The sequence below is a fragment of the Paraburkholderia aromaticivorans genome (assembly GCF_012689525.1).
GTDB lineage: Bacteria > Pseudomonadota > Gammaproteobacteria > Burkholderiales > Burkholderiaceae > Paraburkholderia > Paraburkholderia aromaticivorans_A.
The window spans coordinates 3728689-3841774 of sequence record NZ_CP051516.1 but is presented as its reverse complement, the minus strand read 5'-3'; the positions used below and the strand labels follow the sequence as shown (position 1 = coordinate 3841774).

The following is a 113086-nucleotide window of genomic DNA, read 5'->3' as shown; positions in this document are numbered from 1 at the left end:
GTCTGCTGATCGAAGAAGGCGCTGACATCAAGAAGGAACTGTATGTCGGCCTCGTGATCGATCGCGTGTCGCAGAAGATCGTCGTGATGGCATCGAGCGAAGGCGGCATGGACGTCGAAGAAGTCGCGGAAAAGACGCCTGAGCTGATCCACAAGATCGCTGTCGATCCGGCAACCGGTCTGAAAGACGCCGAAGCCGACGAACTGGCCACGAAGATCGGCGTGCCCGCCGCTTCGCTGCCGCAAGCGCGCGCGATCCTCCAAGGTCTGTACAAGGCATTCTGGGAAACCGACGCATCGCTGGCCGAAATCAACCCGCTGATCCTGACCGGCGACGGCAAGGTCATCGCGCTGGACGCCAAGTTCAACTTCGATTCGAACGCACTGTTCCGTCACCCGGAAATCGTCGCGTATCGTGATATCGACGAGGAAGATCCGGCTGAAGTCGAAGCCTCGAAGTTCGACCTCGCGTACATCTCGCTCGACGGCAACATCGGCTGCCTCGTGAACGGCGCAGGCCTTGCCATGGCAACGATGGACACCATCAAGCTGTTCGGCGGCGAACCGGCGAACTTCCTGGACGTGGGCGGTGGCGCCACGACCGAGAAGGTCACGGAAGCGTTCAAGATCATGCTGAAGAACCCGAACCTGACCGCGATTCTGGTCAACATTTTCGGCGGCATCATGCGCTGCGACGTGATCGCGGAAGGCGTGATCGCGGCGTCGAAGGCCGTCTCGCTGAAGGTGCCGCTCGTGGTCCGCATGAAGGGCACGAACGAAGACCTCGGCAAGAAGATGCTCGCTGAATCCGGTCTGCCGATCATCGCGGCGGACAGCATGGAAGAAGCGGCTCAGAAGGTCGTCGCGGCTGCTTCGGGCAAGGCGTAAGCCTCCCCTTAGCCGCTTTTTCCAGGATTAACCAGAATTACGAATGGCGGCGTGCAAGCGACGCGGGCGAGGAGCATTCCGCCTCGCGGCGCCACCGCATGACGCCAAACGAACAGAGGTCAATACATGTCGATTCTGATTAACAAAGACACCAAGGTCATCACGCAGGGCATCACCGGCAAGACCGGTCAGTTCCACACGCGTGCTTGCCGTGAATATGCAAACGGCCGCGAAGCGTACGTTGCGGGCGTGAACCCGAAGCGTGCTGGCGAAGATTTCGAAGGCATTCCTATCTACGCTAGCGTCGCTGAAGCCAAGGCTGAAACGGGCGCGACCGTGTCGGTGATTTACGTTCCGCCGGCAGGCGCTGCTGCTGCGATCTGGGAAGCGGTCGAAGCCGATCTGGATCTGGCGATCTGTATCACGGAAGGCATTCCCGTCCGCGACATGATCGAGCTGAAGGCTCGTATGCGTGCCGAAAACCGCAAGACGCTCCTGCTCGGACCGAACTGCCCGGGTACGATCACGCCGGACGAACTGAAGATCGGCATCATGCCGGGTCACATCCACCGCAAGGGCCGCATCGGCGTCGTGTCGCGTTCGGGCACGCTGACGTACGAAGCAGTCGGCCAATTGACGGCGATCGGCCTTGGCCAGTCGTCGGCAGTCGGTATCGGCGGCGATCCGATCAACGGTCTGAAGCACATCGACGTGATGCAGATGTTCAACGACGATCCGGAAACGGACGCCGTCATCATGATCGGCGAGATCGGTGGTCCGGACGAAGCGAACGCTGCTGAGTGGATCAAGGACAACATGAAGAAGCCGGTGGTCGGCTTCATCGCTGGCGTCACGGCGCCTCCGGGCAAGCGCATGGGCCACGCCGGCGCGCTGATCTCGGGCGGTGCGGATACGGCTGAAGCGAAGCTGGAAATCATGGACGCATGTGGCATCAAGGTCACGAAGAACCCGTCGGAAATGGCGCGTCTTCTGAAGGCGATGCTGTAAATCAAAATTCGCGCGCAGTCACGGCGCGTTTTTTGATACGCTTACGAAGCCCTTTCGTCAGCGTGCGGTCTAAAAGCGGGGGAGTGTAGACTCCCCCGCTTTTTTATTGGCCGCGCACCGGATTTCTTCTTATTCTTTCAATCATGCTCGAGTTCTTCGCCACGCTCCACTGGGGCGCTGTCATTCAGATCATCGTCATCGACATTCTGCTGGGTGGCGATAATGCCGTTGTGATCGCGCTGGCCTGCCGCAATTTGCCGCCGTCCCAACGCGCGAAAGGCGTGCTGTGGGGTACGGCGGGCGCCATCGTGTTGCGCGTGGCGTTGATCGCGTTCGCGGTCGCGCTGCTCGATGTGCCGTTGCTGAAGTTCGCGGGCGGCCTGTTGCTGCTGTGGATCGGCGTGCGTCTGATGGCGCCGGCGCACGACCCGCATGAGAACGTCAAGCCGGCCGACAAGCTGATGTCGGCGATCAAGACCATCATCGTCGCGGACGCGGTGATGAGCCTCGACAACGTGATCGCGATCGCGGGCGCGGCTGAGGCCGCCGATCCCGAACACCGTCTGGCGCTGGTGATCTTCGGTCTGGTGGTGAGCATTCCTTTGATTGTGTGGGGCAGCCAGCTGGTTCTCAAGCTGCTCGACCGTTTCCCGATTGTCATCACGCTCGGCGCCGCGTTGCTGGGATGGATCGCGGGCGGACTGATCATCAACGATCCGGCCGGCGACCGTTGGCCGATCCTCGACTCGCCTTGGGCCGAATACGGCATGAGCATCGCGGGGGCGTTGTTCGTCGTGGTCCTCGGATATCTGCTCAAGCGCCGCAATGCTCATCGCGCGGCGGCTTGAGACGCGCTCCCGCGTCGACGTGAGTCGAACCACGCTGCAACGTTAGCCGTTTGGCTGACTGTTTGACACGAACGTCGCTGGCTACGATGGAAACGCCTGTTCCCGACCCGTGGAGCAGGCGTTTTTTGTTTCAGGAGCCTGCCGATGATCGTCACTTTGCCTTATTCCCCTTACTCCCAATCCTCGCTGGCCACGCGCTCAAGATTTTGCCGAGCGGGCTGGTCCGCGCGGCTCGCGCATGCCTGCCGACGCCTCGGCTTCGGTTTCACGCTGATCGAACTGATGATCGTGCTGGCGATCGTCGGCGTGATCGCCGCCTATGCGATTCCCGCGTATCAGGATTATCTGGCTCGCAGCCGTGTCGGCGAAGGGCTGTCGCTGGCGGCGTCCGCGCGGCTGGCGGTGGCTGATAACGCCGCGAGTGGTAACGCGTTCAGTGGCGGTTATGCGTCGCCGCCGGCCACCCGCAACGTCGAGTCCGTACGGGTCGACGACGACACCGGCCAGATCACCGTCGCCTTCTCCACGCGCGTCGCGCCCGCGGGTTCGAACACGCTCACGCTCGTGCCGTCCGTTCCCGACAATGTGGATGCGCCGACTGCGCGCATCCCGTTGAGCAAGGGCGGAGTGCAGGCGGGCGCGCTGGCGTGGGAATGTTTCGCGGGCGGCAAAGCGGTGTCCTCGCTGCCGGCGCCGGGCGCAGGGCCGGCACCCGCCGATGCGCCGACGTTGCCGTCGAATCTCGCCCCACCGGAGTGCCGTTCATGAACGAGTGCGACATGAGCGCGCGATAACCGCACGAGTGAGGCGGCGTCGCAGCCGTCCGCACGTAAAAGGCTGATTTTCGGGATATTTCAGCCGGGCCGGCGCACAGCAGGAGAATTTTTTTGTATAGTGCGCCGGTTGCTGACGCCCACCGGTTCCTCGATGCCCACCCCTTTCGCGCGCTATCTGTCTTTCATTTTGTTGGCTCTCGCGTTGGTGCTGCCTTATGCAGTTGTCAACCATACGTATCCGATTCCGACCTTTTACGCTGAATTCACCGCACTCGCCCTGTATCTGCTGACCGGCGCGGGTGTTGTGCTGCTGGTGGCGAGCGCCAAGCCGCGTGTGACGTTCGCGTCGCCGGTGGTCGCGCTGGTGCCGTTGCTGTTCGGGCTGCTGCTGGTGGCGCAATCGGTGGTGTTGCCGGTCTCGCAGCCGTCGATGAACTGGCTCGGCGGCGGCTATCTGCTGGCGGCCTTCATGGCGACGCACGCCGGCTATGGCTTCACGCGTGCCAAACTCAACGAGACCGCGTTGCGCTGGGCGGCAGGGGCGTTGATCGTCGGCGGACTGTTTGCGGTGTTTTGCCAGATCATCCAGTTGTTTCACCTCGAAGTGCGCGTGTCGCCGCTCGTGGTCGCCTATAACGTGACCGTCGAGCGCCGTCCGTTCGGCAACATGGCTCAGGCCAACCACCTCGCCACCTACATCGCGTTTGCGATGGCGGGTGCGCTGTTCCTCGTGCAAACGCGGCGGATCGCCGTGAGCATCTGGTTCCTCGTATCGACGATTTTCGCGGTGGGCCTCGCGCTGACCGTGTCGCGCGGTCCGTGGCTGCAGATGGGCGTGATCGTGGTGGCGGGTTTCTGGATGGCGTTCGCGCAGACTCGCGACCAGTCGCAGGTACGCCGCGGCAACCGCGAGTGGATCATTCCAATTGTTCTCGCCGTGCTGTTTTTCGTGATCAACGCGCTGATCCGCTGGGCCAACGTTCACTATCATCTTGAGCTCGGACAGTCCGCGGCGGAGCGCTTCAAGGACGCCGGCCAGATCGCGCCGCGCCTCGCGCTGTGGAAGTACGGCTGGACGATGTTCAAGACGCATCCGTTGCTGGGCGTCGGTTGGGGCGAATTTCCGAGCTACCAGTACGAGTTTGCAAAGTCGCTCGGCGGCGTCGAGATCGCCAACAATTCGCACGACATCTTCATCGACCTGCTCGCGAAGACCGGCTTGATCGGCCTCGCGATCGTGCTGTTCGGTCTGATTACGTGGCTCGTGCGCGTGGTGCGCGCACCGCAAAGCTCGGCGCGCGTATTCGGCATTGCGCTGATCGGTGTGCTCGTCATGCACGCGCTGGTCGAATATCCGCAGCAGTACATGTTCTTCCTGCTGCCGGCGATGTTCGTGTTCGGCCTGCTGGAAACGCGGCCGCTGCGCATCGTGCCCGCACGCCTGTCGTTCGGCGCGTTTGCCGTGGTGGTGTTCGGCGGGCTGGCCGCGCTGTATCCGGTGTATCGCGACTACGCGCGCGCCGAGGTGCTGTACTACGGCCAGCGTCCCGCCGAGCAGTATCGCGCGGATCCGTCGTTCCTGTTTCAGGCGTGGGGCGAATATGGTCTGGCGACGCTTTTGCCGATGAATTCGACGGACCTGCAACACAAGCTCGCCATGCACAAACAGGCGATGGCGCTGCTGCCGGGCGAAACCGTGTTGCGTCGCTATGCGGTGTTGCAGGCGTTGAGTGGCGATCAGGCTGCGGCGTTCGACACCGTCGAGCGTCTGAAGATCTTCGCGATGGAACTGAAGGACTGGCCGTCGCAACTGAGCTATGTGTACCAGCTTTGCGACGAGCAGAAAACGCTGACCGGTTTCAAGGCGGAACTGGTCAAGCGCTACGGCATGCCGTCGAGCGACGTCAATGAGGACGACGATAGCGACGAGGATTGAGCCGCCGCGTTCGCTTCAAGGGTTCAAGGCTTTAAAGGTGGGACGGGTGGATGACGCAGGCAGTCGTCAACTCGCCACCCAATCCCCCGACTTCCCGCCGTGTTTCTCCAGCACACGCACATCGGTGATCGTCATCCCGCGATCCACCGCCTTGCACATGTCGTACACCGTCAGCAGCCCGACCTGCACGGCGGTCAGCGCCTCCATTTCCACGCCCGTTCGACCCAGCGTTTCAACCTGAACCGTGCAATGCACGCCGGGCAGCGTGTCATCGAGCTCGAAATCCACCTTGACGCGCGTGAGCGCGAGCGGATGACAGAGCGGAATCAGGTCGGCGGTGCGCTTCGAGCCTTGAATCGCGGCAATCCGCGCGATACCGATCACGTCGCCCTTCTTGGCATTGCCGTCACGAATCAGCGCGAACGTCTCCGGCAGCATGCGAATCGAGCCGCGCGCAACCGCGATGCGCTTGGTCTCCTGCTTGCCGCCGACGTCCACCATATGCGCCTGGCCGGCGGCGTCGAAATGAGTGAGTTCAGGCATGGTTGGGCTCCTTCAGAGGGCGCCTATCATAGCAGCGCGGCATAGCCGGATTACAATTGCTCCATGCCCGCTATCTTAGTCCGAGCGGCGGGCGTCGCTTTTCGACTTCGTCAACTCGACCTCGCGATGCGTCCGAAACGGTTCCTCGCTGCGTTGTTGTCTGTCGCGCTGGCCGCGCCGCCGGGCGCGTTCGCGCAATCGCCCGGCGGGTCGAGCATCGCGCTCAACACGTTGCCCGCGGAGCCGCCGCTGATCAGCGGCCCGGCCGATGCCTACGCCGATCCGCTCGTGCCACCCGATATCGCGCAAGGCGTGTTCGGCGTGTACGGCGGCGCGCAGAGCCGCTTCTCCGGCAATACCGGTGTGAACACCAATTGGCGCGCACCGATCGTCACGCAGCAACTCCCTGATCTCGGCAATGGCGGTTCCGGCTCGCTCACGCCGCAGGCCGAGCGCAAGCTCGGCGAGCGCGTGATGCGCGAACTGCGCCGCGACCCCGACTATCTCGACGACTGGCTAGTGCGTGACTATCTGAACTCCGTCGCCGCGAAACTTGCTGCGGCGGCGAGCGCGCTCTATATCGGCGGATATCGTCCGGACTTCGATCTGTTCGCGGTGCGCGACCCGCAGATCAACGCCTTCTCGCTGCCGGGTGGTTTTATCGGCGTGAACACCGGCCTGATCGTGGCCACGCAGACCGAGTCCGAGTTGGCATCGGTGCTGGGTCACGAAATGGGACACGTCTTGCAGCGGCACATCTCGCGCATGATCACGACCGGCGAACGCAGCAGCTATGCGGCGCTCGCGGGCTTGTTGTTCGGTGTTCTAGCCGGCGTGCTCGCGCATAGCGGCGACCTCGGCAGCGCGATCGCGATCGGCGGCCAAGCCTATGCGGTCGACAACCAGCTGCGTTTCTCGCGTTCCGCCGAGCACGAGGCGGACCGCGTCGGCTTTCTGCTGCTTGCCGGCGCGGGCTACGATCCCTACGCGATGACGACCTTCTTCGGCCGACTCGATCGTGCCGCGATGAGCGACACGGGCATTCCGGCGTATGCGCGCACTCATCCGCTGACCGGCGAACGGATTGCTGACATGGAGGACCGTGCGCGCCGCGCACCTTACCGGCAACCGCATCAATCGGCCGAATATGGTTTTGTGCGGGCGCGCGCGCGTCTGCTGCAGGACCGCTCGCGCAGCGAGTACGGCGACGAGATTTCGCGCTTGCGCTCCGAGATCGAGGACCGTACGGCGGTCAACGTCGCGGCGAACTGGTACGGCATCGCGTACGGGCAGATGCTGCTCGAACGTTACGACGACGCGGCGGCGTCGCTGGCGTCGTCCCGCGCGGCGTTCGCAGCGGGCGAGCAGGCCGAGGGCGGAACGTCGCGCAGTTCGCCGAGCCTCGACGTGTTGGCCGCCGACATCGCGCGGCGCGCCGGCCGCGACGACGAGGCCGCCCGTCTGGCCGAACTGGCGCAGAAGCGCTGGCCGCAGTCGAATGCCGCAATCGACATGCATATCCGCACCTTGCTGACCTTGCATCGTTTTGCCAATGCTCAGGCGCTTGCGCAAAAAGAGACCCGTGCCCAGCCCGATCAGCCTGCCTGGTGGCTGTATCTCGCCCAGGCTAGCGCGGGCGCGGGCGACGCGTTGACGCAGCATCGGGCGATGGCTGAAAAGTTCGCCCTCGAGGGAGCGTGGCTTTCGGCGATCCGGCAATTGAAGGACGCGCGCGATCTGAAGGCGATTGGCTACTACGACCTCGCGACCGTCGACGCGAGGCTGCATGAGATGGAGAGCCGCTATAAGGAGGAGCGGCTGGACGAGAAGGGTTAAGCGGTGTTTGGTTGTCCTCGCTTAGCTGGGTTCAACGCACCGCCCTCGTCGAAGCACAGCACCGCACGTAGGCTAGTGCTTAAGCGCCCGCAGCCGCCGGACTGGGCACAAACCCAAACCGCGCAGCAACATCGCCTCGCCGCACGGCCTGCAGCGGCAACACAAGCTGGTGGTTCCAGCGAAACTCACCGCTCATCGAATCGTCCGCCAGCGTTGCATGATCCGAGAACACTTCCAGATCGTGGTCGTGCAAGACGGCGATTCTTGGCGGCGTTGCGCCGTCGGCAAAGAGAATCCCGCCTTCTTCATCCACGAACACGGCTGCGGGCTCGAACGCACCGCCCGCCTGATCCTGCAAGGCGAGCACCGCGCCGCCGGCCTGTGTATCGGCCGATAACCTGACCACCCATGGCGTGTAGCCCAACTCGACATACACGCGCTGTGGGCCGTTCTGGAAAAACCACTGGCCGCGGTCGTCAACGTCGTAATTCCGGTTGATGAACGCGAGCAACGCTTCGTGGCGGATCGGTGTGCCCGGCGAACCACCGGCCTGCGCGGCCTCATCGCGCATGCGCCAGTTGCCGCGCCTATCCAGCATCAGCCACCCTGTGCAACTCGGTACATTCGGCCATTTGGCCAAGGCCTGCTTGACGATGTCATCCATGATCGACGTGTTGCTCCAGATAGCCGAACACGCGCCGCGACAGCCAGTCGATGCGGCCCGGAAACGGCCCAGTCATAAAACCGGCGTGGCCGCCGTGCTTGGGTTGGTCGAGTTCCACTGCCGCCGAGACTTCATGCCGCGACGGCAATGCCGCAGCCGGCAGGAACGGGTCGTTGCGCGCGTTCAGCACCAGCGTCGGCACCTGAATATGCGGCAGCAGGGGGCGCGTGGTCGCCGTGCTCCAGTAGTCGTCGGTATCGCGAAAGCCGTGCAGCGGCGCGGTCACCACGTTGTCGAACTCGTACATGGTGCGGCTCGCCAGCATCGCGCCACGGTCGAACAGGCCCGGAAACTGAACCAGCTTTTGCTCAGCCTTCTGCTTGAGCGTCTTCAGGAAACTGCGCGTGTAGACGAGGCCGAAGCCCTGCGACAACGCGCGGCCGCCGGCATGCACGTCGATGGGCGCCGAGATCGCCGCGGCGGCCGAGATCACCGACGCCGCGTCCTCGCGCCGTTCACCCAGCCAACGCAGCAGCACATTGCCGCCGAGAGACACGCCGGCCGCCACGAGCGGCCCGCGATGCGCGGCGCGCAGGCGCCGCAGCACCCAATCGACTTCGTTGCTGTCGGCGAGATGGTAGAAGCGCGGCATGCGGTTCAGCGCTCCGCTGCAACTGCGAAAGTGCGGCACGACGCCGTGCCAGCCGTAGTCGCGCGCGGCCGCCATCAACGAGGCGGCGTAGTGCGAGCCCGAGCTGCCTTCGAGGCCGTGAAACAGCACGAAGAGCGGGGCGGTGTCGACGGGACTGTGTGGTGCGGCGTCGGCGTGGCCGTCATGCTGCACCCAGTCGAGATCGATGAAATCGCCGTCTGGCGTGTCCCAGCGCTCGCGTCGAAACGAGACGGCGGGGCGGCGTGCGAACAGCGACGGGACAATGGTCTGCACATGCCGGTTCGGCAGCCAGAGCGGCGCGCGGTAGAGCAACTCGACGGCGGCCTCGACAGTCGCCCCGACAGCGGCCGCGGCGCGTGCCGTACCGGACGAAGCGGATTGATCGTGCGTCGTGCCCAAAAGGGACTTCCTGCGGGGCGTGCTCATGCCTGCTTCAAAACAGAAAAGTAAAACGTGCGGCGCGCGTCAGTGCAGCGACCCCTGGCCGTGCCGCATCTTCGTGGCGAACTGGCTGGCGGCCTCGTTGGGCATCGGACTCGCGTGAATGTGCGCAATGCGCCATTCGCCGCGTTCGTGGACCATCACGTAAGTCGTGAAGACCATGGCGGGCGTGGCCTTCGGGTCAGCCGGCCGATGCGCTTCGGCAATCGCGTAGACCACGGTGCCGAGGCTGTCGTAGACGCGGATATCGAGCGGTTCAATGGAAACCCGCGCGGTTTCGAGCTGGATCTGCAAGCCCGCGCGAATGCTGTCGAGGCCGTGCAGGTGGGAGCCGTCGGCGCAAATGCAGCTGACGAACTCTTCATCGATCCACAAACCCATCAAGCTGTCGATATTGACCTCGGCGACGGCCTGGTAATAGGCGTTGAGGGTATCGGCGGCGGCTTCGAAGATATGGGCAAAACGTGGCATGGCTCGTCAGTCTCTTGTGCGCGGCGCGCGGTTGCGGGACAGCGGTCAGCGGGACAGTCCGGGGCACCGGACAATCGCACCCGAGCGCCAGAATGCCCGCGCCGCAAGGCGCGAACATGACGCGACGCGCTCAGGGGCGTGCGGCGTTGCGTACAAGTGTCAGCGAGTTCAGCGTTGCGCGAGCAACATGCCGCGCAAATCGCCGAATACCTGCTCGGCGCTCAACTGCTTCAGGCAGTTCAGATGACCAAGCGGACACTCGCGCTCAAAACAGGGGCTGCATTCGAGATGAAGCCATTGTACCTTCGCAAGCTCGGACAAGGGCGGCGTGTGGCGCGGATCGGTCGAACCGTACACGGCCACCAGCGGCCGGCGCAGCGCGGCGGCCACGTGCATCAGTCCGGAATCGTTGGTGACGACCGCGTTGGCCCGCGAGATCAGCGCACAGGCCTCGCCCAGCGCGGTCTGGCCGCACAGGTTGCGCACGTTCGGCGCTCGCTCGGCGATGGCCTGCGCAAGCGGCGCGTCTTTCGGCGAACCGAGTGCGACGATCTGCGTGTACGGGAACGACTGGCCGACTATTTGCGCGAGCGACGCAAAGTGCTCGGGCGGCCAGCGCTTGGCCGGGCCGTATTCGGCGCCCGGGCAGAACACCAGCAGCGGCACGCGCGTGTCGAGATTGAAGCGCGCCGAGACGCGCGACGCTTCGTTCAGGTCCGCGTCGAGGCGCGGCATCGGCAGGTCGTCGGGCAGCTTGGCGCCGGGCGCGTAGGCGAGCGCGGCGTATTGGCCGACCATCGGCGGACGCTCGTCCTTGCGCGGATTCGCGTGACGCACGTTCAACAGGCCGTAGCGGCTTTCGCCGGTATAGCCGATGCGAAGCGGAATGCCCGCCATCCACGGAATCAGCGCCGACTTGAGCGAATTCGGCAGCACGTAGGCGGCGTCGTAGCCGACATCGCGCAGGTCGCTCGCCAACTGCCAGCGGCGCAGCATTTGCAGCTTGCCGTGAGCGAGATCCGTGGCGTAGACGTCGCGGATTTCCGGCATGCGTTCGAGTACGGGCGCGACCCACGAGGGCGCGACCGCGTCGATGACGATGCGCGGATGCAATTTCACGAGGCGCGCAAACAGCGGCTGCGCCATCAATGCGTCACCGATCCAGTTCGGTGCGATAACCAACGCGCGACGCATCAGAGTGAGTGTCCGGTGTCGAAACGAAACCTCGCGCAGGTTTTGCGCGTGGCATTCGGATAAGTAAAAGGGGAAAAGCCGCAAGCCGCGTGGCGCATTTCCGGCATGGCCGGAAGCGCCGCGGTGGCGGCCCTGCTGTGACGTGCCTGCTTTCGGACCGGTTTGCGCGTTCGCGTTGGCATGATCACTGTCTGCTGCACGACCGGCGCCGGCTCGTGCAACGACGAGCCTCGCCGCGGAACAACATGCAGCCGATCACGAAGCGAGCCCCGCAACGCAACCCGCAACGAAGCGGGCAGCCGACCCGGCAAGCGGCGCCACAAGCAATCAGTGCTCAGTGCGCGGTGTTCAATGACCCTTGACCACTTCGCCGTCGCGCAACTTGTAACGCGTGCTGCAGTACGGGCACTTGGCTTCGCCGTGCGTGACGTCGATAAAGACACGCGGATGCGCGCTCCAGCGCGGCATGGCCGGATTCGGGCAATACGCCGGCAGGTCTTTCGCCGACAGTTCGACCAGCGGCATTTCCTTGATTTCGCTCATGAGACGTTCTCGTTGTATGCAGGGTGCGTGCGGCGCGCCGGTTGATCCCGGCGCAGCACGCGTTAGATCTTGGTGAGCCAGTTCGCGTACTTGTCGCTCTTGCCGTTCACGATATCGAAGAAGCCCGCTTGCAGCTTCTCGGTGATCGGGCCGCGTGCGCCCGAGCCGATCGTGCGGTTGTCGAGTTCGCGGATCGGCGTGACTTCGGCGGCGGTGCCGGTAAAGAACGCTTCGTCGCAGGTATAGACCTCGTCGCGCGTGATGCGCTTTTCGATCACCTGGATGCCCGCGTCGCGCGCCAGCGTGATGACCGTGTCGCGCGTGATGCCGTCGAGGCACGAAGCGAGGTCCGGCGTGTACAGCTTGCCGTTGTTCACGAGGAAGAAGTTCTCGCCCGAGCCTTCCGACACATAGCCGTCCACGTCGAGCAGCAGCGCTTCGTCGTAGCCGTCGGCGATGGCTTCCTGGTTGGCGAGGATCGAGTTCACATACCAGCCCGACGCCTTGGCGCGGACCATCGACACGTTCACGTGATGGCGCGTGAACGACGAGGTCTTCACGCGGATGCCCTTGGCGATGCCGTCTTCACCGAGGTAAGCGCCCCACGGCCAGGCGGCGATCGCCACATGGATGGTGTTGCCTTTGGCCGACACGCCGAGCTTTTCCGAACCGACCCAGATGATCGGGCGCAGATAGCAGGACTCGAGCTTGTTTTCGCGGACCACTTCGACTTGCGCGGCGGCGAGCGTTTCGTGGTCGAACGGCACGTCCATCTGGAAGATCTTGGCCGAGTTCAGCAGACGCTTGGTGTGTTCCTGCAGACGGAAAATCGCGGTGCCGCCGTCCGCCGTCTTGTAGGCGCGTACGCCCTCGAAGACGCCCATGCCGTAATGCAGCGTGTGGGTGAGCACGTGGATCTTGGCATCGCGCCAGTCGATGAGCTTGCCATCCATCCAGATCTTGCCGTCGCGGTCGGCCATTGACATACGATTCTCCAGCGGGTGCGTTATGAGTGCCCTCAAACCCTGCGCTTTCGCGTCAGGCTCCCCGGCGGGGCAGGAAAACCTGGGGACGGCCCGGCGTTTTCCAGCGAGGTGTCGCCCAAGGGGGCTTCCTTCGGGGCGTGCAAGGACCGTCATTTTAGCGTCTTTTGCACACGGAACGGGCATTTGGCCGCATTGCGGACGCTATAATCCAGCGCACGCATAATTCATATCCGAATGCGCCAGCGGGTGCTTGACGACCTGGCGCCGACTTCCCATCGTTGCAGCGCCCTTGGGCGCCCGCGTTTCGCCCCCATGCTCGCTCGCCTGTCAGATACCAATCGCCGTGCCTTCCGCGAAGGCGCGCGCGACTATTCGCCCACGCTGATGGCGATTTTCTCCTGGGGGCTCGTCACCGGCATTGCCATGAGCAAATCGGTGCTCACGCTGCCGCAGGCGCTCACCATGTCGCTGCTGTGCTACGCCGGCTCGTCGCAACTGGCGGTGCTGCCTCTGCTCGCTGCCAAGCTCCCGATCTGGACCGTGCTGCTCACCGCGGCGATGGTCAACACGCGTTTCGTGATCTTCAGTGTCGGTCTCGCGCCGCATTTTTCCTATCTGCCGATGTGGCGCCGCATTGTGCTCGGCTACTTCAACGGCGACGTGATCTATCTGCTGTTCCAGAAGAAGAGCTTCCCGACCGGCTATGTGCCGGGCAAAGAGGCGTATTACTGGGGCATGGCGGTGTGCAGTTGGCTGTCCTGGCAGGTGTCGTCGATTGCCGGCATTCTGCTGGCGAGCCTGATTCCCGATAACTGGGGCCTCGCGCTGGCAGGCACGCTGGCCTTGCTGCCCATCATGGTGTCGGCGATCGCGACGCGCTCCACGCTGGTCGCGGTCGCGATTGCCGGCGTGGTGTCGCTGCTCGCTTTCGATCTGCCGTACCGGCTCGCGCTGCCGCTCGCGGTGATCGCGGCAATCATTGCCGGCAGCGCCGCCGACCTGATGGTCGAGCGCGCCGACTTGCGCCGCATCCGTAACAGCGCCGGAGATTCCCGATGACATCCACACAGATCTGGCTAGCCATTTTCGGCATGACCTTCGTCACCGCCGTGACACGCGCGATGTTTCTAATCGGCGGCGAGCGCACCGTTTTGCCGGCACGGGTGCAGCGCATGCTGCGTTATGCGCCGGCCGCAGCGCTGGCCGCCGTGGTCCTGCCGGACGTGCTGGCGACGCCCGACGGCCTGTCGTTCGCGCCGTCGAACCATGAGTTCTACGCGACGCTGGCGGGTCTCGCGTGGTTTTTGTGGCGGCGCACCATGCTCGGCACGATTGTCGTCGGAATGGTCGTGTTCACGCTGTTGCGCCTCTTCATATGATTGAAGAAGCTGGAAATGTTGCGTTGCGGCATGCGCGCGGCATTCACCAAATACGGGACATTCGCCCGGTCGCGGGTCAGAAGGCTGTGTGGATCAGTTAAAATGCTTGTTTCCGGGATAAGCGCGCCGTTGCAGGGCGCGTGGGCCGCGGCTCTGCCGCCGGCACCCGATTCAGTGGAGCCGCTGCCGTGCCTGAGCGCTGGAGTTCACCGCGCTTGAGTACCGCGCGCCGTCCGCCACCGCCTTCTCATCAACTCGCACACACACGCCCATGAACAAGGTATTGCGTCTCTCCGATCTGATCGCCGAAGGCAAACTATCCGGCAAACGCGTGTTCATCCGCGCCGATCTGAACGTGCCGCAGGACGATCAAGGCAGCATCACCGAAGACACCCGTATCCGTGCCTCCGTGCCGGCCATCAAGGCCGCGCTCGACGCAGGCGCCGCCGTGATGGTCACGTCGCACCTGGGCCGTCCGACCGAGGGCGATTTCAAGCCGGAAGATTCGCTGGCGCCGGTCGCGAAGCGTCTGGCCGAACTGCTCGGCCGTGACGTGCCGCTGGTGGCGAATTGGGTCGAAAACGGCGTGAACGTTGCGCCGGGCTCGGTCGTGCTGCTGGAAAACTGCCGCGTCAACAAGGGCGAAAAGAAGGATTCCGACGAGCTCGCGCAAAAAATGGCGAAGCTCTGCGACATCTACGTGAACGACGCGTTCGGCACCGCGCACCGCGCTGAAGCCACCACGCACGGCATCGCCAAATACGCGCCCATCGCGTGCGCCGGTCCGCTGCTGGCCGCCGAACTCGAAGCGCTCGGCAAGGCGCTGGGTGCGCCGAAGCGTCCGCTGGTGGCGATCGTCGCCGGCTCGAAGGTATCGACCAAGCTGACCATTCTGAAATCGCTGGCCGACAAGGTCGATCAGTTGATCGTGGGCGGCGGCATTGCCAACACGTTCATGCTGGCCGCCGGCCTGAAGATCGGTAAGTCGCTTGCCGAAGCCGATCTGGTGAACGATGCCAAAGCCATCATCGACGCCGCGAAAGCGCGCGGTGCCTCGGTGCCGATCCCGACCGACGTGGTCACGGCCAAGGAGTTTTCGCCGACCGCCAAGGCCGAAATCAAGGCTGTCGCCGACGTTCAAGACGACGACATGATCCTCGACATCGGACCGGAAACGGCCAAGGTGCTCGCCGCGCAACTGGAAAAGGCCGGCACGATCGTGTGGAACGGCCCGGTCGGCGTGTTCGAATTCGACCAGTTCGGCAACGGCACCAAGACGTTGGCGGACGCCATCGCCAAGTCGTCGGCGTTCTCGATTGCCGGCGGCGGCGATACGCTCGCGGCGATCGCCAAGTACGGCATCCACGACAAGGTCAGCTATATCTCGACGGGTGGCGGCGCCTTCCTCGAGTTCCTCGAAGGCAAGAAGCTGCCGGCCGTCGAAGTTCTGGAATCGCGGGCTTAACGTGGCGACGCGCTCCCCAACGGCAAAGTCTGCAAAAGCGCGCGGCGGCAAGCCGCGTAACACCGCAGCAGCATCGGCAGGGGAGCGCGCGGCGCGCTCCGCCGCCACTCCGGCAGCGGCCGACCCCGCGGTTGAATTCGCGACCGGCCCAGTTAGCGCCGAACATCAGCAAGAAGAATCCGGGTCGCCCCTCGCGCTCGCGGAGTTGACCACCGTCGGCGAGGCCGCGGAATTGTCCAGCGCAGACGCTGTGCAAACCGCCTCGTCCGCGGAACTCCCCGACGACGAAATCGCCCCTCCACCGGCGCCCCCCGTGCTGGTATCGAATACCGCTTCATCCTATAAAGCGACGCTGGTTTCAACCGGCGCGCAGCCCCCGGCAGCATCCTTCGGTGCGCAGCCTCCGCATCCGACTCGCAGCGCTCTTTCCAGCGAACTCACCCAGACGAGGAGACTCATGCATCGCGCCACCAAGATTGTCGCCACCATCGGCCCGGCTTCCAATACGCCGGAAATCCTGCTGCAAATGATTCAGGCAGGGCTGGACGTGGTGCGGCTCAATTTCTCGCACGGCACCGCCGACGACCACCGCCAGCGCGCCGAATTCGTGCGCGAGGCGGCCCGCCAGGCCGGCCGCGAAGTCGCCATCATGGCGGACCTGCAAGGCCCGAAAATCCGGGTCGGCAAATTTGAAAACGGCAAGATCATGCTGGTCGCCGGCGAGCCGTTTGTTCTCGACGCCGACTGCGAACTCGGCAACGAGCAGCGCGCCGGTCTGGACTACAAAGACCTGCCGCGCGACCTGAAACCGGGCGACGTGCTGTTGCTCAACGACGGCCTGATCGTGCTGAACGTCTCGCGCGTGATCGGCAACGAGATCCACACGGTCGTCACGATCGGCGGCGAACTGTCGAACAACAAGGGCATCAACCGGCAGGGCGGCGGCCTGTCCGCGCCCGCGCTGACCGCCAAGGACATGGAAGACATTCGCACCGCCATGTCGCTTGGCGTGGATTATGTCGCGGTGTCGTTCCCGAAGAACGCCACCGACATGGAAATGGCCCGCCAACTGGCGAACATCGCCGGCGCGCCGTTCGGCATCAAGCCGAAGATGATCGCCAAAATCGAGCGTGCGGAAGCCATTCCGGCGCTGCAGGGCATCCTCGATGCATCGGACGGCATCATGGTCGCGCGCGGCGACCTGGCCGTGGAAGTGGGGAATGCCGCAGTCCCCGCGCTGCAAAAGCGGATGATCCGTATGGCGCGCGAATCGAACAAATTCGTGATCACCGCCACGCAGATGATGGAGTCGATGATCCACGCGCCAGTACCGACCCGCGCCGAAGTGTCGGACGTCGCCAACGCCGTGCTGGATGGCACGGACGCGGTGATGCTGTCGGCGGAATCGGCGGCGGGCAAGTATCCGGTGCAGACCATCGAGACCATGGCGGCGATCTGTGTCGAAGCCGAGAAGTCGGAGCAGTCGGAACTGGACAAGGATTTCCTCGACCGCACGTTCACGCGGATCGACCAGTCGATCGCGATGGGCGCGCTGTTCACGGCGTTCCATCTCGGCGCGAAGGCGATCGTGGCGCTGACCGAATCCGGCTCGACCGCGCTTTGGATGTCGCGTCACTGGACCCACGTGCCGATTTTCGCGCTCACACCGCGAGTCGCCAGCGAGCGGGCCATGGCGCTGTACCGCAACGTGACTTCGCTGCATCTGGACACCAACACCGACCGCGACACCGCGTTGCAGCAGGCGTTGGAGACCGTGGTCAGCAAGGGCTACGCTTCGCGCGGCGACATGGTGGTGCTGACCGTCGGCGAGCCGATGGGTCAGGCCGGCGGCACGAATACGCTGAAGATCGTGCGGGTCGGCGAACCGTATTGAGCGCGCTGCGCTCTGCGTGGGACCGGAGTAAGTGCTGAAGGACTAACTTCGGTCGACAGACTGCTCGATCGGCACAGGCCTGATTGGGCGAAGCAGGCTGCATGCTCCGCGAGAGGCGGCGCACAGGCTCAGATCGCGCGTTGAGGCGGCAAGGACCGCTCCGCGCTTTAGAGAATGTGTGAACGGGTATGCAGCTTGCCTCGCGATAAAATCGCCCAAAAGATGCCGACGGCACAAGAATTCGTTTCAATCTATGGAGTTATGCATGCCTCTCGTATCAATGCGTCAACTGCTGGACCACGCTGCTGAAAACGGCTACGGTCTTCCGGCATTCAACGTGAACAATCTGGAGCAGGTTCAGGCGATCATGGCGGCGGCCGACAAGGTCAACGCACCGGTCATCATGCAGGCGTCGGCCGGCGCGCGTAAGTACGCGGGCGAAGCGTTCCTGCGCCACCTGATCGAAGCCGCGGTCGAGTCGTATCCGCATATTCCGGTCGTGATGCATCAGGACCACGGTCAGTCGCCGGCGGTCTGCATGGCGGCGATCCGCAGCGGCTTTACCAGCGTGATGATGGACGGTTCGCTCGAGGCCGACGGCAAGACGGTCGCGTCGTACGAGTACAACGTGGACGTGTCGCGCAAGGTCGTGGAAGCGGCGCACTCGATCGGCATCACGGTGGAGGCGGAACTGGGCGTGCTCGGTTCGCTGGAAACCATGAAGGGCGACAAGGAAGACGGCCACGGCGCGGAAGGCACGATGACGCGCGAGCAGCTGTTGACCGATCCGGAGCAGGCTGCCGACTTCGTCAAGCTGACCCAGTGCGACGCGCTGGCCATCGCGATCGGTACGTCGCACGGCGCGTACAAGTTCAGCAAGAAGCCCACGGGCGATATTCTGTCGATTCAGCGCATCAAGGAAATCCACCAGCGCATTCCGAACACCCATCTGGTGATGCACGGTTCGTCGTCGGTGCCGCAGGAACTGCTGGCTGAAATCCGCGAATTCGGCGGCGACATGAAGGAAACTTACGGCGTGCCGGTTTCAGAGATTCAGGAAGGTATCAGGAACGGCGTGCGCAAGGTCAATATCGATACCGACCTGCGTCTGGCCATTACTGGCGCGATCCGCCGCTACATGGCGACCAACCCGGGCAAGTTCGATCCGCGCGATTATCTGAAGCCGGCGCGTGAAGCGGCGATGAAGATCTGCGTCGAGCGCTACATGCAATTCGGCTGCGAAGGCCAGGCTGGCAAGATCAAGCCGGTTTCCCTTGATAAAATCGCGGAGAAGTACAAAGCAGGCGAGCTTTCGCAAGTCGTCCGCTAAGCTATCAACAGGCTCTGCACCTGGCCGTTTGGCCAGGTTGTCGTTAGACCGCCGTTCCCGCATCATCCGGGGAACGGCGTTTCCCTTTTGTTCCGGTCACACTTTTTGCCTCATTTTTAGCGAACCACGACGATGTCTACCCTCTACGAATCCACGCTCCGCTCGCTGCCGCTGCTCGGCCGAGGTAAAGTCCGCGACAACTATGCGGTGGGCAACGACCAGTTGCTGATCGTCACGACCGACCGTCTGTCGGCGTTCGACGTCATCATGGGCGAGCCGATTCCGAATAAGGGACGCGTGCTCAATGAAATGGCGAACTTCTGGTTCGAGAAACTGAAGCATGTGGTGCCGAACCACCTCACGGGCGTCGCGCCCGAATCCGTGGTGGCGGCGGACGAGGTCGAGCAGGTCAAGGGCCGCGCGGTCGTCGTGAAGCGCCTCGAACCGATCCTCGTCGAAGCCGTGGTGCGCGGCTATCTGGCCGGCAGCGGCTGGAAAGACTACCAGGCAACCGGTTCTGTGTGCGGCGTCGACCTGCCGCCGGGTCTGCAGAACGCGCAAAAGCTGCCCGAGCCGATCTTCACGCCGGCAGCCAAGGCCGAAATGGGCCATCACGACGAAAACATCACGTACAACGAGATGGAGCGTCGCATCGGCACCGAACTGTCGGCCACGATCCGCGACATCTCGATCAAGCTGTACAAGGAAGCGGCGGATTATGCGGCCACGCGCGGCATCATCATCGCGGATACGAAGTTCGAATTCGGTCTGGACAATCACGGCAAGCTGTATCTGATGGATGAGGCGCTGACCGCGGACTCGTCGCGCTTCTGGCCGGCCGACCAGTATCAGGTCGGCACCAACCCGCCGTCGTTCGACAAGCAGTTCGTGCGCGACTGGCTCGAAACCCAGCCGTGGAAGAAAGAGCCGCCGGCGCCGAAGCTGCCGGACGACGTGGTCACGAAGACGGGCGAAAAGTACCAGGAAGCGCTCGAACGCTTGACCGGGCATAAGCTCGCCTGATTGCGCGCAGCCGTTGGATTCGCGCCGCATGAGAAAGCGCGAGGCGGCCTCGTGATTTCGCATCCGTCGGGCGGTTGCTGCCAGGCGACAGGTTCGGGGGCGCTTTAAGCAGAGCGCCGGACCGCGGCAAGTTTTCCGCCCCGCAGGAAGTCTCCTTGGGAGATTCCCTCAAGAGGCCTGGCGCGAAGCGACAGGCCAGAGGCCCTCTCAAGAAACAAGGAAGCCGTAAGATGAGTGAAGCACAAACCGCCCATACGCATGGCGCGCCGGTTATCGGCGTGCTGATGGGTTCCAGTTCCGACTGGGAAGTCATGAAGAACGCCGTGGCCATTCTGCAGGAATTCGGCGTGCCCTACGAAGCGAAGGTCGTGTCCGCGCACCGCATGCCCGACGAAATGTTCGCCTATGCTGAAAGCGCGCGTGAGCGCGGCATTCGCGCGATCATCGCCGGTGCGGGCGGCGCGGCGCATCTGCCGGGCATGCTGGCCGCCAAGACCACGGTGCCGGTGCTCGGCGTGCCGGTGGCGAGCAAGTACCTGAAGGGCGTCGATTCGTTGCATTCGATCGTGCAGATGCCCAAGGGCGTGCCCGTCGCCACGTTTGCGATCGGCGAGGCCGGCGCGGCGAACGCGGCGCTGTTCGCCGTGTCGCTCCTGAGCGGCACGAGCGACGAGTATGCGGAGAAACTGGCGGCATTCCGCGTGCGCCAGAACGAAGCGGCCCACGCCATGGTGTTGCCGGCGCTGTAAGCGCACAGACTGATTGCTTGAAGACGTCCCCCTGTCCGACCCCCGGCCGGGTGCCTGCCATCGCATTGCACGCACGCATTGCACACAGCACCCGGCCGCGACCGACCACTAAGATGAACCCAGACAACACACCGGTTTCACCGATTCTGCCCGGCGCATGGCTTGGCATGGTCGGTGGCGGCCAGCTCGGCCGCATGTTCTGTTTTGCCGCTCAGGCCATGGGCTACCGCGTCGCCGTGCTCGATCCGGACGAAAACAGTCCGGCGGGCGCCGTCGCCGATCGCCATTTGCGCGCGGCTTACGACGACGAAGCGTCGCTGACCGAACTCGCGCGGCTGTGCGCGGCGGTGTCGACCGAATTCGAGAACGTGCCGGCTGCGAGCCTCGACTTCCTCGCGCGGACTACGTTTGTGAGTCCGGCTGGGCGCTGCGTCGCCGTGGCCCAGGACCGTATTGCCGAGAAGCGCTTCATCGCGTCGTCGGGCGTGACGGTCGCGCCGCACGTGGTGATCGAATCGTCGGATGCGCTGGCCGAGCTCGACGACGCGAAGCTCGAAGCCGTGCTGCCCGGCATTCTTAAGACGGCCCGCATGGGCTACGACGGCAAAGGCCAGATTCGCGTGCGCAACGCCGAGGAAGTGCGCGAGGCGCATGCTTCGCTCGCCGGCGTGCCGTGCGTGCTGGAAAAGCGTTTGCCGTTGAAATTCGAAGTGTCCGCGCTGATCGCGCGGGCGGCGAGCGGCGCGTCGGTGGTCTATCCGCTTGCGCAGAACACGCATCGCGACGGCGTGCTGTCGCACACCATCGTCCCGGCGCCGGATGCGAGCCCCACGCTCGTCCAGCAGGCGCAACAGGCGGCGCTGCAAATCGCCGACAAGCTCGGTTATGTGGGCGTGCTGTGCGTCGAGTTCTTCATTCTCGAAGACGGTTCGCTGGTGGCCAATGAAATGGCGCCGCGCCCGCACAATTCCGGCCACTACACCGTCGATGCCTGCGCGACCAGCCAGTTCGAACAACAGGTGCGCGCCATGACCGGCATGCCCCTGGGCGACACGCGTCAGCATTCGCCGGCCGTCATGCTGAACATTCTCGGCGACGTGTGGTTCCCGGACGGCCCGAAGCGCGCGGCCGTCACGCCGCCGTGGCACGAAGTCGCCGCCATGCCGGCAGCGCGTCTGCATCTGTACGGCAAGGAAGAGGCACGTTGCGGCCGCAAGATGGGCCACGTGAACTTCACGGCGGCCACGCTCGAAGAAGCACGCACGGCCGGACGCGATTGCGCGCGGCTTCTGCACATCATCACGAGCTGACACGAGCACCATGCCGGATCAACAGAAGCCCGCCGAAGGTGCATTGCCTGTGAGCGCCGCGCAGATTGAACACGCGGCGGCGCTGCTCGACGCGGGCGGCCTGGTCGCGTTTCCCACGGAGACGGTGTACGGTCTCGGCGGCGACGCCGAGAGTCCCGACGCGGTCGCTCGCATTTACGCGGCGAAGGGCAGGCCGGCGAGTCATCCGGTGATCGTGCATCTCGCGCCGCAAGGCGATCCGAACTACTGGGTCGAGCATTTGCCCGCGGAGGCGCAGCGGTTGATCGACGCGTTCTGGCCGGGGCCTCTCACGCTGATCCTGAAGCGCGCCGCGCGCATTCCGGCGGCGGTGAGCGGCGGTCAGGATTCGGTGGGATTGCGCTGCCCGTCGCATCCGGTCGCGCAAGCGTTGCTTCAGGCATTTAGCGCTTTGCGTGGCGGGCATGGCGGTGTCGCGGCGCCGTCGGCGAACCGGTTCGGACATGTGAGCCCGACCACGGCGCAACATGTACGCGACGAGTTCGGCGACGCGATTCATGTGCTGGACGGCGGCGCGTCGGATGTCGGTATCGAATCGACCATTCTGGATTTGTCGCGCGGCTTTCCGGCGTTGTTGAGGCCGGGGCGTGTGACACCGCAAGACATCGCCGACGTGCTCGGCGAGGCGCCGCGTTTGCCGGACGGCTCGGACGCGACCGCACCGCGGGCTTCCGGCACGTTAAAGGCGCACTATGCGCCGCGCACGCCGTTGGCGCTGTTGCCCTTCGCCGCGCTGGAGCCTTTGCTTGCCGCGCGGCAAGCGGATGAGCGCGTGGCGCTGGTGGCGCGTGCGTCGCGAGCCGGACATTGGGCCGACGCCGAGGGCGTGCATTTCATCGCCGCGCCTGAAGATCCGCATGTCTACGCGCGTGAACTGTATGGCTTGCTGCGGGCGCTGGATCGCGCGAATGTAACGCGGATATTGATCGAGAAGCTGCCGGATACGATCGAGTGGATCGCTGTTAATGATCGGTTAGGGCGGGCGGCCGCTGCGTTCGAAGCGCAGGGATAATTTTGCAGCGCCCGGCTGAATCAGCCGCCGGGCTTCTCATCCATTACGGCAAAGCAAAACGGCGGATCGCATCGATCCGCCGTTTTGCTTGCGCCGTGTTGCCGGATTACTTGCCCAACCCCGTTGCCGCGATCTGCTGCTGCACGTATTGCGCGAACAAAGCGTGCAAGTGCGTGCTCGGATGAACCGAGTCCGCGAACATGTAGGTCTGGTCAGCGCCAGCCACCGTATAAGTCTGCGGCGAGCAGAACAGCGACGAGCCGAAACTGGCGCCGTACTGAGCCGGCGTCAGCCCGTTCGTTGCGCTCGGATTGGCGGTGGCGTACGCGGTTGCGTTGTTCTGCATCGACGTCAGGTTACACGCTGTGCCGGTGTTGGACACCGTGAATCCCAGCGCCTGGTAGTTCGGCAATTGCTGATCCAACCAGCTGAACGCATCGACCACGATAACCTTGCCCGTGCCCACCAGGCCGAGCGCCGTCAGGTTCTGGGTCAACAGATAGTTAAACGCCGCGGCAAGCCCGGACAGCAATGCAGCCGAGCCCGGCGTGCTCGCATTGGCTGCAACGCCGAGCGGCGCACTGCCGATGTCCGGCACGGTCGACACCACCACGTGAGTCGCGCCCGAGTTGACCATGGTCTGCACTTGCGCGGCGAGCTGCGTAGCGGCCTGGGCGATCTGCGGATTGGGCAACTTCTGCAGGTAGCCGACGATGAACGCCACTTGGCCCGCTTGCGAGTTCGGCAGTGTGCCGGCTTGCACGAGCAGCGGGTATTGCGTCTGTAGCGCGGCGCCGAGTGCCGTCAGATTGGCGGTGGTCCCCGCGAACTGCAAGATGTCGTTCGCGCCGCCGGCGACCAGCACGAGTTGATTCGCATTGAAGCTCGTATGCGCGCCCAGGTAGTTGGCCACCTGCGTCACAACCGGCACGGTCGTCGCGGCCATGCTGTTGGGCGCCCAGCCTTGGCCTTGGGCGTTGACGACGTCCGAGCCGCCCTGCGCATAGCCGAAGCCGCCCGCTGCGACCAGCGGCTGACCGAAGCCGCCGAGGTATGCCGGCGTCAACGTGCCACCGTAATATTCCGCGACCTTCTGGGTCCACACTTCACCCGGGTTCGTCGTGAAGCGGCCGCCGCCGAAGCTCCCCTGAATCACCGGCGAGTACGTGCCGACGTCCGACAAGCTGTCGCCGAACGACACGACCTGCAATTTGACTCCGCCTGCAGGCGTGCTGCTCGCGTTGTTGTTATTGTCGCTGCCCCCGCCGCAAGCCGCGAGCAGAGCGAATGCCGTGCTGGCCATGGCGATCTGCGTGACACGCAGCCAATGTTGTTTCCGCGATGCTGTTTGCTTCATGTTGACGACATCTCCTCGTATGTGTGGCCCTTATGCCATGTGTTGCAGGCAGCGCCCACCGCTTAGGCGGCGTGACGACAGCTTACAGAATCTTCTACGGCCTGCGTGGTGTTTGAAACGCGGCCGTATGGTCTTGCTTCACGCGCGTTGCCTCGCCTGAATTTGCATCTGAATCCACGCGCGATACCGATGAACCGGCGGCGCGCCGCGCGTGATAATCCGCAGCCCATGCGGGCGGCGCAAACAGCGCCCGCAGTTTGTTGCGCCAGCCGCGCACGCTCGCGAAGTCGACGGCCATCGACGCCCATTCGTGAAACGTCGCCTTCAGCGGGTTGTACGTGTGAAGCGGTTCGACGATGCCATACACCGGCGCATCGCGCGAATCTTCCTCGACGTAGCTGCCGAACAGGCGATCCCAGATCACCAGCACGCCGGCATAGTTGCGATCGATATAGCGGTCGTTGCGCGCGTGATGCACGCGATGAATCGACGGCGTGTTGAACACGTATTCGAGCCAGCCGAGTTTGCCGATGGCCTGCGTATGCACGAAAAACTGAAAGCCGAGATTGATCAGCACGATCGCGACGATCTGCTTCGGCGGAAAACCGAGCACGGCAAGCGGCGTCCAGAACAGCCACATGCCCGCGATCGGATACATCAGGCTCTGGCGGAACGCGGTCGAAAAATTCATGCGCTCCGACGAGTGATGCACGACATGCGCGGCCCACAGCCAGCGCACGCGATGACTGCAACGATGGAACACGTAGTAGAGCAGATCCTGCGCGATGAACAGCACGACGAACGAGACCCAGCTCGCCTGCCACGTGTAGAGGCGATAGTGATCGTAGAAGAACGCGTAGACCGGAATGATGGCGAGCCACGCGAGCTTGTCGGCGGCTTGCTGCATCAGCGCAAGCGCGGCGTTGCAGAGCGTGTCGCGCCAGCTATAGAGTTGCGCGCCCGGCTGCGTGCGCCGCAGGTGCCACGCCTCCCAGCCGATGCATCCGAGAAAGACCGGCGCCATGGCGAGCAGCAGCAATTCGGCATCGAATTGCATCGTGTCTTCCTCCGTGGTCCCTGGCCGCCGCGCTGCGCGCAGCGGGTGTTGTCGTTTTTGTTCGAGCGGGATCCGTAACCGGTGCACGGCCCCGGCGCCACGTCTAGCGTGTTACGCGCGCCTCAAACACTGCCCGACAGCGTACACGCTTGAGCACGTTGCCGCGCGCGGCTTCGCTAGAAGGAACACTCAGTGAGCGCCACGCTTGTGCGGGTTTTTCCTGGGCTTGATGCTGCGCGGTTCGACGACCGGATCGGACACCTTGGTGAAGCCCTGCGACGGACCTTGATACACCCATTCGAGTAGCGCATCGTGCGCGGCGCGCGCGGCTTCCGAATGCGGATCGTTGATCAGGCTGACGACCACGTAACTGTTACCGTCCGCCGAGGCGACATAGCCCGCGATTGCCCGAACGTCGCGCAACGTGCCGGTCTTGATGTGCGCATTGCCGCCCGCGCCCTGGTTGGTCAAGCGGTTGCGCATGGTGCCGTCGACGCCCGCGATCGGCAGCGACTCCACGAACACCTGCGCGACCGGACTCGCGTTGGCCCGCTGCAGCAGATCGGCGAGCGAGAGCGCGGTGACGTGCTCGTCGCGCGACAGGCCCGAGCCGTTGTCGAGCGTCAGATATTCCATGTCGATACTGTCGCGGCGCAGAAACGCCTCGATGGCGCGCGCCGATTTGGCGGGCGTCGCGGGCCCCTTTTCCTCGGTTGCGCCGATCGTCAGGAACAGGTTGCGCGCCATCGTGTTGTTGCTGAATTTGTTGATGTCGCGAACGATGTCGGACAGCATCGGCCCCTGATGCGTCGCGATCAGTTTGGCGCCGACCGGCACCGCGCCTTCGCGCGTCGCGCCACTGAACGTGCCGCCGGTTTGCTGCCACAGCGCGAGAAAACCGCCCGCGAAAAACGCCGAGTGATCGAGTACCGCAACGTTGATCGTGCGCGGGCCGCAGCGCATCGAATAGTCGCCGCTGAACGAGGCTACGACGGTGCCGTTCGGCTGCGGCGTGACAGTGGGCGACACCGAGGCCGCGTCGCCGCGGCACGGGCCGTTCACCGCGTGCATCTGGTTGTCGATCTGCAGTTGCGCGAGCGCGGGCAGCACGTCGATCGCAACGCTGCCGTCGGGCGACGGCGTCAGCGTGAACGACAGCGATTTGAACGCGTACAGGAGCGGATCGGGACCGACGTTGTATGGCGCGGTGGCGTCGTCGTCGAACGGCGGCAGGTCGCGCGTGGACGGATCGAAGTAGCGCTTGTCGAGCACCAGCGCGCCGTCGATGCCGTTGATGCCCGCCTTGTGGATCTTCTGCACGAGGTCGATCAGTTCTTCCGGCACGAGCTTCGGATCGCCCGTGCCCTGAATGTAGAGATTGCCGTGCAGCACGCCATTGGCGTCGATGCTGCCGTCCGCGTAGGCGCTGGTGCGCCAGCGGTAGTCGGGGCCGAGTATCGACAGGCCCGAGTAGGTAGTGACGAGTTTCATCGTCGAGGCGGGCATCATCGGCTTGCCGGCGTTCAGTGCGAGGATCGGCGTGCGGTCGCCGACTTTCTCCACGACCACGCTGATCGACGACAAGGGCACGTGCGCGCGCTGCAAGTCGAGCATCACCGGTTGCGGCAAGACCGTGGTGACGTTGACGCTCGGACGCGTGGCCTTGACGCGAGCCTGCGCGGCGAGCGGCAGCGATGCGCCGCAGCTGAGCGCGGCGCAGGCGAGCAGCCAGGCCGTTGCGCGCGGCGCGAACCGGCGCGGCAGGCGAGCGGTGGAAACGATAGCGGTGGTCAAAGCGGTGGCAGCGTTCGAAGCAATGGAAGTGGTTGAAGCAACAGAAGCAGCAGAAGCAGCAGAAGCAGCAGAAGCAGCAGAAGCCGCAGAATCAAATCGCGGACGCAGCGCCGCGTGGCGGACATGATGAAAACGGCGTGCGACAGAAAACAGAAAAGCGTGCGTCATGGACGGGCGAAAAAGCAAAATGTCAGGGCGTGGGGCACGCGGCAATCCAGGCGGCGCCGATGGATCGCGTTGGCGCGCGGATGGAAACGCCGCCGCGCGAAGCAAAGCGCCCATTGTAGAGACATGCCGCCAGGCTGCGGTGGAAATTGCGCCATGCGGCGCGCATGCCGGGAGGCGGGCGCTAGAATGCGGCATCATCGAACGATTCGGAACGGATAACCATGCGCATCTTGCTAGTCGAAGACGACCGGATGATTGCCGAAGGCGTGCGCAAGGCGCTGCGCGGCGAAGGCTTCGCGGTCGACTGGGTGGAAGATGGCGAAGCGGCGCTCAGCGCGGCGGGCAGCCAGCCTTACGATCTCGTGCTGCTCGACCTGGGCCTGCCCAAACGCGACGGTCTCGACGTGTTGCGCACGCTGCGCTCACGCGGCCACGCGCTGCCGGTGCTGATCGTCACCGCGCGCGACGCCGTGGCGGATCGCGTCAAAGGCCTCGACGCCGGCGCCGACGATTACCTCGTCAAACCTTTTGATCTCGACGAACTCGGCGCCCGCATGCGCGCGCTGATCCGGCGTCAGTCCGGGCGCAGCGATTCGACCATCCGCCATGGCAACCTGACGCTCGATCCCGCGTCGCATCAGGTCACGCTCGACAGCGCGCCGGTCGCGTTGTCGGCGCGTGAATTCGCGCTGCTCGAGGCGCTGCTCGCGCGTCCCGGCGCCGTGCTCTCGAAGAGCCAGCTCGAGGAAAAAATGTACGGCTGGGGCGAGGAGATCGGCAGCAACACCGTCGAGGTCTACATTCACGCGCTGCGCAAGAAACTCGGCGCGGACCTGATCCGCAACGTGCGCGGCCTGGGCTACATGATCGCGAAGGACGCCTGAGCCGATGCGTTCGATTCGCCGTCAATTGCTGGTCTGGCTGCTGGCGCTGGTGCTGCTCGGCGTCGGCATCGCGGGTTGGCTGATCTACCGGCAAGCGCTTGCCGAAGCCAACGAACTCTTCGATTACCAGTTGGAGCAGATCGCCGCGGCGCTGCCGTCGGAACCGTTCTCGCAAGTGCTCGCTTCGCGCGACACCGGCGACGAAGGCATCGTGCTGCAGATCTGGAACCGCAACGGCGTGCTGATGTACTACTCGCGTCCGCGTGCGCCGCTCGCACCGCGCGCCGAACTCGGCTTTTCGACCGAGCACACGGAGCGCGGCGATTGGCGCGTGTATGGCGCGATCGTCGGCGACAACGTGGTGCAGCTGGCGCAGCCGGTTTCCGTGCGCAACCGCCTCGCCGCGAACGTCGCGCTGCGTACGCTGTGGCCGCTGATCGTGCTGCTGCCGTTGCTCGGGCTCGCGGTGTGGGTGATCGTCGGACGCGGACTCAGGCCGTTGCGGCGCGTGACCAGCGCGCTCGACGCGCGCCATCCCGAAGCGCTCGATCCGTTGCCGGATCAGCGTCTGCCGCTCGAAGTGCAGCCGCTCGTGCGCGCGCTGAACGGTCTGCTCGAACGGCTCGCCACCGCGCTCGATATTCAGAAAGCATTTGTCGCCGACGCCGCGCACGAATTGCGCACGCCGCTCGCCGCCGTGCAGATTCAGGCGCAACTGGTGGCGCGCGCGAAGGACGACAGCGGCCGCAGCGAGGCGCTCGCCGATCTGCAAGCCGGCGTGACGCGTGCCACGCGTCTTGCCGAGCAACTGTTGGCGCTCGCGCGTTCCGAACCGGACGGCCTCGCCGCGACCGACGCGATCGATCTGCGCGCGCTGCTGCAGGAGTGCGTGGTGACTTACGCGCCGCTTGCACTGAACCGCGGCGTCGATCTCGGCATCGAGGCGACGGAACCCGCCACCGTGATCGGCAACGCCGACGCGCTGCGTGTGATGTTCAACAATCTCGTGGATAACGCAACCAAATACACGCCACGCGGCGGGCGTGTAGACGTCGGCCTGCATGTCGTGGAGGGGCACCCGGTCGTGCGGATCGCGGACAGCGGACCGGGTATCGAACCGGCCGAACGCGATCGCGTGTTCGATCGTTTCTATCGCGCGGGCGCCGGCGCGAATCGCGTCCGTACCGATGTGGCGGGCAGCGGTCTGGGTCTGGCGATCGTGCGTCGCATCGCCGTGCAGCATCATGCTGCCGTATCGCTCGACGAGTCGCCGGCGGGCGGCTTGCAAGTCAGCGTGCGTTTCTGAAAGCAAGGCTTTCTGTTCGTAAAGAGGCTTAAACGAGGCTTAAACAGCCTCGAAAACCGGATAGAAGCGATCTGGCGCTGCTTAAGACTCTTTTAAGCGATGCCACGTACGCTTCGAGACATCCAAAGTCTCTTTCTCCCAGTCAGGAGTACACGATGAACGCGAAAACCTTGTCCCGCAGCGCTGTTGCAATAGCTGTCGCCGTAGCGCTTTCCGCCGGCTATGTGGCGGGGCATCGCGACGTGCCCGCGCCGCAGGTGATCTCGCCGGCGCAAGCCGCGATGATGCCCGCTGAAGCCGCCGCCAAAACCGGCATTCCCGACTTCTCGGGCCTCGTCGAAACCTACGGCCCGGCCGTGGTGAACATTAGCGCGAAGCACGTCGTCAAGCAGACGGCGCTGCGCGGCAACCCCGGCAATGGCAACGGCGGCGGCAACGGCAATCAGTTGCCGATCGATCCGAGCGATCCGTTCTACCAGTTCTACAAGCACTTCTTCGGCGGCATGCCGGGCATGCAAGGCGGCGACGGCGGCGATGCGGCCGATCAGCCGAGCGCGAGCTTGGGCTCGGGCTTCATCGTCAGCAATGACGGCTACATCCTGACCAATGCGCACGTGGTAGACGGCGCCAACGTCGTCACCGTGAAGCTGACCGACAAGCGCGAATTCCGCGCGAAGGTAGTGGGCGCCGACAAGCAGTCCGACGTCGCCGTATTGAAGATCGACGCGAGCAATCTGCCGACCGTGAAGATCGGCGATCCGCGCCAGAGCAAGGTCGGCCAGTGGGTCGTCGCGATTGGCTCGCCTTACGGTTTCGACAACACGGTGACCTCGGGCATCATCAGCGCGAAGTCGCGCTCGCTCCCTAATGAAAACTACACGCCGTTCATTCAGACCGACGTGCCGGTGAACCCGGGCAATTCGGGTGGCCCGCTCTTCAATCTGCAAGGCGAAGTGATCGGTATCAACTCGATGATCTATTCGCAGACGGGCGGCTTCCAGGGCCTTTCGTTCGCCATCCCGATCAATGAGGCGATCAAGGTCAAGGACGACATCGTCAAGACCGGCCACGTGAGCCGCGGCCGTCTCGGCGTAGCGGTGCAGGGCATGAACCAGACGCTCGCTAACTCGTTCGGCATGCAGAAGCCGCAAGGCGCGCTGGTCAGCTCGGTCGATCCGGGCGGCCCGGCGGCCAAGGGCGGTTTGCAGCCGGGCGACGTGATCCTGTCGGTGAATGGCGAACCGGTCAGCGACTCGTCCGATCTGCCGGCGCAGGTCGCGGGGCTCGCGCCGGGCAGCTCGGCGACCGTGCAGGTCTGGCGCGACAAGACCACCAAGGACCTGAAGGTGACCATCGGCTCGTTGTCGGATGCGAAGGTCGCCTCGGACAAGGCCGATCAGCCGACCCAGTTGCAAGGCCGGCTCGGCGTGGCGGTGCGGCCGCTGACGCCGGAAGAGAAGAGCGGCGCGTCGGTCTCGCACGGTCTGCTGGTGCAGCAATCGGGCGGCGCGGCGGAAAGCGCCGGCATCCAGCCGGGCGACGTGATTCTCGCGGTCAACGGCCGGCCCATTTCGAGCGTCGATCAGCTGAAGCAGATGATCGCCGGTGCCGGCAACAGCATCGCGTTGCTGATCCAGCGCGACAACGCGCAGATCTTCGTGCCGGTCGATCTCGGCTGATGAGTCGCGCGGTCGGGACGGCCCGGTCGCTCGACCGGTTGGAAGTTTGACCGACGCTGCGGCTGATCTCACCGCGAATTGAAGTAATGCTTGCCGGTCCGTTGCAGATACTGCCAGCGGACCGGCAATTTTTATTTGGATCCTCGCACCGAAGAAGGGCGTTGTACGCCAGCCGGCGTGGCGCGCAGCGGTTTTCCAATGACGCGGCGGGCGGCTTGGCACGCAGGTTGCATCTGCCTTGATCCGGGCCCATCGCGGGAAACCGGAGAAGCAGGGATAAGACCTCAACAAGGAGCGAACCGATGAAAACCCAACGCAATCAGCGAAGGATCGTAGCCGCCGCGGTTGCCGCAGCGCTCACGCTCGGTCTGGCGGGTGGCGCATACGCACAGCAGGCAAGCGATACGACCGGCGGCACGACCACCGATGAATCCAGCGCGGGCAACGCCAATGGCGGCGGCCTGCCGCAAATCCAGCAGCAAGGCGATGTCTCGTTCGTGTCGGGCGGCGTCGGTCTCGACGAATCGAAGGCATTGCAGCAGGCGCAAAGCCAGTGGCCACTGTCGCTGCGCTTCACGGGCCCGGGTTCCGACTTTCTCGCCGACGTTCACGTGCGCGTGGTCGACGCGCACAACGGCGAGGTGCTAAGCACTACGTCGCGCGGGCCGTACATGCTTGTCAAATTGCGCCCGGGCCGCTACACGGTGCATGCGCAATACAAGGATCGCGACCAGTCCAAACCGGTGACGATCCCGGCCAAGGGCACCGCCAGGGCTGCGTTCTACTGGAACACGCAATAAGCGCGGCGCCGTTCTGGGCGGCGGTGTGGTTAGCGCCGCACTCCGTGCAGGAAGGCCGCGCAATCGGCCGGACTTTGGTCGATAATGAAGCCACGGGCACCCCCCGTGGCTTTACTGTTTGCACGTCCGCACACCATTACGGAGCCGAGACATGAGCGATGCCTTGACACCTCACGGGAGCCCTGGCGCGAGCACGGGCGGGCACACCATCGTCATCACCGGCAACAGTCACCGGGTGCGCATGATCCACGGCGGCGTAACCATGGCCGATACGCAGGCGGGGCTGACATTGTCGGAAACCGGTCTGCCGGACGTGTTCTATTTCCCGCGTTCGGACGTGAACATGGCCCGGCTCGAACGCTCGACGCACAGCACGCACTGTCCGTTCAAAGGCGACGCGTCGTACTTCCATTTGCGCACGGAAGACGGCCTGATCGAGAACGCCGTGTGGAGTTACGAAACGCCGCTCGAGTCGGCGATGAAGATCAAAGGGTATCTCGCGTTTTACGCATCGCGCGTCGACCGCATCGATCAGACGTCCTGATCCCGCTGTCGCGCGTTCATCGGGGAGGCTGCCATGGAACTGAACGACGCGTTACGGATTCCGCTTGCGCCGTCCGACGTTTGGGAGGCGTTGCAAGATCTCGCGCTACTGCGCGCCAGCCTCGACAACTGCGAGTCGTTCACCCGCCTTGCGCACGGCGAATACGAGCTGATCATGACCGTGCCGCTTGGTCCGCTACGCGCGCGTTATCAGGCGCGTGCCCACGTGGCCGGCCAGGATTCCGGACCGGCGGACGCGCAGCGCCGCACCATCAATTTCAAAGCCCGGGCCGAAGGCATCGGCGCCTTGCGTGGACAGATCGAAGTACGCTTGCGCGCGGACGAAAGCGCGCACGGTGCCGACAGGGAGCGCGGCACGCGGATCGATTACACGATCTGGGCGACTTCGTCCGGCCCGCTCGCGGAATTGCCGACGCGGCAACTCGAAAACGCGCTGCATCAACTGGCGGACGACTTTTTCACCGAGTTCGACGCCGTCGTGCGCGCCAAGCATGGGCAAGGTCCGAATCGCGCGCGGGGTTCAGCGGTGCGTCGGCAGCATGTGTTTCTGCGACCGATCACGCTCGGCGGCATGGCGCGGCGGGTGCGGTCGGATCACGGCAATGCGCTGCCTGGGCGCGCGGCCAGCGCGTCGCACGGAGCCGCGCATGGGGTATCGCATGGGGTTCCGCATCACGAGCCTAGTCCGCACGCGGTCCCGAACTGGGCCTGGGCCGCGATGATCTTTCTGGTCGCGCTGCTGTTGTATGTCGCGCGCTGGGTCAGCGAGCACTGATTCTGGTGGTTTCAGTCGTAGCTGTGGCGCGGGCGGCGGCTAGCGCCGCTGTCGCGCCGATGCGACTACGAAATTCCGGTGGCCTGCTACGAAACGTCGTTAGCTGAGTAGCGCCGCGCTCGCGCATTCACACTCACACGCCGCGAAACTCCCTTCGCCATGCCGATGGCGACGTGCGGAATGCCTCTGCGAAATGTTGCCGTAGCGAAGCGGTCGAGCCGAAGCCCGCGATTCCCGCGATCGCTTCCACCGACTCGTCGGTACTCTCCAGCAATTGCTGCGCGCGAGCCAGTCGCTGCGCCAGCAGCCACGCGCCGACGGTCGTGCCGGTGGCGAGCCGGAAGCGTCGCGTGAACGTGCGGCGGCTCATCAGCGCGCGCCCGGCCAGCGTGTCGAGCGTATGCGGCAATGTCAGATTGCCGCTCACCCAATCGAGCAATCCCGACAGCCGGTCGCCGCGCACATTCGGCGGCATCGGCTGCTGAACGTATTGCGCCTGGCCGCCTTGCCGATGCGGCGGCACCACCAGCCGGCGCGCCACGTGATTTGCCACTTCAGCGCCGCACAGCTTGCGCATCACATGCAGACAGCAGTCGAGGCCGGCGGCGGTGCCGGCCGAGGTCAGTACGTTGCCGTCGTCGACGTAGAGGACGTTGGGGTCGAGGCGCACGCGCGGGTAGCGGCGCGCGAAGTCGTCGGCCCACGCCCAGTGCGTCGAGGCCGGACGGTCGTCGAGGATGCCGGCGGCCGCCAGAACGAACGCGCCCAGACAGAGCCCGACCAGTTGCGCGCCGCGCGCATGGGCGGCGCGCAGCGCGTCGAGCAGCGCGGCGGGCGGCGTTTCGGCCGGGTCGCGCCAACTCGGCACGATGATCGTGTCGGCATCGGCGAGCGCTTCGAGTCCATGCGTGACGGCGATCGAAAAGCCGGCGGTGGTGGTCAGCGCGCCCGTTTCGGCGGCACAGACGCGGAAGTCGAACTCCGGCACGCCGCCGCCGCTGCGGTCTTCGCCGAACACCACGCACGGCACTGAAAGATGGAACGGACTGATGCGGTCGAACGCGACCACCGCGACGACATGGCGGGGCGGTTCGCCGCGTGTCGCGACAGAGGAAGCGGAAGCGGGCGTGGCCATCAGTCACCTCATGAATTCCGACGATGGCCCGATTCTAGCGAATCTTGTCATTCGGGTCGCTGTCGTGAAGTTGGCCGTCGGGGAACAATGCAGTCATCGCCGCTGCTCGTTTCGAGTCCAAACCGGACCCGCCCGCGCGGCCCCCTTTACCCGACCGAGGAGTCTTGCCATGACCACACCGCGCCGTGCGCTGATCGTCATCGACGTGCAGAACGAATACGTGACCGGCGATCTGCCGATCGAATACCCGAACGTGCAAAGCTCGCTCGCCAACATCGGCCGCTCGATGGATGCGGCGCGTGCCGCCGGCGTGCCGGTGGTGGTCGTGCAGAACTTCGCGCCGGCCAGTTCGCCGTTGTTCGCGCGTGGCAGCAGCGGGGCGGAGCTGCATCCGGTGGTGGGCGAGCGGGCTCGCGATCATTACGTGGAAAAGTCGCTGCCAAGCGCTTTCACCGGCACCGATCTCGCCGACTGGCTCGCCGCGCGTCAGATCGACACGCTGACGGTCACCGGCTACATGACCCACAACTGCGATGCATCGACCATCAACCACGCGGTTCACTTGGGGCTCAGCGTCGAATTTCTGCACGACGCGACGGGTTCGGTGCCGTATGAGAACAGTGCGGGTTTCGCCAGCGCGCAGGACATCCACCGGGTGTTCAGCGTGGTACTGCAGTCGCGCTTCGCGGCGGTGGCGAGCACGGACGAGTGGATCTCGGCAGTGCAGAGTGGGGCGCCGTTGGAGCGGGACAATATCTATGCGTCCAACCAGAAGGCAAGGGCCACGCGGGCCGCGGCGTAAAGAGATCGCGGACGGTGGCCGCGCCGAGCGCTGCTATATAAGAAGGCGGTGCTACGGCTCGGCGGATAGAACAAAGTGGAGAATGCGGCATCACGCCGCTGCGCATGAAACAAAGGAGGCGGGTTGCTCACCCGTCCGCCTTTTTGCGTCAACCGCTTTCGTGAAGCAATCGACTAACCGCCGCCGCTCCGCTGTGTACGTCCGTTGCGCAACGCCGGGCTCAGCTTCAGCGCGTCGAACATGCCTTCGACCATCTGCGCGGCATGGGCGCCGAAATCCGTGGCGTCGGGCAGAAACAGCATGTCGCGCAGCGAACCGCTGACAAACGCATGCACCATCGCCGCCGCCAGCTTTGTATCCAGATCCGCGGGCAGTTGCCCTTTGGAGAGGGCGTTGCGCAGACCGCCTTCGATTTTTTTGAGCCCTTCGCGCATGTTGGTCTGATAGCGGACCATCACCGGACCCATTTCCTCGACCAGCTCGCATTTCAGAAACAGGATGTCGAACACGCGCCGGCGACGCGGATCGTTGGCGGTGTCGCGCAGACAGACTGTGCAGATTTCCATCAGACGCCCAAGCGGATCGGGCTCGTTGGGATCTTGCGAGGCGGCTTTGAGTTCGTCCAGCGGCAAAAGCACGCGGTCGAACATTTCAGTGAACAGATCGCTTTTATGCGCGAAGTGCCAGTAGATGGCACCCCGTGTGACGCCGGCGGCCTGCGCGATGTCGGCAAGCGACGTGCGCGATACGCCTTTCTCGAAGAAAACCCGTTCGGCTGCGTCGAGAATACTGTTGCGCGTCTCCAGCGCTTCTTCTTTGGTTCTTCTGACCATATTGTAATGACCTGCCTTGATTGTGGGGTTTTCCCGAGCGTTTTTAAGTACGCCCGATGACAATCCGTCTACGGTTGAGCGAATTGCGAAGCAATCTTGCAAGCCCCCCGCCAGCAAGAGATGTAAATGCACTTTTACATGCATTCGTGAATGTATATATAATAGCATCCCACGATCGGATAGCCCAAGCCGTGACGAAACGTTAATATCCGTCACTGTTGCCTTTCAAAACGCTCTTCGCGCCGTGCCCAGACGGGCGGCGCCGTGCGGCATTTCCCCGGTATGGCGCATTTCGCATCAGGATGCCCTGCAGGTTCGGTTTGCGTCCGCGGGTGTCCGGTCAAGCGTCGCAAGACGCATGTGTGCGCTGTCGTCCCCGGGGTAGGGATGCGCGCACTTTTTCATTCTCAGTCTTTGACAGAGGTCGCTCCATGCGCGTCGAACGGGTTCCATTCCGCTTAATTAGTGCCGCGACGGCTGCCGTATTGCTGGCAGCGTGCGGACCAAAACAATCTGCCCCGCCGCAACAAACGCCGGAAGTTGGCGTCGTCACCGTTCAGCCGACGGCCGTGCCCGTCGTCACCGAATTGCCCGGCCGCACCAGTGCCTTCCTCGTCGCGCAAGTGCGCGCGCGGGTCGACGGCATCGTGTTGCGCCGCGAATTCACGGAAGGCGGCCAGGTCAAAGCGGGTCAACGTCTGTACAAGATCGATCCGGCGCCGTACATCGCCACGCTGAATAACGCCAAGGCGACGCTGGCGAAGGCGCAGGCCAACCTCGTCTCGACCACGGCGCAGGCCAATCGCTACAAGGTGCTGGTTGCCGCCAACGCGGTCAGCAAGCAGGACTACGACAACGCGGTGGCTTCGGAAGGCCAAGGCGCGGCTGACGTCGCCGCGGGCAAGGCGGCGGTCGACACGGCGCAGATCAACCTGGGTTACACGGATGTGGTTTCGCCGGTGACCGGCCAGGTCGGCATCTCGCAGGTCACGCCGGGCGCCTACGTGCAGGCAAGCGCCGCCACGTTGATGGCCACCGTGCAGACACTGGATCCGGTCTATGTGGACCTGACGCAATCGAGCCTCGACGGACTGAAGCTGCGCCGCGACATGCAGGAAGGGCGTCTGAAGACGACGGGTCCGGACGCCGCCAAGGTGTCGCTGATTCTCGAAGACGGCCGCACCTATTCGGAGAAGGGCAAGCTGCAGTTCACCGACGTGACGGTCGACCAGGGCACCGGTTCGGTCACCGTGCGCGCGATCTTCAAGAACGCGGACAAGGTGCTGCTGCCGGGCATGTTCGTGCGCGCGCGCATCGAAGAGGGCGTCAACGAGAGCGCGCTCCTCGTGCCGCAAGTCGGCGTCACGCACGACCAGAAGGGTCAGCCGACCGCGCTGGTCGTCGGTAACGACAACAAGGTCGTGTTGCGTCAGTTGGTCACTTCGGGCACGTACGGTTCGAACTGGGTGGTCGAAAGCGGCTTGAATCCGGGCGACCGTGTGGTCGTGCAGGGCACCGACAAGGCGAAACCCGGCATGCAGGTCAAGACCGTTGCCGCGCAACTTCCCGCCACACCCGCTTCCGGCGCAGCTGCTCAGGGCGCGCCGGCCGCCAGCGGTGCTGCGCAGACGGCACAACCTGCCTCCGCCGCATCGGGCGCGCAATAACAGGGAGCCCGCCTCATGGCAAAGTTCTTCATTGATCGCCCGATTTTTGCATGGGTGATCGCCATTATTCTGATGCTCGCGGGTATCGCGTCGGTCTTCACGTTGCCGATCGCGCAGTACCCGACCATCGCGCCGCCGGCCGTGCAGATCAGCGCAACGTACCCGGGCGCATCGGCGAAGACGGTGGAAAACACCGTCACGCAGGTGATCGAGCAGCAGATGAGTGGTCTCGACCACTTGCTGTATCTGTCGTCCACCTCGGACGACTCGGGTACGGCCACAATTACGCTGACGTTCGCGGCCGGCACCAATCCTGACATCGCGCAGGTGCAGGTGCAGAACAAGCTGCAGCTGGCCACGCCGCTCCTGCCGCAAGCCGTGCAGCAGTTGGGCACCAAGGTCACGAAGTCGAGCAGCAGCTTCCTGCTGGTCATGGCGTTCGTGTCCGAAGACGGCAGCATGAACAAGTACGACCTGGCGAACTACGTCGCGTCGAACATTCAGGATCCGGTCAGCCGTATCGACGGCGTGGGCACGGTAACGCTGTTCGGCTCGCAGTACGCCATGCGGATCTGGCTGGACGCGAACAAGCTGACCAACTTCGGCCTCACGCCGGTAGACGTCGAAACCGCGTTGCAAGCGCAGAACGTGCAGGTCGCGGGCGGTTCGCTCGGCGGCACGCCGTCGGTGCCGGGCCAGGTGTTGCAGGCCACCATCACGGAAGCCACGCTGCTCAATACGCCTGAACAGTTTGGCGACGTGCTCCTCAAGGTGAACCCGGACGGTTCGCGGGTCCGTATCAAGGACGTGGGCCGCATCGAACTGGGTGGCGAAAACTACAACTTCGACACCAAGTACAACGGTCAGCCGACGGCCGGCTTTGGTATTCAGCTCGCTACCGGCGCGAATGCGCTCGCTACCGCCAAGGCGGTGCGCGCGAAGGTCGCCGAACTGTCGAAGTACTTCCCGCACGGTCTGGTGGTGCAGTACCCGTACGACACCACGCCGTTCGTGCGGCTGTCGATCGAAGAAGTGGTCAAGACGCTGCTCGAAGGTATCGTGCTGGTGTTCCTGGTCATGTACCTGTTCCTGCAGAACCTGCGCGCCACGCTGATCCCGACGATCGCCGTGCCGGTGGTGCTGCTGGGCACGTTCGCGGTCATGGGCCTGGTGGGCTTCTCGATCAACACGCTGTCCATGTTCGGGCTGGTGCTGGCCATCGGCTTGCTGGTGGACGATGCGATCGTGGTGGTGGAAAACGTCGAGCGGGTGATGCAGGAGGAGGGCTTATCGCCTCGCGATGCAACCCGCAAGGCCATGGATCAGATTACCGGCGCGCTGGTCGGCGTCGCGCTCGTGCTGTCGGCGGTGTTCGTGCCGGTGGCGTTCTCGGGCGGTTCGGTCGGCGCGATTTACCGGCAGTTCTCGCTGACGATCGTGGCGGCCATGGTGCTGTCCGTGCTGGTCGCGTTGATTCTGACGCCGGCATTGTGCGCGACGATTCTCAAGCCGATCGAGAAGGGGCATCAGGAAAGAACCACCGGTTTCTTCGGCTGGTTCAACCGCACCTTCAACAAGAGCCGCGACAAGTATCACTCGGGCGTGCACCACGTGATCAAGCGCTCGGGCCGTTGGCTGATCATCTATATGGTGGTGATCTTCGCGGTCGGCCTGCTGTTCGTGAAGTTGCCGAAGTCGTTCCTGCCTGACGAAGACCAGGGCACGATGTTCGTGCTGGTGCAAACGCCGTCGGGCTCGACGCAGGAAACCACGGCGCGCGCGTTGAAGGACGTGTCCGACTATCTGCTCAACACCGAGAAGAGCATCGTCGAATCGACCTTCACCGTGAACGGCTTCAGCTTCGCCGGTCGCGGCCAGAACGCGGGCCTCGTGTTCGTGCGGATGAAGGATTACTCGCAACGTCAGCACTCGGATCAGAAGGTGCAGGCGTTGGTGGGCCGTCTCTTCATGCACTTCGGCAGCTACAAGAACGCGCTGGTGTATCCGGTGAATCCGCCGTCGATTCCTGAACTCGGCACGGCCGCGGGCTTCGACTTCGAATTGCAGGATCGCGCGGGCGTCGGTCACGAAAAGCTGATGGAAGCACGCAACATGTTGCTGGGCATGGCGGCGAAAGATCCGACGCTGGCTCAGGTGCGTCCGAACGGCTTGAACGACACGCCGCAGTTCAAGGTGGATATCGACCACGAGAAGGCTTCGGCGCTCGGCGTGTCGCTGTCCGCGATCGACCAGACGTTCTCGATCGCGTGGGCGTCGCAGTACGTGAACAACTTCCTCGATACCGACGGCCGGATCAAGAAGGTGTATCTGCAAGGCGATGCTCCGTTCCGTATGAAGCCGGAAGACCTGAACGCGTGGTACGTGCGCAATACCGCGGGTGGCATGGTGCCGTTCTCGTCGTTCGCCAGCGGCACGTGGACCTACGGTTCGCCGAAGCTGGAACGCTACAACGGTATTTCCGCGGTGGAAATCCAGGGCGCGGCGGCACCGGGCAAGTCGACCGGTCAGGCCATGACGGCCATGGAAGCGCTCGTGACGAAGCTGCCGGCGGGTGTCGGCTACGAGTGGACGGGTCTGTCGCTGCAGGAACGCCAGTCCGGTTCGCAGGCGCCGATTCTGTACGGCATCTCGATCCTCGTCGTGTTCCTGTGTCTCGCGGCGCTGTATGAAAGCTGGTCGATCCCGTTCTCGGTGATCATGGTGGTGCCGCTCGGCGTGATCGGCGCACTGCTGGCCGCTACGCTGCGCGGACTCGAGAACGACGTGTTCTTCCAGGTGGGTCTGCTGACCACGGTGGGTCTGTCGGCGAAGAACGCGATTCTGATCGTGGAATTCGCCCGCGAGCTGCAGCAGGGTGAGGGCATGGGGCCGATCGAGGCTGCGCTGGAAGCAGCGCGTCTGCGGTTGCGTCCGATTCTGATGACCTCGCTCGCGTTCATTCTCGGCGTGATGCCGCTCGCGATCAGTAACGGCGCGGGTTCGGCTAGCCAGCACGCGATCGGTACCGGCGTGATCGGCGGGATGTTGACGGCGACCTTCCTCGCCATTTTCATGATCCCAATGTTCTTCGTCGTGATCCGCGCGAAATTCGGCGGTGAGAAGGAAGACCCGGATGAGGCGCTCGCACACTACAACCAGCACCATCCGCATGATCCGCAAGGCGGCGGTTCAACTGGCGGGTCGGCGGATGAAGGCTCGGGCAAGGACGGACATTGAGATGCAAAAACACTCTCTGATTGCAGTGGCGGTCGCGCTGTTCGCCGCAGGGTGCACGATGGCGCCGAAGTACGAGCGTCCGGCTCCGCCCACGACGAGCACCTTCCCGACCGGTGGCGTGTACGACACGCAGCCGGGCGCGACCCAGCCGGGCGCGAGCCAGACTGACGCGACCCAGGCGGGCAAGCAACAGCCCGGCGCGACGAATGCTGCGCGTAGCGCCAATGACCAGGCGGCGGTCGATATCGGCTGGCGCGATTTCTTCATCGATCCGCGCATGCAGCGGTTGATCGAGATCGCGCTGAAGAACAACCGCGATCTGCGCGTGTCGGTGCTGAACATGCAGGCGTCGGCGGCGCAGTACCGGATCGTTCGCGCTGGGCTGCTGCCGACGCTCGACGCCGCGGCTTCGCAAAGCAAGCAGCGTACGCCGAAGGATCTGTCGGTCGCGGGGCAGACGATTACCAACACGTATTCGGTCGGCCTGAACGCTTCGTGGGAAATCGACTTCTTCGGGCGGATTCAGAGCCTGAAGGATCAGGCGTTGGCGCAATACCTGGCTACGACTCAGGCGCGCAAGGCAGCGGAAATCTCGCTGGTCTCGCAGGTGGCGACCCAGTACATGACCGTGCTCGAACTCGACGATCTGTTGAAGGTCACGCAGAACACGCTGAAGACCTCGCAGGAATCGTATCGGATCGCCAAGCTGCAGTTCGACAACGGCACCGGTTCGGAACTGGATCTGCGTCAGTCGCAAACCGTGGTCGAGCAAGCTTTGGCTAACCTGCAGCAGCAGCTGCGTCTGCGCGCACAAGCGGATAACGCGCTCGTGCTGCTGATCGGCGAGCCGTTGCCGGACGATCTGCCGCCGGGCATGACGTTGGACAACCAGAATCTCCTCACGGATATTCCGGCGGGTCTGCCTTCCGATCTGCTGACGCGTCGTCCGGACATCATGGAGGCCGAAGAGAATCTGCTGGCCGCCAACGCGAACATCGGCGCGGCGCGCGCGGCGTTCTTCCCGAAGGTTTCGCTGACCGGCAGCTTCGGTACGCTGAGCCCGTCGCTCGGCGGTCTGTTCAAGCCGGGTTCGGCGGCGTGGAGCTTCGCGCCGTCGATCACGCTGCCGATCTTCGAGGGCGGCGAGAATCTCGCCAACCTCGATCTCGCCAACATCCAGAAGAAAGTCCAGATCGCCACGTATGAAAAAGCGATCCAGTCGGCCTTCCGCGATGTGGCAGACGCCTTGGCGGCGCGTGGCACGTACGATCAGCAGATCCAGGCGCTGGAGCGCAACACCTTCGCCGAACAGCGCCGGCTGGATCTGTCGAACCTGCGTTATACGAACGGTGTCGACAGCTATCTGACGGTGCTGACCGCGCAGACCGATCTGTATTCGTCGCAGCAGTTGCTGGTCACCGCGCGCATGGAACGTCTGCAGAACCTGGTGACGTTGTATCAGGTACTCGGCGGCGGCTGGATCGAACACAACGGCGAGCAGCCGCGTCCGGCCGATGCACCGGTTGACTATGGCGCGGCGAGCGCGCCGGTGGCGGCTTCGGCGGCCACGGTGGGTTAAGACTTGATGTAGCTTCAGGTGCGTAGAGCAGGTTTCAGTTTCAGAAAAGCCGCCCTACGCAGCCCGCCATAAAAAAACGCCACGGCATGCCGTGGCGTTTTTTTTATCCGCAGCGCTCACGCGATATCTCGCTCGCGCGGCGCGTGGTTGTGTGCTGCTCAGTGCACGTCAACTGCGCGCAACATGTCGTCGCCGCGCGGTTCGTCGCCGCCGCGTCCGTCGAAATCATGCCCGGCGCTGCGAATTTCGCACCTTGCCTTCTTCTCGCTCTTCACGCCGTTGAAGATCAGATTCAGCACGACCGCCGACACCGAAGCCAGCAGAATCCCGCTATGCAACAGCGGCGAGAGAGCCGGCGGCAGCTTCGAGAAGAAGTGCGGCGACACCACCGGCACGAGACCCAGGCCGATACTGACCGCGACGATGAACAGGTTGTGGTGGTTCTTCACGAAGTCGACCTTCGACAGCACCTTGATGCCGTTCGCCGCGACCATGCCGAACATCACGATGCCCGCGCCGCCGAGCACGAAAGCCGGCACGGACGCGACCACTTGCGCCATCTTCGGGAACAGGCCCAGCAGCACCAGAATCACGCCGCCCATCGCGCAGACAAAGCGGCTCTTCACGCCGGTCACGCCGATCAGGCCGACGTTCTGCGAGAACGAGGTATGCGGAAACGAGTTGAAGATGCCGCCGATCAATGTGCCGAGGCCGTCGACGCGCAGACCGCGCACCAGCGTCTTCTGATCGACCGGACGATCCACCATGTCGCCGACCGCGAGGAACATGCCGGTCGATTCGATGAAGGTGACGAACATCACGGTGACCATCGTCGCGATCGACAGCGGATCGAAGTGCGGCAGGCCGAAGTGGAACGGCATGACGAAGCCGACCCACGGCGCGTGCGTGACACCTTCCATGTTGACGCGGCCGATCGCCAACGCGATCACGAAGCCGGCGACAATGCCGAGCAGCACCGAGATATTGGCGAGGAAGCCCTTGGCGAACTTGTTGATCAGCAGAATCAGCATCAACACGGTCAGCGAGAGGCCGAGATAGATCGGATTGCCGTAATCAGGATTGCCCACGCCACCGGCCGCCCAGTTGATGCCGACTTCCATCAGCGACAAACCGATCACCGAGATCACCACGCCGATCACGACCGGCGGGAAGAACCGCAGCAATTTGCCGACTGCGGGCGCGAGCAGAATCCCGACGACACCGGCCGCGATAGTCGAGCCGAAGATGTCGAGAATGCCGAGTGAGGGATTGGTGCCGATCGCGACCATCGGACCGACGGCCGCGAACGTGCAGCCCATGATGACCGGCAGACGGATGCCGAAAATCCACAGACCGAGCGTCTGAATCAGCGTGGCGATGCCGCAGGAAAACAGATCGGCGCTGATCAGGAACGCGATCTGGTCTTTCGGCAACTTGAGCGCCGCGCCAATGATCAGCGGTACCGCGACGGCACCGGCATACATCACCAGAACGTGCTGAATGCCGAGCGTGAGCAACTGGCCTGCGGGCAGTCGTTCGTCGCACGGGTGAACCGTGTTCGATTGCATATCGTCTGTCTCCACCATCTGAGTTTTTGGGATGGCTCCAAGGTATCGGGGACTAAAAAGCACAACAAGACCACTGGGGCCTATTCCGGCATTCCCGGTGACGATATGCGTAGGGGCCGTTTGAAAGCCAAAAGAAATGCGCGGACCTGGTCCATCGGCGGTCAGCCCCTTGCAGTGGCGATGTGAGGCTGTGCGTCGCGCGAGTCCAGATTGACGCGATATGTGTGAGAATCAATGAGGTGTATCTCGCTCACCGCATAGTCCTGTTTTGAGGTGGCTCGCGGCGCGGGTGGGTTAACCCGCGATTCGCGATTTTCGGCGTGCGTTTGGGCGCGATTCTCAAGCGCTGCGCCGGTGCGGAAAAATACGCTTTTCGGGCAGCTTTCGCGTGCTCATATCCATCCTCAATTTGACGCTCTATCGCCCATGAGTTTTCTCGGCATCGACCTCGGCACCGGTTCCCTCAAAATCGCAATCGTCGACGAAAACGGTCGCGAGCAGGCGGTGGCGAGCGTCGCTTATCCCATCGAAACGCCGCAGGCGGGTTGGGCGGAGACATCGGTGCAAACTTGGTGGCGCGCGCTATGCGAAGCCGCCGCGCGTTTGCCCGACGAATTGCGCCGCGATGTGCGGGCCATCGGATTTTCCGGACAGATGCACGGTGTCGTGCTGATCGACGCAGCCGGCGAGGCCGTGCGGCCCGCCATGCTGTGGCCCGACACGCGCGCGCTGGCGTTGCTCGATGCGTGGCCTGAGCCGCAACCGAATCCGGTTGCGCCGGGCATGGCGGGTCCGCTGCTGCGCTGGATCGTGTTGCACGAACCGCAGTCCGCGAGCCGCACGCGCTGGGCGCTGCAACCGAAAGACTGGCTGCGCGTCGCGTTGGGCGGCGCGGTGGCGACCGATCCCTCCGACGCCTGCGCGACCGCGCTCGCCGATCCGGCCGGCGTGTGGGACGCGGCGTTGCTCGATCGGCTCGAGATTCCGCGCGAGTGGTTCGCGCCGCTGGCGCCATCCTATGCGGCGGGTGGCGTGTTGTCGGAGAAGGCGGCGCAGGCGCTGGGTTTGCGCGCCGGCATCGTGCTCGCGACCGGCGCTGCCGATACGCCTTGCGCCGCGCTCGGCAGCGGACTGGCGCACGACGGCGACGCATTGCTGACCACCGGCACCGGCGGACAGATCGTCGTGCTGGCCGAGCACGCGCCCGCGGCGGTCAAGGGCTTGCATCGTTATCGCGCGGCGAGCGATCACTGGTATCGGATGGCGGCGATGCAGAACGTCGGCATCGCGCTCGAACGCACGCGCGGGTGGCTGTCGTATGAATGGGCCGATGCGTATCGTGATGCGTTCGGTGACGCGACCAACGCGACCAATACGACCAATGTGGCCAATGCGACTAGCGCAATCAGCGCATTCAACGCGACCAACGCATCCAGCGCATCCAGCGCGAACACAGCGGCGGCATCCGGTCTCACGTTCTTGCCGTACCTCACAGGCGAACGCACGCCCTGGCTCAACCCGATGGCGCGCGGCGGCTGGCTCGGCCTCGCGCTCGATCACACACGCGGCACGATGATGCGCGCCGCGTTCGAAGGCGTCGCGTTCTCGCTGCGCGCCGGACTCGACGCGATTCGCGCGAGCGGCGCGACGGTGACGGCGTTGAAGCTGGCGGGCGGCGGTTCCGTCGACGCCCGCTGGCGCCAGTTGCTCGCCGATGCGCTGAATGTCGAGCTGCACGCGGTCGATTGTCCGAACGCCGCGCCGCGTGGCGCGGCGATTCTCGGCGGCCTCGCGAGCGGGCACTGGCACGCGCGCGATCTCGCCGCGCTCGCGCCGGGCGCGACGCGTGTTGCGGGTCCGCAAGGCGACGCGGCGCTTGCCGAACGCTATGCGCGCTTTCTCGATCTCTACGGACGAGTCGAAACATGGTTCGCTGATACGCCGTCGCGATGAGCGAATGTCATGTCAGGTTCAGACAATGCCGTGACGCACTTTGCAATACCATTACGTTCTCCGCGCGCTAAGGTATAGCTCGGCGCATTGCGCCGCGTGGCAATGACTGCCTCAGTGGCGCACGAACCAACCGCAGCACCGAATCGCAACACATGCGCGCCGCAACGTAGCCCGCCGCGACGCGCCTTGCCTCGACAGACTCACAGGAGCATTCACGATGAAGACCAAAGCAGCAATCGCATGGAAAGCTGGCGCGCCGTTGACGATCGAAGAAGTCGATCTGGAAGGGCCGCGCGCCGGTGAAGTCCTGATCGAAGTGAAGGCCACGGGCATCTGCCATACCGATTACTACACGCTCTCCGGCGCGGACCCGGAAGGCATCTTCCCGGCGATTCTTGGGCACGAAGGCGCGGGCGTGATCGTCGATACCGGTCCCGGTGTCGGCACGCTGAAGAAAGGCGATCACGTCATTCCGCTGTACACGCCGGAATGCCGTCAGTGCAAGTTCTGCCTGTCGCGCAAGACCAATCTCTGTCAGGCGATTCGTTCGACGCAGGGCAAGGGTTTGATGCCTGATGCGACCTCGCGCTTCTCGCTCGACGGCAAGCCGCTGTTTCACTACATGGGCACGTCCACGTTTTCGAACTACATCGTCGTGCCGGAAATCGCGGTAGCGAAGGTGCGTGAAGACGCGCCGTTCGACAAGATCTGCTACATCGGCTGCGGCGTGACGACCGGTGTCGGTGCGGTCGTGTATTCAGCCAAAGTGGAAGCTGGCGCGAATGTCGTGGTGTTCGGTCTTGGCGGCATCGGCTTGAATGTGATCCAGGGCGCGAAGATGGTCGGCGCGGACAAGATCATCGGTGTGGACATCAATCCGGGACGTGTCGAACTGGCGAAGAAGTTCGGCATGACGCACTTCATCAACCCGAACGAAGTCGAGAACGTGGTCGATCACATCGTGCAACTCACCGATGGCGGCGCGGACTATTCGTTCGAATGTATCGGCAACACGAAGGTGATGCGTCAGGCGCTCGAATGCACGCACAAGGGCTGGGGCCAGTCGTTCATCATCGGCGTGGCGGCGGCGGGCGAGGAGATCAGCACGCGTCCGTTCCAGCTGGTGACGGGCCGCGAGTGGAAGGGCTCGGCGTTCGGTGGCGCGCGCGGCCGCACCGACGTGCCGAAAATCGTCGACTGGTACATGGAAGGCAAGATCAATATCGACGATCTGATCACGCACCGTCTGCCGCTCGAACGCATCAACGAGGGCTTCGATCTGATGAAGAAGGGCGAGTCGATCCGCTCGGTCGTGCTGTACTGAACCGGGAGGCCTGGCATGTTCGAACTCTTGTCGTCACACGCCTGTCATGGCGGCGAGCAGCGCATCTATCGGCACGACTCGCAGACCATCGGTCTGTCGATGCGCTTCTCCATCTATCTGCCGCCGCAGGCCTTGCAGGCCAATGCGAACGTACCCGCGCTGTTCTATCTCGCGGGTCTCACGTGCACGGAAGAAACCTTTCCGGTCAAGGCCGGCGCACAGCGTTTCGCGGCGCAGCACGGTATCGCGCTGATCGCGCCGGATACCAGTCCGCGCGGCGCGGGCGTGCCGGGCGAAAGCGCGGCGTGGGACTTCGGCGTGGGCGCGGGCTTTTACGTCGATGCCACACAGCAGCCGTGGGCGCAGCACTATCGGATGTACTCATACGTGCGTGACGAGCTGCGCGAAACGGTGCTCGCGAATCTGCCGGTGGACGGCGCGCGTTTGGGCATCTTCGGGCATTCCATGGGCGGTCACGGCGCGTTGATGCTCGCGTTGCGCAATCCGGAGATCTATCGGTCGGTGTCGGCGTTCGCGCCGATTGCCGCACCTTCACAGTGCCCGTGGGGCGTGAAGGCGTTCAGCGGCTATCTGGGCGAAGACCGTGAAGCGTGGAAGCAGTACGACGCAAGCGAACTGGTGGCGCATGCGTCGCGCAAATTTTCGGCGGGGATTCTGGTCGATCAGGGTCTCGCGGATCAGTTCCTCGCGGAGCAACTGAACCCGGATGTGTTCGAAGCCGCCTGTCAGGCCGCAGGTCAACCGCTGACGCTGCGCCGTCATGCGGGCTACGATCACGGCTATTACTTCATCTCGACGTTCATCGAAGATCATCTCGCGCATCACGCGAAGGTGCTGCTCGGCTGAAGTCTCGCAGGACGATGATGGCGGTGTGCAGATGCGATGCCGCCATCGTCCCTGGAGATTCAATGCCGTCTCAACAGACTCCCGCCGTACACCACCGCCGACAGCACGGTGATCCAGAAGCTCGTCGGCCAATCGGTGTAGAACGCGAGTGTCAGACCGAGCCACGCTTGCAGCAGCGCAAACACAGCGGCAAGCACGAGGCCGGCTGAAAGCCGCGTCGTCATGTTTTGCGCGGCGGCGGCCGGGCCGACCATCAGCGTGAACACCAGCAGCACGCCGACGATCTGCGTACACGCCGCCACGGCCAGCGCGGCAATCGCGAGAAACAGCACGGACACGAGGCGCAACGACACGCCCTTGGCTTCGGCCAGTTCTGGCTGCAACGAAGCGAACAGCAGCGGCCGCATGATCGCCGCGAGCGCCAGCAAACTCACGACGCCCAAACCCGCCAGCACGCCGAGCGTCGACGCGTTCACGCCAAGCACGTTGCCGAACAGCAGCGCGGTGACCTGAGTCGCATACGCGGTGAAGAAGTGCAGAAACAGCAAGCCGAAACCGAGCGACAGCGAGAGGATCACGCCGATCGCCACATCGCGTCCGGCGAGGCGTTCGCCGAGCGCGCCCATGCCGACGCCCGCTGCGAGCGTGAAGCCGATCATCCCCCAGATCGGCGAGATGCCAATCAGCACCGCGCCGGTCGCGCCGGTGAAGCCGACGTGCGAGAGCGCATGGCCCGCGAAGGTCTGTCCGCGCATCACCAGAAAATAGCCCACCACGCCGGCCAGCACCGCGACGATCCCCGACGCCGCGAATGCGTTCACCATGAAATCGTATTCAAACATCGTGCGTGTGTCCGTCGCGTGAGTCGTGCTGATGTGAGTGGCCGTGCGCGTGGCCATGCGAATGGGAATGCGCGTGGCTGTGCCCGCCGTTCTCGTCGTGTTCGTGCTCGTGATCGTGCTTTTCCACTTCGACGTCGCCCGACATCACGAAGATGCGTCCGTTCACGCGCATGACGTCGATCGGCGAGCCGTAGAGGCGCGACAGGACCGGCCGGGTGATCACTTCGTCGACGGTGCCGAGCGCCGCCACGCCGCTGCCGAGATACAGCACACGATCGAGTGCGTGCAGCAGCGGGTTCAGTTCATGCGCCGAAAACAGCACGGCGATGCCGAGTTCCTGCTGCACGCGCCGCACGAGTTCGACCACGCTCTTCTGATGATGCGGATCGAGGCTGATCAGCGGCTCGTCGAGCAGCAGCAATTTCGGGTTGCCGAGCAGGCATTGTGCGAGCAGCAGCCGCTGACGCTCGCCGCCCGACAGTTCCGACAAAGGCCGCTCTGCCAGCTTGCGGCCGCCGACCAGATCGAGCACACGCTCGACATCGGCGCGCGTGGCGGCGTCCGCATGCGGCAGACCCCAGCGATGGCCGTCGGCGGCCATCGCGACGAAGTCGCGGCCACGCACGCGGCGTCCGGCCAAAGCGCTGCGCGTCTGCGGCATATAACCGATCGACGCGTTGCCGCGCTCGACCGGTTGCCCCAGCACGCGGATCGTGCCTTGGGCGGCAGGCACGAGGCCGAGCACGGCGCGCATCAGCGTTGTCTTGCCCGCGCCGTTGGGTCCGAGCACGCCGATGAATTCGCCCTGGTTCACCACGAAGCCGGTGTCGCGCAGAATCGTGCGGTCTCCGAGTTCGAGCGTCACGTGTTCGAGTTCGAGCACGGGTGCGGTGGTGGGAACACGCGCTGGCGCGCTGCGGCCAGTCTGGGTCATTGGGTTTTTCCTTTCGCGCCTGAAGCTGCTGCTGCGTTTGCGCCGCCTGCGCCGTTCGCATCGCCCGCGGCCAGCGCCGTGCCCAGCGCGTCGAGCTGCGTCAGCATCCACGTCTGATAGGTCTTGCCGGCCGGTTCGGTCTCGGTGACGCTCATGGTCGGCACCTTCGATTGCTGCGCGAGCTTCAACATGCGTTTGGTCAGGGCCTCGGTTGCCTGGCTGTTATAGATCAGAACACGGACGCGCTTCTCGCGCAGATCGCGTTCGAACGCGGCGATATCGGCCGCGCTCGCTTCGGTGTCGTTCATGGTGGCGAGCTGGAAGCGCAGATTGCGCATGGTCAGGCCCACCGCGTCGGACATGTAGCCGAACACCGGCTCGGTCGCCGTGACCGGCACGCCCGCGTAACGGCCATGCAGCTCGGCGACCTTGGCGTCGACCGGTTTCAGCGAATCGAGAAACTTCGCGAGGTTCGCATCGTACGCCGACTTGTGCGCCGGGTCAGCGGCGACGAGCGCGTCGCTCACCGCGCGCGCCACTTTCGGCATGGTCGCCGGGTCGTACCAGAGGTGCGGATTGTCGCCGCCTTTCTTGCCAACGAGATCGGCTGCGACGATCGTGACGCGCTTCGAGCCCTTCGACGCCGCCAGCAACTTTGCCATCCACGGATCGTAGTCGGCGCCGTTGTAGACCACAAGGCTCGCATGCTGCAACGCACGCGCGGTCTTCGGGCTGGCTTCGAACAGATGCGGGTCCTGGTCTGGATTGCTGAGGATGCTCATCACGTCGACGCGATCGCCGCCCAGTTGCTGCACCACGTCGCCATAAAAATTCTCCGCTGCGACCACAGGGATTTTTGCATCCGCGGCCATCGCGGCGTGGCCGAACGCGAACACCGCGGCGCTTACGGCGACGTACTGCGACAGCTTCAGCGCGCGCCGCGCCCCGTTCAACATCGAGCCGAATTTCTTCATTGTTGTGTCCTGCTGCGTGAGAGTTGAATGAATCACAGACGTTAGGAAGGGCGCGCCGGCTCTAGGCGGGCTTTGTGCCGATGGAAGCACCGGCAGGCCGCGCCGCGCGGGCACACAGCGCGCACAGACCGCTCAGTTCGACCACCTGCCGATGCACTTCGAAACCATGTGCGGGCGCGCTATGCGACAACTGTTCGGCGAGGTCGTCACCGGGAATTTCGACGGTCGCGCCGCAGCCGTCACACATCAGAAACTGGCTGCGATGCGGCACACCGACTTCGCAGCAGGCCACGAACGCGTTCTTCGATTCGATCCGATGCACAAAGCCATGCGCGAGCAGAAAGTCGAGCGCGCGATACACGGTTGTGGGCGGAACACGGCCGCGTGCCGGCTCGAGCGCATCCAGCAATTCGTAAGCGCCGACCGGCCGCTCGCTCGCGACGATCGCCGCATACACCTGACGACGCAGCGGCGTCAGCGCGAGCCCGTGCAACGCGGCATGCGCTTCGGCATGCGCGAGCCGTACGGCATGGTGTTCTGCAGTCGATGTGGCCATCGGCGGAGGCTCCTGACGAAATGGCAATCAAGCGAAATCGCAACCAATCGGCTTCGAAGCGAAGCGAGGTCGCAATGATATAACGTATCTCGAAATTTTGTCAGCGGGGCGAGCAGAAAGCAGATTGGCTGTCTTCGATTTCTCGTACTAGCGTTGTTCGAGGCAGATGAGTGGTGCCGGAATCCTGCCGCGCTGCACCATCGAAATCTGCTCGGGCGCCTTGACATGGCCCGGTGCGTATCCGATCATTCGATCACTAACAGAGCAATTGTTCGCGCAATGGGCGTTCGCTCACCGCGCCTCAAGAAGCAAAACGAACCGGAGACGAGCAGTGGCGGCACGATTGCAAGACAAGGTGGCCATTCTGACGGGCGCGGCAAGCGGAATCGGTGAAGCCGTGGCTCGCCGGTATCTGGACGAAGGCGCGCGCTGCGTGCTGGTCGATGTGAAGCCGGCGGACACTTTCGGCGATACATTGCGCGCCGCTTACGGCGAGCGCGTGCTGAGCGTGAGCGCCGACGTCACGCGCCGCGAGCATATCCAGCGCATCGTGGCGAGCGCGCTGGAGCGCTTCGGTCAAATCGACATCCTCTTCAACAACGCGGCGCTCTTCGACATGCGCCCGATCCTCGACGAATCCTGGGACGTATTCGACCGTCTTTTTGCGGTCAACGTGAAGGGCATGTTCTTCCTGATGCAAGCCGTGGCACAAAAGATGGTCGAGCAGGGCCACGGCGGCAAGATCATCAATATGTCGTCGCAAGCCGGACGGCGCGGCGAGGCGCTCGTGTCGCACTACTGCGCGACCAAGGCGGCCGTGCTCAGCTACACGCAATCCGCGGCATTGGCGCTCGCACCGCACAAGATCAATGTGAACGGCATCGCGCCGGGCGTCGTCGATACACCGATGTGGAACGAAGTCGACGCGCTCTTCGCCCGCTATGAAAACCGTCCGCTCGGCGAAAAAAAACGCCTCGTCGGAGAAGCGGTGCCGCTAGGCCGCATGGGTGTGCCGGACGATCTGACCGGTGCCGCTCTGTTCCTCGCGTCGGCGGACGCCGACTACATCACCGCGCAAACCCTGAACGTCGACGGCGGCAACTGGATGAGCTGAGTCCGCGCCGTTCATCGTCATTTTCGTAGAACAAACGCTGCATTACATAACGTACGAGAAAGGAGACAACACATGAAACCAACTCTCAAAACCACGCTAAAGGCGGTCAGTGCCGGCGCTGTCGCATGCTTTGCATTGAACGCGTCGGCGGCCACGGTGACGATCGCCACGCTAAACAATCCGGACATGATCGAGCTGAAGAAGCTCTCGCCCGAATTCGAAAAGGCGAATCCGGATATCAAGCTGAACTGGGTGATTCTCGAAGAAAACGTGCTGCGTCAGCGCGCCACCACCGATATCACGACAGGCAGCGGCCAGTTCGACGTGATGACGATCGGCGCGTACGAAACGCCGCAATGGGGCAAGCGCGGCTGGCTCACGCCGCTCACGAATCTGCCGGCTGATTACGATCTGAACGACGTCGTGAAGACGGCCCGCGACGGCCTCTCGAGCGGCGGCCAGTTGTATGCGCTGCCGTTCTACGTCGAAAGCTCGATGACGTATTACCGCAAGGACCTGTTCGCGGCCAAGGGTCTGAAGATGCCCGATCAGCCGACCTACGACCAGATCGCGCAATTCGCCGACAAGCTCACCGACAAGGCCAACGGCATCTACGGCATCTGTCTGCGCGGCAAGGCGGGCTGGGGCGAGAACATGGCGTACGGCACGACGGTGGTGAATACCTTCGGCGGCCGCTGGTTCGACGAGAAATGGAACGCGCAGCTCACGTCGCCGGAATGGAAAAAGGCGATGACCTTCTACGTCGATCTGCTGAAGAAAGATGGCCCTCCGGGAGCGAGCTCGAACGGCTTCAACGAAAACCTCACGCTGATGTCGTCCGGCAAATGCGGGATGTGGATCGACGCTACGGTTGCCGCAGGCATGCTCTACAACAAGCAGCAATCGCAGATCGCGGACAAGGTCGGTTTTGCCGCGGCACCGATCGCGGTCACGCCGAAGGGTTCGCATTGGCTGTGGGCCTGGGCGCTGGCGATTCCGAAGTCGTCGAAGCAGCCTGACGCGGCGAAGAAGTTCATCACGTGGGCCACGTCGAAGCAATACATCGAACTGGTCGCGAAGGACGAAGGTTGGGCCTCGGTGCCGCCGGGAACGCGTAAATCCACCTACGCGCGCCCTGAGTACAAGCAGGCAGCACCGTTCGGCGACTTCGTGCTGAAGGCGATCGAAACGGCGGATCCGGAGCATCCGACGCTCAAGCCGGTGCCGTACACCGGAGTGCAGTTCGTCGGGATTCCTGAGTTCCAGTCGTTCGGCACCGTGGTCGGTCAGAGCATCTCCGGCGCGATTGCCGGTCAGATGACGATCGATCAGGCGTTGGCAGCCGGCAACGCCACCGCGGATCGCGCGGTGAAGCAGGCCGGCTATCAGAAGTAAGCCACGGTCGTTACGTGGCACGCGCCGGCTGACGCCCGTCAGCCGGCTTACGCGGCACAGCGGGCCTTTCCGCCACACGTGCGCGGCGACATCGTAGGGTGTCGTCGCGGCTTCGGGCGGCGGTCCGCGCATTACCGAACAGGTGGTCAATCATGCGTCCTCTGCGCCTACCTATCATGCATGCCCATCCCCAGACAGAAAAAGAACGCGAAACCCGTAAAGCCAATTCCGCCCGCTGGCTAGTCACGCCGTCGGTCGCGGTACTCGTGCTGTGGATGGCGATTCCGCTCGCGATGACGATCTGGTTTTCGTTCTCGCGCTACAACCTGTTGAATCCGGATCTGAAAGGCTTCGCGGGTTTCGACAACTATAAATACCTTGCCAGCGATCCGTCGTTCGGCCCTTCGATCGGTCACACGCTCGAGCTGATCATCTCGGTCCTCGTGATCACGGTGGTCGGCGGCGTGCTGATGGCGATCCTGTTCGACCGCAAGTTCTACGGCCAGGGGATCGCGCGGCTGCTCGCCATCGCACCGTTCTTCGTGATGCCGACCGTGAGCGCGCTGATCTGGAAGAACATGATCCTGCATCCGGTGTATGGCCTGATCGCGCAAGGCATGCGCGCCATGGGCATGCAACCGATCGACTGGTTCGCGCAATACCCACTGACGGCGGTGATCATGATCGTCGCGTGGCAGTGGCTGCCGTTCGCTTTCCTGATTCTGTTCACGGCGATCCAGTCGCTCGATCAGGAGCAGAAGGAGGCGGCGAAAATCGACGGCGCGGGTCCGTTCTCGATGTTCTTCTATATCACGCTACCTCACCTGAAACGGGCGATCGCGGTGGTGGTGATGATGGAGACGATTTTCCTGCTGTCGATCTTCGCCGAAATCTATACGACCACGGGCGGCGGTCCGGGCACCGCGACTACTAACCTGTCGTACCTGATCTATTCGCTGGGCCTGCAACAGTTCGACGTCGGTCTCGCGTCGGCGGGCGGCATTCTCGCTGTCGTGCTGGCCAATATCGTGTCGTTCTTCCTCGTGCGGATGCTCGCGAAGAACCTCAAAGGGGAGTACGAAAAATGAGCCAGGTTGCCTCCACTCCGGTGTCCAGCGCGACACCCATGACGGTGCCGGCGAAGTCGCCGTTCGCCGCAATCCGACGCGGCATTCCCGGCGTGATCGCCTGGCTCGTCGCCTTGCTGCTGTTCTTTCCGATCTTCTGGATGACGATCACCGCATTCAAGACGGAGCAGCAAGCCTATGCGTCGTCGCTGTTTTTCATCCCGACGCTCGATAGCTTCCGCGAGGTGTTCGCGCGCAGCAATTACTTTTCGTTCGCGTGGAATTCGATACTGATCTCCGCGGGCGTGACGGTGCTGTGCCTGATTCTCGCCGTGCCGGCCGCCTATGCGATGGCGTTCTTCCCGACCCGCCGCACGCAGAAAGTGCTGCTGTGGATGCTGTCGACCAAGATGATGCCGTCGGTCGGCGTGCTGGTGCCGATCTATCTGCTGTGGAAAAACAGCGGGCTGCTGGATTCGGTGTCGGGTCTCGTGATTGTCTACACGCTGATCAATTTACCGATCGCGGTGTGGATGTCGTTCACGTACTTCGCCGAAATTCCGCGCGACATTCTCGAAGCCGGACGAATCGACGGCGCCGCGACGTGGCAGGAAATCGTCTATCTGCTGATGCCGATGTCGTTGCCGGGCCTCGCCTCGACCGCGCTGCTGCTCGTGATCCTGTCGTGGAACGAAGCGTTCTGGAGCATCAACCTGTCGAGTTCGAATGCCGCACCGCTGACTGTGTTCATCGCGTCGTATTCGAGTCCTGAGGGTCTGTTCTGGGCCAAGCTGTCCGCCGCCTCGCTGCTGGCGGTCGCGCCGATCCTGATCGTCGGCTGGCTGTCGCAGAAGCAACTGGTGCGCGGCCTTACCTTCGGGGCGGTCAAATGACGGCAGGCACGAGTGGAAGCACGCTCGCCGGCAATTTCGCGCTGATCTGCGATTGCGACGGCGTGCTGATCGACAGCGAAGCCGTGGCGGCGCGCATGCTGGTGCACGAACTCGAAGCGCGCTGGCCCGACACCGACGTCGAACCGGTCGTGCTGCCGCTGCTCGGACTGCGCATCGAGAAAGTACTGCAAGGCACTGCGGCGCAGCTCGGCAAAAGCCTCAGCGTCGAGGATATCGATGCGATCCGCCAAGCAGTGGAAGCGGCGGCGATGCAGGCGCCGACGGTCGAAGGCATCGAAGCCGCGCTGGCTCAGGTGCCGCTCACCAAAGGCTGCGCGAGCAACAGCTTTCGCCCGTATGTGGAAACGGTGCTGACGCGCACTGGCCTCGTGCGATTTTTCGGCGACCGCCTGTTCTGCGCCGACGCGGTGCCGAATCCGAAGCCCGCGCCCGATGTCTATCTGGCGGCGGCCAAGGGTCTCGGACTCGCGCCTTCGGCGTGCCTCGTGGTGGAGGACAGCGTCACCGGCGTGACGGCGGCGAGCGCGGCGGGCATGACGGTGCTCGGCTTCATCGGCGGCGGTCACGCGAGCGACGCGCAAATCGACAAACTGCATGCAGCCGGCGCGCGTCACGTCTTCGACGACATGCAGCAGTTGCCGGAACTGGTCGCGCAATGGACGCTGAGTGCGACGGCGGCCTCGCCGTAGCGGCATCGAAAAGCGAATCAAACGTAGCAGCCTGGGCATCCCAAACAGCTCAGGCAACCGGAATATCGGACAAGCAACATATAGCAATACACGGAGACACATCATGGCAAGCGTAACTCTGCGCAACATCAGGAAGGCGTACGACGAAAACGAAGTGATGCGCGACATCAACCTCGATATCGCGGACGGCGAGTTCGTCGTGTTCGTGGGCCCGAGCGGTTGCGGTAAATCGACGCTGATGCGGATGATCGCCGGCCTCGAAGATATCAGCGGCGGCGATCTGACCATCGACGGCATGCGCGTGAACGACGTTGCACCGGCCAAGCGCGGCATCGCGATGGTGTTCCAGTCGTACGCGCTGTATCCGCACATGACGCTGTACGACAACATGGCGTTCGGCCTGAAACTCGCCGGCACCAAGAAGCCGGAAATCGACGCCGCCGTGCGCAACGCGGCGAAGATCCTGCACATTGACCATCTACTCGATCGCAAGCCGAAGCAGTTGTCCGGCGGCCAGCGTCAGCGCGTGGCGATCGGCCGCGCGATCACGCGCAAGCCGAAGGTGTTCCTGTTCGACGAACCGCTGTCGAATCTGGACGCCGCCCTGCGCGTGAAAATGCGCCTCGAATTCGCGCGTCTGCATGACGAACTGAAGACCACCATGATCTACGTGACGCACGATCAGGTCGAGGCCATGACGCTGGCGGACAAGATCGTGGTGCTGTCGGCGGGCAATGTGGAGCAGGTCGGCAGCCCGACCATGCTGTATCACGCGCCGGCCAACCGTTTCGTCGCAGGATTCATCGGCTCGCCGAAGATGAACTTCATGGAAGGCGTGGTGCAGTCGGTTACGCACGACGGCGTCACGGTGCGCTACGAAACCGGCGAGACGCAGCGCGTCGCGGTGGAACCGGCCGCGGTGAAGCAGGGTGACAAGGTGACGGTCGGCATTCGCCCCGAGCATCTGCATGTGGGCATGGCCGACGACGGCATTTCGGCCCGCACGATGGCGATCGAGTCGCTCGGCGACGCGGCGTATCTGTATGCGGAATCGAGCGTCGCGCCGGACGGACTGATTGCGCGGATTCCGCCGCTCGAACGGCATACCAAGGGCGAGACCCAAAAACTCGGCGCCACGCCGGAGCATTGCCATCTGTTCGACAGCGCTGGGAAAGCATTCCAGCGCAAGATCGTCGAAGTGTTGGCCGCGTAAGGTTTCCAAGGGCCGCGTCGAGGCGGCTTCCCTGCTCCGAACCCTGTAACGAGTCTTTGCCGCGCCAGTCGAGCGCGGCATTTTTTTGCGTCGATCAGTGACGCGCGCCTTTGATGTTCGACAGACCCTGACAGGTTCAGTCGCGCGCATGTGCTGCGTGTGCCGACGCCCCGCATATCCCATTTGCTTCACTTACTGCCGCATCCGACCAACGGTTTGCTTAAAACGGTTTGCTTAATTGTGGCCAGCACGGCCATGTCATGAATAGTCATTGCCTCGCGTACGCCTCGGAAAAATAGCATTGGGACTGAAAACTTCTTCCCTGCAACAGGCACTCGAGCGAACCGTGACCAAAGACCTTCAAGATGCTTCTACACCGCCGCCCCGCCGAAAATTCATTGCCGATATCGCCCGGCTCTCGGCGGCCGGGGTCGTGACCGGATGGACGCCGGTCTATCAGATTGCCGCGCACGCGCAAGGCGCCGCGCCCGTTCCAGCCAATTTCCCCGACGGCATTCCCCTCTACAAGCAGGCATTCCAAAACTGGAGCGGTGAAATCACGGTAGCGGACGTCTGGACAGCTTCGCCCGACACGCCCGCCGCTGTGGTCACGATCGTCAACTGGGCGCGCGCGAACGGATATCGCATCCGACCTCGCGGCTTTATGCACAACTGGTCGCCGCTGACGATCGACCGGACCACCAGGACTTCACAAGTCGTCCTGCTCGACATGACGAAGTCGCTCAATGCCATATCGGTGGACACGTCATCTCAGCCTGCACGCGTTACGGCGCAAACCGGCATTTCGATGGAAGCGCTGCTTGCCACGCTGGAAAAATTTGGTTTGGGTGTCACGGCCGCACCCGCTCCAGGCGACATCACACTAGGCGGCGCTCTTGCGATCGGCGCGCACGGAACGGCCATACCCGCTTCCCGCGAAACGCCATTGAAGGGGCATACCTACGGCTCGCTGAGCAATTTGATCCTGTCGCTCACGGCGGTCGTGTTCGACGACGTGAAACAGCAGTATGCGCTGCGCACGTTCAAGCGAACCGATCCGGACATCGGCGCGTTCCTCGTTCACCTCGGCCGCGCGTTGATCGTCGAGGCGACGCTCGAAGCGGGCGTCAACCAGCGGCTGCGCTGCCGGAGCTATGTGGATATTCCGGCATCCGAATTGTTCGCGTCGGCGAAGTCCGGCGGACGTACGATCGAGTCGTTCCTCGACTGCTCCGGCCGGATGGAGGCGATCTGGTTTCCGTTCACGAGTTGCCCGTGGCTCAAGGTTTGGACCGTGCAATCCAGCAAGCCACTCTTATCGCGTACGGTGACGCAACCCTACAACTACCCATTTTCCGATTCTATCTCGCAGCCGGTGTCGGATCTGCTCAAACGCATCGTGATCGGCGGCGAACGCCACCTGACGCCGCTTTTTGGGCAGCTACAGATGGGGATTGTCGTCGCGGGTCTGGGTGTCACGTTCAGTACCGATATCTGGGGCTGGTCGCGCAACGTGCTGCAATACATCCGTCCTTCGACGCTGCGTGTGACGGCAAATGGCTACGCGGTGCTTGCCCGGCGTGCCGACGTGCAACGCGTCATCTACGAGTTCGTCCAGTTCTATCAGAACCGGGTCGACGTCTACAGGCAGCGCGGCGAATACCCGATGAACGGCCCAGTCGAAATCCGCGTGACAGGGCTCGACCAACCGGCCGATGCCGGGCCGGGCGCCGTCACGCTGTCGCTTGCCGCGCTCAAGCCGCGCCTTGACCACCCTGAGTGGAACATCGCCGTCTACTTCGACATTTTGACGATGCCCGGCACGCCGTCGGCGAACAGTTTTTATCGGGAAATCGAGCAATGGATGATGTCGAACTACGCTGGCTCATATGCGACTGTGCGCCCCGAATGGTCGAAAGGCTGGGCCTACACAAATGTCGCCCCGTGGCAGGACAGCGAGATGATCGGCACCACGATTCCGAATCTGCACTCCGACGGACAACCGCCAGGGAGCACCTGGAACACGGCGCGCAACACGCTCAATCGCTACGACCCGTACCGCATCTTCTCTTCCGCTTTACTTGACTGGCTGCTTCCCTGACGCCGACGGCAGATTGTCTGCGCGGCCAGTTGCGGACCGGCCCTCGACAGGCACCGGCACTGACCGGCGACTCGTCTTCGAGCCGCTGGCGAATACCCGGCCAGACGGGCTATCTGGCATGTAAATTTGCAAGGAAACAAATATGCCGCAACTCACTTTGATCAAAATCGACGCGTTCTCCAGCGCGGGATCCATGTATTCGAATGCCTCGGCAACGACGTGCGCCGCGTCCGGCGGACATGGACAGGAGCGGCAGGTATCGGGGTTCAGCGCCACATTCAGCACAGCCGGCGGCTGCGCAACCTCCGGTGCACATGGCGAATGGCTGGGCAACCGGGCGGCCATGAGCACGGCGTCAGTGCTCGCTAGCGAGAACGGGGCGTCGGCGTGTTCGTATCTCCCCGCGTGCGGCAAGCCCGACAAATGTGCTAACGCCGGCGGGAAGGGCGTCATGAGTTCGATCGGTTCCGTGATCATTGGCTGCGTGTCGAAGTGCAACGACTTGCTGAACTCGCCGCTGGTCTCGTCGGTGGGTCAGATATTCAACAAGTTCGGCCTTTGCGGGCAACTGTGTCATCTCGTACCCGATCTCGGCGGTTATGCCGTTTCCAAAGCGGTCGCCGGCTTTGGTGAGGCGCTCGGCGGCACTGGCTCGCCGGACTACCACTTCGAACACGAGTGGGTGCGCGGCGAATCGTCTTCGACACGGACCTGATTTTTTCGCATGCGGTCGGTCAAGCAACCGTGTGATGATTCGCTGCGAACCGGCGACCCCAAAACTCGGCGCCACGCCGGAGCACTGTCATCTGTTCGACAGCGCAGGGCAAGCATTGCAGCGTAAGATCGCCGAAGTGCTATCCGCGTGATGATTGGGAAAGCGGTGCGCGCGCCGCTTTCCTCGTAGTTTTCCGCTCCTCCACGTTACGGAAACGCTCACGCCTCGAGCGCGGCCTTCGCGCAAGATTCGTCGGTCACGAGTCCAGAAAGCCAGCCGCCTTTGAGCACCGCGATCAGCGCCTCACGCTTGCGCCGGCCACCGGCGAAACCGATGGTCGGGCGCCGCGGCGGCGAGTCGAGCGCGATGCTCGTCACGCGCCGGCCGGTCGGCGATTCGACGTGCGCGCCGGCTGCGTCGATCGGCAGTCCGAGCATTTCAGCCACTGCGCCGCTCTGCATCAACTCTTTCACTTCCGCCGACGTAATGAAGCCGTCTTCGTGCAGCGGACATTTCGGCCCGATATTGCCGATGCCGACAAACGCCACGTCGGCCTGTGCCGACAGCGATTCGACAATCCGATAGAGCCGGTGATTGCACCACTGCGCGCGTTCCGCTTCACTATCGGCGAGCAGCGGCGCGGGCAGCAGAAAATGTTTGCCGCCCGTCTTCTCCGAAATGTGCAGCGCGACGTCATAGCGGTTCGAGGAGCCGTCCTGGGCGATTGCCCCGACCATCGATACCAGCCGGTGCTGCGGACGGTCCAGTTGCGCGATCTGATCGACGGCGGCCTTTAGCGTGCGGCCGCTGCTCACCGCGACCACCATCGGTTTTTCCTCGCCGAGGTAGCGCTCCATCACCTGCGCGCCGGCCACCGCCAGTTTGCGATCGACTTCCTCGGACGTATCGCTGTCGATCGGCACCACTTCGCACATGCTCAGGCCGTAGCGTTTCGACAGTTGATCGGCGAGCGCGAGGCAATCGGCCAGTTGATGATCGACGCGCACGCGAATCAGATTCTTTTCCACCGCGAAGGCGACCAGCCGTTGCGCGACCGGGCGCGACACCTGAAGCTTCTCGGCGATCTCGTTCTGGGTGTTGCCGGCAACGTAGTAGAGCCACGCGGCGCGGGTAGCAAGATCTAATTTTTCTGTGGACTTGGGCACGGTGACGGTTCGCTTGAAGTGCGCCGATGATAGCAGCCGGTCCCCACGCTTCAACTCATCCCAGCGCGGAAACCGGCCACGGATTGCCGGTCAGGCAAGCGGCTGCCGCGCGGGGTCGAACAACGGCCGCACGTGGCGGTAAAGTGCACGATACGCTTCGAGCCGCGCGCGCAGTTCGGCATGGCGGCGCGGGTTCGGAGTGAACTCCTTGGCGATCGGCGGCTTGGTCAGCACCGTGGCGGGATCGCCACCGGCGGCCAGCCAGCCGAGGCGTGCCGCGCCGAGCGCCGCGCCGGTCTCGCCGCCGCCGTGCTTGCGGGTGGCGGTGTCGAGCGCGTCGGCGAGCAACTGGGCCCAGTAGTCGCTGCGGGCGCCGCCGCCGAGCAGGGACAGCGCCTTCGCTTCGGTGCCGGCCGCGCGCAGCGCGTCGAGGCCGTCGGTGAGCGCGAGCGTGACGCCTTCGAGCACTGCGTAGCCGAGCAACGCGCGATCGGTTGCGTGAGTCATGCCGAAGAACACGCCTTGCGCATAGGGGTCGTTATGCGGCGTGCGTTCGCCGGACAGATAGGGCAGGAAGAGCGGCGCGGTGTTCAATGCGTCCGCAGGGAGCGCCTCGATTTCGGCGAGCAGCGTCGGCTCGTCGGTGGAGGTGAGCTTGCAGACCCAGCGCAGACAGCTTGCGGCGGAGAGCACCACGCTCATCTGATGCCAGCGATCCGGAATCGCGTGACAGAACGCGTGCACGGCCGAAGCTGGATTCGGCCGGAAGCTGTCGCCGACCACGCACAGCACGCCCGACGTGCCGAGCGAGACGAAGCCGTCGCCGGGTTGCGTCGCACCGATGCCGATCGCGCTGGTGGCGTTATCGCCTCCGCCGGCCGCGACGATCACGCCGTCGCTCAGGCCGAATTCGCGCGCCACTTCGGGCAGCAGCGTGCCGGACGGCTCGCTGCCTTCGCACAGGCTCGGCATTTGCGTACGCGACATGTTGCAGGCCGCGAGCAGCGAGTCCGACCAGTCGCGTTTGGCGACATCGAGCCACAGCGTGCCGGCCGCATCCGATGGATCGGACACCTTGCCGCCGGTCAGTTGCAGGCGCAAGTAATCCTTCGGCAGCAATACACAGGCAGTCTGCGCAAAAATCTCGGGTTCGTGGCGCGCGACCCACAGCAACTTCGGCGCGGTGAAACCGGGCATGGCGAGATTGCCGGCCACGCTGTGCAACTCTGGCGCGCGCTCGGTCAGTTCCGCGCATTCCTTGTCGCTGCGCATGTCGTTCCACAGGATCGCGGGACGCAGCACGCGGTCCTGCGCGTCCAGCAGCACGGCGCCGTGCATCTGACCCGACAGGCCGATGCCGCGAATCTGCGCGAACTCGTCGGGATGTTTGGCGCGCAACGCGGCGAGCGCGGTACGCGTGCCGGCCCACCAATCTTCGGGATTCTGCTCGGCCCAACGCTGATGCGGGCGCGAAACGGTAAACGGTGAGCCTGCGGTGCCGATCACGCGTCCGTCGGAGGCGAGCAGCAGAACTTTCACTTCGGACGTGCCGAGGTCGATGCCGAGATACATGGGCGCGGAACCTTCGTCGTTGGAGATGCGCTACTTTAGCCGCACATGGCGCGCGGTGCCATGCGCATTAAGCCTGGCTGAGCCTGGCTTGGCGTGGCACGTGCGCGCTTCGATGCCGCGCGGTGCGCGGCCCTTCTGAATCGTGAGGTCAGCGGCGTTCAAACCGCGCCGCGTTTCGCGAGCCATACATCGACGCGCGCCAATGCGCCTTCCAGCGCCGATTCCAGTTCCGGCGTCTGCGCCATGCTGCCCCACAGCAGCCGATCGGCGGCGAACGCTTTCAACGGATCGGGTGCCTCGAAGAAAGCACGCGCGACGCGCTCGTCCATCACGCCGTCCTGATACGCGTAGGGCAGCTCGCCGGCGTTCCAGCGATCCAGAAAGCGGAAGAACAGCGTGGGCAGCATGGCGGTCGCCGCGGGCGTGACGCCACGCTCGAAACATTCCGACAACGTCGGCGCGATAAAGCCGGGCAGCTTCGAAAAGCCGTCCGCCGCGACGCGCTGGTTCGTGTCCTGGATATAAGGATTGCTGAAGCGTTCGAGCACCACGTCGCGATAGCGTTCGAGATCGAGCGGACTCGGCGTGAGGCACGGGATCACGTCTTCGGTCACATATTCGTAGGCGAACTTGTTGATGTCGGCGTCGAGCGTGCCTTCGTGAATGTAGTTCAGTCCGACCAGTGTGCCCGCCCAGGCGATACAGCTATGCGTCGCATTGAGGATGCGGATCTTCGCTTCCTCGTACGGCATCACCGAGTCGACGAGTTCTGCGCCGACCTTTTCCCATGCCGGACGCCCCGCGATGAAGTTGTCTTCGATCACCCATTGGATGAACGCTTCGCCCATCACCGGAGCGGCGTCGTCGACGCCGGTGGCCGCTTTGACGCGCTCGCGCACGTCCGGCGTGGGACGCGGCGTGATGCGGTCGACCATCGAACTCGGGCTGGCGGTGTTGTCGTCGAACCATTGCGCCAGGTCGGCAGCGCCGCGCCGTTCGAGAAACTCGCTCATGCCGGCATGGAAGCGCTCGCCGTTGCTGCGCAGGTTGTCGCAAGTCTGCAGCGTGACCGGGCCCGCGCCGCCTTTCATGCGCGCGTCGAGAATGGCAGCCAGCGCGCCGTAGATGGTGGTGTGGCCGCCTTTGAGATCGGCCGCGAGATCGGGGTTATCCGTGTCGAGTTCGTCCTGCTCGTCGAGGTAATAGCCACCTTCGGTGACGGTGAACGCGATGATCTTGCAGGCCGGGTCGGCGCCCGCTTCGATCAGCGCGTCGAGGTTTTCGGTCCACGGTACGACGCGCTCGATCGAACGAATCGTCTCGTAAGCGCGCTCTCCCTGAGGCGTGACGGTCTCGAGCGTGTAGACGCCATTTTGCGCGGCGAGCGCTTCGAGCACCGCGTTCATGTCGCTGCGGATATTGCCGACCGTCAGCGACCAGTGCGGCTCGCCCGGCACGTTGGCCTCGTTCAATCGATGGAGATACCACGCCTGATGCGCGCGATGAAACGATCCCGCGCCGATGTGCAGGATCACGTGTGCGGCCGCGCCGCTGTCTTGCCCGCTGTTCATGTGCGTCTCCTGAATGTCCTTGCTCGCACGGCTCGTAGCGTGCGTTTTTGTGAATGCCCCCAACCTGACGCTTCGCGCCGACCCCCCGAGGGGGCGAAGCGAACTTGGGGCGGCCCGGCGTTCGCTGGTTGGAGCATTTGCTCTGCATGTGAGCGAATGATCGTACCCGGCGAAACGAAAGTCAAGGCGACCGCGTACGGTTTTTTGTGGCGCAGCGCGGCGTGGCGGGGCTTTTCGGCGCGATCGGCAGTTCGCCACAGCGTGATGGACGCGTGTTGCCGAGCGTATTGCATTGCACCAAATTTGACATCGGCCGTGCCAGGACTAACCCGAATGCAAAAAAGTATCGGTCCGCGGCTTCATTTCTAGTGGTGAATAGCGCGCCGGAGGACTACTTTTCGCTATACAAGACGAAGACCAGCGGCGCGTTCAGCAGGCCGCTTCATGGAGGCAGACAGTGCAACCCGATCTCGAACTCGTGGCCGTACGCCGTGACGAATCGTTCAAAGTATGGTCGCACGGCTATCCGTACCGTACGGTGCGCTGGCACTTTCATCCGGAATACGAAATTCACCTGATCGTGGCGACGACCGGCAAGATGTTCGTCGGCGATCACATCAGCAGCTACACGCCCGGCAACCTCGTGTTGATGGGGCCGAACCTGCCGCACAACTGGGTGAGCGACGTGCCGGAAGGCGAGACGATCGCGCAGCGCAATCTGGTCGTGCAGTTTGGGCAGGAGTTCGTGTCGGGCTGCATCGACAGTTTTCCGGAGTGGCGTCAGGTCGAAGCGCTGCTCGGCGATTCGCGCCGCGGCATCTCGTTCGGCGCGCAAACGAGCGCGGCGATCCAGCCGTTGTTCCTCGAATTGCTGGCGGCGCGCGGCCTGCGCCGACTGGTTCTCTTCATGTCGATGCTCGAAATCCTGATGAACGCCGAGGACCGCGAGACGCTCGCGAGTCCCGCTTATCAGGCCGACCCAACCCGTTTCGCGTCGACGCGCATCAATCACGTGCTGTCGTATATCGGCAAAAACCTGGCGAACGAATTGCGCGAGTCGGACCTCGCGCAGCTCGCGGGCCAGAGTGTCAGCGCGTTCTCGCGTTATTTCCGCCGCCATACCGGTTTGCCGTTCGTGCAGTACGTGAACCGCATGCGGATCAACCTCGCGTGCCAGTTGCTCACCGACGACGATCTGAGCGTGACCGATATCTGTTTCAAGGCGGGCTTTAACAATCTGTCGAATTTCAACCGGCAGTTTCTCGCGGTGAAGGGCATGGCGCCTTCGAAGTTCCGCCGCTACCAGCAACTGAACGACGCGAGTCGCGACGCCTCCGAAGAAGCCGCAGCGCGCGGCGTGGGTATCGACGATGCGCCCGCCATCGTGCTCGCGCCGGGTCTGCCGCGCAGCGCCGCCGCCGCTTATCCACCGACGTAGTCTCAAGCCCACGGTTCCAGCCGAAGCGTTTCATTTCACCCGCGTTTCAACACGTATCGCGCTGTCCCAGGACAGCGTGAGGGACGTGCTCACTTTTAATAATGGAGACAACCTTGACGCAATCCCTTTCGAAGCCGACTTCGTTGAAGACTTTCGCGCGCAGCACGGCAGCACTGGCGACGCTCGCCTTCGGCCTGTCGTTCATCGCCGCGCCGGCTGCGCAAGCCGCGCCGCTGAAGATCGGCATGACGTTTCAGGAGCTGAACAATCCGTACTTCGTGACGATGCAAAAAGCGCTGAACGATGCGGCTGCTTCGATCGGCGCGACGGTGGTCGTCACCGACGCGCACCATGATGTCAGCAAGCAGGTCAGCGACGTCGAAGACATGCTGCAAAAGAAGATCGACATTCTGCTCGTGAATCCGACCGATACGACCGGCATCCAGTCGGCGGTGACCTCGGCGAAGAAGGCGGGCGTGGTGGTGGTCGCCGTCGATGCGAATGCTAACGGCCCGGTCGATTCGTTCGTCGGCTCGAAGAACTACGACGCGGGCGAAATGGCTTGCGAGTATCTGGTGAAGTCGATCGGCGGCAGCGGCGAAGTGGCGATCCTCGACGGCATTCCGGTCGTGCCGATTCTTGAACGTGTGCGCGGCTGCAAGGCGGCGCTCGCGAAAGTGCCGGGCGTGAAGCTCGTGGATACGCAGAACGGTAAGCAGGAACGCGCAACCGCGCTGTCCGTGACCGAGAACATGATTCAGGCGCATCCGAATCTGAAGGGCGTGTTCAGCGTGAACGACGGCGGCTCGATGGGCGCGCTGTCGGCGATTGAATCGTCGGGCAAGGACATCAAGCTGACCAGCGTCGACGGCGCGCCGGAAGCGATTGCCGCCATTCAGAAGCCGAATTCGAAGTTCATCGAAACGTCCGCGCAATTTCCGGCTGACCAGGTGCGCATCGCGCTCGGCATCGCGCTCGCGAAGAAGTGGGGCGCCAATGTGCCGAAAACGATTCCTGTCGACGTGAAGATGATCGACAAGAGCAATGCCAAGGGTTTCAGCTGGTAACGCGAATGTCCGTTGCCGCGCTGAGAAAAAAGCACGGCAACGGACAGCAGAGGAGGACCCGATGGACACGATACTCAAGCTCGACAACATCACCAAGAGTTTTCCCGGCGTGAAGGCGTTGCAAGGCATTCACCTGGAAATCGCGCGCGGCGAGATTCACGCGTTGCTCGGCGAAAACGGCGCGGGCAAATCGACGCTGATGAAAATCCTGTGCGGCATCTATCAGCCGGACGAAGGCTCGATCACGATTGAAGGCGAGGTGCGTCATTTCACCAACTATCACGATGCGGTCGCCGCGGGCGTCGGCATTGTGTTTCAGGAGTTCAGCCTGATTCCGTATCTGAACGCGGTGGAGAACATGTTTCTCGGCCGCGAACTGAAGAACGGTTTGGGCTTGCTCGAACGCGGCAAGATGCGGCGCGCGGCGGCGGCGATTTTCCAGCGGCTTGGCGTGACGATCGATCTGTCGGTGCCGATTCGCGAACTGTCGGTGGCGCAGCAACAGTTCGTCGAAATCGGCAAGGCGCTTTCGCTGGAGGCGCGCATTCTGATTCTGGACGAGCCCACCGCCACGCTCACGCCCGCCGAAGCCGAGCATCTGTTCGCGATCATGCGCGAACTGAAGCAGCAGGGCGTCGCGATGATTTTCATCTCGCACCACCTCGAAGAGATTTTCGAAGTGTGCGACCGCATCACCGTGCTGCGCGATGGCCAGTACGTCGGCATGACCGAGGTATCGCAATCCGACGTGGGGCATCTCGTGGAGATGATGGTGGGGCGCCGCATCGAAAACAGTTTTCCGCCGAAGCCGCCGATACGTGCCGATGCGAAGATCGTGCTCGACGTCGACAAGCTGCAGTTGCTCAAGGACAGCCCCGTGTTGAGCTTCACGCTGCGTGAAGGCGAGATTCTCGGCTTCGCGGGACTGGTCGGCTCGGGGCGCACGGAAACCGCGCTCGCCGTGATCGGCGCGGATTCGGCCTACGTGAAGGAGATTCGCATCAACGGCGCGGCGGCGAAGCTGTCCGATCCCGCCGATGCGTTGCGCGCCGGCGTCGGCATCCTGCCCGAGAGCCGCAAGACCGAAGGCCTGATCACCGACTTCTCGATCAAGCAGAACATCTCGATCAACAACCTCAGCAAGTATCGCTCGTTGCGTTTCTTTATCGACCAGCGCAGCGAAGCGCGCGCGACCGCTGACATCATGAAACGCGTGGGCGTCAAAGCGCCGACCATGCATACCGAAGTCGCGACGCTCTCCGGGGGCAATCAGCAGAAGGTGGTGATCGCGCGCTGGCTGAATCATCACACCAACATCCTGATCTTCGACGAACCGACGCGCGGCATCGACGTCGGCGCCAAAGCCGAAATCTATCTGCTGATGCGCGAACTCACCGCGCGCGGCTACTCGATCATCATGATCTCGTCCGAACTGCCGGAGATCGTCGGCATGTGCGACCGCGTCGCCGTGTTCCGGCAGGGCCGCATCGAAGCGATGCTCGAAGGCGACGCGATCGACTCGAACGCCGTGATGACCTATGCAACTGCCGGCTCTCGTGGAGCAACCCATGAACACGCCTAATCCTTCTTCTTCACCCAAGACATCCACTGTCAGCAGTGACACGCCGGGAGCGCCGGTGCGCTTCACGTGGGCCGCGTTGAAACGCTCGACGCTGTTCTACCCGTTCATCGGCCTGCTGGTCGTCTGCGTCGTGATGGTGTTCGCGAGCGACAGTTTTCTGTCCGGGGCGAACATCGAGAACGTGCTGCGCCAGGTGTCGATCAACGCGATCATCGCCGTGGGGATGACGTGCGTGATTCTGACCGGTGGCATCGATCTCTCTGTCGGCTCCGTCATGGCGCTGGCGGGCACGCTCGCGGCGGGTTTGATGGTGGCCGGCATGAACGCGGTGGCCGCGCTCGCGATCGGTGTCGCGGTCGGGCTCGGCTTCGGCGCGGCGAACGGTTTCTTCGTAGCGTTCGCCGGCATGCCGCCGATCATCGTCACGCTCGCGACCATGGGCATCGCGCGCGGCCTCGCGCTGATCTACACGGGCGGCTATCCGATCGACGGCCTGCCCGACTGGGTCAGCTTCTTCGGCAGCGGCAAGATTCTCGGCGTGCAGGCACCTGTCGTGATCATGGCGGTGATCTATGTGATCGCGTGGGTGCTGCTTGAACGCATGCCGTTCGGCCGCTATGTCTATGCGATCGGCGGCAACGAACAGGCGACGCGTCTGTCCGGCGTGCGCGTGGCGCGCGTGAAGCTGATCGTCTACACGATTGCTGGTTTGACGTCCGCCTTCGCCGCCATTGTCCTGACCGCGCGTTTGATGAGCGGCCAGCCGAACGCCGGCGTCGGCTTCGAACTCGACGCCATCGCCGCCGTCGTGATGGGCGGCACGTCGATCTCTGGCGGCCGCGGCTCGATCATCGGCACGCTGATCGGCGCGCTGCTGCTCGGCGTGCTGAACAACGGCCTGAACATGGTCGGCGTGAATCCGTATGTACAGAACGTGATCAAGGGCGGAATCATTTTGCTCGCGATTTACATCAGCCGCGACCGCAGAAAGTAACTCTTCAACGACCTCCACTTTTTAAGCAGGACCATGCAATGACGACTCAATCCGACAAGCAGAACATGACAGCTATCGTCTGTCACGCACCGAAAGACTATCGCGTCGAACAGGTGTCGAAGCCTCGCGCGGGCGCGCACGAGCTAGTGATCCGCATTGCCGCGTGCGGCATTTGCGCGAGCGACTGCAAATGTCATTCGGGCGCGAAGATGTTCTGGGGCGGCCCGAGCCCATGGGTAAAAGCGCCGGTGATTCCCGGTCACGAGTTCTTCGGTTTCGTCGAAGAAATTGGCGAGGGTGCGGCCGATCACTTCGGCGTGAAGATGGGCGACCGCGTGATCGCCGAACAGATCGTGCCGTGCGGCAAATGCCGCTATTGCAAATCAGGCCAATACTGGATGTGCGAGGTGCACAACATCTTCGGCTTCCAGCGCGAAGTCGCCGACGGCGGCATGGCCGAATACATGCGCATTCCGCCGACAGCGATTGTTCACAAGATACCCGACGGCATCTCGCTGGAAGATGCCGCGATCATCGAGCCGCTCGCCTGCGCGATCCACACGGTCAACCGTGGCGAAGTGCAACTCGACGACGTGGTGGTGATCGCCGGCGCCGGCCCGCTCGGTCTGATGATGACGCAAATCGCGCATCTGAAAACACCGAAGAAGCTGGTGGTGATCGATCTGGTCGAAGAGCGCCTGGCACTCGCACGCGAATACGGCGCCGACGTGACGATCAACCCGAAACAGGACGACGCGCTGGCGATCATCCATTCGCTCACGGACGGTTACGGCTGCGATGTGTATATTGAAACCACCGGCGCGCCGATCGGCGTGAATCAGGGCATGGACCTGATTCGCAAGCTTGGGCGGTTCGTCGAGTTTTCGGTGTTCGGCGCGGATACGACGCTGGACTGGTCGGTGATCGGCGATCGCAAGGAACTCGACGTGCGCGGCGCGCATCTTGGACCGTATTGCTACCCGATCGCGATCGATCTGCTGGCGCGCGGGCTGGTTACATCGAAAGGCATTGTCACGCACGGCTTTTCGCTGGAAGAATGGGACGAGGCGATCAAGATCGCCAACTCGCTCGATTCGATCAAGGTGTTGCTGAAGCCGCGCGCCTGAACGTCGAACGCAGGCAGTGAACGAGCGGCATATAAACGGAGACAGTATGGATTACGTCATCGGCGTCGATATCGGCACGCAGAGCACCAAGGCGCTGCTGGTCGATCAGCACGGCGCGATCGTCGCGCAGCATGCGTCGAGCTACCAGCCGGATACGCCCAAGCCGTTGTGGGCCGAACAATGGCCCGCGGTCTGGCTGAAGGCGGTCCTGGAGTGCATCGCCGCATGCGTCGCTAAAGCGAAGGAGGCGGGTGTTGCGGCAAAGTCGATCAAAGCCGTGTGCGTGAGCAGCCTGTACGGCGGCTCCGGCATTCCGGTGGATAGCGACATGCGGCCGCTCTATCCCTGTCTGATCTGGATGGATCGGCGCGCCACCGAGCAGGTGGAATGGGTACGCAATAACGTCGATCTCGAACGGCTCTATACGATCACGGGCAACGGCGTGGATAGTTACTACGGCTACACGAAGATGCTGTGGCTGCGCGATCACGAGCCGGAGGTGTGGTCGCATACGCGCTACTTCCTGCCGCCGAATGCTTACGTGATCTACATGCTGACCGGCGAGGTGGCGGTCGATCATAGTTCGGCGGGCAATATCGGCGGCATCTACGACATTGGCAAACGCGACTGGTCCGACGAAGCGCTCGACATGCTCGGCATTCCCGCGACGATGATGCCGGAGCGGCTGGTCGAATCGTCGGACGTGGTGGGCGGCTTGCTGTCGCAGTGGGTCGAGCAACTTGGCCTCGACGCGGGCACGTCGATCGTCGCGGGCGGCGTGGACGCGGCGATGGCGACGTTCGCGGCCGGCGTCACGCGCGCGGGACAGCACGTCGCGATGATCGGCACGAGCATGTGTTGGGGCTATATCAACCAGAGTGTCGACGCGCGGCATGGGTTGATCAGCATGCCGCATGTGTTCAATGGACAGCGCGATATTTATGTGTTCGGTGGCGCGATTACGGCGGGCGCGTCCGTGACCTGGTATCGCGAGCAGTTCTGTCACGCGGAGATCGAGGCCGCGCGCGCGACGCCGCATGGCGATCCACATCGCTTATTGGAAGAGTCGGCTGAGAAGGTGCCGGCCGGCTCGGACGGCGTGATGTTCCTGCCGTATCTGATGGGCGAGCGTAGTCCCGTGTGGGATGCCAAGGCGAGCGGGGCGTTCGTCGGACTGAGCTTGTTTCATACGCGCGCGCATTTGTACCGCGCCGTGCTGGAGGGCGTAACGTTCGCGCTGAAGCACAACATCGAGGCGGGACGCAAAGGCGCGCAGTCGCTGGATGACAAGTTGATCGTAGTGGGCGGCGCCGCGCATTCGGATTTGTGGATGCAGATCATCGCGGACATTACCGGCTATCCGGTTTATACCATCGAGCAGGATGTGGAGGCGGCGATGGGGGCGGCGTTGCTGGCGGGCGTCGGTGTCGGTTTGGTATCGCGTGAAGAGGCGCAGAGCGGATGGGTCACGCTGATTGAACGTGCGGAGCCGAACGCGCAACGGATGGCGTTGTATGAGCAACGCTTCGGCGTTTATACGGATTTGTATCCGGCGTTGAAACCGGTCATGCATCGGTTGCAGACATCATGAATGCTACTTTTGATTTTTCTGGTAAGTCGATTCTGGTTACGGGTGCTTCGAGCGGGATTGGGCGTGCGACGGTTGAAGCGTTGTGCGCGTCCGGCGCGAATGTAGTTGCTGCGGCTCGCAATGTGAATGAGCTTGCGCGGTTGGCGGAGGAAACGGGTTGCGAGCCTTTAACGCTCGATGTGAGCGATGAAGCGGCTATCGATGACGCGTTTGGTTCGCTCGATACGTTCGATGGGCTTGTGAATTGCGCGGGGATTGCGTTGCTTGAGCGTGCTGTGGATACGACCGGTGAGAGTTTCGATCGTGTGATGGCGGTGAATGCGCGGGGCGCGGTGCTGGTGGCCAAGCATGTGGCGCGGGGGATGATCGATGCTCAACGCGGTGGCAGTATCGTTAATGTTTCCAGTCAGGCTGCACTGGTGGCGCTGGATGATCATTTGAGTTATTCGGCTTCCAAGGCGGCGCTTGATGCTGTTACGAGGGCTTTGTGTGTTGAGTTGGGGCCTTTTGGGATTCGGGTTAATAGTGTGAATCCTACGGTTACGTTGACGCCTATGGCAGTGCTGGCCTGGAGTGATCCGGTTAAGCGGGATCCTGCGCTTAGGGCGATTCCGTTGCGGCGGTTTGCTGAGTCTGCTGAGGTTGCGGCGCCGATTTTGTTTTTGTTGAGTGATGCGGCTTCTATGATTAGTGGGGTTTGTTTGCCTGTTGATGGGGGGTATACGGCGAAGTGAGGGTTTTTGCCTGCTCGGCGGTTGGTTTGTCTGGGATCCTAAGGGGTTGGCCTTTCCTTGATTTTTTTGTGGTCTATTAGCGTTGCCCCTGTGCGGGGCGGCACCTACTTCTCTTTGCCGCCGCAAAGAGAAGTAGGCAAGAGAAAGCGGCTCACACCGCTAATTCTTAAGTGGATCCCTCGCGCAGCCTCGGTAGTGGTGCATCTGGAATCTGTGTTCTCGCACATTCCGTGTTCGTGACAAGGCCGTCATACTTCCCGCCTCGCGCTCCGCACTCGCCGGAACGGTCCGCGTAAAACCAGTGGGTGCGTTTGTGCGTGGTTGGGGGCCGTCGCTCCGCCTCGGCGAAATGCCGTTAAAGGCTTCCGGTTTTACCGGCACCTGAAAGACTACGGCGCCAAAGAAGCTTCGGCGCAAGAACGCATAGTTTGGTGAATGCCGTGCCTAGCCATTTCGCGAATGTGACGGTCTTGCTAAGCGAGACATTCGTCCATTGCCCGGTGCACCATCAAACGATGGACTGTTCGCGTCATCGCCGAGGCGAAGCCGATGGCCCCCACCGTACACAATCGAAGCCACAGGTTATAAGCAGACCGTTCCGGCGAGCGCGGAGCGCGAGGCGGGAAGTATGACGGCCTTGTCACGAACGCGGAACGTGCGAGAACACAGATTCCAGATGCACCACTACCGAGGCTGCGCGAGGGATCCACTTAAGAATTAGCGGTATGAGCCGCTTTCTCTTGCCTACTTCTCTTTGCGGCGGTCTATACACGGCGGCAAAGAGAAGTAGGTGCCGCCCCGCACAGGGGCAACGCTAATAGACCACAAAAAAATCAAGGAAAGGCCAACCCCTTAGGATCCCAGACAAACCAAGCGACCAAGCAGGAAAAACAACGCACCTACAGCATAGTCCGAACATGCCAAAGCTCCGGAAACAAAACCACATCCAGCATCTTGCGCAGATAAGTGGCCCCACTGGTCCCCCCAGTCCCTTGCTTAAACCCAATAATCCTCTCAACGGTAGTCACATGCCTAAACCGCCACTGCCGAAAAGCATCCTCGAGATCAACAAGCTCCTCAGCCATCTCATACAACTCCCAATGCTGGGAAGGATTCCGATAAACCTCCAACCATGCCGCCTCAACAGAAGCATCATGCACAGTAGGCTGACTCCAATCCCGCTCCAACCTGGAAGATGAAATCGCAAACCCCCGCCGCGCGAGCAACCGCACAACTTCATCATAAAAAGAAGGCGCTTCCAGCGAAGCCTTGACCTCAGCCAACACATCAGCCTGATGCGCATGCGGCTTCAGCATCTGCTCATTCTTATTCCCGAGCAAAAACTCAATCTGCCGATACTGATAAGACTGAAACCCGGAAGAACTGCCCAAATAAGGCCGCATCGCCGTGTACTCAGACGGCGTCATAGTCGCGAGAACACTCCAAGCCTGCACGAGCTGCTCCATGATCCGCGACACACGCGCAAGCATCTTGAACGCCGGGGGCAATTCGTCCCGATGCACAGCCTGCAACGCCGCCCGCAACTCATACAAAGCAAGCTTCATCCACAACTCGCTCGTCTGATGCTGAATGATGAACAGCATCTCATTGTGATCCGGCGACAACGGATGCTGCGCATCCAGCACCGTCCCCAACGAAAGATAATCGCCGTAACTCATCGAGTCCGAAAAATCGAGCTGCGCATCATGCCAGCCATCGCCGGAATCGGCGGCCGGGGGAGCCGCATGCGACGCAACACTCCCATGCCCAAACGGACATCCCTGTGCCGGTTTCTCTTCGGGCAACCCCGGTGTTTGCATGTGATCGGTCATCGCGCGCTCCTCAGGTCACTGCGCCGCGTGCAGCGAATTCGGGTGCCCGCCAGGTTTCCTTCACAAGCACCTCGCGCAACGTTTCCACCGCATCCCATACATCGACAAAGCGCGTATACAGCGGCGTAAAACCAAACCGCAACACATGCGGCTCACGATAATCGCCGATCACCCCACGCGCAATCAACGCCTGCATCACCTCATAGCCATGCGGATGCTCGAAGCTCGCATGCGACCCACGCTGCGCATGCTCACGCGGCGTCACGAGCGTCAACGGAAATTCGCTGCAACGCGCTTCGACCAGTTCGATGAACAGATCCGTCAACGCCAGCGACTTCTTGCGCACCGCCTGCATATCGGTTTGCAAAAACACATCGAGCCCGCACTCGACAAGCGACATCGACACCATCGGCTGCGTGCCACACAAAAATCGGCCGATGCCGTCATCGGGCTGATACGCCGGATCCATCTTGAACGGCGCGCGATGTCCCCACCAGCCCGACAACGGCTGCGCGAACTCGTTTTGATGACGCTTGGGCACCCACACGAACGCAGGCGAACCCGGACCGCCATTCAGATACTTATACGTGCAGCCCACCGCATAGTCCGCGCCGACGCCGTTCAGATCGACCGGGACCGCGCCCGCCGAATGCGCCAAGTCCCACAACGCGAGCGCGCCTTTGTCGTGGATCAGCTTGGTGAGCGCAGCCATGTCGTGCATGTAGCCGGTGCGATAGTTCACGTGCGTGATCATCGCGATGGCGGTGTCATCGCCGATCGCGGCAGGCAGTTCGGAAGGATCGTCGACGAGGCGCAGTTCATAGCCGCGATCGAGCTGCTCGATCAAACCTTGCGCGATGTACAGATCCGTCGGGAAATTCGAGCGCTCGGAAACGATCACACGACGCTTGGGATCGCGTGCATTCGCGACCCGCACGGCCGCCGACAACAGCTTGAACAGATTGATCGAAATCGTATCGGTGACGACCACTTCGTTTTCCCCCGCGCCGATCAACGGCGCGAGCTTGTTGCCGAGGCGGCGCGGCAGCTCGAACCAACCGGCGGTGTTCCAGCTACGAATCAAGCCTTCGCCCCATTCGGCGCCGATCACGGTCTGTGCGCGCTGCGCGGCGGCCGCGGGCGGCACGCCCAGCGAATTGCCGTCGAGATAGATGGTGGTCGGCGACAGCGCGAACTGGTCGCGCAACGTCGCGAGGGGATCGGCGCTGTCGAGCGCCAGTGCTTCGTCTCGGTTGTTCATGGTGATTCCGTCAGTCAGATCAGAGGTGTTCAGTGAGAATTGGGCCGAGACCCGGGCAGTGCGCGCAGAATCGCGCGCACCGGGCTTGCATCGAGCGTGGTCAGCTTGAGCGGCAGCGCGATCAGTTCGTAGTCGCCGGGCGCGACGTCGTCGAGCACGATGCCTTCGAGAATCGCCATGCGATGCGCGCGGATCCGGTGATGAGCGTCCATCGTCTTCGATTCCTGCGGGTCGAGCGATGGCGTGTCGATGCCGATCAGCTTCACGCCGCGCGCCGCCAGCAGGTCGATGGTGTCCGGCGCGACCGCGCAGAACGCGCTGTCCCAAGCGGTGGTCGGCGCATTTCTGTAAGTGCGCAGTAAGACTCGCGGCGGCAGGTCGTCGAGCGAGCCGGCCAGGTGTTGTGGCGTCACAACAGGCGATGCGCCGATGCAATGAATCACGCGGCATCGGCCGAGGTACGCATCGAGCGGCACTTCGCCGATGGCGGCGCCTTCGGCGTCGTAGTGCAGCGGGGCGTCGGTGTGCGCGCCGGTGTGCGGCGACAGCGTCAGCCGCGCGACATTGACGGGCGAGCCCGCCTCCATGCGCCACACGCGCTCGATGGCCACCGGCGTGTCGCCCGGCCAGACGGGCGTGGCGGTATCGACGGCGGGGGTAATGTCCCAAAGTGTTGGCATAGTCGCATCAGCGGTTTGTGTCTATCCGGGAATGATAGGTGGCTTGCCGCGAAATGTGATTGCGAAAAAATCTCCTTCTGCGCCGTGTCTTGGAACATAATTTGAGACAAACGGGAAAGGGAGACCGAATATGAACGCGATCTCGCTCGACGCCACCGATTGCCGTATCTTGACGGTGCTTCAGCAAGAAGGACGGATCAGCAATCTCGACCTCGCGGAGCGCATTTCGCTCTCGCCGTCAGCCTGTCTGCGACGCCTGCGCCTGCTCGAAGAGCAGGGGGTCATCGAACACTACCGCGCGTGTCTGAATCGCGAAGTGCTAGGTTTCGAACTGGAAGCGTTCGTGCAGGTGTCCATGCGCAACGACCAGGAGAATTGGCACGAACGCTTCGCGGAAGCGGTGCGCGACTGGCCGGAAGTGGTCGGCGCGTTCGTCGTGACCGGCGAGACCCACTATCTGCTGCGGGTCCTCGCGCACAACCTCAAACACTATTCGGATTTCGTCCTGCAGCGTCTCTACAAGGCGCCGGGTGTGATGGATATTCGTTCGAATATCGTGCTGCAGACGCTCAAGGAAGATTCGGGCGTGCCGGTTTCGTTGGTGAAGAAAACCGGTGGGCATAGCGCCGCGCATAACGATCGCTGAGTGAGAGGGCGGCCGCGCCGGCATGGGGGCGCGGCGATTTATTTCTGGCGGCGACCGCCTGGCGCCGCATGTCATTGCTCGAACCGCTCGAACCGTTCGCACCGCATCTCAACGCGGCGGCGCGTTCAAAGCGGGTCGAGTCCGTGAAACAAGCCGTTCTGAAAAACCAGCGGCGAAATCTCCGCGGCATTCTCGTGCACGCCGCAGCGCTCCACTTCGCCGACAAAAATCACGTGGTCGCCTTCTTCGTAACGGCTGCGGTTATGGCATTCGAACCACGCGAGCGCGCCGTCGAGCACCGGCATGCCGGTGTCGCCTTCCGCGTGCGACACGCCTTCGAAGCGATCGCCCTTCACGGTCGCAAAACGCTTGCACAGATCGAGCTGCGACGAAGCTAGCACATTGACCACGTAGTGACTGTTGGCGCGGAACACCTGCATCGACGCCGAGCGCGTGGCGAGACTCCATAACACCAGCGGCGGATTGAGCGAAACCGAATTAAATGAGCTGGCCGTGATGCCGATCAACTGGCCGGACGCCGCGCGCGTTGTAATGACGGTGACGCCGGTGGCAAATTGGCTGAGCGCCTGTTTGAAGGCGTTCTGGTCGAAGTTGGGCGGGCTGGCGTGCTTCATCGGGCGCAAGTCCCTGGCGCAAACCGGGTGAACGCCGGGTTGAATCCATCTCGCGTGCCGCTGGAAATAAATGATTCGAAAGTCATAGTGAAAATCGTCGATTTGCCCCAATTTTAACTGCAATCGCGGCGGATCGGCCGCGACCCCAGCCGATGAGTGAAAAAGCCGCTAAGCTGGAAAGCTCGGATGGTGGCATGAGCGTTGCGGCGAACCGTGGACCGGCATCGGCCGACTATGAGTTTCAAGGAGCGAGCAGCATGAGTCAGACAGGCGAAGTCGCCACCCTCGGTGGCGGGTGTTTCTGGTGCCTCGAAGCGGTGTACCTGGGCGTCGACGGCGTGAACGCAGTGGAGTCGGGCTACGCGGGCGGCAAGACCCAGCGCCCGACCTACGAGCAGGTGTGCGATGGCGAAACCGGTCATGCCGAAGTCGTGAAGGTCGACTTCGATCCGGCGAAGATGAGCTATCGCGAGATTCTCGATATCTTCTTCGCGATCCACGATCCGACGCAATTGAACCGGCAGGGCAACGACGTCGGCACGCAATACCGCTCGGTGGTCTTCACGCATTCCGACACGCAGCGGGAAACGGCGTTGCAGGCAATTCGCGAGATCGGTGAACAACGCATTTACGACGGTCAGATCGTCACACAGGTGCTGCCGCTCGACGGCAATTACTGGGCGGCCGAGGCCTATCACCAGAACTATTTTGCGCAGCACCCGAATCAGGGGTACTGCTCGGTCGTGGTGGCGCCGAAGGTGGCGAAGTTTCGTCAGAAGTTTGCTCACCGGATCAAGGCGAGCTAACGGGACGAGCGGCCATTTGCGCTTTACCTAAACGTCGGAGTCGGGTGGCTGCTCGTTCTCTTCAGATGACGGAGGCTCATGGTCGTCGTCCTCATGCTCATGGGCGAGCCGTGCATACGCTTCGATGATCGCCCGCGCCAACTCCACACAGCTAAGCGGCGCCGAGCCTTCCGCTTTATTGTTGATCGCGATCACCACCGGCTGGCCGGCCAGCGCGTAGCGCGCGGCCAGTTCGGCGAGTGACGCGCGGGTCGCCGGGTCTTCATCCACCAACTGGTTGAACGGTTCGTACTTGGCCTTCGCCTGTTCGTATTTGAAGCCGCCGTGCAGGCTCCAGCGCACGATCAGCGGCCCGGCCGGTTCACCGTCCAGCAACGCGAGCGCCGCGGACTGGCGCAGCGGGTCAGGCATGCGCGCGTGAATCCCGACGCAATAACGCACGCCCGCCGTTTTGAGCGTGCGGATGAAGCGCGGCGTTAGCAGACTCCCATCACGGATTTCGATCGCGTAGCAGGCGCTGCCCGGCAGCTTCGGCAAGGCCATCAAAAATTCGGCCAGCCGTTCGATGAATACCGCCGGCTGCGCGAGCATCTGATCCGGCAGCGGCGAAAGCTGGAACACGAGCGCGCCGGCCTTGGCGCCGAGCCCTTCGAGGCACGGCGTGACGAAATCGTCGATCGCCATTTGCGCGTTCAGAAAGCACGGATTCATCGAGACCGGCTCGCCGCGTTCGGCGCGCACGGTGGCGTCGGTGATCGTCATCGGGGCTTTGACGATGAAGCGGAAGTGCTCGGGCACTTGCTGCGCGTAACGCAAATACTCGGTGACCGTGAGCGCCTGATAAAACGACCGGTCGATGCTGACCGTCTTCAGCAGCGGATGCGCACCGTAGGCGGTGAGACCCTCGCGTGACAATTTGCTGTTGCTGTACTCGTCGCCGTAGACGATGCCGTTCCAGCCCGGAAACGACCATGTCGAGGTACCGAGGTGGATTTGCGGTGGTAGTTGCGCTGCAAGCGCAAGGAGTTCGGGCGAGGGCGGGGCGGCGACGATTTCGCGAGTGCGGCGTTTTTTGGGGGCGTCGGCGGGGGCGGGTGCGGTATTGGCTTCGGGCGCGGTGATGGCGTCGTTTGGCGCTGCCGCTTCGTCTTCCTGCCACAAAGAACCGGCGCTTGAGGTCTTCGTCGCGCGCGGTTGACGCCGGCGCTCGGGCTGCGTCGCGGCGGCGGGTGCGGCGGCTGCATCAGCCGGTGAGGTCACCCGCTCCACTGTCTGCTGAGCGGCGTCCGCATCTGCGTCAGCGGTCCCTGTCGCCCCGTGCGATAACTTCACCCCGCCATCGCCCTTCGCCGTCGCCGCGTCCACCGGCATCCCGAACAGATCGAACTGCACGGCTTCGCCATCGGCGCCAGATTCGCCCTCGACCGGCTGTTCAACTTCGTTTGTCCCGCTTGGGTCCATCGGTGTTCAACCTGCTGTTCAAAGGTTTGCGCCACGTCGCCCGCTCATGCACGGCGCCGCGGCGCAACCGTATCACAGCGGTTTCTCGTACATGAAGCCGCGCGACCACGGCAAGGTTTTCGCGCTGCGGCCGGCTTTGCGGCAGACCACCTGGTAGATCGAGACGTCGTCGGTTTCGAACGCGTAGGCGCAACCGGCGAGGTACAAGCGCCAGATGCGGAATTTTTCGTCGTCGACGAGCTTGCGGGCTTCCTCCGCATGCGCTTCGAAATTTTCCGCCCAAAGGTCCAGCGTGTGCGCATAGTGACGGCGCAGGCTTTCGACGTCAAACGCTTCGAGGCCACCGCGCTGCATCGATTCGAGCGCAAGGCTGATATGCGGCAGCTCGCCGTCCGGAAACACATAGCGGTCGATAAATTCGCCGCCGCCGAGCGCGGCCTCGCCGCTGTCCGAATCGCTCGACGTAATGCCGTGATTCAGGGCGATGCCGTCGTCGACCAGCAGATCGTGAATCTTCTCGAAGTAGCCCGGCAGATTCTTGCGGCCCACGTGCTCGAACATGCCGACGCTCGTGATGCGATCGAATTGCCCTTCGACGTCGCGGTAATCCTGTAGACGAATCTCGATCTGGCCTTCCAGGCCCGCCGCTTTGACGCGCGCGGTGGCGAGGTCGAACTGGTTCTGCGAGAGCGTCACGCCCACACACTGCGCGCCGAACTTCTGCGCCGCGCGCAGGACGAGCGCGCCCCAGCCGCAGCCGATATCGAGCAGGCGCTGCCCCGGTTGCAACTGGATCTTGGTGAGGATGTGGTCGATCTTCTTGATCTGCGCGGTGGCGAGATCCTCGTTGCCGTTCTCGAAGTACGCGCACGAGTACACCATGTTCTCGTCGAGCCACAGCTTGTAGAACTCGTTTGAGACGTCGTAGTGATACTCGATCGCCTTCCTGTCCGACGCTTTGGAATGATTGAAGTAGCGCCGCACGCGCGCCAGCTTGCCCGCGCTGGTGACGGTATTGCGCGCCAGCTGGTAGCCGATATTGATGATGTCCGACAGCTTGCCTTCGATGTCGATCTTGCCCTTCACGTACGCCTCGCCGAGATTGTCGAGGCTCGGTTCGAGCAGATAGGGCAGCGCCGTGGCGCTTTTGACATGTAGCGTGACCTGAGGCGCGGCGAACTGCCCGAAGTCATGTTGCTGACCGTCCCACAGCACGAGGCGTGCAGGAACGTTAGCCCTGGTTTTTACTTCTTCCACCCACTGCGCCAGCTTCTTCTCCCAGAACATGTGATCTCTCCGTGTCCGTTGAATTAAAGCAAAGCCTGTGTGGATCGCAACTCAATGCGGCGCGACTCCCATGCCGCGAGATGCCATCCGGCGCGCCGCGCGCTGCTGCGTTGGCAACGCGGTGGCGGCGTTGTATTCCGTATCAAGGCGATAGGCGGGAGATCTGCCAGTCGCTGTGTTCGCCTGAACGCGTGTAGAGCAAGCGATCGTGCAGACGTGACGGCCGGCCCTGCCAGAATTCGATTGCTTCGGGCACCAAACGATAACCGCCCCAGTGCGGTGGACGCGGTGGCTGGTCGCCGTATTGCAAGCTGATTTCGCGTTCGCGTGTTTCGAGCTGCGAACGGCTTTCAATTAGCTGACTCTGATTCGATGCCCACGCACCGATGCGTGAACCGAGCGGGCGCGACGCGAAATACGCGTCGCTTTCTTCCGCGCTGGTTTTGACGATGCGGCCTTCCACGCGCACCTGGCGTTCCAGTTCGATCCAGTAGAACAGCAAGCTGGCGTAAGGATTAGCGGCCAGTTCGCGGCCTTTACGGCTTTCATAATTGGTGAAGAACACGAAGCCACGCTCGTCGACGCCCTTGATCAGGACGATGCGCGCCGACGGCCGGCCGCGCGAGTCGACCGTGGCCAGCGTCATGGTATTCGGTTCGGGCAGTTTGGCGTCGACCGCTTGTTGAAACCACGTATCGAATTGACGAAACGGGTTGCGGTCGATATCGGCAACGTCCAAAGAACCTAGCGAATAGTTTTTTCGAAGTTCGGCAAGTGAGGTCATGTTCTTATGCGAACGCTACAGTTCAATCAGTATAGCTAAGCCGCTGGTTTTTTGCCCGCAACCACGTCAAGGTCTGGCGCGGTGTATTCATGCCTGCCGGCGCGCGTGTGGCCCACGGTGCTGCGCTTTTCGCGGCGATGCAATTCGACGCGTTCAGGCAAAATACGGGGTTGCGTACGCCTTTGCGTCGCCACGTCGTGTTTTTGCCTGACCACCGAGCCCTGCCATCATGTCCAGCACCACCCCGCAAACCGATCTTACTACCAGCCCCGACGGGAATGAAATGGCCGACCGCGCGCGGCGCTTCGGCGGCATCGCCCGTTTGTACGGCGCGCCGGCGCTCGCCGCTTTCGAAGGCGCGCACGTCGCGGTGATCGGCATCGGCGGAGTGGGGTCGTGGGTGGCCGAGGCGCTGGCGCGCAGCGCGGTCGGCACGCTGACGCTGATCGATCTCGACAATGTCGCCGAGAGCAACACTAACCGGCAGATCCACGCGCTCGACGGCAACTACGGAAAACCGAAGGTCGAAGCCATGGCCGAACGCATCGCGGCGATCAATCCGTTTTGCGACGTGCGCCTGATCGAGGACTTCGTCGAGCCGGATAACTTCGACGCGACGCTCGGCGGCGGCTTTGATTACGTGATCGATGCGATCGACAGCGTGCGCACCAAGACCGCGTTGATCGCATGGTGCGTGGAGAAGAAGCAGCCGTTGATCACGGTCGGCGGCGCGGGTGGTCAGCTCGACCCGACGCGCATTCGCATCGACGATCTCGCGCTGACGATCCAGGATCCGTTGCTATCGAAAGTGCGCGGACAGCTGCGCAAGCAACACGGTTTTCCGCGTGCCCCGAAGGCGAAGTTCAAGGTGAGCGCGGTGTATTCCGACGAACCGTTGATCTACCCGGAAGCCGCCGTCTGCGATATCGACGAGGAAGCTGAGCACGTCACCACGTCGCCGGGCCACACCGGGCCGGTCGGTTTGAACTGTGCGGGATTTGGTTCGAGCGTGTGCGTGACGGCGAGCTTCGGTTTTGCCGCGGCCGCGCATGTGTTGCGGGCGTTGGCGAAGCAGGCGACGGCTTGAGGTGATTTAAGCCGCGGTGGATGCCGCGGCGCATTCAGGCGCGGCTGGGGCGCCGCGCCTGAATACCGATTGAGCCAATCAGATCAGAACAACGAAGCGCTCAGCTTGCGCCGCCATTGCGACACCAGCTCCGGCTGATGCGCGGCCAGATCGAACACCGACAGCATCGTCTTACGGCCGATATCGTCGCGGAACGTGCGGTCGCGTTGCACGATCGCCAGCAATTGTTCGAGCGCTTCCGCGTATTTGTGGCGAGCGATAAACGCGCTAGCCAGATCGAAACGCGCTTCGAGATCGGCCGGATCGGTCGCGACCTTCGCCTCCAGCGCATCAGTGGGCGGCAGATCCGCGGCGGCGTCCACGGCGTCGAGGCGCGTCTTGATCGCGTTGAAGCGTGCGTCGATACCTTGCGTCGTTTTCGGCGACAGCAGTTCGACTTCGTTGCGCGCTTCGTCGAGACGATTGTCTTCGAGCAGCATTTCAATGCGGTCCATGCGCGCTTCGTCGAAACCCGGGTCGTAGGCGAGGGCGGCTTGCAGCGCGTCGTAGGCATCTTCGCGGCGGCCTTCGGCCAGTGCGGTGTGCGCCTCGACACGCGAGGCGTCCGCGCCTTGCGGCACGAGCCGCTCGATAAACTCGCGCAACTGACCTTCAGGCAGCACGCCGACAAACTGATCGACCGGCCGTCCGTCGGCAAAGGCCATGACGTGCGGAATGCTGCGCACCTGGAAGTGCGCGGCCAGTTCCTGGTTCTCGTCTACGTTCACCTTCACGAGCTTCCATTTGCCGGCGGCTTCGGCTTCGAGCTTCTCCAGCATCGGGCCAAGGGTCTTGCACGGGCCGCACCAGGGCGCCCAGAAATCGACCAGCACGGGGGCCAGTGTCGACGCCGTGATGACGTCCTGTTCGAAAGTGGCCAGAGTGGTGTCCATTGCGTCCTCGTCGATAAAACGGTCTGTTGATTATTTGGGGCCGAACACCGGGGATTCAATGCTGCCCGAACTGCTTGCGCTTATTTGCGTGGCTTACCTGCGTGGCTTACTTGCGCTCGGGCAGCGGAATCCATTCGGTTTCGCCCGGCACCTTGCCCATTTCCTGATGAGTCCACGCCAGCTTCGCGGCTTCGATTTTCTCGCGCGAACTGGCGACGAAATTCCATTCGATGAAGCGCTCGCCATCCAGCTTTTCGCCGCCGAGCAGCATGACGCGCGCGCCGTGAGTGCTCGCCAGCGTCACCGTTTCGTCGAGCGCGAGCACCGCCATCTGGCCGACTTCGAGCGACGTGCCGTCGATCTCCAGATCGCCGTCGACGAGATAGACGCCGCGTTCCTCGTGTTCCGGTTCGAGCGCGAAGGCGCCGCCCGGCGCGAATTCGCCGGCGACATACAGCGTGCCGGAGAAGGTCGCGACCGGCGAGGTTTCGCCGAACGCCGTGCCCGCGATCACCCGCAGCGTGACGCCGTTGCGCTCGACCACCGGCAGCGTGTCAGCGGCGTGATGCGCGAACGACGGCTCGATCTCTTCGTCGTCGAGCGGCAGCGCGACCCACGTCTGAATGCCGTGCATAGTCTGGCCGCTCGCGCGGTCCTCGTCCGGCGTGCGCTCGGAGTGGACGATGCCGCGCCCGGCCGTCATCCAGTTGACGTCGCCGGGGACGATTTTCTGCGCCGAGCCGAGGCTGTCGCGATGCATGATCGCGCCTTCGAACAGATAGGTCACCGTGGCCAAGCCGATGTGCGGATGCGGCCGCACGTCGAGGCCCACGCCGGGTTCGAGGGTGGCCGGGCCCATGTGGTCGAAGAAAATGAACGGACCGATCAGGCGCGCCGCCATGGCCGGCAGCACGCGCCGCACGGTCAGGCTGCCGACGTCGCGCAGATGCGGTTTGAGGACTGCTTTGATCGAGGAGGACATGGGCAGGCTCGGTTGGAATGGTGGGTGGGGATTTTTGCTTAATGGACGATTCTACTGCGGAGGGCGCGATGACGACGGCTGGGCGACACGTCGAAGCTCCGGGAATCCGTAGCGCGGGGCGGCGCCAAGCGGCGCCGGCTCCGCTAAACTGCCGGATCGAACAATCAATTGGAGACTGGGATGTCGCCGAGGGATTTGCTGCTGGCGATGCTCGTGGTTCTGGTGTGGGGCGTTAACTTCGTCGTGATCAAGGTCGGTCTGCATGGCGTGCCGCCCATGCTGCTCGGCGCGCTGCGGTTCGCGCTCGCCGCCGTGCCGGCGGCGTTTTTCATCAAACGGCCCAACTTGCCGTGGCGCTGGCTGATTGCGTACGGCGCGACGATTTCGTTCGGCCAGTTCGCGTTCCTGTTCTCGGCCATGTACGTCGGCATGCCGGCCGGGCTCGCCTCGCTGGTGTTGCAGGCACAGGCGTTTTTCACGCTGATTTTCGCCGCGATCTTCTTGCATGAACGGTTCCGCTTGCCGAATGTCGTGGGTTTACTGATCGCGGCGGGCGGCCTCGCCGTGATCGGCGTGCAAGGCGGCCACGCCATGACGCTGGCCGGCTTTGTCCTCACCTTGTGCGCCGCGTGTTCGTGGGCGCTCGGCAACATCGTCACGAAGAAGGTCGGCCAGGTCGATCTCGTCGCGCTGGTGGTGTGGGGCAGCCTGATTCCACCGCTGCCGTTTTTTGCGCTGTCGTACGCGTTCGAGGGTCCGCAGCGGATCGCCGCGGCGCTGTCCGGCATCAGCGCGACGTCGATCTTCGCCATCGTGTATCTCGCGTTCATCGCCACGCTGATCGGCTACGGGTTGTGGAGCCGTCTGCTGTCGCGCTATCCGGCGAGCCAGGTCGCGCCGTTTTCGCTGCTTGTGCCGATCGTCGGTCTCGCGTCGGCGTCGCTGTTTCTCGACGAGCAATTGTCCGAGGCGCAGATTGCGGGCGCTTTGCTGGTGATGGCGGGATTGGTCGTGAACGTATTCGGCGGCAGGGTCGTGCAGTGGTTTTCACCCGCGCGCTGAGCGGCCGGCAGGCCTGAACGAGGACGAAAAAACGGCCGCTTCGAGCGGCCGTTTTCCATCGCATCATTGCGTTGCATGCGTGAGCATCACGTCATGCGGTTCTTCGCGAGCGGTGGATTCGCCGCGAAATAGCGCTTAATGCCGGTCATGATCGCATCGGCCATCTTCTCGCGATACGCGTCGTCGTTCAGGCGGCGCTCTTCGTCCGGGTTGCTGATGAAAGCGGTCTCCACGAGGATCGACGGAATGTCCGGCGCCTTCAGCACCGCGAACCCTGCCTGCTCGACCGAGCCCTTGTGCAGCTTGTTGATGCCGCCAATTTCGTTCAGCACGAAGTTGCCATAACGCATCGAGTCGCGAATCTGCGCGGTGGTGGACATATCGAACAGCGCGCGGTTCACGGTGGCGTCGGCGGACTTGATGTTGATCCCGCCGATCTGATCCGACGAGTTTTCCTTGTTCGCCATCCAGCGCGCCGCGGCGCTCGTGGCGCCATGCTCGGACAGCGCGAACACCGACGAGCCCTTGGCGTCGGGCGTGGTGAACGCATCGGCATGGATCGACACGAACAGGTCTGCGCCGACGCGCCTCGCCTTCTGCACGCGCACATTCAGCGGCACGAAGAAGTCGGCGTCGCGCGTCATCATGGCGCGCATGTTCGGTTGCGCGTCGATCTTCGCGCGCAGCTTCTTCGCGATGTCGAGCGCGACGTGTTTCTCGTACGTGCCCGAGCCGCCGATCGCGCCCGGATCTTCGCCGCCGTGGCCCGGATCGATCGCGACGGTCAACAGACGCACCGTGTTGCTCTTGCCGGACTTGGGATTGGTGAAGGCGTAGGTATCGTCGCTGCCGGCATCGTCCGCGCCTAGCGTGCTGGCGCTGTTGCCCTTGTTGCGGGCGATGGCCGTGGGCGGCGCCACTGGCGCAACAGGCGTGGCGGGCTTGCCGAGGATAGGCGGAACAGGCGTCGGCGCGACACGCACCGGCGGACGCGGCACGCTCGGCGCGGACCCGCTCCCGCCGTTCTGCGCGTAACGCTCGAAGAACGCCTCGCTGTTGTCGGCGGTGGGCGGCGTGGTGCCGGGGCCGCTCAGCGTGGCGGGCGGCGGCGCGCCGTTCTCTTCGTTGAACGTCTGCTGCTTGTGTTCCGTCTGCGCGAGCAGATCCATCAACGGATCGGGCGCGACCGCGGGATACAGGTCGAACACCAGCCGGTACTTGTATGCGCCGACCGGCGGCAGCGTGAACACCTGCGGCTTCACCGAACCCTTCAGGTCGAACACCATGCGCACCACATGTGGCTGATATTGCCCGACGCGCACCGACGAGATCTGCGGATCGTTCGGCGTGATCTTCGACACAAGGTCTTTCAACGCCTGATCCAGATCGAGGCCGCTCAGATCGACCACCAGCCGGTCCGGTCCCTGCAACAACTGCTGTGCGTTCTGCAGCGGCTGATCGGATTCGATCGTCACGCGCGTGTAGTCACGCGCCGGCCAGACCCGCACGCCGAGCACCGAACTGGCCCACGCGAGACGCGGCGCGACGAGGCCGAGCACGAGCGTGGACGCACCCGCGCGCAGAATCTGCCGGCGCCGCCAGTTATGCGTCGCGGTAGCCGCCGATTCGATCGAGCGGAACGGTTTGATCAACATCTTTCGAGACATGCCTTTCCTGATTCGCTGTATGCCCGTGCGACGAGGACACGGCCGTCGCTTTCGTTCTCGTTGTCATTATCGAGGTCGAGCGAGAAGACAAGATCCGGCACGCCTAAGAGACGTCCTGCGCGCTGCGGCCATTCGACGAGGCAGATCGCGCCGCTGTCGAAGTACTCGCGAAAGCCCGCGTCGGCCCATTCGGCCGGATCGGTGAATCTATACAGATCGAAGTGATAGAGCGCGAGTTCCCCAGCGGGCCGTTCGAGCACGTAGGGTTCGACAAGTGTGTAAGTGGGGCTGCGCACGCGGCCGGTGTGGCCGAGGCCGCGTAAGGTCGCGCGCACGAGGGTGGTTTTGCCGGCGCCGAGATCGCCGACGAGTTGGACTTGCAGTCCGTAGAACGCCTTGTCGCCGTCCGCGCCGGGCGCCTGTTGCGCGGCTTCGCGCACGCTTTCGATTGCCTGCGCGAAGCGCTCGCCGAACGCTAGCGTGGCGGCTTCGTCCGCGAGCGCGAAGGTGCGTTCGAGCAGGACGTTGGCGGGCGGTTGGATCGCGAGATCGGGATTGACAGGCATTCTCGTAAAATGGCGTGATGAACCGAAGTCCGGAGTCCCCTGTTTCCTGCCCGCCTGCGTCTAACGACGATGCGCGTGCCGAACGTCATTTCGATGAAGCGGCGCTGAATGCGCTCGCGCTAAACATCAAAACGTGGGGCCGTGAACTGGGTTTCGGAGCGGTCGGCATTAGCGACACCGATCTTTCCGCCGCCGAAGCGCCGCTTGCAGCCTGGCTGGAAGCGGGTTGCCACGGCGAGATGGATTATATGGCGAAACACGGCATGAAACGCGCGCGGCCCGCCGAGCTTGTGGCCGGCACGCGACGTGTGATTACGGCGCGCATCGCTTATTTGCCCGTTCAGACGTTGAGCGGAAAGGCGCACGAAAGCGCTTTGCAGGACGGCCCACTCACGCAGGACTGGCGCGCAGCCGAGCATGCGCGGCTCGCGGACCCGTCGGCGGCGGTCGTGTCGATCTATGCGCGCGGCCGCGATTATCACAAGGTGATGCGTAACCGTTTGCAACATCTGGCCGAGAAAATCGAAGCTGAGATCGGCGCGTTCGGCTACCGCGTATTTACCGATTCGGCGCCGGTGCTGGAAGTAGAACTTGCGCAGAAGGCCGGCATCGGCTGGCGCGGCAAGCATACGCTGCTGCTGCAACGTGACGCGGGTTCGCTGTTTTTCCTCGGCGAAATCTATGTCGATGTGCCGTTGCCGACCGACGCCGAGACCGTGCCTGAACTCGCGCCTGAAACGCCGGGCTCGCATTGCGGAAGTTGCACGCGCTGTATCGGCGCCTGTCCGACCGGCGCGATCGTCGCGCCCTACAAGGTCGATGCGCGCCTGTGTATTTCCTATCTCACGATCGAATTGAGGGGCAGTATTCCCCTGGAGTTGCGGCCGCTGATTGGTAATCGTGTGTATGGCTGTGACGATTGTCAACTCGTGTGTCCATGGAACAAATTCGCGCAGGCCGCGCCGGTCGCGGACTTCGACGTGCGGCATGGGCTCGATCGCGCGTCGTTGGTCGAGTTGTTCGCGTGGAGCGCGGACGAGTTCGATACGCGCATGCAGGGCAGCGCGATTCGCCGCATCGGCTACGAGAGCTGGTTGCGCAATCTCGCGGTGGGCATGGGCAACGCGCTGCGTGCGTCGTCGGACAGTTTGAGCGGGCCGGCGCGCGAGGCGATCGTAGAGGCGCTGAAAATGCGTGTCGATGATGCTTCCGCTGTCGTGCGCGAGCATGTGGAATGGGCTTTGGAAGCGGCGTAAAGTAGCGGTGCGTTGCGTGTTTGGAGCGCCTGCACCCCATGCAGGTACGCTGCTCTGCCAGCCGTAGCGCCGCGCCAGTGAGGAGTGGGCAATCATGTTCAACGCAGTGATCGATGCGCCGTTCGGCAAGGTCGGCATCCGCCTCGAAGGCGAGGCCGTGCGCGAGATCGTCTATCTGCCGGATTCGATCCAAAGCGTCGCGCCCGACACGCCTTTGGCGAGACAGGCAGCCGAGCAGATCGAGCGATATTTCGAGCGCGCTTCGGCGAAGTTCGAGTTGCCGCTGGCCTCGGTCGGCACCGTATTTCAGAAGCGTGTCTGGCAGGCCATCAGCGACATTCCGCCGGGCGTCGTGCTGACCTATGGTCAACTGGCGAGGCAACTTGGCAGCGCGCCGCGCGCGGTCGGTCAGGCGTGCGGCGCCAATTATTTTCCGATTGTGATTCCCTGTCATCGGGTGGTGAGTTCGAGCGGCATCGGCGGCTTCGCGAATCACGCCGAAGAGGGTTTCTTCCGCAACATCAAGCGCTGGTTGCTGGCGCATGAAGGCATTCCCTACGCATGAGCGATACGTTGATCGACGACGCGGCAGCCGCGTCACCTCTGTTCGCCGCCAGCTCGGCGTCGATCGATGCATTCTGCGACGCGCTGTGGCTCGAACACGGACTGTCGCGCAACACGCTCGATGCCTACCGCCGCGATCTGCGTCTCTTTTGCGAATGGCTGGCGCAGAGCCGCAACGCCTCGCTCGACACCGCGAGCGAAGCCGATCTGAGCGCGTATAGCGCGGCGCGGCAAAAAGACAAATCGACTTCGGCGAACCGCCGGCTTTCCGTGTTTCGCCGCTACTACGGCTGGGCGGTGCGCGAGCATCGCGCGAAGGTCGATCCGACGGTGCGCATTCGTTCGGCGAAACAGCCGCCGCGTTTTCCCTCGACGCTCAGCGAAGCGCAAGTCGAAGCGCTGCTCGGTGCGCCCGACGTCGATACGCCTTTGGGTTTGCGCGATCGCACGATGCTGGAGTTGATGTACGCGAGCGGTTTGCGCGTGACTGAACTCGTCACGTTGAAGACGGTGGAAGTCGGCCTGAACGAAGGCGTGGTGCGCGTCATGGGCAAGGGCTCGAAGGAGCGGCTGATTCCGTTTGGCGAGGAAGCGCATAGCTGGATCGAGCGCTATCTGCGCGAGGCGCGGCCCGCGTTGCTCGGCGCGCGCGCGACCGACGCGCTGTTCGTGACGAGCCGCGCCGAGGGCATGACGCGCCAGCAGTTCTGGAACATCATCAAGCGTCACGCGGCGGCGGCCGGCGTGCATGCGCCGCTCTCGCCGCATACCTTGCGGCATGCGTTCGCGACGCATCTGCTCAATCACGGCGCCGACCTGCGTGTCGTGCAAATGCTGCTCGGCCACACGGATATTTCGACTACGCAGATCTACACGCACGTGGCGCGCGAACGGTTGAAATCGCTGCATGCGCAGCATCATCCGCGAGGCTGATGCGAGCTTGCGCTTCGTTCAGAGAAACTCGCGCAGCCGGTGCTTGAGAATCTTGCCCGTCGATGCCGCAGGCAGCGCGGCGAGCACTTTGACTTCGGCCGGTCGCTTGTACGGCGCCAGACGCTCGCCGCACCAGTCGATCAATTCGGCGGGCGTCACCGTCGCGCCCGCAAGCAACTCGACGAACGCGACCACTTCCTCGTTACCCTCCACCGCGCGTCCGATCACCGCCGACTGCACGACTTGCGGATGCGCATTCAACGCATGTTCGACTTCGGCCGGATACACGTTGAAACCCGAGCGGATGATCAGTTCCTTGCTGCGCCCGACGATATGCAACACGCCGTCCGCGTCCTGCCGCGCGAGGTCGCCGGTTTTGAGCCAGCCGTCTTCGGTCACGACCTTACGTGTTTGCTCCGGGCTGCGATAGTAGCCGAGCATCACGTTGGGGCCGCGCACCCATAGTTCGCCGATGTCGCCCTTTGCGGCGTCGATGCCGTCGAGTCCGACGAAACGCACATCGACACCGGGAATGACCTCGCCGACGGAACAATCGCTGCGCGGCGCATCGAGCATGGTGTGCGACACGGTCGGGCTGCTCTCGGTCATGCCGTAACCGTTATGCAACGGCAGACCGTAGACGCTTTCCACCTGCGCTTTCAAGGCGGCGTCGAGCGGCGAGCCGCCCGAATAGGCGAAGCGCAATTGCGGCGCGGACCACGAGTGGCCGTGCGTCTGCAGATGTTCGAGCAGTTTGGCGTGCATGGCCGGCACGCCCTGGAAAATCGACACGCGTTCCTCGGCGAGCGCGCGGCGCACGGCTTCCGGCGCGAAGCGCGGCACGAGCCGCAAGGTCGCACCCGCATGCAGACTGCCCAGACAGACGGACGCGAAACCGTACACGTGCGAGATCGGCAGCACGGCATAGACGACATCGTCCGGGCCGACTTTGCGCAACCGGCTCGAAATCGCGGCGATGAACAGCAGATTGCGATGCGACAGCATCACGCCCTTTGGCGCGCCGGTGGTGCCCGTGGTGTAAATCAACGCGGCGCACTGGCGGTCGCTTGCGGCTTCGACCGGCTCGGCGACGGCCGCGCTGTCCACCGTGTACGACCAGGCGCCGATGTCCGGCGTGATGGTGGGTGCCTTGGCGGCGTGATGGCGCTCTGCGTGCCGCTTGGCGTCGGCCGAGCTTTCCGTGGCGTAGGCGACCACGCGAGGCTGCGCGTGCGCACGGATCGAGTCGAGTTCAGCCGCGGACAGGCGCGCGTTGGAGACCAGCGCCCACGCGTCGAGTCGGGCGGTCGCGAACAGCAGTACGATCTGCACGATGCTGTTCTCCGCGACGATCATCACGCGATCGCCGCCGCGCACGCCCCATTCGCGCAGCAGCGCGGTGGCGGCGTCGACGGCCTCCAGCAGTTGCGCGCTGGTCAGGCGGCGCGCGTCCTCGATCAAGGCGATGTGCTGTGGATCGCGCGCGGCGGCCAGCGCCGGAATGTCGGCGATGCGTGCGGGCAGGGCCGCCAGCAGCGCGGGAATGTCGATGGTGGAACGGGTAGGCGAATCGAAGCTCAACGCTGTCTCCTAAAAACGATTCGGTGCTCGGCATGCAGTGCGCCGGAAGATTTTCGAACGATCGTGCCACAATCGCCCGACGCGCACAATTGACCATTCGGCAAATAGCCGTTGTGCAAAGTCGCCATTACAATGCGCCGATGAGCAAATCCAGACACGTCTCCGAAACGCCGGCCACGCAGTTTCTGCGCCGCCATGGCATCGCTTTCGGCGAACATCCTTATGATTATGTCGAGCACGGCGGCACCGGGGAATCGGCGCGCCAGCTCGGTGTGGACGAACATCACGTCGTGAAGACGCTGGTGATGGAAGACGAGCACGCCAAGCCGCTGATCGTACTGATGCACGGCGACCGCACCGTCAGCACCAAGAACCTCGCGCGGCAAATCGGCGCGAAGCGTGTCGAGCCGTGCAAGCCCGAGGTGGCGAACCGGCATTCCGGCTACCTGATCGGCGGCACCTCGCCGTTCGGCACGAAGAAGCCGATGCCGGTGTACGTCGAGTCGAGCATTCTCGAGACGGACAAGATCTGGCTGAACGGCGGCCGGCGCGGTTTTCTGGTGAGCATCGATCCCAAGGTGCTGACGGAATTGCTGGCGGCGAAGGCGGTGCAGTGCGCCAGCGTCGATTGACGTTTGCCTGAATGTTTTGCGGGCGCGCGGGTTCGGTAGAATGTGCGCCGCCTTGTTCCGAGTTGCGCGCCCTGTTGCGGTTGGGGTATCGAGTTTCAGACCGCCGATCCTTATAAGAGTCCCAGATGCAAAACCTGATCGTTGCTGTCGTTGCCTACCTGATCGGTTCGGTGTCGTTCGCCGTGATCGTGAGCGCCGCGATGGGCCTCGACGACCCGCGCTCGTACGGCTCGGGCAACCCGGGCGCCACCAACGTGCTACGCAGCGGCAGCAAGAAGGCCGCGATTCTCACGCTGATCGGCGACGCATTCAAGGGCTGGCTGCCGGTGTGGTTCGTCGTGCACTACGGCGCGCGCTACGGGCTCGACGAGACGGCGGTGGCGATTGCGTCGGTGGCCGTGTTTCTTGGTCACCTGTATCCGGTCTTTTTCCGGTTCAAGGGCGGCAAGGGCGTGGCGACCGCGGCCGGCGTGCTGCTCGCGATCAACCCGATTCTTGGCGTTGCGACCTTGCTGACGTGGCTGATCGTGGCGTTTTTCACGCGCTATTCGTCGCTGGCGGCATTGGCTGCTGCGGTGTTCGCGCCGATCTTCGACGGTTTTCTGTTCGGGCCGCACGTCATCGCGCTGGCGATCGTCGTGATGAGTTCGCTGCTGGTGTGGCGCCATCGCGGCAATATCGCCAAGCTGATGCGCGGGCAGGAGAGCCGCATCGGGCATAAGAAGAAGGCGGATGCGGCGGCGAAGCCGGCGGGGGGTAGTGATCTTTGATGGTTGACGCGTAGACGCGTTGATTGCGTTCGTGCGTTCGTGCTTGGCTTGGCTGTGCTCTACCTGGCCAGGCGGCGCGCTATGCAATCCGCCGTGCCCAGTGCACCGACTTTGCGCGGCGCCGCGCGTTTGCCGGCCCGCGCAAACCGCCGAACTGCATCGCGCGAACGCTTTAGCCGGGCGCGCACTCGCGCCCCAGGCGATCAGTCGCGGAAGTTGTTGAAGTCGAGCGGCGTGTCGGTCACGTCCTTGCGCAGCACGGCGATCACGCTTTGCAGATCGTCGCGCTTGCCGCCGGTGATGCGTACCGCGTCGCCCTGAATGCTCGCCTGGACCTTGATCTTGCTGTCCTTCACGAGGCGCACGATTTTCTTCGATAGATCGCCCGACACACCCTTCTTGATCTTGATGACCTGCTTGACCTTGTCGCCGCCGATCTTCTCGGTCTTGCCGTAGTCGAGGAAACGCACGTCCACGTTGCGCTTCGCCATTTTCGACAGCAGCACGTCTGTCACCTGGCCGAGTTTAAAGTCATCGTCCGCGTAGGCCGTGATTTCGTTTTCCTTGTGTTCCACGCGCGCGTCCGACCCTTTGAAGTCGAAGCGCGTTGAAATTTCCTTGTTGGACTGCTCGATCGCGTTCTTGACTTCGATCATGTTCGCTTCGCAGACGACGTCAAACGATGGCATTTTTTTCTCCCAATAGTGCTGCGGTGCGTGACGCAACCGGGCGGCTGCTCACGGGGCACTCGCTATAATCACGGACCGGACGTCATTTTACCGACGCCACTCCCTTTTGCCCAAGGCCGCCGCGCATTGTCGCCCGGCCGGGGCCCGAAGCCGGTTTCATCGGCTGCTTTATTCGTTGTTTCATTTATCGTTTCACGGTTCTCATTCCGATGGCCCAATCCGATTCCGCCGCGTTCATTGCCGGCTTTCCGCTGAAGGCGCACAACACCTTCGGCTTCGATGTGCGCGCGCAGTTTGCGTGCCGCATCGAGCGTGAAGAGCAATTGATGGCCGCGGTGCGCGATCCGCGCGCAGCCGGCCTGCCGCGCCTCGTGCTGGGCGGCGGCAGTAACGTCGTGCTGACCGGCGACTTTGGCGGACTCGTGCTGCTGATCGCGCTGCAGGGCCGCCGCGTCGTGCGCGAGGATGATGACGCATGGTACGTCGAAGCGGCCGGCGGCGAGCCGTGGCACGAGTTCGTCGCCTGGACTTTGTCGCAAGGGTTGCCCGGCCTCGAAAACCTCGCGTTGATTCCGGGCACGGTGGGCGCGGCGCCGATTCAGAACATCGGCGCGTACGGGCTGGAGATGGGCGAGCGCTTTGCGTCGCTGCGCGCCGTGGAGCTGGCCACCGGCGACGTGATCGAAATGGACGCTCAGGCGTGCCGCTTCGGCTATCGCGACAGTTCTTTCAAGCGGGAAGGGCGCGACCGTTTCGTCATCACGTCGGTGACGTTCCGTTTGCCGAAGGTCTGGCAGCCGCGCGCCGGCTACGCGGATCTGGCTCGTGAACTGACCGCGAACGGCCATGCCGACGCGCCACCGACAGCGCAGGCCATTTTCGATGCCGTGGTAGCAGTGCGACGCGCCAAGCTGCCCGATCCGTTGGAACTCGGCAATGCTGGCAGCTTCTTCAAGAATCCGGTGGTGGACGCGGCGCAGTTCGAGGCGCTGAAGGTCAGGGAGCCCGACGTCGTGTCGTACGCTCAGCCGGATGGGCGGGTGAAACTTGCCGCGGGTTGGCTGATCGATCAATGCGGCTGGAAAGGTCGCGCGATGGGCGCGGCGGCCGTGCATGAGCGTCAGGCGCTGGTGCTGGTGAATCGCGGCGGAGCCACTGGCGCGGAAGTGCTGGCGCTCGCCAAAGCCATTCAGCGCGATGTGCTGGAGCGGTTTGGGGTGGAATTGGAGGCGGAACCGGTTTGTTTGTGATGATTTGCTGATGATAAAAAAGGCGCCCGGAGTTTCCTCCCGGCGCCTTTTTTTGCGTGGGCGTTTTGGCTTCGGCCGCGCCTGACGGCGCTTAACTTCGATTGCACGAAGTTAGCCTTCACCGAAACGCCCGCCATCAGTCGCGCTGACGACGCGCATTCTCCGCGATCCGCATACGCAGCGCGTTCAGCTTGATGAACCCGCCAGCGTCGGCCTGGTTGTAGGCGCCGCCGTCGTCGTCGAACGTGGCGATGGTCTTGTCGAACAGCGTTTCCTTCGAATCGCGCGCAACCACCGACACGCTGCCCTTGTACAGCTTCACGCGCACCCAGCCGTTGACCTTCTCTTGCGTATGGTCGATCAGTACCTGAATCGCGCGGCGCTCCGGGCTCCACCAGTAGCCGTTATAAATCAGCGACGCGTAACGAGCCATCAGATCGTCTTTCAGGTGAGCCACTTCACGGTCGAGCGTGATCGACTCGATGCCGCGGTGCGCCTTCAGCATGATCGTGCCGCCCGGCGTTTCATAGCAGCCACGCGACTTCATGCCGACGTAACGGTTTTCCACCAGATCCAGACGGCCGATGCCGTGCTTGCCGCCCAGACGGTTCAGCTCGGTGAGCATTTCCGCAGCCGACAGACGCTTGCCGTTGATCGCGACCGGATCGCCGTGCTCGTATTCGATGTCGAGGAATTCAGCCTGGTCCGGCGCCTGTTCCGGCGACACGGTCCAGCGCCACATATCGGCTTCGGCTTCCGCTTTCGGGTCTTCCAGGTGACGGCCTTCGAACGAAATGTGCAGCAGATTCGCGTCCATCGAATACGGCGCGCCGCCTTGCTTGTGCTTCATTTCGATCGGAATGCCGGCCTTTTCCGCGTATGCGAGCAGCTTTTCGCGCGACAGCAGATCCCATTCACGCCACGGTGCGATCACCTTGATGCCCGGTTCCAGCGCGTAGTAGCCGAGTTCGAAGCGAACCTGGTCGTTGCCCTTGCCGGTTGCGCCGTGCGACACCGCTTGTGCGCCGGTGGCGCGGGCAATTTCGATCTGGCGCTTGGCGATCAGCGGACGCGCGATCGACGTGCCCAGCAGGTACTCGCCTTCATAGATCGTGTTGGCGCGGAACATCGGGAACACGAAGTCACGCACGAATTCTTCGCGCAGGTCTTCAATAAAGATGTTGTCCTGCTTGATGCCGAGTTGCACGGCTTTCTTGCGCGCCGGTTCCAACTCTTCGCCCTGGCCGATGTCGGCCGTGAACGTGACGACTTCGGCGTCGTAATTGTCCTGCAACCACTTCAGGATGACGGAGGTGTCGAGGCCGCCCGAATAGGCGAGCACGACTTTCTTGATATCGCTCATGGTGAACTCGTAGCTGGAGAAAGCGGGAAAACAAGGCGCGCCGGCGGTCCCGGAGCGCGGAAAACCACTATTTTGACACTAAACCGCAGGTTGCCCGCGTTTTTGGGGCCCTGCGGTGTTGAAGCCGGGTCTGCTACCACCGTGGACGCCGGCTCGATGCGTGGCGCTAAACGTGGATGCCTTGCCTCGTATTCAAGGCCCCGTCGCGCTTCACGCAGATGCTACTCAACGTGCTGACTGAGCGGCTCGCTCAGTGATTCAGCTTGCCGAGCAGCAGGTATTCCATCAAGGCCTTTTGCACGTGCAGACGATTTTCCGCCTCGTCCCACACGACGCTTTGCGGGCCGTCGATCACCTCCGCGCTGACTTCCTCGCCGCGGTGGGCGGGCAAGCAGTGCATAAAGAGCGCGTCCGCATTGGCGCGCGCCATCATGTCGGCGTCGACGCACCAGTCGGCGAAGGCTTTCTTGCGCGCTTCGTTTTCGGCTTCGAAGCCCATGCTGGTCCAGACATCGGTGGTCACGAGGTCGGCGCCGATGCAGGCGTCGTTCGGATCGTCGAATTCTTCGTAGAACGGCGCGCTTTCGGCGGCGACCATGGAACGGTCGAGCTTGTAGCCCGGCGGCGTGGACAGACGCAGCTTGAAGCCAAGAATCTGCGCGGCTTCGATCCACGTGTACAGCATGTTGTTGGCGTCGCCGACCCACGCGACCGTCTTGCCGCGAATCGGGCCGCGATGCTCGAAGTACGTGAAGATGTCCGCCAGAACCTGGCACGGGTGATATTCGTTGGTCAGCCCGTTGATCACCGGCACGCGCGAATTCTCGGAAAAGCGCTGGAGAATGTCCTGGCCGAACGTGCGGATCATGATGATGTCGACCATGCGCGAGATCACTTGCGCGGCGTCTTCAATCGGTTCGCCGCGGCCGAGCTGCGTGTCACGCGTGCTCATGAAAACGGCGTGGCCGCCCAACTGGAAGATGCCGGCTTCGAACGACAGGCGCGTGCGTGTCGAATTTTTTTCGAAGATCATCGCCAGCGTGCGATCGTGCAGCGGATGGTAGGTCTCGTAGTTCTTGAATTTGCGTTTCAGAATACGCGCGCGTTCCAGCACGTACTCGTAGTCTTCCAGCGAGAAATCCTTGAACTGCAGGTAGTGGCGAATTTTCTTGGCGGTCATGAAACAAATACGGCGGTCTCACCCGGCAGGATTGCCGGACGGCGCCGCCGTCGTTTGTGGTAACTCAATGCAGCATAAAGGATTTCGCCCGGTTTGACGAGTCGGCCAAAAGGCTGGGCAAGCTGTCTGAAAGCCTTGTGGAACCCTCAGACATGTCTTGTGTGCGCTGCGGAAAAGGGTCCGCTGCGCTATAATCCGCGGGTTATCCCAAAGCTCAGCAGGCCGGTATTCCGCTTGGCCGGCCTCGGCTCGCGCGGTTCGGAACAACCTGCTCGCGGTGCGCCGTCATGACAAGCGACAAGGCGGCTTAGCCGGCTCTTCGCGGTTTCTGGTGGTGTGGTTCGCCATCGCGGCACGGTCGGCACGGTCGGCAAGTCCCAGGCAATTCAGAGCCGTTCCGCCGTCCGCTTTGCCGTCATCCCGCTGGGCAGTCACACAGGTATTCCTACATGGCCGAAGCAGCTCCAACCGAATATTTCATTCAGGGCATCACGTCGACGGGAAAAAAGTTTCGGCCGAGCGACTGGTCGGAGCGTCTCGCAGGCGTCATGGCCTGCTTCGGCCCCGGCGCAAGGAAGGGGCCGAACGCTTATTTGCAGTACTCGGTGTATGTCCGGCCGACCATGATTGGCGACCTCAAATGCGTGATTCTCGATTCGCGTTTGCGCGACATCGAACCGATGGCTTTCGACTTCGTCCTCAACTTCGCTAAAGACAACGACCTCGTCGTGACGGAGGCGTGCGAGTTGCAACTCGAGCACGCCACGCCGCAAGAGAAACGGCACGTGATCTAGCGCGAGCCTGCCGGATCGGTAAAGGCAAAATCAAAAGCAAAAAACCCGCTGGCAGCGGGTTTTTTTACGGGCAGTCCGTTAGTCACGAGCGCGACGAACTACGCGATACAGTGCGGATCTGTCGGTCCGAAGCAAAAAAGCCCGCCGAGGCGGGCTTTTCTGTGCAGCGGAAACAGGAGGTAGCCCACCGAAGCGGGCTGACCGGAATTACTGCGCTGCGGACGCTTGCAGACCCTTGATGGCTGCAGCGAGACGGCTCTTATGGCGAGCTGCCTTGTTCTTGTGAACGATTTTCTTGTCGGCGATGATGTCGATGGTCTTCGACGATGCCTGGAAGATTTCAGCGGCCTTAGCCTTGTCGCCGGCGTCGATCGCCTTGCGGACAGCCTTGATAGCCGTGCGGAACTTCGAGCGCAGTGCCGAGTTGTGCGAGTTTGCCTTGGCGGCCTGGCGGGCGCGCTTGCGTGCTTGTGCGGAGTTAGCCATGACGGTTCCTTATCCTGTTCCTGTTTCCAGTACCTGACCTTCAAGTGGTGAGGTGCTGCTTTTAGATCGAACTCTTGGAAGCGATTGCCCAAGAGCGCAAAAGTGTCGAAAAAAATCGATTGGACTACGCGAAGGCAGGCCGGTGTTTTCGGGCTACTCAAGGGTGTTGGCAGATGGCGCGCGGCTAACTGTGGCTAGCGTATGACCGATCTGAACCCCGTCCGAAAATTGAGCGAGCTTCGAAACCGGCGATTATAGCAACAAAATCAGGCACGTGGCAACGGGAAAGCGCCAGGAAGCTTTGCCGCCCTGTTGCGTAAAGTCCGGCGCCGGGTCGGCGGCCAGATCGCGCAAACCTGTCGCAGGGCGGGCACAAGGCTGCCGCAGGGCGTGCCCGGCGGGCCCAGAACGGCGTGGCCGCGCTACAAAAAACGCGCTGATTCGCTTATCCGATCGAACGTCCTCGCGGCAAATCGGTCCGAATCGCGTTCCGGCTCGTCGTCCGCACTCGCGGCACCCGTATAATAAGCGCCCCATGAATCTATTCCGAGCCCTGCTGACGGTCAGCGGCTTCACGCTGCTGTCGCGCGTGACCGGACTGGCCCGCGAAACGCTGATCGCACGCGCGTTTGGTGCCAGTCAATACACTGACGCGTTTTACGTCGCCTTCCGCATTCCGAACCTGCTGCGCCGTATCTCCGCCGAAGGCGCGTTCTCGCAGGCCTTCGTGCCGATCCTCGCGGAGTTCAAGAACCAGCAAGGTCACGACGCCACCAAAGCGCTGGTCGACGCCACGTCGACGGTGCTCGCCTGGGCGCTCGCGGTCCTCTCGCTGATCGGGGTCGTAGGCGCGTCGGGCGTGGTGTTCATCGTCGCCTCGGGTCTCGCGCACGAAGGTCAGGCGTACGCCCTCGCGGTCACCATGACGCGCATCATGTTCCCGTACATCATTTTCATTTCCCTGACATCGCTGGCGTCGGGCGTGCTGAATACGTACAAGAACTTTTCGCTGCCCGCGTTCGCGCCGGTTCTGCTGAACCTCGCGTTCATCGTCGCCGCGGTGTTCGTCGCGCCGCGTCTGCAAACGCCGGTCTACGCGCTTGCGTGGGCGGTGATCGCCGGCGGCGTGCTGCAATTCCTCGTGCAGCTGCCGGGTCTGAAGAAGATCGACATGATTCCGCGCATCGGATTGGACCCGGTGAAGGCGCTCGCGCATCGCGGCGTCAAGCGCGTGCTGTCCAAGATGGTGCCCGCAATGTTCGCCGTCTCGGTCGCGCAGATCAGCCTGATCATCAACACGAATATCGCGTCGCGCATCGGGCCGGGCGCGGTGTCGTGGATCAACTACGCCGACCGGCTGATGGAGTTTCCGACCGCGCTGCTGGGCGTCGCGCTGGGCACGATCCTGCTGCCTAGTCTCTCCAAGGCGCACGTCGACGCCGACCCGCACGAGTATTCGTCGCTGCTCGACTGGGGCTTGCGCGTGACCTTCCTGCTGGCCGCGCCGAGCGCCGTCGCGCTGTTTTTCTTCGCGCAGCCGCTGACCGCCACGCTGTTCCACTACGGCAAGTTCGACGGCAATTCCGTGGTTATGGTCGCCCGCGCGCTGTCGGCGTACGGCGTCGGCCTGATCGGCCTGATTCTCATCAAGATCCTCGCGCCGGGGTTCTACGCGAAGCAGGACATCAAGACGCCGGTGAAGATCGGTGTCGGCGTGCTGATCCTCACGCAGTTGAGCAACTATCTGTTCGTGCCGATTTTCGCGCATGCGGGTTTGACGCTGAGCGTCGGGCTCGGCGCTTGCGGTAATGCGCTGCTGCTGTTTCTCGGTCTGCGCAAGCGTGGCATCTATACGCCGTCGAGCGGCTGGCTCAAATTCTTCGTGCAGTTGTTCGGCGCCTGTCTGGTGCTGGCCGGCACGATGCATTGGCTGGCCATCAGCTTCGACTGGATCGGCATGCACAGCCGCCCGGTCGACCGCATGGTGTTGCTCGCAGCGTGCCTCGTGCTGTTCGCCGCGCTATATTTCGGTATGCTTTGGCTGATGGGCTTCAAGTACGCGTATTTCAAAAGGCGAGTGAAGTGATCACGATGACGCGAGTTCTCGACTATTTCAGCACGCTCGTCGCCGAAGACGACAGTCTTCCACTGACCGAGGCGGCGCTGTCGCTCGCGCAGGACGCCTATCCCGATCTCGATCTGCAAGGCACGCTCGCCGAGATCGACGAGTTGGTGGTGCGCTTGCAGCGGCGCATGCCGGACGACGCCGACATCAAGCAGAAGGTCGGCATCCTGAACCGGTTCTTCTTTCGCGAACTGGGTTTCGCCAGCAATCTCAACGATTATTACGACCCCGACAACAGCCATCTGAACGCGGTGCTCAAGCGTCGCCGCGGCATTCCGATTTCGCTGGCGGTGCTGTATCTGGAAATGGCCGAACAGATCGGCGTCCCTGCGCGCGGCGTGTCGTTTCCCGGTCACTTTCTGTTGCGCGTCACGACGCCCGACGGCGACGTCATGCTTGATCCGACCAGCGGCCACTCGCTGTCCGAATCGGAGATGGTGGAAATGCTGGAGCCGTATGTGGCGTCGGCGGGCGAATCGGTGAGCAGGGCGCTGCGCATGCTGCTGCAGCCGGCCACGCGCCGCGAGATCATCGCGCGTATGCTGCGCAATCTGAAGTCCACGTATCTTCAGACGGAACGCTGGCAGCGTTTGTTGGCGGTGCAGCAGCGTCTCGTGATCCTGCTGCCTGAAAGTATCGAGGAAGTGCGCGATCGCGGCTTCGCTTATGCGCGGCTCGATTATCTGCGGCCCGCGCTCGAGGACCTCGAGCGTTATCTCGGCGACCGGCCGGATGCCGAGGACGCGACCGTGGTGGAATCGCAACTGCAAGAACTGCGTCAGCGCACCCAGCATGACGACCGCGAGTAAAAGCGCGCCCACGCAACCGGCATTGCAACCACCGCTCAAAAAAACGCCTGCACATGAATGATCATGTGCAGGCGTTTCACTTTAGCGCGGGCTGCTTTGTAAAACCGCGCGCTGTCTGCCAGCTTACTTCGGCTGCATCCGAATCGCGCCGTCCAGACGAATCACTTCGCCGTTGAGCATCGGATTGTCGAAGATCTGCTTGGCCAGCATCGCGTACTCGGCCGGTTTGCCGAGACGCGGCGGGAACGGCACCATCGCGCCGAGAGCGTCCTGCACTTCCTGCGGCATGCCGAGCAGCATGGGCGTTTCGAAAATGCCCGGTGCGATCGTCATCACGCGGATCGCGTTGCGCGACAGGTCGCGTGCGATAGGCAGCGTCATGCCGACCACGCCGGCCTTGGACGCCGCGTAGGCCGCCTGGCCGATCTGGCCGTCATACGCGGCCACCGACGCCGTGTTGATGATCACGCCGCGCTCGCCATTCGCGTTCGGTTCGTTCTTCGACATAGCCGCGGCGGCGAGCCGGATCATGTTGAAGGTGCCGATCAGATTGATCGAGACGGTGCGCGCGAACGAGTCGAGCGGATGAGGGCCGTCCTTGCCGACCGTTTTGACGGCCGGCGCGACGCCCGCGCAATTGACGAGGCCGCGCAGCGTGCCGAGCTTGGTGGCGGCTTCGACGGCCTGAGTGGCGTCGTCTTCGCGGCTCACATCGCATTTGACGAACACACCGCCGAGTTCTTTCGCGAGCGCCTCGCCGGCATCCACATTCAGGTCGGCGAGCACCACTTTGCCGCCGTTTTCGACGAACAGGCGCGCCGTGGCTGCGCCCAGACCCGATGCACCGCCGGTGATCAGGAAAACGTTGTCACGAATCTCCATGTCTTCTCTCCTTTGCTACGGTTCAGTAATGTCTAGATCGAATATCTTTTCGATGATCGATTGTAACGGCTATGCTGCAATGCGGAAAGCGAAGCGGGCAGGCGGCTGATTCACGCGCTGTCGGCGGCGCGCCGGCAAAGCAAACCGTTACGGATGGCTAATTAATATCAAGCGTGGGCACGGAGAAAACGTTCACTGCGCTCGAACCATCCGTTGCATAAAAAAACCCGCCGGCAAGGGCGGGTCTCTCCTGAAGCGAACACAGACGGAAACGAGCTTACTTCAACGCCTCGAACGCGCGGTCACGAATTTCGTCGACGCTGCCGAGGCCCGAAATGCGCCGATACTGCGGCGCGTGCAACGGGGTCGACGAATCGCCGTTCTTCGCCCAGGTGTTGTAGTACTCGATCAGCGGCTTGGTTTGCGCCTCGTACACTTCCAGACGCTTCTTGACCGTTTCTTCCTTGTCGTCGTCGCGCTGGATCAGCGGTTCGCCGGTCACGTCGTCCACGCCTTCGACCTTCGGCGGATTGAACTTGACGTGATACGTGCGGCCCGACGCGGCGTGCGAGCGGCGGCCGCTCATGCGCACGATGATCTCGTCGAACGGCACGTCGATTTCCAGCACGTAATCGATCGGGACGCCGGCCTGCTTCATAGCTTCAGCTTGCGGAATGGTGCGCGGAAAACCGTCGAACAGATAGCCGTTCGCGCAGTCCGGCTGCAGCAGACGCTCTTTCACCAGGTTGATGATCAGTTCGTCCGTGACCAGCTCGCCGGCATCCATGAAGCGCTTCGCTTCGAGGCCGAGCGGCGTGCCGGCCTTGACGGCCGCGCGCAGCATGTCGCCGGTGGAAATCTGCGGAATGCCGAATTTTTCCTTGATGAAGTTTGCCTGAGTGCCCTTACCCGCGCCGGGTGCGCCCAAAAGGATCAAACGCATGTGATATCTCCAGATCTATGTGAATTCTTTGGTGGCGCTGCGGACATCCCACGATGCGTCGAGGGGACCCGCGTCGGCTGCCGTTTTGGGTCTCGCGCTGCACGTCGACGACGACGGCGCTGCAAGACGGTAACGGCGCGACCGGGCAAACCCTGACTCTCGCGTGTAGCGGGAGGCGCGCACAACCGTCTGATTATGCCATGGGTTTTTCCGCTCAAGACCCGAATAAAGCCTGCACGCGCGCGAGATCGGCGGGCGTGTCGACACCGGGCAGCGGCACGTCGTGCGTGACGAGCACCGCGATGCGTTCGCCGTGCCACATCGCGCGCAATTGTTCGAGCGCTTCGACCTGTTCGATCGGCGAGATCGCGAGGCTGGGATACGTGCGCAAAAATTGCGCGCGATACGCATACAGGCCGATATGCCGATGGACCACCGCGGGCGCGGGCGGCGCGGGCATCGACGCGACATTGGGCCAGTGCGGCTGGTAGGCGTCGCGTGCCCAGGGAATCGGCGCGCGCGAGAAGTACAGCGCGACGCCGCGCGCGTCAAGCACGACCTTGACGACGTTCGGGTTGAAAATTTCAGCGGGGTCGGTGATCGGATGCGCGGCGGTGGCGATCGCGCAGCCATTGTTCGCCGCAAGGTGCGACGCAACGCCGCACACGAGCGCCGGATCGATCAGCGGTTCGTCGCCCTGCACGTTGACCACGATCGTGTCGTCGCTCCAGCCGAATTGCGCCGCGACTTCCGCGAGACGGTCCGTGCCGGACGGATGGTCCGCGCGCGTCAACACCGCTTCGAAGCCGTGATCGCGGGCGGCGTCGAGCACCGCTTGCGCGTCCGAGGCGACCAGCACCTGCTGCGCGCCCGATTCGCGCGCGCGTTCGGCAACCCGCACCACCATCGGCTTGCCGCCGATATCGGCGAGCGGCTTGTTGGGCAGACGCGTCGAGGCGAGCCGGGCCGGCACGACGGCGATGAACGGGGGAGTGGTGGTGTTGGCGTGGGTCATCGGCAAGGCAAGCGCAAAGACGGGCGGCGATGGAGCCGGAAGAAAGCGGCCGGGCATGCAGCGCGGCCGCGGGCGGACAAGACGACGAATGCAGTTCGCGACACGCGGCAAGCTGACATGGCGGCCGCCCGTGTGAACCAGTCTGACTCAGGCCACGGAGCCCGGATTCAGATCCACCGGCGTGCCTTCCACCGTCTGCCGCGCTTCGTCGACCAGCATGACGGGGATGCCGTCGCGGATCGGATACGCCAGCTTGTCCGCGTTGCAGATCAGCTCCTGCGCGGCACGGTCGTAGCTGAGCGGGCCCTTGCACATCGGGCAGACGAGAATTTCAAGCAGGCGAGCGTCCACGGACTTTCTCCACAACTAATGCAATGAGGCGATGATCGAGCGCGGCTTCGACCGGGACAACCCAGATGCGCGCATCGTGCCAGGACCCTAATTTTACCGCATCCTTTTCCGTTATCAGGATGGCGTCGGCGTCCACGTCGGTAAACGGATTGCGCTTGAACGCGTAGTGATCCGGCAGCGCGCGCGTGGCGGGTGTGAGACCGGCGGCGCGCAACGTGGCGAAAAAGCGCTCCGGCGCGCCGATGCCGGCCGCGGCCAGCACGCGATCGCCGCTGAATTGCGCGAGCGGACGGCGCAACGCGGGATTGTCCAGATGCCACGCGTCGGCGGGCGCGAGTTGCAGCGCAAAGGTATTCGGCCACGCCGGCAGCGTGCGCGCGTAAGGATCGTTGATGAGCGTCGCGTCGCGGCGGCGCGACAGCGGCTCGCGCAGCGGTCCGGCCGGCAGCAGGAAACCGTTGCCGCCGAGCCGGTGATCGAACACGACGAGTTCGGCGTCGCGTTTGAGCCGGTAATGCTGCAAACCGTCGTCGCTCACGATCACGTCGACTTCGCGGTGCGCGGCGCACAGCGCCTGCGCGGCCGCCACGCGATCCGGAGAGACCCACACCGGCGCGCCGGTGCGGCGCGCGATCAGGAGCGGCTCGTCGCCGCCGACACTTGCCGCCGACGTCGGCGTGACCCGCGTCGGCGATTTCACGCGCGCGCCGTAGCCGCGCGACACCACGCCGGGTTTGAAGCCCGCGGCGCGTAACGCCTCGACCAGCGCGATCACGGTCGGCGTCTTGCCGGTGCCACCGACGGTCACATTACCGACCACCACCACGGGCACGCCGATGCGCACCGATTTCAACCAGCCGAACGAAAAGGCGGCGCGGCGCGCGGCGGAAATTGCGCCGAACACGCAGGCGAGCGGCGACAGTGCCCAGGCGAGCGGGCCGCGCTGCTGCCATTCGCGCGCGAGGCGTGCCTCGAGACGGTGGGTGACGTCGCTCATGAGCACGTCGCGCGGACGAGCGGCGCGCCGCTCGGGCATAGGCACCCGGGCGGCGGCGTGAAGGAGCTAGGCGCAATACGCGGGGCAAGCATCAACGCGGTTCTCCGGACTATCGAAAGTGAGGCGAAAAATGAATCTGGGCGGCTTGGCGGCGCACTTGCGCAGTGTGCCGCAATGCTGGACGCCGCGGGGCGTTCGGCATGCCGTCGAACCCGCCACTCTAGCGCGCTGGCGTCCCGCCCGGCAAGTCGCGCGCCCTGCACCGCGCGACGAAACGGCGCTTCCGGCGTGGCTCACAGCCTGTGGATAACTTTGTGGAGAACCTGCCGTCCGACGGGCGGAGAGGGCCGTTCCGCGCGCCCGGTATCGGCAATCATTCTCTTTAACGAGATGTAAACACCATATAAATCAACGACATGCCTGGAATTCATGCGACCGGGCGGGCAATCTGGCGGGATCCGTCTGGCAGGTCCCGCCATGTGGACACTTTTAACGATTCGAGCGCCGCGCTGGACGGCGATGGCCGCTCGGTCTATCGTCTGTCCGGCCAGCCACCCATATTCCTCGCATGAATCCCGAAAGCCCTTTTTCCTCGTCGACGACGCCCGGCGGTGAGGTCGTCGTTCCCGTTTCGGCGCTCAATCGCGCAATCGGCACGATGCTCGAACGTTCGTTTCCTCTCGTCTGGGTCGCCGGCGAAGTGTCGAACTTCACGCGCGCCGCGAGCGGCCATTGGTATTTCTCGATCAAAGACGCGCAGGCGCAGATGCGCTGCGTGATGTTCCGCGGGCGGGCGCAATACGCCGAATTCACGCCGCGCGAAGGCGACCGTATCGAAGTGCGCGCGCTGGTGACGATGTACGAGCCGCGCGGCGAACTGCAACTGAATGTGGAAGCGGTGCGGCGCACCGGGCAGGGGCGTCTCTACGAAGCGTTCCTCCGGCTGAAAGCGCAGCTTGAAGCCGAGGGTCTCTTTGCCGCCGAACGTAAACGCGCGTTGCCGTCGCATCCGCGGGCGATCGGCGTCGTCACATCGTTGCAGGCCGCGGCGTTGCGCGACGTGCTGACCACGCTATCGCGGCGCGCGCCGCACATTCCGGTGATCGTCTATCCGGCGCCGGTGCAGGGCGTGGGCGTGAGCAGCAAGCTCGCCGCGATGGTCGACGCCGCCAACGCGCGGCGCGAGGTCGACGTGCTGATCGTCTGTCGTGGCGGCGGCTCGATCGAAGACCTGTGGGCGTTCAACGAAGAAGTGCTGGCGCGCGCGATCGCGGAAAGCGCGATTCCCGTGGTCAGCGGCGTGGGCCACGAAACCGATTTCACGATCGCCGATTTCGCTGCGGACGTACGCGCGCCGACACCGACCGGCGCCGCCGAACTCGTCAGCCCGCAGCGCGTGCTGCTGTTGCGCGAACTCGACCACCGTCACGCGACACTCGCGCGCGGCTTCGGCCGCATGATGGAGCGGCGCGCCCAGCAACTCGATTGGCTCGCGCGCCGGCTGGTGTCGCCGGCCGAGCGGCTCGCGCGGCAACGCACGCACTTGCAGCAATTGAGCGTGCGGCTCGCGTCGGCAGGCGCGCGTCCGGTGCGTGACGCGCGAGCGCGGTTTTCGCTGCTACAGATGCGCTGGCAGCGCTGGCGTCCGGATCTCGCGGGGCATCAGGCGAAACTCGGTAATCTTTCGCAACGTCTGGACGCGGCTTTGTTACGTCAGCATGAACGTCAGACCGCGCGCATCGACACGCTCGCCGCGCGTCTCGAAGTGCTGAGTCCGCAGCGTACGCTGGAGCGTGGTTACGCTGCCGTGCTCGATGCGCAGAGCGGGCGAGCGGTGCGCGCGCCGTCGTCGTTGAAGCCGGGGCGGCGCCTCACGGTGCATCTCGCGGAAGGCGCCGCGGACATCGCGCTGGCCGATGTGCAACCGCGCCTGACCGACGGTTTCTGACACTTCGCCGACGGCGTCCGCTGCCGTGCTTTTGACTGTTGCGAGGGCCGGGCACACTGTGTGCGCAAGCACTAATTGCGCTATGAATGCGGCATGTTCGCCGATGCCGGACATAAAGTCCGTTGGTTTGCGGGGTTATTCCAACTCGCCTACAATCGAGTGCTCAAAAGCGTTATCCGCAGACTCCCCCACAACAGATACAGACAGAAGGAAAGCACCATGGAACATACGCTCCCGCCGCTGCCGTTCGCGAAAAACGCACTCGTTCCGCACATGTCGGAAGAGACGCTCGAGTTTCACTACGGCAAGCATCACCAGACCTATGTGACCAACCTGAACAATCTGATCAAGGGCACGGAGTTCGAGAACCTGTCGCTTGAAGAAATCGTCAAGAAGGCATCGGGCGGCCTGTTCAACAACGCCGCTCAAGTGTGGAACCACACGTTCTTCTGGAACAGCCTGTCGCCGCAAGGTGGCGGTGCGCCGACCGGCGCGCTCGCTGACGCGATCAACGCCAAGTGGGGTTCGTTCGACAAGTTCAAGGAAGAGTTCGCCAAGACCGCAGTCGGCACGTTCGGCTCGGGCTGGGCATGGCTGGTGAAGAAGGCCGACGGTTCGCTCGACCTGGTGTCGACGAGCAACGCCGCCACGCCGCTGACCACGGACGCGAAGGCGCTGCTGACGATCGACGTGTGGGAACACGCTTACTACATCGACTACCGCAATGCGCGTCCGAAGTTCGTCGAAGCGTACTGGAACATTGCCAATTGGGAATTCGCGTCGAAGAACTTCGCGTGAGATTGCCGGTGAGTTTGAAGGCGGCGCTGCTGGCTGGGTGATCCGGTCACGGTGTTGAGCGTCAGGCTCCGTAGCAGTTGCAGGAAAGAAAGCCCTCGAATGCGAGGGCTTTTCTTTTTCCTGGCGTGGCTTGCTGTCGTGCACACGTGGGTCGAAGGGTCTCGAAGCGTCTCGTGCCCGAGATGCATAGGATTGCTTTTCACACGACGCGGCGCGTGAATCTTTGTCACAGTTGGTAACGGCATCGCGGCTTCCAATTGGCATTCAGCCTGCCGACAGCGCGTCCAGATGCCGGCGGAAAAAATACGGTAACTATCTCGTAAACAAAGCGCACGCAAATTGGCCTAACGTATGTTTCCCCCATGAAGAAACGTGCGCCACCATGATCTCAAGTCCTAAATCGATATGCGTCGCGCTGCCTGTGGCAGCAGTCGCACTGGCGCTCCTCGGCGGTTGCGCAGTGGTGCCGCCGAGCGGTCCTTCCATCGTCGCGCTACCGCGCAGCGGCGAGCCGCTCAATCAGTTCCAGCAAGACGACTACAGCTGCCGCGACTACGCGTATCGCTCGACCAATGCGACCGGCGCCTCGCAGGCCGCGACCACGAACAGCGTCAATAGCGCGGCTCTTGGCACGCTAGGCGGTGCCGCTGTCGGTGCGCTGATCGGCGCGGCAGCGGGCAATCCCGGCGCGGGCGCGGCGATTGGTGCGGGCAGCGGCTTGCTGGTCGGCGGCGCGGCCGGCGCGAACGGCGCACAGTATGCCGGCGGTAGCCTGCAGGCGCAGTACGACGCGGCGTACGCGCAGTGCATGACGTCGAAGGGCAATACGATTTCGCAGCCGCAAATGCCGGTCTATGCGCCGCAGCCTGTGTACGCGCCGCAACCGGTATATGTTGCTCCGCCGCCGCGTTATTACGGGCCGCCGCCGGTAATGTATGCCCCCTATCCGTACTACTGATTGAATTCCGCCGAGCGTCCGCATTCACTGAATTGCGTCGCCGTCTTGTATTGCCTCGTATGGCGGAGAGAGGCGACACGATGGCGATAAACGCCTTTGCAAACGGCGTACGGTTAATCAGCCGTAAGGGCGATGAACGTATTCAGCGAGCGGGAGACGCGCGTGGCGGACTCCTCTCTTACGGCTCGCGACGTGAGTCACGGCGCGCACCGATCGTTGTGCGGAGCTGACGTCGCATCGTTCAAGAGACGAGGCGAACATGCGAATCTCGCAAGCTGGCGTTGAGCGTTCCGGGCTGGGCGCATGGACCCGTCGGGGCACGATAGTGGCGCTGATCGCCGTCGCTTCCTGTTTCGCGTCGTGTGGTGGTGGGTCGGGCGGCACGTCCGGCGTGGCGTCCGGGTCGGCGAGCGGCTCGGGTTCAGGCTCGGGTAGCACGGGGAGTAGCGGTACGGGCTCCGGCACCGGCAGCGGCTCGACCACCGGCACTGGCACTGGAACGAACGGCGCGGGTAACACCCCGGCAGCGGTGACGGCCTACGCCACCGACGTCCTCATGCATCACAACGATCTCGGCCGCACCGGTCAGATGCTCGCCGAGACCACGCTCACGCCGGCGAACGTCAATTCGGCGAGCTTCGGCAAAGTCGCGTTTCTTGCCGCGGACGGCAAGGTCGACGGACAGCCGCTCTTCGTCACCAGCCTGTCGATCGGCGGCACGGCGCACGACGTGGTGTACGTGGTCACCGAACACGATAGCGTCTACGCCTACGACGCCACCTCTTTCGCGCAACTGTGGATGGTCTCGTTGATCGGCAGCGGTGAATCGCCCAGCGACGACCACGGATGCCAGGACATCACCCCCGAGATCGGCATTACGTCGACGCCGGTCATCGACCGTAGTCGCGGCACGAATGGCGTGCTGTATGCCGTCGCGATGACGAAGGACAGTGGCGGCGGCTACCATCACCGGCTGCACGCGCTCGATCTGGCGACCGGCGCCGAAGTACTCGGCGGTCCGACGGAAATCGCGGCGACTTATCCGGGCAACGGCGCGGGCAGCGTCAACGGCGTGATTACCTTCAACCCGTCGCTGCACACCGAGCGCGCGGCACTCACGCTGGTCGGCGGCAACATCTACATGGGTTGGACCGCGCACTGCATGGGGGGCTCTTACACCGGCTGGATGATGGCCTATAGCGCCGACACGCTGAAACAGATCAGCGTGCTCAACATCACGCCGAACGGCAGTCAGGGCTCGATCTGGATGGCCGGTTCGGGCATGGCGTCGGACGGCACATCGCTCTATGTCGTGGACGGCAACGGCACGTTCGGCACCACGCTGAATGCGGCGGGCTTTCC

Annotated in this window: 102 protein-coding genes (2 of these 102 running past the window's edge); 61 read left to right on the top strand and 41 right to left on the bottom strand. The window is 63.4% G+C overall.

Annotation, left to right across the window (positions count from 1 at the left end):
- The 5 genes from sucC to HF916_RS45465 all read left to right on the top strand — a co-directional run.
- Positions 1-887, top strand: the 3' portion of a protein-coding gene (gene sucC / locus HF916_RS45485) for an ADP-forming succinate--CoA ligase subunit beta (RefSeq protein WP_168795134.1). Its footprint begins 283 nt before the window's first position; only the last 887 of its 1170 coding nucleotides appear in the window; its start codon lies beyond the left edge, outside the window; the stop codon is at positions 885-887.
- Positions 888-1013: 126 nt separating this feature from the next.
- Positions 1014-1895 (top strand): succinate--CoA ligase subunit alpha, encoded by an 882-nt coding sequence (gene sucD, locus HF916_RS45480; RefSeq protein WP_168795133.1) that lies wholly within the window; start codon positions 1014-1016, stop codon positions 1893-1895.
- A 143-nt stretch (positions 1896-2038) separates the two neighbouring features.
- On the top strand, positions 2039-2743 hold the full coding sequence (locus tag HF916_RS45475; protein WP_168795132.1) for a TerC family protein: 705 nt from the start codon (positions 2039-2041) through the stop codon (positions 2741-2743).
- Positions 2744-2887: 144 nt separating this feature from the next.
- A complete protein-coding gene (locus HF916_RS45470; protein WP_168795131.1) occupies positions 2888-3511 on the top strand; it encodes a pilin in 624 nt (207 codons plus the stop codon).
- Positions 3512-3670: 159 nt separating this feature from the next.
- A complete protein-coding gene (locus HF916_RS45465; RefSeq protein WP_168795130.1) occupies positions 3671-5455 on the top strand; it encodes a PglL family O-oligosaccharyltransferase in 1785 nt (594 codons plus the stop codon).
- A gap of 66 nt (positions 5456-5521) precedes the next feature.
- On the opposite strand, the gene moaC is transcribed toward HF916_RS45465, so the two are convergent.
- Positions 5522-5998, bottom strand: coding sequence for a cyclic pyranopterin monophosphate synthase MoaC (gene moaC / locus HF916_RS45460; RefSeq protein ID WP_168795129.1), 477 nt, complete (start codon positions 5996-5998; stop codon positions 5522-5524).
- A gap of 126 nt (positions 5999-6124) precedes the next feature.
- Between moaC and HF916_RS45455 the strand changes: the two genes are divergently transcribed.
- The gene (locus HF916_RS45455; RefSeq protein WP_168795128.1) at positions 6125-7834 is read left to right on the top strand and encodes a M48 family metalloprotease; all 1710 of its coding nucleotides are present in this window, start codon (positions 6125-6127) and stop codon (positions 7832-7834) included.
- A gap of 79 nt (positions 7835-7913) precedes the next feature.
- Here HF916_RS45455 and HF916_RS45450 read toward each other — a convergent pair whose 3' ends face one another.
- The 6 genes from HF916_RS45450 to HF916_RS45425 form a co-directional block, all read right to left on the bottom strand.
- Positions 7914-8498: a DUF2946 family protein gene (locus tag HF916_RS45450; protein WP_168795127.1), complete on the bottom strand. Its 585-nt coding sequence runs from the start codon at positions 8496-8498 to the stop codon at positions 7914-7916.
- Positions 8491-9597 carry a hydrolase gene (locus HF916_RS45445; RefSeq protein WP_168795126.1) on the bottom strand — a complete coding sequence of 369 codons (1107 nt, stop codon included), beginning with the start codon at positions 9595-9597 and terminating at the stop codon, positions 8491-8493. The genes HF916_RS45450 and HF916_RS45445 overlap by 8 nt, the downstream gene beginning before the upstream one ends.
- Before the next feature lie 39 nt (positions 9598-9636).
- Entirely contained in the window at positions 9637-10083 is a 447-nt protein-coding gene (locus tag HF916_RS45440; RefSeq protein ID WP_012434243.1) for a nuclear transport factor 2 family protein, read from the bottom strand.
- Between the two features lie 168 nt (positions 10084-10251).
- Complete coding sequence (gene waaF, locus HF916_RS45435) at positions 10252-11277, bottom strand: lipopolysaccharide heptosyltransferase II (protein WP_168795125.1); 1026 nt, start codon at positions 11275-11277, stop codon at positions 10252-10254.
- 348 nt (positions 11278-11625) lie between these two features.
- Positions 11626-11820, bottom strand: a complete 195-nt coding sequence (locus tag HF916_RS45430) for a zinc-finger domain-containing protein (protein WP_007180502.1) — start codon at positions 11818-11820, stop codon at positions 11626-11628.
- Positions 11821-11882: 62 nt separating this feature from the next.
- Complete coding sequence (locus HF916_RS45425) at positions 11883-12806, bottom strand: branched-chain amino acid transaminase (protein WP_168795124.1); 924 nt, start codon at positions 12804-12806, stop codon at positions 11883-11885.
- A 312-nt stretch (positions 12807-13118) separates the two neighbouring features.
- Here HF916_RS45425 and HF916_RS45420 point away from each other — a divergent pair, with 312 nt between their 5' ends.
- From HF916_RS45420 to HF916_RS45380, 9 genes are all read left to right on the top strand, one after another.
- A complete protein-coding gene (locus HF916_RS45420; protein ID WP_168795123.1) occupies positions 13119-13865 on the top strand; it encodes an AzlC family ABC transporter permease in 747 nt (248 codons plus the stop codon).
- Positions 13862-14185, top strand: coding sequence for an AzlD domain-containing protein (locus tag HF916_RS45415; RefSeq protein WP_168795122.1), 324 nt, complete (start codon positions 13862-13864; stop codon positions 14183-14185). The genes HF916_RS45420 and HF916_RS45415 overlap by 4 nt, the downstream gene beginning before the upstream one ends.
- 271 nt (positions 14186-14456) lie before the next feature.
- Positions 14457-15650 carry a phosphoglycerate kinase gene (locus tag HF916_RS45410; protein ID WP_168795121.1) on the top strand — a complete coding sequence of 398 codons (1194 nt, stop codon included), beginning with the start codon at positions 14457-14459 and terminating at the stop codon, positions 15648-15650.
- 457 nt (positions 15651-16107) lie between these two features.
- Positions 16108-17544 carry a pyruvate kinase gene (gene pyk / locus HF916_RS45405; RefSeq protein WP_168795120.1) on the top strand — a complete coding sequence of 479 codons (1437 nt, stop codon included), beginning with the start codon at positions 16108-16110 and terminating at the stop codon, positions 17542-17544.
- A 265-nt stretch (positions 17545-17809) separates the two neighbouring features.
- Positions 17810-18874 carry a class II fructose-bisphosphate aldolase gene (fba, locus tag HF916_RS45400; protein ID WP_168795119.1) on the top strand — a complete coding sequence of 355 codons (1065 nt, stop codon included), beginning with the start codon at positions 17810-17812 and terminating at the stop codon, positions 18872-18874.
- A 132-nt stretch (positions 18875-19006) separates the two neighbouring features.
- Positions 19007-19897 carry a phosphoribosylaminoimidazolesuccinocarboxamide synthase gene (locus HF916_RS45395; RefSeq protein WP_168795118.1) on the top strand — a complete coding sequence of 297 codons (891 nt, stop codon included), beginning with the start codon at positions 19007-19009 and terminating at the stop codon, positions 19895-19897.
- 230 nt (positions 19898-20127) lie between these two features.
- Positions 20128-20646 (top strand): 5-(carboxyamino)imidazole ribonucleotide mutase, encoded by a 519-nt coding sequence (gene purE, locus HF916_RS45390; protein ID WP_132373250.1) that lies wholly within the window; start codon positions 20128-20130, stop codon positions 20644-20646.
- Between the two features lie 113 nt (positions 20647-20759).
- Positions 20760-21956, top strand: a complete 1197-nt coding sequence (locus HF916_RS45385) for a 5-(carboxyamino)imidazole ribonucleotide synthase (protein WP_168795117.1) — start codon at positions 20760-20762, stop codon at positions 21954-21956.
- A 10-nt stretch (positions 21957-21966) separates the two neighbouring features.
- A complete protein-coding gene (locus tag HF916_RS45380; RefSeq protein ID WP_168795116.1) occupies positions 21967-23007 on the top strand; it encodes an L-threonylcarbamoyladenylate synthase in 1041 nt (346 codons plus the stop codon).
- 106 nt (positions 23008-23113) lie between these two features.
- On the opposite strand, the gene HF916_RS45375 is transcribed toward HF916_RS45380, so the two are convergent.
- The 3 genes from HF916_RS45375 to dacB form a co-directional block, all read right to left on the bottom strand.
- Positions 23114-24364: an SGNH/GDSL hydrolase family protein gene (locus tag HF916_RS45375; RefSeq protein ID WP_168795115.1), complete on the bottom strand. Its 1251-nt coding sequence runs from the start codon at positions 24362-24364 to the stop codon at positions 23114-23116.
- Positions 24365-24458: 94 nt separating this feature from the next.
- Entirely contained in the window at positions 24459-25421 is a 963-nt protein-coding gene (locus HF916_RS45370; RefSeq protein ID WP_168795114.1) for a sterol desaturase family protein, read from the bottom strand.
- 189 nt (positions 25422-25610) lie between these two features.
- Positions 25611-27323 (bottom strand): D-alanyl-D-alanine carboxypeptidase/D-alanyl-D-alanine endopeptidase, encoded by a 1713-nt coding sequence (gene dacB, locus HF916_RS45365; protein WP_431311472.1) that lies wholly within the window; start codon positions 27321-27323, stop codon positions 25611-25613.
- Here dacB and HF916_RS51275 point away from each other — a divergent pair.
- The 7 genes from HF916_RS51275 to HF916_RS45335 all read left to right on the top strand — a co-directional run bounded on the left by HF916_RS51275 (position 27248) and on the right by HF916_RS45335 (position 33391).
- Positions 27248-27502: a hypothetical protein gene (locus tag HF916_RS51275; protein ID WP_240975727.1), complete on the top strand. Its 255-nt coding sequence runs from the start codon at positions 27248-27250 to the stop codon at positions 27500-27502. The genes dacB and HF916_RS51275 overlap by 76 nt on opposite strands.
- Before the next feature lie 102 nt (positions 27503-27604).
- A complete protein-coding gene (locus HF916_RS45360; RefSeq protein ID WP_168795112.1) occupies positions 27605-28267 on the top strand; it encodes a response regulator in 663 nt (220 codons plus the stop codon).
- A 4-nt stretch (positions 28268-28271) separates the two neighbouring features.
- A complete protein-coding gene (locus tag HF916_RS45355; RefSeq protein WP_168795111.1) occupies positions 28272-29573 on the top strand; it encodes an ATP-binding protein in 1302 nt (433 codons plus the stop codon).
- Between the two features lie 155 nt (positions 29574-29728).
- On the top strand, positions 29729-31252 hold the full coding sequence (locus HF916_RS45350) for a DegQ family serine endoprotease (RefSeq protein ID WP_168795110.1): 1524 nt from the start codon (positions 29729-29731) through the stop codon (positions 31250-31252).
- Between the two features lie 302 nt (positions 31253-31554).
- Positions 31555-32052 (top strand): carboxypeptidase-like regulatory domain-containing protein, encoded by a 498-nt coding sequence (locus HF916_RS45345; RefSeq protein ID WP_168795109.1) that lies wholly within the window; start codon positions 31555-31557, stop codon positions 32050-32052.
- Positions 32053-32203: 151 nt separating this feature from the next.
- Entirely contained in the window at positions 32204-32596 is a 393-nt protein-coding gene (locus HF916_RS45340; protein WP_168795108.1) for a DUF427 domain-containing protein, read from the top strand.
- A 33-nt stretch (positions 32597-32629) separates the two neighbouring features.
- Positions 32630-33391 carry a CoxG family protein gene (locus tag HF916_RS45335; protein WP_168795107.1) on the top strand — a complete coding sequence of 254 codons (762 nt, stop codon included), beginning with the start codon at positions 32630-32632 and terminating at the stop codon, positions 33389-33391.
- 133 nt (positions 33392-33524) lie between these two features.
- Here the strand turns inward: HF916_RS45335 and HF916_RS45330 are convergent, their stop codons facing one another.
- A complete protein-coding gene (locus HF916_RS45330; RefSeq protein WP_168795106.1) occupies positions 33525-34526 on the bottom strand; it encodes a helix-turn-helix domain-containing protein in 1002 nt (333 codons plus the stop codon).
- A gap of 169 nt (positions 34527-34695) precedes the next feature.
- On the opposite strand from HF916_RS45330, the gene HF916_RS45325 reads away from it, so the two are divergent.
- Complete coding sequence (locus HF916_RS45325; protein ID WP_168795105.1) at positions 34696-35328, top strand: cysteine hydrolase family protein; 633 nt, start codon at positions 34696-34698, stop codon at positions 35326-35328.
- A 173-nt stretch (positions 35329-35501) separates the two neighbouring features.
- Here HF916_RS45325 and HF916_RS45320 read toward each other — a convergent pair whose 3' ends face one another.
- On the bottom strand, positions 35502-36161 hold the full coding sequence (locus HF916_RS45320; RefSeq protein ID WP_168795860.1) for a TetR family transcriptional regulator: 660 nt from the start codon (positions 36159-36161) through the stop codon (positions 35502-35504).
- A gap of 431 nt (positions 36162-36592) precedes the next feature.
- Here HF916_RS45320 and HF916_RS45315 point away from each other — a divergent pair, with 431 nt between their 5' ends.
- From HF916_RS45315 to HF916_RS45305, 3 genes are read left to right on the top strand one after another with little or no spacing between them, the layout of a single operon-like run.
- Positions 36593-37828, top strand: coding sequence for an efflux RND transporter periplasmic adaptor subunit (locus tag HF916_RS45315; protein ID WP_168795104.1), 1236 nt, complete (start codon positions 36593-36595; stop codon positions 37826-37828).
- Between the two features lie 15 nt (positions 37829-37843).
- Positions 37844-41065: an efflux RND transporter permease subunit gene (locus HF916_RS45310; RefSeq protein WP_168795103.1), complete on the top strand. Its 3222-nt coding sequence runs from the start codon at positions 37844-37846 to the stop codon at positions 41063-41065.
- Between the two features lies 1 nt (position 41066).
- Positions 41067-42644 carry an efflux transporter outer membrane subunit gene (locus HF916_RS45305; protein WP_168795102.1) on the top strand — a complete coding sequence of 526 codons (1578 nt, stop codon included), beginning with the start codon at positions 41067-41069 and terminating at the stop codon, positions 42642-42644.
- Between the two features lie 158 nt (positions 42645-42802).
- On the opposite strand, the gene HF916_RS45300 is transcribed toward HF916_RS45305, so the two are convergent.
- The gene (locus HF916_RS45300; protein WP_168795101.1) at positions 42803-44212 is read right to left on the bottom strand and encodes a nucleobase:cation symporter-2 family protein; all 1410 of its coding nucleotides are present in this window, start codon (positions 44210-44212) and stop codon (positions 42803-42805) included.
- 426 nt (positions 44213-44638) lie between these two features.
- Here HF916_RS45300 and HF916_RS45295 point away from each other — a divergent pair, with 426 nt between their 5' ends.
- The 3 genes from HF916_RS45295 to fghA all read left to right on the top strand — a co-directional run bounded on the left by HF916_RS45295 (position 44639) and on the right by fghA (position 48356).
- Positions 44639-46165, top strand: coding sequence for a xylulokinase (locus tag HF916_RS45295; protein ID WP_168795100.1), 1527 nt, complete (start codon positions 44639-44641; stop codon positions 46163-46165).
- A 217-nt stretch (positions 46166-46382) separates the two neighbouring features.
- Positions 46383-47489, top strand: a complete 1107-nt coding sequence (locus HF916_RS45290; protein WP_020069206.1) for an S-(hydroxymethyl)glutathione dehydrogenase/class III alcohol dehydrogenase — start codon at positions 46383-46385, stop codon at positions 47487-47489.
- A gap of 15 nt (positions 47490-47504) precedes the next feature.
- A complete protein-coding gene (fghA, locus tag HF916_RS45285; protein WP_168795099.1) occupies positions 47505-48356 on the top strand; it encodes an S-formylglutathione hydrolase in 852 nt (283 codons plus the stop codon).
- 59 nt (positions 48357-48415) lie between these two features.
- On the opposite strand, the gene HF916_RS45280 is transcribed toward fghA, so the two are convergent.
- From HF916_RS45280 to HF916_RS45265, 4 genes are all read right to left on the bottom strand, one after another.
- The gene (locus HF916_RS45280; RefSeq protein WP_121307232.1) at positions 48416-49198 is read right to left on the bottom strand and encodes a metal ABC transporter permease; all 783 of its coding nucleotides are present in this window, start codon (positions 49196-49198) and stop codon (positions 48416-48418) included.
- A complete protein-coding gene (locus HF916_RS45275; RefSeq protein ID WP_168795098.1) occupies positions 49191-50132 on the bottom strand; it encodes an ABC transporter ATP-binding protein in 942 nt (313 codons plus the stop codon). The genes HF916_RS45280 and HF916_RS45275 overlap by 8 nt, the downstream gene beginning before the upstream one ends.
- A complete protein-coding gene (locus HF916_RS45270) occupies positions 50129-51106 on the bottom strand; it encodes a metal ABC transporter solute-binding protein (RefSeq protein WP_168795097.1) in 978 nt (325 codons plus the stop codon). Before HF916_RS45270 ends, HF916_RS45275 begins: the two co-directional genes overlap by 4 nt.
- Before the next feature lie 61 nt (positions 51107-51167).
- Positions 51168-51662, bottom strand: a complete 495-nt coding sequence (locus HF916_RS45265) for a Fur family transcriptional regulator (RefSeq protein WP_168795096.1) — start codon at positions 51660-51662, stop codon at positions 51168-51170.
- Between the two features lie 331 nt (positions 51663-51993).
- On the opposite strand from HF916_RS45265, the gene HF916_RS45260 reads away from it, so the two are divergent.
- The 8 genes from HF916_RS45260 to HF916_RS45225 all read left to right on the top strand — a co-directional run bounded on the left by HF916_RS45260 (position 51994) and on the right by HF916_RS45225 (position 60870).
- Positions 51994-52776 (top strand): L-iditol 2-dehydrogenase, encoded by a 783-nt coding sequence (locus tag HF916_RS45260; RefSeq protein ID WP_168795095.1) that lies wholly within the window; start codon positions 51994-51996, stop codon positions 52774-52776.
- Between the two features lie 72 nt (positions 52777-52848).
- Complete coding sequence (locus HF916_RS45255) at positions 52849-54171, top strand: ABC transporter substrate-binding protein (RefSeq protein WP_168795094.1); 1323 nt, start codon at positions 52849-52851, stop codon at positions 54169-54171.
- Positions 54172-54323: 152 nt separating this feature from the next.
- Positions 54324-55259: a carbohydrate ABC transporter permease gene (locus HF916_RS45250; RefSeq protein WP_168795093.1), complete on the top strand. Its 936-nt coding sequence runs from the start codon at positions 54324-54326 to the stop codon at positions 55257-55259.
- Positions 55260-55297: 38 nt separating this feature from the next.
- Positions 55298-56131: a carbohydrate ABC transporter permease gene (locus tag HF916_RS45245; protein WP_240975865.1), complete on the top strand. Its 834-nt coding sequence runs from the start codon at positions 55298-55300 to the stop codon at positions 56129-56131.
- Positions 56128-56841: an HAD family hydrolase gene (locus HF916_RS45240; RefSeq protein ID WP_168795091.1), complete on the top strand. Its 714-nt coding sequence runs from the start codon at positions 56128-56130 to the stop codon at positions 56839-56841. The genes HF916_RS45245 and HF916_RS45240 overlap by 4 nt, the downstream gene beginning before the upstream one ends.
- Positions 56842-56944: 103 nt before the next feature.
- The gene (locus tag HF916_RS45235) at positions 56945-58054 is read left to right on the top strand and encodes an ABC transporter ATP-binding protein (protein ID WP_168795090.1); all 1110 of its coding nucleotides are present in this window, start codon (positions 56945-56947) and stop codon (positions 58052-58054) included.
- A gap of 346 nt (positions 58055-58400) precedes the next feature.
- Positions 58401-60155, top strand: a complete 1755-nt coding sequence (locus tag HF916_RS45230; RefSeq protein ID WP_168795089.1) for a cholesterol oxidase substrate-binding domain-containing protein — start codon at positions 58401-58403, stop codon at positions 60153-60155.
- Between the two features lie 142 nt (positions 60156-60297).
- Positions 60298-60870 carry a hypothetical protein gene (locus HF916_RS45225; protein WP_168795088.1) on the top strand — a complete coding sequence of 191 codons (573 nt, stop codon included), beginning with the start codon at positions 60298-60300 and terminating at the stop codon, positions 60868-60870.
- 218 nt (positions 60871-61088) lie between these two features.
- On the opposite strand, the gene HF916_RS45220 is transcribed toward HF916_RS45225, so the two are convergent.
- The 3 genes from HF916_RS45220 to dalD form a co-directional block, all read right to left on the bottom strand.
- The gene (locus HF916_RS45220; protein WP_168795087.1) at positions 61089-62036 is read right to left on the bottom strand and encodes a sugar-binding transcriptional regulator; all 948 of its coding nucleotides are present in this window, start codon (positions 62034-62036) and stop codon (positions 61089-61091) included.
- Positions 62037-62126: 90 nt separating this feature from the next.
- Positions 62127-63608 carry a xylulokinase gene (gene xylB / locus HF916_RS45215; RefSeq protein WP_168795086.1) on the bottom strand — a complete coding sequence of 494 codons (1482 nt, stop codon included), beginning with the start codon at positions 63606-63608 and terminating at the stop codon, positions 62127-62129.
- A gap of 158 nt (positions 63609-63766) precedes the next feature.
- Entirely contained in the window at positions 63767-65179 is a 1413-nt protein-coding gene (gene dalD, locus HF916_RS45210; RefSeq protein ID WP_168795085.1) for a D-arabinitol 4-dehydrogenase, read from the bottom strand.
- Between the two features lie 457 nt (positions 65180-65636).
- On the opposite strand from dalD, the gene HF916_RS45205 reads away from it, so the two are divergent.
- The 7 genes from HF916_RS45205 to HF916_RS45175 all read left to right on the top strand — a co-directional run bounded on the left by HF916_RS45205 (position 65637) and on the right by HF916_RS45175 (position 73712).
- Entirely contained in the window at positions 65637-66617 is a 981-nt protein-coding gene (locus HF916_RS45205) for an AraC family transcriptional regulator (protein ID WP_168795084.1), read from the top strand.
- Positions 66618-66718: 101 nt separating this feature from the next.
- On the top strand, positions 66719-67684 hold the full coding sequence (locus HF916_RS45200) for an ABC transporter substrate-binding protein (protein WP_168795083.1): 966 nt from the start codon (positions 66719-66721) through the stop codon (positions 67682-67684).
- Positions 67685-67745: 61 nt separating this feature from the next.
- Positions 67746-69266, top strand: coding sequence for a sugar ABC transporter ATP-binding protein (locus tag HF916_RS45195; RefSeq protein WP_168795082.1), 1521 nt, complete (start codon positions 67746-67748; stop codon positions 69264-69266).
- A complete protein-coding gene (locus tag HF916_RS45190) occupies positions 69253-70260 on the top strand; it encodes an ABC transporter permease (protein WP_168795081.1) in 1008 nt (335 codons plus the stop codon). Before HF916_RS45195 ends, HF916_RS45190 begins: the two co-directional genes overlap by 14 nt.
- 38 nt (positions 70261-70298) lie before the next feature.
- The gene (locus HF916_RS45185) at positions 70299-71387 is read left to right on the top strand and encodes an alcohol dehydrogenase catalytic domain-containing protein (protein ID WP_168795080.1); all 1089 of its coding nucleotides are present in this window, start codon (positions 70299-70301) and stop codon (positions 71385-71387) included.
- Between the two features lie 46 nt (positions 71388-71433).
- Positions 71434-72978: an FGGY-family carbohydrate kinase gene (locus HF916_RS45180; protein ID WP_168795079.1), complete on the top strand. Its 1545-nt coding sequence runs from the start codon at positions 71434-71436 to the stop codon at positions 72976-72978.
- A complete protein-coding gene (locus HF916_RS45175; protein WP_168795078.1) occupies positions 72975-73712 on the top strand; it encodes an SDR family oxidoreductase in 738 nt (245 codons plus the stop codon). Before HF916_RS45180 ends, HF916_RS45175 begins: the two co-directional genes overlap by 4 nt.
- 899 nt (positions 73713-74611) lie before the next feature.
- Here HF916_RS45175 and kynA read toward each other — a convergent pair.
- Genes kynA through kynB form a run of 3 tightly spaced genes read right to left on the bottom strand, consistent with a single transcriptional unit; the run spans position 74612 to position 77485 of the window.
- On the bottom strand, positions 74612-75544 hold the full coding sequence (kynA, locus tag HF916_RS45170; RefSeq protein ID WP_168795077.1) for a tryptophan 2,3-dioxygenase: 933 nt from the start codon (positions 75542-75544) through the stop codon (positions 74612-74614).
- Between the two features lie 10 nt (positions 75545-75554).
- On the bottom strand, positions 75555-76805 hold the full coding sequence (kynU, locus tag HF916_RS45165) for a kynureninase (protein ID WP_168795076.1): 1251 nt from the start codon (positions 76803-76805) through the stop codon (positions 75555-75557).
- A gap of 29 nt (positions 76806-76834) precedes the next feature.
- Positions 76835-77485 (bottom strand): arylformamidase, encoded by a 651-nt coding sequence (gene kynB, locus HF916_RS45160; protein ID WP_168795075.1) that lies wholly within the window; start codon positions 77483-77485, stop codon positions 76835-76837.
- A gap of 130 nt (positions 77486-77615) precedes the next feature.
- Here kynB and HF916_RS45155 point away from each other — a divergent pair, with 130 nt between their 5' ends.
- Positions 77616-78131 (top strand): Lrp/AsnC family transcriptional regulator, encoded by a 516-nt coding sequence (locus HF916_RS45155; RefSeq protein ID WP_012434188.1) that lies wholly within the window; start codon positions 77616-77618, stop codon positions 78129-78131.
- 125 nt (positions 78132-78256) lie between these two features.
- Here HF916_RS45155 and HF916_RS45150 read toward each other — a convergent pair whose 3' ends face one another.
- On the bottom strand, positions 78257-78766 hold the full coding sequence (locus HF916_RS45150) for a flavin reductase family protein (RefSeq protein ID WP_168795074.1): 510 nt from the start codon (positions 78764-78766) through the stop codon (positions 78257-78259).
- A 257-nt stretch (positions 78767-79023) separates the two neighbouring features.
- On the opposite strand from HF916_RS45150, the gene msrA reads away from it, so the two are divergent.
- Entirely contained in the window at positions 79024-79572 is a 549-nt protein-coding gene (msrA, locus tag HF916_RS45145; RefSeq protein WP_168795073.1) for a peptide-methionine (S)-S-oxide reductase MsrA, read from the top strand.
- 27 nt (positions 79573-79599) lie between these two features.
- Here the strand turns inward: msrA and HF916_RS45140 are convergent, their stop codons facing one another.
- From HF916_RS45140 to pdxH, 3 genes are all read right to left on the bottom strand, one after another.
- On the bottom strand, positions 79600-81033 hold the full coding sequence (locus HF916_RS45140) for a DUF72 domain-containing protein (RefSeq protein WP_168795072.1): 1434 nt from the start codon (positions 81031-81033) through the stop codon (positions 79600-79602).
- 72 nt (positions 81034-81105) lie between these two features.
- Complete coding sequence (locus tag HF916_RS45135; RefSeq protein WP_168795071.1) at positions 81106-82320, bottom strand: SAM-dependent methyltransferase; 1215 nt, start codon at positions 82318-82320, stop codon at positions 81106-81108.
- Between the two features lie 142 nt (positions 82321-82462).
- The gene (gene pdxH / locus HF916_RS45130) at positions 82463-83104 is read right to left on the bottom strand and encodes a pyridoxamine 5'-phosphate oxidase (RefSeq protein WP_134457953.1); all 642 of its coding nucleotides are present in this window, start codon (positions 83102-83104) and stop codon (positions 82463-82465) included.
- A gap of 229 nt (positions 83105-83333) precedes the next feature.
- On the opposite strand from pdxH, the gene tcdA reads away from it, so the two are divergent.
- Complete coding sequence (tcdA, locus tag HF916_RS45125; protein ID WP_168795070.1) at positions 83334-84191, top strand: tRNA cyclic N6-threonylcarbamoyladenosine(37) synthase TcdA; 858 nt, start codon at positions 83334-83336, stop codon at positions 84189-84191.
- A gap of 83 nt (positions 84192-84274) precedes the next feature.
- Here the strand turns inward: tcdA and trxA are convergent, their stop codons facing one another.
- Positions 84275-85123 carry a thioredoxin gene (trxA, locus tag HF916_RS45120; RefSeq protein ID WP_168795069.1) on the bottom strand — a complete coding sequence of 283 codons (849 nt, stop codon included), beginning with the start codon at positions 85121-85123 and terminating at the stop codon, positions 84275-84277.
- A 106-nt stretch (positions 85124-85229) separates the two neighbouring features.
- On the bottom strand, positions 85230-86105 hold the full coding sequence (locus HF916_RS45115) for a pirin family protein (protein ID WP_168795068.1): 876 nt from the start codon (positions 86103-86105) through the stop codon (positions 85230-85232).
- Positions 86106-86285: 180 nt separating this feature from the next.
- On the opposite strand from HF916_RS45115, the gene HF916_RS45110 reads away from it, so the two are divergent.
- Positions 86286-87167, top strand: a complete 882-nt coding sequence (locus HF916_RS45110; protein WP_168795067.1) for an EamA family transporter — start codon at positions 86286-86288, stop codon at positions 87165-87167.
- Between the two features lie 86 nt (positions 87168-87253).
- On the opposite strand, the gene HF916_RS45105 is transcribed toward HF916_RS45110, so the two are convergent.
- Together HF916_RS45105 and tsaE are read right to left on the bottom strand one after the other, a co-directional pair.
- A complete protein-coding gene (locus HF916_RS45105) occupies positions 87254-88834 on the bottom strand; it encodes an N-acetylmuramoyl-L-alanine amidase (protein ID WP_168795066.1) in 1581 nt (526 codons plus the stop codon).
- On the bottom strand, positions 88816-89400 hold the full coding sequence (gene tsaE / locus HF916_RS45100) for a tRNA (adenosine(37)-N6)-threonylcarbamoyltransferase complex ATPase subunit type 1 TsaE (RefSeq protein ID WP_168795065.1): 585 nt from the start codon (positions 89398-89400) through the stop codon (positions 88816-88818). Before tsaE ends, HF916_RS45105 begins: the two co-directional genes overlap by 19 nt.
- 17 nt (positions 89401-89417) lie before the next feature.
- On the opposite strand from tsaE, the gene queG reads away from it, so the two are divergent.
- From queG to xerD, 3 genes are all read left to right on the top strand, one after another.
- Positions 89418-90656: a tRNA epoxyqueuosine(34) reductase QueG gene (gene queG, locus HF916_RS45095; RefSeq protein ID WP_168795064.1), complete on the top strand. Its 1239-nt coding sequence runs from the start codon at positions 89418-89420 to the stop codon at positions 90654-90656.
- Between the two features lie 94 nt (positions 90657-90750).
- The gene (locus HF916_RS45090; RefSeq protein ID WP_168795063.1) at positions 90751-91221 is read left to right on the top strand and encodes a methylated-DNA--[protein]-cysteine S-methyltransferase; all 471 of its coding nucleotides are present in this window, start codon (positions 90751-90753) and stop codon (positions 91219-91221) included.
- Positions 91218-92153: a site-specific tyrosine recombinase XerD gene (gene xerD / locus HF916_RS45085; protein ID WP_168795062.1), complete on the top strand. Its 936-nt coding sequence runs from the start codon at positions 91218-91220 to the stop codon at positions 92151-92153. The genes HF916_RS45090 and xerD overlap by 4 nt, the downstream gene beginning before the upstream one ends.
- Positions 92154-92171: 18 nt before the next feature.
- Here xerD and HF916_RS45080 read toward each other — a convergent pair whose 3' ends face one another.
- Entirely contained in the window at positions 92172-93734 is a 1563-nt protein-coding gene (locus HF916_RS45080; RefSeq protein ID WP_168795061.1) for a class I adenylate-forming enzyme family protein, read from the bottom strand.
- Between the two features lie 140 nt (positions 93735-93874).
- Between HF916_RS45080 and ybaK the strand changes: the two genes are divergently transcribed.
- On the top strand, positions 93875-94366 hold the full coding sequence (gene ybaK / locus HF916_RS45075; protein WP_168795060.1) for a Cys-tRNA(Pro) deacylase: 492 nt from the start codon (positions 93875-93877) through the stop codon (positions 94364-94366).
- 125 nt (positions 94367-94491) lie between these two features.
- Positions 94492-95136: a glycerol-3-phosphate 1-O-acyltransferase PlsY gene (plsY, locus tag HF916_RS45070; RefSeq protein ID WP_168795059.1), complete on the top strand. Its 645-nt coding sequence runs from the start codon at positions 94492-94494 to the stop codon at positions 95134-95136.
- Positions 95137-95339: 203 nt separating this feature from the next.
- Here plsY and HF916_RS45065 read toward each other — a convergent pair whose 3' ends face one another.
- A complete protein-coding gene (locus HF916_RS45065; protein ID WP_168795058.1) occupies positions 95340-95825 on the bottom strand; it encodes a YajQ family cyclic di-GMP-binding protein in 486 nt (161 codons plus the stop codon).
- Between the two features lie 209 nt (positions 95826-96034).
- Between HF916_RS45065 and murB the strand changes: the two genes are divergently transcribed.
- On the top strand, positions 96035-97075 hold the full coding sequence (gene murB / locus HF916_RS45060; protein ID WP_168795057.1) for a UDP-N-acetylmuramate dehydrogenase: 1041 nt from the start codon (positions 96035-96037) through the stop codon (positions 97073-97075).
- Positions 97076-97211: 136 nt separating this feature from the next.
- Here murB and HF916_RS45055 read toward each other — a convergent pair whose 3' ends face one another.
- On the bottom strand, positions 97212-98438 hold the full coding sequence (locus HF916_RS45055; protein ID WP_168795056.1) for an argininosuccinate synthase: 1227 nt from the start codon (positions 98436-98438) through the stop codon (positions 97212-97214).
- 250 nt (positions 98439-98688) lie between these two features.
- Positions 98689-99618, bottom strand: coding sequence for an ornithine carbamoyltransferase (gene argF / locus HF916_RS45050; protein WP_168795055.1), 930 nt, complete (start codon positions 99616-99618; stop codon positions 98689-98691).
- A gap of 449 nt (positions 99619-100067) precedes the next feature.
- On the opposite strand from argF, the gene HF916_RS45045 reads away from it, so the two are divergent.
- Positions 100068-100412, top strand: a complete 345-nt coding sequence (locus HF916_RS45045) for a DUF3579 domain-containing protein (RefSeq protein WP_168795054.1) — start codon at positions 100068-100070, stop codon at positions 100410-100412.
- 207 nt (positions 100413-100619) lie between these two features.
- On the opposite strand, the gene rpsT is transcribed toward HF916_RS45045, so the two are convergent.
- On the bottom strand, positions 100620-100898 hold the full coding sequence (gene rpsT, locus HF916_RS45040) for a 30S ribosomal protein S20 (RefSeq protein WP_020069158.1): 279 nt from the start codon (positions 100896-100898) through the stop codon (positions 100620-100622).
- 535 nt (positions 100899-101433) lie between these two features.
- On the opposite strand from rpsT, the gene murJ reads away from it, so the two are divergent.
- The gene (murJ, locus tag HF916_RS45035; RefSeq protein WP_168795053.1) at positions 101434-102984 is read left to right on the top strand and encodes a murein biosynthesis integral membrane protein MurJ; all 1551 of its coding nucleotides are present in this window, start codon (positions 101434-101436) and stop codon (positions 102982-102984) included.
- Between the two features lie 5 nt (positions 102985-102989).
- The gene (locus tag HF916_RS45030) at positions 102990-103832 is read left to right on the top strand and encodes a SirB1 family protein (RefSeq protein WP_168795052.1); all 843 of its coding nucleotides are present in this window, start codon (positions 102990-102992) and stop codon (positions 103830-103832) included.
- Between the two features lie 123 nt (positions 103833-103955).
- Here the strand turns inward: HF916_RS45030 and HF916_RS45025 are convergent, their stop codons facing one another.
- The 5 genes from HF916_RS45025 to lpxK all read right to left on the bottom strand — a co-directional run bounded on the left by HF916_RS45025 (position 103956) and on the right by lpxK (position 108020).
- Positions 103956-104714: a 3-hydroxyacyl-CoA dehydrogenase gene (locus tag HF916_RS45025; RefSeq protein WP_168795051.1), complete on the bottom strand. Its 759-nt coding sequence runs from the start codon at positions 104712-104714 to the stop codon at positions 103956-103958.
- A 277-nt stretch (positions 104715-104991) separates the two neighbouring features.
- The gene (gene adk, locus HF916_RS45020; RefSeq protein ID WP_168795050.1) at positions 104992-105657 is read right to left on the bottom strand and encodes an adenylate kinase; all 666 of its coding nucleotides are present in this window, start codon (positions 105655-105657) and stop codon (positions 104992-104994) included.
- A 214-nt stretch (positions 105658-105871) separates the two neighbouring features.
- The gene (gene kdsB, locus HF916_RS45015) at positions 105872-106672 is read right to left on the bottom strand and encodes a 3-deoxy-manno-octulosonate cytidylyltransferase (RefSeq protein ID WP_168795049.1); all 801 of its coding nucleotides are present in this window, start codon (positions 106670-106672) and stop codon (positions 105872-105874) included.
- Between the two features lie 147 nt (positions 106673-106819).
- A complete protein-coding gene (locus HF916_RS45010; RefSeq protein ID WP_094780435.1) occupies positions 106820-107023 on the bottom strand; it encodes a Trm112 family protein in 204 nt (67 codons plus the stop codon).
- Complete coding sequence (gene lpxK, locus HF916_RS45005; protein ID WP_168795048.1) at positions 107004-108020, bottom strand: tetraacyldisaccharide 4'-kinase; 1017 nt, start codon at positions 108018-108020, stop codon at positions 107004-107006. The genes HF916_RS45010 and lpxK overlap by 20 nt, the downstream gene beginning before the upstream one ends.
- Positions 108021-108588: 568 nt before the next feature.
- On the opposite strand from lpxK, the gene xseA reads away from it, so the two are divergent.
- The 4 genes from xseA to HF916_RS44985 form a co-directional block, all read left to right on the top strand.
- Positions 108589-109968, top strand: a complete 1380-nt coding sequence (gene xseA / locus HF916_RS45000; protein ID WP_168795047.1) for an exodeoxyribonuclease VII large subunit — start codon at positions 108589-108591, stop codon at positions 109966-109968.
- A 219-nt stretch (positions 109969-110187) separates the two neighbouring features.
- On the top strand, positions 110188-110766 hold the full coding sequence (gene sodB / locus HF916_RS44995) for a superoxide dismutase [Fe] (RefSeq protein WP_168795046.1): 579 nt from the start codon (positions 110188-110190) through the stop codon (positions 110764-110766).
- Positions 110767-111148: 382 nt separating this feature from the next.
- The gene (locus HF916_RS44990) at positions 111149-111724 is read left to right on the top strand and encodes a YMGG-like glycine zipper-containing protein (protein WP_168795045.1); all 576 of its coding nucleotides are present in this window, start codon (positions 111149-111151) and stop codon (positions 111722-111724) included.
- A 259-nt stretch (positions 111725-111983) separates the two neighbouring features.
- On the top strand, positions 111984-113086 hold the 5' portion of the coding sequence (locus HF916_RS44985) for a pyrrolo-quinoline quinone (RefSeq protein WP_168795044.1). Its footprint extends 679 nt past the window's final position; 1103 of the gene's 1782 nt are visible here — the first part of the coding sequence; the start codon lies at positions 111984-111986; its stop codon lies beyond the right edge, outside the window.

What these genes read in the sequence shown, in the direction of transcription:
- sucD (WP_168795133.1), top strand. Translation starts at nt 1,014, where the DNA reads ATGTCGATTCTGATTAACAAAGACACCAAGGTCATCACGCAGGGCATC.
- HF916_RS45475 (WP_168795132.1), top strand. Translation starts at nt 2,039, where the DNA reads ATGCTCGAGTTCTTCGCCACGCTCCACTGGGGCGCTGTCATTCAGATC.
- HF916_RS45470 (WP_168795131.1), top strand. Translation starts at nt 2,888, where the DNA reads ATGATCGTCACTTTGCCTTATTCCCCTTACTCCCAATCCTCGCTGGCC.
- HF916_RS45465 (WP_168795130.1), top strand. Translation starts at nt 3,671, where the DNA reads ATGCCCACCCCTTTCGCGCGCTATCTGTCTTTCATTTTGTTGGCTCTC.
- moaC (WP_168795129.1), bottom strand. Translation starts at nt 5,998, where the DNA reads ATGCCTGAACTCACTCATTTCGACGCCGCCGGCCAGGCGCATATGGTG.
- HF916_RS45455 (WP_168795128.1), top strand. Translation starts at nt 6,125, where the DNA reads ATGCGTCCGAAACGGTTCCTCGCTGCGTTGTTGTCTGTCGCGCTGGCC.
- HF916_RS45450 (WP_168795127.1), bottom strand. Translation starts at nt 8,498, where the DNA reads ATGGATGACATCGTCAAGCAGGCCTTGGCCAAATGGCCGAATGTACCG.
- HF916_RS45445 (WP_168795126.1), bottom strand. Translation starts at nt 9,597, where the DNA reads ATGAGCACGCCCCGCAGGAAGTCCCTTTTGGGCACGACGCACGATCAA.
- HF916_RS45440 (WP_012434243.1), bottom strand. Translation starts at nt 10,083, where the DNA reads ATGCCACGTTTTGCCCATATCTTCGAAGCCGCCGCCGATACCCTCAAC.
- waaF (WP_168795125.1), bottom strand. Translation starts at nt 11,277, where the DNA reads ATGCGTCGCGCGTTGGTTATCGCACCGAACTGGATCGGTGACGCATTG.
- HF916_RS45430 (WP_007180502.1), bottom strand. Translation starts at nt 11,820, where the DNA reads ATGAGCGAAATCAAGGAAATGCCGCTGGTCGAACTGTCGGCGAAAGAC.
- HF916_RS45425 (WP_168795124.1), bottom strand. Translation starts at nt 12,806, where the DNA reads ATGTCAATGGCCGACCGCGACGGCAAGATCTGGATGGATGGCAAGCTC.
- HF916_RS45420 (WP_168795123.1), top strand. Translation starts at nt 13,119, where the DNA reads ATGCTCGCTCGCCTGTCAGATACCAATCGCCGTGCCTTCCGCGAAGGC.
- HF916_RS45415 (WP_168795122.1), top strand. Translation starts at nt 13,862, where the DNA reads ATGACATCCACACAGATCTGGCTAGCCATTTTCGGCATGACCTTCGTC.
- HF916_RS45410 (WP_168795121.1), top strand. Translation starts at nt 14,457, where the DNA reads ATGAACAAGGTATTGCGTCTCTCCGATCTGATCGCCGAAGGCAAACTA.
- pyk (WP_168795120.1), top strand. Translation starts at nt 16,108, where the DNA reads ATGCATCGCGCCACCAAGATTGTCGCCACCATCGGCCCGGCTTCCAAT.
- fba (WP_168795119.1), top strand. Translation starts at nt 17,810, where the DNA reads ATGCCTCTCGTATCAATGCGTCAACTGCTGGACCACGCTGCTGAAAAC.
- HF916_RS45395 (WP_168795118.1), top strand. Translation starts at nt 19,007, where the DNA reads ATGTCTACCCTCTACGAATCCACGCTCCGCTCGCTGCCGCTGCTCGGC.
- purE (WP_132373250.1), top strand. Translation starts at nt 20,128, where the DNA reads ATGAGTGAAGCACAAACCGCCCATACGCATGGCGCGCCGGTTATCGGC.
- HF916_RS45385 (WP_168795117.1), top strand. Translation starts at nt 20,760, where the DNA reads ATGAACCCAGACAACACACCGGTTTCACCGATTCTGCCCGGCGCATGG.
- HF916_RS45380 (WP_168795116.1), top strand. Translation starts at nt 21,967, where the DNA reads ATGCCGGATCAACAGAAGCCCGCCGAAGGTGCATTGCCTGTGAGCGCC.
- HF916_RS45375 (WP_168795115.1), bottom strand. Translation starts at nt 24,364, where the DNA reads ATGAAGCAAACAGCATCGCGGAAACAACATTGGCTGCGTGTCACGCAG.
- HF916_RS45370 (WP_168795114.1), bottom strand. Translation starts at nt 25,421, where the DNA reads ATGCAATTCGATGCCGAATTGCTGCTGCTCGCCATGGCGCCGGTCTTT.
- HF916_RS45360 (WP_168795112.1), top strand. Translation starts at nt 27,605, where the DNA reads ATGCGCATCTTGCTAGTCGAAGACGACCGGATGATTGCCGAAGGCGTG.
- HF916_RS45355 (WP_168795111.1), top strand. Translation starts at nt 28,272, where the DNA reads ATGCGTTCGATTCGCCGTCAATTGCTGGTCTGGCTGCTGGCGCTGGTG.
- HF916_RS45350 (WP_168795110.1), top strand. Translation starts at nt 29,729, where the DNA reads ATGAACGCGAAAACCTTGTCCCGCAGCGCTGTTGCAATAGCTGTCGCC.
- HF916_RS45345 (WP_168795109.1), top strand. Translation starts at nt 31,555, where the DNA reads ATGAAAACCCAACGCAATCAGCGAAGGATCGTAGCCGCCGCGGTTGCC.
- HF916_RS45340 (WP_168795108.1), top strand. Translation starts at nt 32,204, where the DNA reads ATGAGCGATGCCTTGACACCTCACGGGAGCCCTGGCGCGAGCACGGGC.
- HF916_RS45335 (WP_168795107.1), top strand. Translation starts at nt 32,630, where the DNA reads ATGGAACTGAACGACGCGTTACGGATTCCGCTTGCGCCGTCCGACGTT.
- HF916_RS45330 (WP_168795106.1), bottom strand. Translation starts at nt 34,526, where the DNA reads ATGGCCACGCCCGCTTCCGCTTCCTCTGTCGCGACACGCGGCGAACCG.
- HF916_RS45325 (WP_168795105.1), top strand. Translation starts at nt 34,696, where the DNA reads ATGACCACACCGCGCCGTGCGCTGATCGTCATCGACGTGCAGAACGAA.
- HF916_RS45320 (WP_168795860.1), bottom strand. Translation starts at nt 36,161, where the DNA reads ATGGTCAGAAGAACCAAAGAAGAAGCGCTGGAGACGCGCAACAGTATT.
- HF916_RS45315 (WP_168795104.1), top strand. Translation starts at nt 36,593, where the DNA reads ATGCGCGTCGAACGGGTTCCATTCCGCTTAATTAGTGCCGCGACGGCT.
- HF916_RS45310 (WP_168795103.1), top strand. Translation starts at nt 37,844, where the DNA reads ATGGCAAAGTTCTTCATTGATCGCCCGATTTTTGCATGGGTGATCGCC.
- HF916_RS45305 (WP_168795102.1), top strand. Translation starts at nt 41,067, where the DNA reads ATGCAAAAACACTCTCTGATTGCAGTGGCGGTCGCGCTGTTCGCCGCA.
- HF916_RS45300 (WP_168795101.1), bottom strand. Translation starts at nt 44,212, where the DNA reads ATGCAATCGAACACGGTTCACCCGTGCGACGAACGACTGCCCGCAGGC.
- HF916_RS45295 (WP_168795100.1), top strand. Translation starts at nt 44,639, where the DNA reads ATGAGTTTTCTCGGCATCGACCTCGGCACCGGTTCCCTCAAAATCGCA.
- HF916_RS45290 (WP_020069206.1), top strand. Translation starts at nt 46,383, where the DNA reads ATGAAGACCAAAGCAGCAATCGCATGGAAAGCTGGCGCGCCGTTGACG.
- fghA (WP_168795099.1), top strand. Translation starts at nt 47,505, where the DNA reads ATGTTCGAACTCTTGTCGTCACACGCCTGTCATGGCGGCGAGCAGCGC.
- HF916_RS45280 (WP_121307232.1), bottom strand. Translation starts at nt 49,198, where the DNA reads ATGTTTGAATACGATTTCATGGTGAACGCATTCGCGGCGTCGGGGATC.
- HF916_RS45275 (WP_168795098.1), bottom strand. Translation starts at nt 50,132, where the DNA reads ATGACCCAGACTGGCCGCAGCGCGCCAGCGCGTGTTCCCACCACCGCA.
- HF916_RS45270 (WP_168795097.1), bottom strand. Translation starts at nt 51,106, where the DNA reads ATGAAGAAATTCGGCTCGATGTTGAACGGGGCGCGGCGCGCGCTGAAG.
- HF916_RS45265 (WP_168795096.1), bottom strand. Translation starts at nt 51,662, where the DNA reads ATGGCCACATCGACTGCAGAACACCATGCCGTACGGCTCGCGCATGCC.
- HF916_RS45255 (WP_168795094.1), top strand. Translation starts at nt 52,849, where the DNA reads ATGAAACCAACTCTCAAAACCACGCTAAAGGCGGTCAGTGCCGGCGCT.
- HF916_RS45250 (WP_168795093.1), top strand. Translation starts at nt 54,324, where the DNA reads ATGCGTCCTCTGCGCCTACCTATCATGCATGCCCATCCCCAGACAGAA.
- HF916_RS45245 (WP_240975865.1), top strand. Translation starts at nt 55,298, where the DNA reads ATGACGGTGCCGGCGAAGTCGCCGTTCGCCGCAATCCGACGCGGCATT.
- HF916_RS45240 (WP_168795091.1), top strand. Translation starts at nt 56,128, where the DNA reads ATGACGGCAGGCACGAGTGGAAGCACGCTCGCCGGCAATTTCGCGCTG.
- HF916_RS45235 (WP_168795090.1), top strand. Translation starts at nt 56,945, where the DNA reads ATGGCAAGCGTAACTCTGCGCAACATCAGGAAGGCGTACGACGAAAAC.
- HF916_RS45225 (WP_168795088.1), top strand. Translation starts at nt 60,298, where the DNA reads ATGCCGCAACTCACTTTGATCAAAATCGACGCGTTCTCCAGCGCGGGA.
- xylB (WP_168795086.1), bottom strand. Translation starts at nt 63,608, where the DNA reads ATGTATCTCGGCATCGACCTCGGCACGTCCGAAGTGAAAGTTCTGCTG.
- dalD (WP_168795085.1), bottom strand. Translation starts at nt 65,179, where the DNA reads ATGAACAGCGGGCAAGACAGCGGCGCGGCCGCACACGTGATCCTGCAC.
- HF916_RS45200 (WP_168795083.1), top strand. Translation starts at nt 66,719, where the DNA reads ATGGAGACAACCTTGACGCAATCCCTTTCGAAGCCGACTTCGTTGAAG.
- HF916_RS45195 (WP_168795082.1), top strand. Translation starts at nt 67,746, where the DNA reads ATGGACACGATACTCAAGCTCGACAACATCACCAAGAGTTTTCCCGGC.
- HF916_RS45190 (WP_168795081.1), top strand. Translation starts at nt 69,253, where the DNA reads ATGAACACGCCTAATCCTTCTTCTTCACCCAAGACATCCACTGTCAGC.
- HF916_RS45185 (WP_168795080.1), top strand. Translation starts at nt 70,299, where the DNA reads ATGACGACTCAATCCGACAAGCAGAACATGACAGCTATCGTCTGTCAC.
- HF916_RS45180 (WP_168795079.1), top strand. Translation starts at nt 71,434, where the DNA reads ATGGATTACGTCATCGGCGTCGATATCGGCACGCAGAGCACCAAGGCG.
- HF916_RS45175 (WP_168795078.1), top strand. Translation starts at nt 72,975, where the DNA reads ATGAATGCTACTTTTGATTTTTCTGGTAAGTCGATTCTGGTTACGGGT.
- kynA (WP_168795077.1), bottom strand. Translation starts at nt 75,544, where the DNA reads ATGACCGATCACATGCAAACACCGGGGTTGCCCGAAGAGAAACCGGCA.
- kynU (WP_168795076.1), bottom strand. Translation starts at nt 76,805, where the DNA reads ATGAACAACCGAGACGAAGCACTGGCGCTCGACAGCGCCGATCCCCTC.
- kynB (WP_168795075.1), bottom strand. Translation starts at nt 77,485, where the DNA reads ATGCCAACACTTTGGGACATTACCCCCGCCGTCGATACCGCCACGCCC.
- HF916_RS45155 (WP_012434188.1), top strand. Translation starts at nt 77,616, where the DNA reads ATGAACGCGATCTCGCTCGACGCCACCGATTGCCGTATCTTGACGGTG.
- HF916_RS45150 (WP_168795074.1), bottom strand. Translation starts at nt 78,766, where the DNA reads ATGAAGCACGCCAGCCCGCCCAACTTCGACCAGAACGCCTTCAAACAG.
- msrA (WP_168795073.1), top strand. Translation starts at nt 79,024, where the DNA reads ATGAGTCAGACAGGCGAAGTCGCCACCCTCGGTGGCGGGTGTTTCTGG.
- HF916_RS45140 (WP_168795072.1), bottom strand. Translation starts at nt 81,033, where the DNA reads ATGGACCCAAGCGGGACAAACGAAGTTGAACAGCCGGTCGAGGGCGAA.
- HF916_RS45135 (WP_168795071.1), bottom strand. Translation starts at nt 82,320, where the DNA reads ATGTTCTGGGAGAAGAAGCTGGCGCAGTGGGTGGAAGAAGTAAAAACC.
- pdxH (WP_134457953.1), bottom strand. Translation starts at nt 83,104, where the DNA reads ATGACCTCACTTGCCGAACTTCGAAAAAACTATTCGCTAGGTTCTTTG.
- tcdA (WP_168795070.1), top strand. Translation starts at nt 83,334, where the DNA reads ATGTCCAGCACCACCCCGCAAACCGATCTTACTACCAGCCCCGACGGG.
- trxA (WP_168795069.1), bottom strand. Translation starts at nt 85,123, where the DNA reads ATGGACACCACTCTGGCCACTTTCGAACAGGACGTCATCACGGCGTCG.
- HF916_RS45115 (WP_168795068.1), bottom strand. Translation starts at nt 86,105, where the DNA reads ATGTCCTCCTCGATCAAAGCAGTCCTCAAACCGCATCTGCGCGACGTC.
- HF916_RS45110 (WP_168795067.1), top strand. Translation starts at nt 86,286, where the DNA reads ATGTCGCCGAGGGATTTGCTGCTGGCGATGCTCGTGGTTCTGGTGTGG.
- HF916_RS45105 (WP_168795066.1), bottom strand. Translation starts at nt 88,834, where the DNA reads ATGTCTCGAAAGATGTTGATCAAACCGTTCCGCTCGATCGAATCGGCG.
- tsaE (WP_168795065.1), bottom strand. Translation starts at nt 89,400, where the DNA reads ATGCCTGTCAATCCCGATCTCGCGATCCAACCGCCCGCCAACGTCCTG.
- queG (WP_168795064.1), top strand. Translation starts at nt 89,418, where the DNA reads ATGAACCGAAGTCCGGAGTCCCCTGTTTCCTGCCCGCCTGCGTCTAAC.
- HF916_RS45090 (WP_168795063.1), top strand. Translation starts at nt 90,751, where the DNA reads ATGTTCAACGCAGTGATCGATGCGCCGTTCGGCAAGGTCGGCATCCGC.
- xerD (WP_168795062.1), top strand. Translation starts at nt 91,218, where the DNA reads ATGAGCGATACGTTGATCGACGACGCGGCAGCCGCGTCACCTCTGTTC.
- ybaK (WP_168795060.1), top strand. Translation starts at nt 93,875, where the DNA reads ATGAGCAAATCCAGACACGTCTCCGAAACGCCGGCCACGCAGTTTCTG.
- plsY (WP_168795059.1), top strand. Translation starts at nt 94,492, where the DNA reads ATGCAAAACCTGATCGTTGCTGTCGTTGCCTACCTGATCGGTTCGGTG.
- HF916_RS45065 (WP_168795058.1), bottom strand. Translation starts at nt 95,825, where the DNA reads ATGCCATCGTTTGACGTCGTCTGCGAAGCGAACATGATCGAAGTCAAG.
- murB (WP_168795057.1), top strand. Translation starts at nt 96,035, where the DNA reads ATGGCCCAATCCGATTCCGCCGCGTTCATTGCCGGCTTTCCGCTGAAG.
- HF916_RS45055 (WP_168795056.1), bottom strand. Translation starts at nt 98,438, where the DNA reads ATGAGCGATATCAAGAAAGTCGTGCTCGCCTATTCGGGCGGCCTCGAC.
- argF (WP_168795055.1), bottom strand. Translation starts at nt 99,618, where the DNA reads ATGACCGCCAAGAAAATTCGCCACTACCTGCAGTTCAAGGATTTCTCG.
- HF916_RS45045 (WP_168795054.1), top strand. Translation starts at nt 100,068, where the DNA reads ATGGCCGAAGCAGCTCCAACCGAATATTTCATTCAGGGCATCACGTCG.
- rpsT (WP_020069158.1), bottom strand. Translation starts at nt 100,898, where the DNA reads ATGGCTAACTCCGCACAAGCACGCAAGCGCGCCCGCCAGGCCGCCAAG.
- murJ (WP_168795053.1), top strand. Translation starts at nt 101,434, where the DNA reads ATGAATCTATTCCGAGCCCTGCTGACGGTCAGCGGCTTCACGCTGCTG.
- HF916_RS45030 (WP_168795052.1), top strand. Translation starts at nt 102,990, where the DNA reads ATGACGCGAGTTCTCGACTATTTCAGCACGCTCGTCGCCGAAGACGAC.
- HF916_RS45025 (WP_168795051.1), bottom strand. Translation starts at nt 104,714, where the DNA reads ATGGAGATTCGTGACAACGTTTTCCTGATCACCGGCGGTGCATCGGGT.
- adk (WP_168795050.1), bottom strand. Translation starts at nt 105,657, where the DNA reads ATGCGTTTGATCCTTTTGGGCGCACCCGGCGCGGGTAAGGGCACTCAG.
- kdsB (WP_168795049.1), bottom strand. Translation starts at nt 106,672, where the DNA reads ATGACCCACGCCAACACCACCACTCCCCCGTTCATCGCCGTCGTGCCG.
- lpxK (WP_168795048.1), bottom strand. Translation starts at nt 108,020, where the DNA reads ATGAGCGACGTCACCCACCGTCTCGAGGCACGCCTCGCGCGCGAATGG.
- xseA (WP_168795047.1), top strand. Translation starts at nt 108,589, where the DNA reads ATGAATCCCGAAAGCCCTTTTTCCTCGTCGACGACGCCCGGCGGTGAG.
- sodB (WP_168795046.1), top strand. Translation starts at nt 110,188, where the DNA reads ATGGAACATACGCTCCCGCCGCTGCCGTTCGCGAAAAACGCACTCGTT.
- HF916_RS44990 (WP_168795045.1), top strand. Translation starts at nt 111,149, where the DNA reads ATGATCTCAAGTCCTAAATCGATATGCGTCGCGCTGCCTGTGGCAGCA.